This is a genomic window from Methylobacterium sp. C33D (genome assembly GCF_053345825.1).
The window spans coordinates 114,368-221,885 of the sequence record NZ_JBKFAV010000006.1 but is presented as its reverse complement, the minus strand read 5'-3'; the positions used below and the strand labels follow the sequence as shown (position 1 = coordinate 221,885).

Sequence of the window (107,518 nt, the reverse complement as noted above, 5' to 3'; positions counted from 1 at the left end):
GGACATGTGCGCGATCGCGTTCAAGCATGTCGGCCTGACGGTGGACGACCACCTGATCGTCGACCCGGCGCTGTTCCGCCCGGCGGAGGTCGAGGTGCTGCTGGGCAACCCGGCCAAGGCCAAGGCGACCTTCGGCTGGGAGGCCGAGACCAGCCTCGAGGCGCTGATCACCGAGATGGTCGACGCCGACATCAAGCGCCTCAGCGCCAACGCCTGAGCGGCCGGGCTCGCCGCGGGCGGGCTCCGGATCCATATGGCGCGCACCACCGGACGGAGAGGCGCGCCGTGAAGACCTACCAGCTCTACATCGACGGCCAGTCCGTTGATCCGGTCGAGGGCTCGTGGTTCGAGTCCATCGATCCCTATCGCGGCGAGCCCTGGGCCCGGATCCCGCGCGCCGGGCGCGTTGACGTGGACCGGGCGGTGGCCGCCGCCAAGCGCGCCATGTGGGACGGCCCCTGGGCCACCATGACGGCATCGGCCCGCGGCAAGGTCCTGCGCCGGATCGGCGACCTCGTCGAGCGCGAGGCCAAGGCGCTGGCCGAGGTCGAGGTACGCGACAACGGCAAGTTGTTCGCCGAGATGTACGGCCAGACCCGCTACCAGCCGGAATGGTGGTGGTACTACGCGGGGCTCGCCGACAAGGTCGAGGGCGCCCAGGTTCCGATCGACAAGCCCGAGACCTTCGCGTTCACCCGGCACGAGCCGGTCGGCGTGGTCGGGGCGCTGACGGCGTGGAACTCGCCGCTCCTGTTCGTCGCCTGGAAATGCGCCCCCGCGCTCGCGGCCGGATGCGCGGTCGTGGTGAAGCCCTCCGAGTTCGCCTCCGCGAGCACGCTGGAATTCGCCCGCCTGACCAAGGAGGCCGGGCTGCCCGACGGCATGTTCAACGTCGTCACCGGCTTCGGCGGCGAGGCCGGCAGCGCGATCGTCGAGCATCCGGACGTCGCCAAGATCACCTTCACGGGCTCGGACGTCACCGGCGCGAAGGTCTACGAGGCGGCCGCGCGCCAGATCAAGCGCGTGTCCCTGGAGCTCGGCGGAAAGTCGCCCAACATCGTCTTCGCCGATGCCGACCTGAAGGCGGCGGCCGCCGGGGCGATCTCGGGCATCTTCGCGGCCACCGGGCAGACCTGCATCGCCGGCTCGCGGCTGCTGGTGCAGAACAGCATCCGCCAGGATTTCACCGAGCGCCTGATCGAGCTCGCCCGCACCGCCAAGCTCGGCGACCCGATGCAGGCCGACACCAATATCGGGCCGATCACCACGCCGCCCCAGTACACGAAGGTGCTCGACTACATCGCGCTGGCCGAGAGTGAGGGCGCGCGCTGCGTCTTCGGCGGCAAACCCGCCTCCGGTCCCGGCGTGCTCGGCGGCCAGTTCGTCGAGCCGACGATCTTCACGGGCGTCACCAACGACATGCGCATCGCCCAGGAGGAGGTGTTCGGCCCGGTCCTGTCGATCATCGGCTTCGAGGACGAGGCCGAGGCGCTGAAGATCGGCAACGACGTGATCTACGGGCTCGCGGCCGGCGTCTGGACCCAGGATATCGGCCGCGCGATGCGCATGTCGAAGGGGCTGCGGGCCGGCACCGTCTGGGTGAACACCTACCGGGCAGTGAGCTACATGATGCCGTTCGGCGGCATGAAGCGCTCGGGCATCGGCCGCGAGAGCGGCATCGAGTCGATCCGCGAGTACCTGGAGACCAAGAGCGTCTGGATCTCCACGAGCCGCGACGCGCCGGAGAACCCCTTCGTCATGCGCTGAGCCGGCGGGCCGCGCCGCGATCCGCCGCGGCGCGGTCCCTAATCAGGGGCCGATTGCGGGCGGTCCGGCGGCAGCGCGAGGGAGGCCAGGACGAAGCCCATGAAGAAGAGGAAGTACTGGTTGACCGACAGTTCCTCGAACATGAGCGACGGGATCAGGAACACCGCGCTGTAGGTCAGGAACGGTCCGAAGGCCGCGGGCGCGAGCAGGATCCGCCCGAGGCCGGCGACGAGCAGCAGCGCCGTGGCGATGCCGCTCTGGAGCGCCAGCGACACGAAACCGTTATGAGGTGTCACGAGCCCGGTCAGGGCCTGCAGCTCCTCCCGGCGGGCGACCTCGCCGACCCCGAACGGGTAAGCGACGACGAGCTGGAGCGCGGTCACGCCGGACAGGAACCGCTCGTCGAAATTGCCCGTGACGTTGTGGTCCTCGGCGAAGCGTCGCTCGATCGCCTGGGACAGTGTCCCCGGCAGCGGGATCTCCCCCGTCACCGCCCAGGCCACGAGCAGGACGCCCAGGACCCCGAGCGCGGCGAGCACCGCGGGCGCCTTGAGGTTCCGCCGCATCAGCAGGCCGAGGAACAGGACCGGCATGAACAGGCCGGCGCGGTTGTTGGTGAACGGGAAGCTCGCCAGGAGGGCCGCGAAGTAGGCGAGATAGACGATCTTCAGGCGATAGCGCAGGCTGAGCAGCAGGGCCGCGGCCCCGGCCAGCGCGAAGACGTGGCCGGTCTCGTTGCCCGAGGCCCAGAGTCCGCCCTGCTTGTCCTGCACGAACAGCTTCAGCTCCTCGTCGAGCCCGTCCGTGGGAACGGCGAGTCCGAAACGGTCGAGCTGCATGCCCGAGGCGGCGAGCAGCAGGACCGCGAGGGAGGCGAGCATGCCGGCGAGCAGGCCGACGCAGAACGCGTCCTCGACGCGCCGGTCGCGGAACATCACCAGCAGGATGAACGCCTGGACCACGTAGAGCAGCAGGACGAGGGTCAGGTAGACGTCGCCCGCCTGCTTGTGCGCCTTCAGCACCAGCGAGGCCGCGATCAGCGCCAGGATGCCGGCGAGCGGCGCGGCCTGCCGCAGGGCCTCCGCCACGACGACGCGGCGCAGGCCCAGCCAGGGGATGAGCAGGAACGGCAGCAGGTCGGACAGGCGCTGGAACGGCAGCCCGAAGGTCGAGGTCAGGACGTTGAAGTTCAGGGCGGCGCCGAGCAGTAAAACGGCGACGCGGTCCGCGAGGAGGGACGCGGCCGGTGCGCGCGTCTCGATCGGCAACGCCTGTCCCGCCATCACCCAGAACCGTCCCCGCGCACCGGCCGCCGATGAACCCTCCGCCGGCCGCGGCCTCCGGCGGGCAGTGTCGCCCACAAAGGTTGGCGGAGGGTGCAGATCAGGCGGGACGCCTCAGGAACTGGCCGATGGCCGTGCGGAGCGTGCCGCGCATGACGATCCAGGCCAGGCCCAGATAGGCCGCGATCCCGATGCCGACCGCCGCGAACAGGCCGACCCGGTCCCCGAGGGCCGCGTGGACCGGCCCCTGGACGAGCAGCACCAGCCCGGCCATCGCGCCTGCGCAGAGCGTGATCGGCGCGAGGAGCCGCACGAGCCGCCCGTTCGCGATCGGGACGACGCGCCCGGCGCTGGCGACGATCGCGGGCGTGAACAGGTAGGCCCGCACCACGTGCCCGGCGACCAGGGCGGCGAGGCCGAAGGGCGCGGTCACGAAGGCCGCCGCGGCGCCGAGTCCGAACTGCGCGCCGGCGAGCCGCAGGGCCGTGCCGTTGCGGCCCAGGGCCGTGAAGATCATCCACAGCATCGAGGTGGCGACGAATTCCGGGGCGAGGAGCGCGAGCGTCCGCAGCACCGGCGCCGCGTCGTGCCACTGGTCGCCGAACAGGAACGGGATGAGGGTCGGGGCCACGGCCGCCATGCCGAAGAAGGCGGGCACGGCCAGGAACGCGGAGGCCTCGGTGAATCCGTGGAAGGCCGTGGCCAGCTCGTCCGGCCGGTCCTGGAGGCGCGCGTAGGTGGTCAGCCCGACGGTGGTCAGGGGAATGACCGCCACTTGGCTCACGAGGTCGATGCAGCGCCACGCGAGGCGCAGGTATCCGACATCGGTCGCTGACAGGAAGTAGGCGGCGATCACCTCCTGGCTCCGGATCGACGCGACGAGCAGCAGGTAGGTGCAGAACAGCCGCGAGCCGAACGCGATCTGCTCGCGCACGGAGGCGAGATGCAGCCGCAGGGGCGGGATCCAGCGGGCCGCCGCCCAGGTCAGGAGCGTGGTCGCGGTCGCTGCGACGAGGCGCTGCACCACCAGGCTCCAGACGCCGTAGCCGTCGAGGGCCAGCACGAGGGCCGCGGCCCCGCCGAGCACGTTGGCGCCGAGCGCCCGCAGGGCGAGCTTGCGGAAGCCGAAGCTCCGCTGGAGCCGCGCCTCGTGGATCGCGCCCGCGGCGGTGATCACGAAGCAGGCCGACAGCGCGCACAGCACCGGCCGCAGCGCCGGCAGGTCGAAGATCCAGGCGATCGGCCCGGCCAGGGCCACGAGGCCCAGGGCGCACAGGACGCCCGTGGCGAGCATCACCCAGAAGGCGGTGGCGGCGAAGTCCTCGTCGAGATCGGCGCGCTGGACCACCGCGTCGGGCAGGCCGCAGCGGGCGACGATCTGCAGGATGTCGATGAAGACGGCGGCGATCGCCACCATCCCGAACTCGGCGGGCCCGATGAGACGGGCGAGCACGAGGAACACCCCGAAACTGAGGACCACGTTGCCGACGGAGGCGACCGCCACCCAGCGCGCGGCGTCGAACGAGCGGCGCGTCACCGCGGCGCCGGAGGCGAGCCCCGGCTCCTCCTCGGCGGCGGCCGCCTCCGACAGGACCGGCGCGGCGGCGCTCACGGGCGGCTCGCCCGACGCTCGGCGACGAGTTCGGCGTAGAGGTCGAGGTACTTCTCGGCGACGCGCTCCGAGGTCGACTCGCGGATGACGTGCTGGAAGGCGCGCTCGTCCGGCAGGTCGCCGCGGCCGCGGGCAAGCACGGTCCGCAGCCGCGCGGCGAGGTCGGCGTCGTCGCCCGGCGTGAACAGCCAGTCGGCGTTGTCCTCGCCGATCAATTCGGGGATGCCGCCCGAGGCCGCCCCGATCACCGGAACGCCCATCGTGTAGGCCTCGTAGATCGTCCGCGGCGACGGCTCGGCCCAGAACGACGGGACGATGAGCACGTCGATCGCGCTGAGAAACTCCGCGGGTTTCGCCCAGCCGACGAAGTTGATGGGCAGACCCTCGGCCTGGGCCTTGAAGCGCGCGATCGAGTCATCCATCGCGTGGCCGGCGACGAGGCAGCGCCAGTCGCCGGGACCGATCCGCCGGAAGGCGTCGATCATCGTGCCGACCCCCTTCTCGGTGTTGATCCGGCCGAGATAGCCGAAGGTCATCGGCTTGCCGGTCCGGTCGATCCGGCGGCGGGCCTCTGGGTCGCCCTCGGGGACGGTGCAGGAGTAGAAGATCACCCGGCGACGGTCCGGCGCGAGATGCGCGAACAACCCGTGGTCGACATGGGTCTTGAGGATCTCGGTGCCGACGCTGACGACGGCGTCCACCGACCGGTTGGTGATCTGCTTGGCGGCGTTGACCACCTTGCAGCCCAGGTGCCAGCGGTCGCACGGCTTGCCGTTCTTGAACATCGCGGCGTTGCCGCAGATCAGATCGTACTCGCAGACCGTGTGGACGATCGGGATGCCGCGCTTGGCCGCCTCGCGCCAGACGAGGGTCGAGACGTCGAGCAGCGAGTGCGTGTTGACGACATCGGGCCGGAAATCGTCGAGGACGCGCCCGAACTCGGCGGCCACGGCGAAATTCCACTGCTGCTTGAGCTTGGCCCAGGCGCGACCGAACCGGCTCGCCTGGGGCCAGTCCTCCAGCCAGAAATCGTTGTGGTGGGCCATGCGGTAGACGGTGACGCCGCCGCGCAGGCTCTTGGGCTCGGGTTCCCGGGCGATGCAGGCCGCGGCCACCGTGTGGCCGGCCGTCGCGAGTTCCTCGGCGAGGTGCTCGACCGAGCGCTCGGCCCCGCCCACGATGTAGGGCGGGTAGAGGGCGCTGAGATGCAGGATCCGCAGGGGGCCGGTCACCCCGCGCGCGGCGGCCTGTTCCCTCGGCCGGTCCTGGCCCTGGGCGCGGGGCTCCTCGGTGAGGACCCGGGCGTAGTTCGACGACAGGGTGGGGGTCATCATGAACGGCACTCGCTGAGAGGCGTGCGCTCCGCGCGGGCGGGAAGCTCGGGAAGCGGTTCGGTGCGGGCCGCGTCGCGGGTCGCGGCGTAGAGGTCGAGATAGGCGGTCGCGACGGCGACCGGATCGGTGCCGGCGCGGATCCGGGCGGCGCGGGCGAGCCCTTCGGCGAGGCGGGCCGGCTCCGCGACGATCCGGGCCATCGCGGCGGCGAGCGCCGCCGCGTCCCCCGGCGGGACCAGCCAGGGGCCGGGCCCGACCTGCTCGCCGATACCGCCGGTGGCGGTGCCGATCACCGGGACGCCGCGGCCGTAGGCCTCCGCCACCGTCCGGCCGAAGGGCTCGGGCCAGATCGGCGGGACTACGAGGCAGTCGAGATCGTCGAGGAAGGCGTCGCGCTCGGCGTAGCCCGGGAAGGTCACGGGCAGGCCCTCGGCCAGGGAACGGTAGCGGTCTAGCCCGTCCACGGCGCGACCCGCGACGGCGAGCTGCCAGCCCGCCTCCGGCAGGCGCCGGCAGGCGTCGAGGAGGACGTCGAGGCCCTTCGCGCCCTCGATGCGGCCCAGATAGCCGAACCGGATCGGCGCGCCGGGCGCCCGCGTCGCCCGGGCCACCGGCGAGCCGGGCGGGATCGGGTTCCAGATCACCCGGCGCAGCGACGGCGGCACGTGGGCGAAGAGGCCGGCGGCGAGGTGGCGGTCGAGGATGTCCGAGCCCACGGCGGCGAGCGCCGTCACGGCCCGCTGGCAGCGCCGGTGGGGCACCGCGTAGAGGCGGCACTTGCGGTGCTGGTGGGCGCAGGGATGCCCGTGGCGCACCATCGCGCCGTTGGTGCAGAGGCTGGTGAAGTCGTGGAGCGTGTGCACGACCGGCACGCCGAGCCGACGAAGCATGGGCCAGATCGCGGTCGGCAGCTCGGAGAGGGAGTGCGTGTTCACGAGGTCGGGGGCGAAGTCCCGGACCGCCCGCGCCATCCGGTCGACGGCGTGGCGGTTCCACTGCGCCGCGACCTTGTAGCGGAGGCGCTCGACCCGCCCGCGCTGCGGCCAGTCGAGGATGTGGAACGGCGTCCCGTAGCCGGTCCGGTAAACGGTGACGCCGTCCTGAAGGACAGGCCCGCCCTCGGTCCGCGCCGCGCAGGCGACGGCGACGTCGTGGCCGAGATCCGCCTGGGTCCGGGCGAGCGTCTCGACCATCAGCTCGGCGCCGCCGACCTGCTCGGGCGCGTAGAGCGAGCTAAGGTGCAGGATGCGCATGCGGCACCTCCCGGGCGCTGCGCGCCGCCGCGCCGTCCCGCAGCGCCTCGAGCAGCAAGGTCTCGTAGCGGCGCGCGGTCTCGGCCCAGTCGTAGCGCCGGACATTGTCGCGGCCGCGGGCGATCAGCGCGTCCCTGAGCCCGGGCTCGTCGAGCAGGCCGCGCAGGCACTCGGTCAGCGCCGCCGCGTCGGCGGGGTCGAACGTCAGGGCACCGGCCCCGGCGATCTCGGGCGTGGCGGAGCGGTCCGAGCAGATCACCGGGCAGTCGAGGGCCTGCGCCTCCAGCACGGGCAGGCAGAATCCCTCCGCGAAGGACGGGACGCACAGGCACAGCGCGCCGCGATAGAGGGCCGCCAGCCTGTCGTCGGCGATCCGCGACAGGCGGGTCAGCGGGACCGGCGCGGCGCCGAGCGCGGCGGCGATGGCCTCGTCGGGATCCTCGCCGACGTGGACGATCCCGATCCCCGGCCGCCCGAGCCCGACCACGGCGCGCGCGAGGGTCGCGAAATTCTTGTTGTAGAGGGCGTTGCCGACGGCCAGCACGTACGGCCCCGCCGGGACCCCGGCGGCGGATCCGCCCGCCGAGGGGTCCAGCATGGCCGCGGACGGCACGGTCCGCGTCCGCCCGCGGAGCCGCGGGTAATGGTGCTCCAGATCGCGCCGCGTCGCCTCCGACACGGCGATCACCCGGGCGCTGTTGCCCAGGACCAGGCGGAAGATCGGGTCGGTGGTCAGGGCCTCGCGGGAGCGGATGCGCTCGGGCAGGGTGCGGAAATAGAGGTCGTGCACCACGCTGACGCGGGCGCGGCCGCCGAAGGCCGCCCCGTACGGGTCGATGTTCAGCACGACGTCGATGGCGCGGGCCCGGCACAGCCGCGGGACGGCGACGGCTTGGCGCAGGACGTCGAGCAGCATGATCCGCGGCCGCTGCACCGTCACGACCTCGACCCGGTCGCGGATCGCCGCCGGCAGCTGGTCGCGGTGCCAGGGGGAGCGGAGCACCACCGCGAAGGTGCCGCGCGCGACCAGTCCGGCGATCACCCGGAAGGCGACGAGCGCGACGCCCGACGGCCGACCGGCATGCTGGCTCGGCATGTTGACGAGGACGCGCGGCATGGCGGGTCTGACGGCTCCGAACCGGGAGAGGGATCGCCGGCCGGTCAGGCCCGGCCGGCGACCTGGAGGATGATGGCGGCGAGATCGCGCTGCATGCGCTCCGCGCCGTAGCGGGACAGCGCCCGCTCGCGCGCGCGCGCTGTGCGTGCGCCGGAGGCGTCGGGATCGGCGAACAGCGTCGAGAGGGCCGCCGCGAGGCGGTCCGGCCGCCGCGGCGGCACCAGCGTCCCGGCCGCGCCGCCGTCGAGGATCTCCGCGGAGGCGCCGGCGTCGGTGGCGATGACCGGCACGCCGACCAGCATCGCCTCGACCAACGTGCGGCCGAACGGTTCGGGATCGACCGAGGGGTGCACGACCGCGTCGACCGCCCGCATCAGCCGGGGGACGTCGTCGCGCTGGCCGAGGAACAGCACGCGGTCCGAGAGCCCGCGCCGCGCCGCGAGGTCGCGCAGATGGGCCGCGTAGGCGTCCTCGCCGAAGAGCGGCGCCCCCACCACGACGCAGCGCAGGCCGGGCAGGGCTGGTAGCGCCTCGATCAGGACGTCCTGCCCCTTCCACGGCGCGAGGCGGCTGAACACGCCGACGAGGGGGCCGTCCGGCAGGCCGAGTTCCGCGCGCAGGGCGGCGGCGGAGGACGGCTCCGGATCGACGTCGAGGCCGTTCGGCACGACCCGGATCAGGGACCGGCGGCCGCCGGCCTGGACGAAGGCCCGCGCGGCGGCCTCCGAGGGCACGATCACCCGGGCGGCGCAGAGATTGGCGAGCCGGATCTGAACGGCGCGCTGCGCCCGGCCGAAATGCGCCCCGTCGAGGATGTCGTGGAGGTGCCAGATCAGGGGACGCCCGGCGGCGCGGGCCGCCAGGGACGAGAGCAGGAAAGCCTTCTGCGAGTTGGCGTAGACCACGTCGCAGGACCGGGCCGCCCGGGCGATCTCCAGCGCCAGGGCGCCGAGCTGCCCCAGGACCGGCAGAGCGCTCAGCGGAGAGACGTCGCGCCGGAGCCCCGCCAGGGCCGACCGGCGGCGCGCGAGGCGGATCTCCAGGCCCTGGCCGCGCAGCGCCTCGGTGAGCGCGCCGTCCTCGAACAGGAAGGCGCTGGAGCCCGCCCAAGGCCGGACGGCGTCGCGGAGCACCAGTTCGGCCCCCGACATAATTCCGGTGTGGCTCACGAACAGGACCCGCGGCCGCGCGGCGACCCCGGATCGCGTACCCTGGGCCCGGTCGAGGGGGGCGCGCCCGGCGAGCGCGTCGGCAGGAAGCACTTCGGTCATCGGGCGCTCGCGGCCGTGCTGGAATCGGGCAGCGGCATCACGTCGTAGGTCGACTGGATCCCCGGGCGGACCATCGTCATGGCGATCCCGAGGACGCGTCCGCCGGCGCGGCGCAGGTTCGCCACGGTCTCGACCGTGTCGGAGAGCTGCGAGCGGCCGTAGCGGGCGCAGCAGAGGACGCCGTCGACGTGGCGCGCGAGCATCGGCGCGTCCATCAGGAGGCTGGTGGGCGGCGTGTCGAGGAGGACGAGGTCGTACCGGCGGCTCCACTTGAGGAAATCCGCCATCCGGTCGCCCATCAGGAGCTCCGTGGAGTCGGCGGTGGGCGTCCCGGCCGGGATGACGTCGAAGCGTCCGGCCTGGACCACGGCCTCGGCCGGGGCGATCTCGCCGCGGAGCACGCCGCCGAGGCCGGGGCCGCGGCCGAGCCCGAGGGAGGCCTCGAAGTTCGGCCGCCTCAGGTCGCACTCGACCACGAGGACCCGCCGGCCGCTCGCGGCGCCGATGGCCGCGAGCGCGAAGGCCGTGAACGACTTACCCTCCCGCGGCTTCGCCGAGGTCACCAGGATGACGCGGGACTTGCCGGCGCCCGCCAGAACGAGATGGGCGTGCAGGTTGCGCAGGACGTTCTGCATCACCGGGTCGACCCGCGCCCGCGCCAGGGCCTCCGCGAGGTCCAGCTCGCGCTGGCGCTCGGAGAAGCGGCCGACGAGGCCGGCGGGCTCCAGGCTCGGCAGCTGCGCGAAGACCGGGGCGCCCGTGCCGGCCATGAGCTGCGCCGAGGTGCGCACGCGCCGGTCGGTGTAGTCGCGCAGCAGCGCGGCGGCGGCGGCGAGCACGCCCGCCAGCACGATTCCGCCGGCCAGGAACGGCACGGCCTTGGGCGAGAACGGCTCCTGCGGCAGCTCGGCGAGGCTGACCAGCCGCGTGCTGCCGGTGAGGATGCGCCGCTCGGTCTCCAGCTCCCCCGCGCGCTTGACCAGATCGGCGTAGCGGGTGCGCTTGATCTCGGCGTTGCGCACCATGCCCTCGATCGACGCCTCGTCGTCCATGGCGGCGGCGGCGTCCGTCTTCGCTGTCTCGAGCTGGGCGCGCAGCGACTTGGCGAGGGCGTTCGAGGCCTCGTAGGACTTGCGCAGGCCCTTGGCGACGTTGCCGATCTCCTGCTCGATCCGCCCGCGCAGGCTCGCCTGCTCGGTCTCGAGCGCCCGGATCACCGGGTGGTTCGCGCCCAGCAGGGTGCTCTGGTTGGCGAGCTGCGCGCTGACGCCGCTGAGCTGCTGCTTCAGCGACACGATCGTCGAGCTCGCCAGGACGGCCGGGGCGCTGTCGGCGCCGCGGGCCCCCTTGGCTTCGATCTCGGAGAGCCGCGCGGCCGCGTCCGCCTTGGCGGTCTCGGCCGCGGCGAGCTGCTGGCTGATGCTGGTGAGCCGCTCCGCGCTGATCGGGGCCAGCGAGCCCTTCAGCAGGCCCTTGCGGCGCCGGAAGGTCTGGATCCGGGTCTCGTCGGCCCGGATCGAGGCGTCCAGCTGGCTGATCTCCGTGTGCAGCCAGTCGGCCGCCGCCTTGCGGCTCGAGGCCTGCGCCTCGCGCTGGTCGTCCAGAAAGGCGTTGATCAGGCCGTTGGCCATCGTCTGCGCCGTCTCGGGCAGCGGCGACTTGTAGCCGATGGTGATGATGCGCGAGCGGCCGGAGCTCAGGACCGAGTAGCGCTTCTGCAGATACTCGACGAGCGCGTTGCGGTCGGTCGTGAGCTTCGTGCAGGCGGCTTCCTTCTTCTCGCTGATCCGGTCGGGATGGCCGCCCGTGGCCGCGTAGCGGCACTCGGCGAGGACCGCGGCGACGAGGTTGTCGTCGATCGCGAGCCGCAGGAGCCGCGGCGAGCGGATCACCAGGATCTGACTCTCGATGTCGGCCGGGTCGCCGATCTTCTGGATCCAGGCCATGGAGGCGTTGTTGGCGCCCGGTTCCGCCTCGGCCACGATCACCGAGCCGCTCGCCACGTATTGCGGCTGGATCATCAGCAGGGCGGTGACGGCGAGGCCGAGGACCGTGGCGAACACCGCTGTGAACAGGTAGCGGCGATGCCAGATCCGCGAGAGGGCGGCGGCCAGCGGACCGCCCCGCGCCGGCTCCTGAGGGAGGGTGCGGACCGGCGCCCGGTCGGCCAGATCGACGGTCAGGAAGGACATGCGGCCCCCTCAGCCGACCGCTTCGAGGCGCGGCAGGATCCGCGGGCGCGTCTCGCAGGCAGCCCGGTGCAGGGCCATCTGCTCGTCGACGAAGGTCGCGAACCGGCTTCGGAACAGCTCGGCGGAGAACATCTCGGCCTGTGCCCAGCAGGCCTCGCGGGTGAAGTGGCTCTCCTGCAGCAGGAAGCGCTGGACGCATTCGGCGATCGCCTCGGGCTCGGCCGCGTCGAAGAACATGCCCGTGCGCTGCGGGCCGCGGGTCTGGACCGTCTCGCGGGCGCCGCCGCGGCCCAGCGCGAGCACCGGCGTGCCCTCCGACGTGGCCTCGACCACGATGATCCCGAAATCCTCCTCGGCCGCGAAGATGAAGGCGCGCGCGGTGGCCATCAGGTGGCGCAACTCCGCGTCGGGCACGAAGCCGGAGAACGACACGTTGGGCCCAGCGATCTCGCGCAGCCGCGCCGCGTCGGGCCCGGTGCCCGCCACGACCAGTTCGAGATCGGGACGCAGCGCGAAGGCGCGGATCACCGCCTCGACGTTCTTGTACGGCACGAGCCGGCTGGCCACGAGGAAGTGGTTGCCGCGCGGTCCCTCGTAGCGCTGGCTCGGCAGCGTGATCGGCGGGTGGATGACCTCGGCGGTTCGGCCGTAGACCTTGTGGATGCGGCGGGCGACGAAGGCGGAGTTGGCCACGATCGCGTTGGGGCCGGCCGCCGTGCGGAAATCCCAGACGCGCATCCGGTGCAGGATCAGCCGCGCGAGCACGCTCTTCATGCCCGCGTCGCAGCCGCTCTCCCGCAGGTAGGTGTGCTGCATGTCCCAGGCGTAGCGCATGGGCGAATGGATGTAGGAGACGTGGAGCTGGTCGGGCCCGGTGAGGACGCCCTTCGCCACCGCGTAGCTGCTCGAGATGACGAGATCGTAGGCGGACAGATCGAACTGCTCGATCGCGAGCGGCATCAGGGGCAGGTAGTTGCGGTGCCGCGTCCGCGCGAACGGCATGCGCTGGATGAAGCTCGTATGCGCCTGGCTGTAGCCCAGCCGCGCCCGGTCCGCCTCGGGCAGGAAGTCGAAGAGCGCGAAGACATCCGCGTCCGGATAGATCCGCAGCAGCTGCTCGAGAACACGCTCGGCGCCACCGACGATGTACAACCAGTCGTGAACAATCGCGACACGCATCACAGCTTCCTCGTCGGTGCGCCGGACGCTGGAACATGCATTCCGTCCTGCCCGTCCCGCCGCCGACAGCGAGCAGAGGCACACGCGAGAGAGTAATAGAGACGTGATCTCTAAAAAAGGGGTCACCGATCCGGCAACAGTCGAAAATAGAGCTCGTATAGGTCGAAAACGCGGTCTATAAACTTAATTTTTGTCAACAATTAACGTTAAACGAAGTGCGGATCTTCACCTGCCGTCTTCGCCTTCCAGGCTCGCGGGCGCCCGCCGCGGAGTGCCGGCAGACGGCCGAACGGGCTCCGGCCGCGCGGCCTACGAAGCGGCCGGAACGGTCAGGGGAGCGGGCGACGGTCGCCGCCGGAGCCGGCGCCGCAGGATCGCGATCACCGGCGTCTCGACGTACCGGAACAGCAGCTCGCCGACAGCGACCGCTGCCGGGAACGCGAGCGCGAAGATCAGAACGGCGCGCGCCAGGCCGGGCGCGACGGCGAGCGCGGCGATCTTGGCGGCGCTGTGCAGAAGCAGATTGTGGACGAGGTAGAAGGAATAGCTGGCGTTGCCCTGCGAGAACAGCCAGCGCGACCTCAGCACGATGCCGGCCCGTTCCAGCAGCAGCATCGCGCCCACGATCAGGACGGCCGCGGTCCCCCAGACCAGCGGGCGGGCGAAGCCCGACAGTTCCGGGCTGACGCCGAGCGCGTCGGTCACGATCTGTCCGCCGAGGATGAGCGCCAGGGCCGCCGCGAACGCCGCGCCGGCGACGCGCCGGACCGGGAAGCCCGCGGGCGGCGGCCCGAGCCGCGCATAGGCGTATCCCAGCCCGATGCCGGCGGCGAATTCGATGAGAATCGGCTTCGTGTAGTACGCCCAGTAGAGGCCGGATGCCGGCAGCGATCCGAGCAGGATCAGCACCAGGAATATCGCGGCCGCGCCGAGGGCCCTCACGGCCGGCCTCGGCACCAGCAGCAGTCCCGCGAAGACCACGTAGAAGAACATCTCGTAGTTGAGGGTCCAGCCCACGGAGTTCAGCGGCTCGATGTAGCCGCCCCGCGAGAACGGCAGGAACAGCAGGGACTGCACGACGTAGTCCGGCCGGATCTCCACGATCCCGATGGGCTTCAGCCCGGTCAGGGCGATCGCCGTCAGCCCGAGCGTCACGAGCCAGTAGACCGGGACGACGCGCGACGCGCGGCGGAGCAGGAAAGCCCCCGGGCTCTCGCGGCGCCCGCTCGTGCTGGCGAACATGATGAACCCGGATAGCACGAAGAACACGTCGACCCCGCTGGCGCCGAACGCGAGCAGGTCCGGTCGCGGCAGAACGGGGCCGATGTAGAGGCCGAAATGCGTGAGGAAGACGAGGTACGAGGCGACGGCGCGCAGAATTTGAAGGTTGTAGATCATCGCGCGCCGGCTGATCGCTGGGCCCGCCCGGGACGGGCGACGTCGTGCCCTTATGGCCGAGATGGCAGCGCCGCGTCACGACGAGTCCGGAATCGTCCTAAATGGCTCCCCCGCCGGACCCGAGATTTCGCCGGGCATTTACACGCACGAGTTGCTAAATCCGGGAAATCTCTGGACGGATGATCACGAAAGCAAGAGCTGGAAAGTGATCGTAAAGGTGGCGCCGCCGAATATAGGCCGCCGGACGCAACCGGTTCCTGATTGCACGGTGCGCGACCCCGTCATACCCTCAGCGGACCGCTATTTACTATTAATCAATAGATAATTTGACGGCGGGCCGATCTGTTCAATAGCGTCGTGACAACCGGAATAAGGAGTGCCGCCTTGGACATCGCACAAGACATCCGTGAGATTCTCGGTTCGAACGAAGCCTTCGCCGGCAAGGCCGACCAGCTCTCCGAGGATGACAGCCTGTTCGACCGCGGGCTCGATTCGTTCGGCTCGGTCCAGCTGATGCTGGGTCTCGAGGAGCGCTTCAACATCGAGTTCCCCGACGAGCTCCTGAACCGCAAGTCCTTCGCGTCGATCCGCGCGATCCGCGAGGCCGTCTCCACCCTGATCCAGCAGGAAGCCGCATGAGCACGCTCGCCGCGCGCACCGAGCGGGCCGCGGCGGTCGCGGCGCGCCACGCCGACGCTGTCGACCGCGAAGGCCGCTTCCCCGAGGAGGCCGTGGCCGCGATGAAGGCCGAGCGGTTGCTCGGTCTCCAGATCCCCGGGCAGTTCGGCGGCGAGGGGGCCGGGCTGGTCCAGATCGCCGAGGCGTGCAGCACGCTCGGGCAGGCCTGCAGCGCGGCCGCCATGGTCTTCGCGATGCACCACATCAAGGTGTCCAGCCTCGTGACCCACGGCCTCGACAGCCCGTGGCACGGTCGCCTGATGGAGCGCATCGCGCGGGAGCAGCTGCTGGTCGCCTCCTCGACCACCGAGGCCGGCATCGGCGGCGACCTGCGCAACAGCCTCTGCGCCGTGGAGACCACCGGCGAGGTCTTCGCCCTCGGCAAGGACGCGTCGGTGATCTCCTACGGCGCCAAGGCCGACCTGATCCTCGCCACGGCCCGGCGCCATGCCGACGCGGCGACGTCCGATCAGGTCCTCGTCGCGCTGATGGCCGACCAGATCTCGCTCGTTCGCACGGGGGATTGGGACACGCTCGGGATGCGCGGAACCTGCAGCGACGGCTTCCGCCTTGAGGCCCGGAACGTCCCGGTCGAGCAGATCCTGCCGAAGCCGTTCGCGGAGATCGCCGCCCAGTCGATGCTGGCCTCCTCGCACCTGCTGTGGAGCAGCGTCTGGTACGGCATCGCGACCTACGCGGTCGATCGCGCCCGCGCCTTCGTGCAGGCCGAGGCGCGGCGCCGGCCCGGGCAGGTGCCGCCGACCGCGACGCGCCTCGCCGAGGTGTCGAACGCGCACCAAGCCATGCGCGGCACCATCGTGTCGGCGCTCCGCCGCTTCGAGGACGCCCACGGGGACGCGGACACGATCGGCTCCGTCGGATTCTGCGTGATGCTCAACAACCTGAAGATCACCGTCTCCGACATGGCGGTCGACATCGTGCGGCGGGCGCTCGCCATCGTCGGCCTCGCCGGCTACCGCAACGACACGCCGTACAGCCTCGGCCGGCCGCTGCGCGACGTCCTCTCCGCGCCGCTGATGATCGGCAACGACCGCATCCTCGCCAACACCGCCAAGCTCCTGCTCGTGCAGAAGGGCAGCGGCCAGCTCATGAGCGCGTGATGGAATCGATCTCCTCTCCTCCCGGCGACGTCCTGCGCGAGGACGAGCCGTCCGGCGACCCGACCTTCCTCGACCGCCTGTTCGACCGCGGCCTGCTCGTCCGGACCGGCGTCGACGGCCTCTACGGCCGCAGCGGCGCCTTCGAGAGCGTCGTCGACGCCCTCGACCGGATGATCTCGCGCCTCGGGGCCGCCGAGGGGGCCGAGGTGCTGCGCTTCCCGCCGGCCATGAGCCGCCCGGCCTTCGAGCGCAGCGGCTACCTGAAGGGCTTCCCCAACCTCGCCGGCACCGTCCACAGCTTCTGCGGCGACGCGCGCGGCCACGCCGAGATCCTCGCCTGCCTGGAGGCCGGGACCGATTGGACCGGGCAGCAGGAAGCCACCGACATCGTGCTGACGCCCGCGGCCTGCTACCCGGTCTACCCGGTCGCCGCCGCGCGGGGCGCGCTGCCGGCCGAGGGCCGCCTGTTCGACCTGCAATCCTACTGCTTCCGGCGCGAGCCGTCGCTGGAGCCGACCCGGATGCAGCTCTTCCGGATGCGCGAGTACGTGCGCATGGGAAGCCCCGAGCAGGTCCTGGCCTTCCGCGAGTCCTGGCTCGAGCGCGGCACGGCCATGATCCGCGACCTCGGTCTCCCCCTCGCGATCGACGCGGCCAACGACCCGTTCTTCGGCCGCGCCGGCCGGATGCTCGCCAACAACCAGCGGGCGCAGGGGCTGAAGTTCGAGCTGAACGTCCCGGTCAACAGCGTCGACAAGCCGACGGCCTGTCTCAGCTTCAACTATCACCAGGACCATTTCGGCAGCACCTGGGAGTTGCGCCAGGCCGACGGCGCGGTCGCCCACACGGCCTGCGTCGGTTTTGGTCTGGAGCGGATCACCCTGGCGCTCCTGCGCCACCACGGGCTCGATCTCGCCGCCTGGCCGGAGGCCGTGCGCGCCGAGCTGTGGGGCTGACGCGGTGACCGCTGCCCTGCGCCTGCCGGACGGTCTCGGAGCTGCGGGACCCTACGTCCCGCATCCGCTCCACGAGTCCGGCCGCGACTGGCCGGAGACGAACTGCTACGTCGACCTGTGGATCGAGCTCCTACACGGCCGCGGCCTCGTCCCGGAGGCGATGCTGGGCTTCACGCTGCGGCAGGATTTCGAGGGCGACCAGTTCACCTTCTTCAAGCCGCCGACCGGCGATATCGAGCGTCTCTACGGCCTCGAGGTGCTGGAACTCGCGGTCTACGGCGGCCTCGAGAACCACGCCGTGATCCAGGCCGCGGCCGGCCGCCCGGTCCTGGTCGAAGTCGACGCGATCTACCTGCCGGACACCCAGGGGACCACCTACGGCCGCGAGCACGGCAAGACCACGATCGGCATCCTGGCGCTCGATTCGGCCGCGCAGGAACTCGACTATCTGCACAACGCGGGTCGCTTCCGGCTCTCCGGGACGGACTATGCCGGGATCTTCGGGCCGGCGACTCTGCCGCCCTACGCCGAGTTCGTGAAGACAGTCGCTCCGCCGCTCGGCACGGCGGAGCTGCCGGCCGTCGCGCGGGAACTGCTCGTCCGGCATCGCGCCCGGGCCCCCCGGCGCAACCCGGTTCTGGCATTCCGCGACGCCCTCGCGGCGACGGCCGGGGACCTGGTCGTCCGTCCGCTCAGCGTGTTCCACGCCTACGCCTTCAACACGACGCGCCAGCTCGGCGCCAATTTCGAGATGCTCGCGAGCCATCTCGCGTGGCTCGAGGCGCGGGACATGGGCGGGTTCGCGCCCGCCGCCGCGGCCGCCGCGGACCTGAGCCGCGAGGCCAAGGCCTTCCAGTTCCAGCTCGCCCGCGCCTTCCACCGCCGCTCGGCCGAGGGCCTGGCGCCGCGCCTCGACCGGCTCGCGGCGACCTACGACCGCGTCTTCGCGGATCTCGACCGCGCGCTCGACCGCTGAGCGCCGCGATGGCCCGCATCCGCAGCGTCGACGACCGCGCGCCGGAGGTCCGGCTCGCGCCCTGGCGGCTCGCCGCGACGCCGCCGGGCGCCTGCGCGGGCCCCGGCGATCTCGACGGGATCACCGACTGGATCGCCGCCGAGGTTCCCGGCACGGCCGCCGCCGCCCTGCGGGCGGCCGGACGCTGGAGCGAGGCGGCGCCGGAGCCGATCAACGACCGCGACGTCTGGTATCGGACCCGCATCACCGGTGACGGGCGGGCCCGGCTGCGCTTCGCGGGCCTCGCCACGCGCGCCGAGATCTGGCTCGACGGGGTCCCGCTCCTGTGCGCGCGCTCGATGTTCGAGGAGCACACCGTCGACGTGGACCTCGGCGGCACCTCCGACCTCGCGCTGTGCTTCCGCGCGCTCCGTGCGGAGCTCGACCGTCCGGCCAAGCGCGGGCGCTGGCGGCCGCGGATGATCACACCCGGGTCGCTGCGCCATGCGCGCACGAGCGTCCTCGGCTTCATGCCGGGCTGGTGTCCCGAGATCGATCTCGTCGGGCCCTACCGTCCGCTGACCGTCGAGCCGGTCCGCCCCCGCGCGAGCGCCGCGGAGGTGCGCGCGATCCGCGACGGCGATATCGGTCGCCTGGATGTGCGCCTGCGGGTCGACGCGCCGGTCGCCACCGTGATCCTCCGGTGCGGCGGCGGCGAAGCCCCGCTCGCCGAGGTCGAGCCCGGGGTGTTCGCGGGCGCGCTGGCTCTGCCCGGCATCGCGCCCTGGTGGCCGCATACCCACGGCGTGCCGAACCTCCACCCGGTGGAGGTCCGCGTCGACGGTGCCTGCGTCGATTTGGGCCGCGTCGGCTTCCGGACCCTGTCGCTCGCGCGGCCCTTCGAGGAGGGACTGTCGCTGGTCGTGAACGGCGTGCCGGTCTTCTGTCGGGGCGCCGTCTGGACCCCGCCGGACCTCGTCGAGCTGGGCACGGACGGCACCGAGACGCTGCTCCGGCTGGCGCGCGAGGCCGGCATGAACATGCTGCGCGTCCCGGGGACGACGCTCTATCCGGCGCCGGATTTCTACGATCTCTGCGACGAGCTCGGCATCCTGGTCTGGCAGGACCTGATGCTCGCCAACTTCGACTACCCGCACGCCGATCCGGCCTTCGCGGCCGCGCTCGACCGCGAGCTGACCGGATTCCTCGACCGGACCCAGACCGCGCCGTCGCTCGGCGTGGTCTGCGGCGGCAGCGAGGTCTGGCAGCAGGCGGCGATGCTCGGCGCGCCGCGCGCCGTCTGGGCCGACACCTTCTGCACGCTGACCCTGCCGCAGCGCGTGTCGGAGCGGCGCGCCGATCTCGTCGTCGTGCCGAACTCGCCCTCCGGCGGCGACCTGCCGTTCTCGCCGCGCGGGGGTTGCACGCACTATTTCGGCGTCGGCGCCTATCGACGGCCCCTGGAAGATGCCCGCCGGGCCGAGGTCGGCTTCGCCAGCGAGTGCCTCGCCTTCGCCAACCCGCCCGAACCCGGCACGCCGGGCCCGACCGGACCGGCCGACCCGCTCTGGCCGGCCGGCATCCCGCGGGACCGCGGCGCCGACTGGGACTTCGAGACGGTGCGCGACCACTACGTCGGCGCGCTCTACGGCGTCGATCCGGCGACGCTGCGCGCCGAAGACCCGGACCGCTACCTCGAGCTCGGCCGCGCCGCGGTGGCCGAGGTCATGGAGGCGACCTTCGCCGAGTGGCGCCGGCCGCGCTCGCCGACGGCCGGCGGGCTCGTGCTGATGCTGCGCGACCTCGCGCCGGGCGCCGGCTGGGGTGTGATCGACTGGACGCAGAATCCAAAATCCGCCTGGTACGCGCTGAAGCGTGCCTTCCGCCCGGTCCAGGTGCTCCTCACCGACGAGGGTCTCGACGGCCTGCACGTCCACGTCCTGAACGAGACGGCCGCGCCGCGGGCGCTGACCCTGACGCTGACGTTCTGCGAGGCCGGAGGCCGCGTCGCCGCGCGCGCCGAGCGCGACCTCCTGGCCGGTCCGCGGGCGGCGCTCACGCTCACCGCCGCCGCCCTGCTCGGCCGCTTCTTCGACGCCACCGACAGCTACCGGTTCGGGCCCCGGATCCACGATCTCGCGCACGCGCGCCTGAGCGACGCCGACGGGCGCGTGATCGCCGAGAGCTTCCACATTCTTGACGCAGGGCCGCTCGATCGATCCGCCGTCGGCCTCCGGGCCGAGCCGGTGGCGAACGGGGCTGGGTGGGGTCTGCGGATCAGCACCGAGCGCTTCGCCCGCGGCGTCCAGGTGCTGGCTCCCGGCGCGCGGCCGGACGACAGCGGCTTCCATCTCGCGCCGGGAGCGAGCCGGATCATCACCTTCGCGGAGGCCGGCCGGCTCCCGCGCGGACGCGTGCGGGCGATCAACAGCGACGAGATCATGGAATTCGGTCATGACGGGTGAGGTCGGATCCGAGGCCGCGGTGCCGGTGACGTTCGACGGGCTGTTCGGGTGGCTCCATCCGGCGGCCGGGACGCGGGGCGTGGTCCTCTGCGGCGCCTACGGCTTCGAGCAGATGGCCGCGCATCGGCCCTGGCGCGCCCTGGCCGAGGGCCTCGCCGCGGCGGGTTGCCCGACGCTGCGCTTCGACTACCCGGGGGAGGGCGACTCGGCCGATCCCGGCGAGATGCGCGTCGCTGGCTGCGTCGCGGCGGTCGGGCAGGCCGTCCGGTTCCTGCGCGCGACGGCCGGCGTCACCGAGATCGTGGTGGTCGGCCTGCGTCTCGGCGCGACCTTCGCGGCGCTCGCCGGCCGGAACGAGGCCGTGGATCGCCTCGTCCTGCTGGCGCCGGTCACGACCGGGCGCGCCTATCTGCGCGAGATGCGGCTGCGGGCGCAGACGATCGGCCGGCTGCCGGACGGGTCCGCCCCGGCACAGGAGCCGGACAGCCTCACCGTCGGCGGCTTCCGCATGGAGGCGGCGTTCCTCGCCGATCTCGCCGACCTGAACCTGACACGGCTCGAGCACGCGCCCGCCGGCCACGCCCTGCTCCTGGCACCCGACATCAAGGCGCTGGCCGCCCGCCTCGGCGCTCTCGGCTGCGACGTGGTGACGGCACCGTTCCCGGGTCTCGCGGCGCTCGTCGCCGACCCGATCTTCTCCGATGTCCCGGCGGCGGACTTCGCCCGCGTGATCGGCTTCGCGACCGACGGCATGCCGGCCGCGGCGCCGCGACGCCGCGGCATGATCGCCACCGACGCGCTCCCGAACGGTCTCAGCGGTCCGGGCTGGGCCGAGGCGCCGGTCCGCTTCGGGCGCGGCCTGCGCGGCATCCGGTGCCGGCCGGACCGGGCGGAGCGCGCGGCGCCGACGATCCTGTTCGTCTCGACCGGGATGAGCGTGCGTTCCGGCTGGGGGCGCCAGACCACGGACCTCGCCCGGCGCCTCGCCGCGGAGGGGATCGCGTCGCTCCGGTTCGACCTGCTGGGCATCGGCGACAGCGACGACCGAGCGGACGGCCGCAAGCCGCTCTTCGCCGCGGACGGTTTCGCCGACGTCGCGGCGGCCGTCGATCAGGTCGCCGGCACGGGCGGCCCGATCCTGCTGGTGGGCGGGTGCAGCGGCGCCTACGCGGCCTTTCACGCCCTGTGTCGGGACCGCAGGGTCGACGGGGCGCTCCTGCTCAACCTCTACTGCTTCGACTGGGATCCGGATCAGGATCTCGATCAGGTCATCCGGCAGACCTTCGGAAGCGCGTCCACCTACGCGGCCCTCCTCAGGCGGGGCGCGACGTGGCGGCGGCTGATCCGCGGCGAGATCCGGATCGCCGCGATCGCCGCCGTCCTCGCCCGGCGCGGGATCGACGCCGCGATCCGCCGGATCCGCCGGGCTGTTCGCCCCGGTCCGCCCGGCGGCCCGCCCGCCCGCCGGATCGCCGCCCTCCGGCGCCGGGGCGCCGAGATCCGCCTGCTCTACAGCGCCGGCGATCCCGGCCTCGCGGCCGTCCGTCGCCATCTCGGGCGCTCGCCCGGAGGCGCGGACCGCCGCGTCGGCGCGCCCGTGACGGTGGTGCCGGGCGTGGACCACAATTTCGGATCCCGCGAGGCCCAGGGCCGGGTCGCGGAGGCGCTGCAGGACCTCCTGCGCGCCGTCCGCCGCCCGCACGCGACGCGCGTCGCCGATGGCGAGCCCGCCGCGCCCCGTGGCCGTCTCACCCTGGCGGGCCGGACGTGAGCCGGCTCACGCGCCGGTCGGCCCTCGCCCTCGCGGCGGGTGCCCTGGCGGCCGGCCGCGCCGCCGCGGCCGAGCCGCTGCACCGCTGCGAGGCGCTGATCGACTCGATCGGCGTCAACGTGCATCTCGGCCATCGCGGCAGTCCCTACGTCGACCGGTTCGCCGCCTGCGCTCAGGCCCTCGACGAACTCGGGATCCGCCACCTGCGCGACGACATCGTGCTCGTCGGCGACGAGCCGGCCGGGCAGTTCGAGCGCATCGTCGATCTGGCCGACCGCGGCTACCGGTTCAGCCTGGTCTTCTACGACGGGCTCACCCCGGGGCCGCGCGTCCCCCCGGAGCGCTTCTCGGAGATCGCGGGCTGGGCCGGCGACGGGCTCCTCGTAGCGGAGGGCGGCAACGAGCCGCCGGTGGCGGCCCGACCGGGCCTCGCGCGGCTCTCGGCCGACCATCAGGCGGCCCTGTTCCGTGCGGTCCGGGCGGACGCCCGGGCCGGGGCCGTCCGCGTGGCCGGGCCGAGCTATATCCAGGGCAACGTCGCGGCGGCGCAGAACCTCGCGGCGGTCGTCGACCTCGCCAACATCCACGCCTATCCGGGGGCCGAGCATCCGGAAACCGACGGTGGCGGCAGCCTCGCGCGCTTCGTGACGGCCGCGCGCCCGGTCTTCGGTGACGCGCCGGTGATCGCGACCGAGAACGGCTACCACACGGCGCTCGCCACCGGCAGCGCGCACCTGCCGATCTCGCCCGGCCTGCGCGCCCGCTACCTCCCGCGGATGCTGCTCTGGAGCTACCTGCAGGGTGTGCGGCGGACCTACCTGTACGAGCTGATCTCCAGCTTCGATCGCGGCGACGCGGATCCGGAGAGCCGCTTCGGCCTTCTCGCCCATGATGGCCGTCCCACGCCCGCCTTCGCGGCGGTGCGCAACCTCGTCCGGCTGTTCGGCGCCCCCGCCGGGGAGGTCGCCGCCGTTCCGGCCGACCGCGACGTCACCCTCGCCGGCCCCGTTCCCGATCTCGTCACCGCGCGGTTCGCGCGGCGGGACGGGGCGACCCTCGTCCCGATCTGGCTCGGCCTGGATGGCTGGGACCGGCGCAGCCGGGCGAACCGGCCGGACGTGCCGGCGCGGACCGCCGAGTTCCGCCTGTCCCGGCAGCCCCGACGGGTGCGCCTCCACCGCTTCGACGACGACGGCGCCGTGAGCGCGGTGGATCTCCCCGCGGACAGGCGGGTGCCGGTCCCGGTGACGGACCGCCTCGGCGTCGTCGAGTTGACCTAGGGCGAGCGACCGCACGGCCCGTCCCGAGACCCGCCTGAACTCCGAACCACGCGGAGGCCGCGTCCATGCTGAGCTACCTGGGTGACAAGTTCGTCGGCCTGACCCTGGCGGTCCTGAACGCGCTCGCGCCGCTCGAAGTCCACGTCGACAAGGGCGTTCCGTACGCCGACGGCAGCGCGCACCGGGCCGACATCTACCGGCCTGCCGGGGGCAAGCCGCGCCCGGTCGCCGTGTTCCTGTACGGCGGCGGCTGGCGGACCGGGTCCAAGGACGAGGTCGCCTATGTCGGCGCCGCCTTCGCGCGGCGGGGTGTCGTCGCGGTCATCCCCGAGTACCGCCACGTCCCGGCGGCGACCCTCCCGGACATCCTGGCCGACAACGCCGCCGCCGTCGCCTGGACCGTCAAGCACGCGGCCGAGTACGGGGGCGATCCCGCGCGCGTCACCGTGGTGGGGCATTCCTCCGGGGCCTGGGCCGCCGCGATGCTGGGTCTCGACCCGACCTGGCTGGAGCGGGCCGGCTCCAGTCCCGCCAAGCTCGCCGGGATCGTCGGGCTGGCCGGTCCCTACGCGACGTCGGCGCTGAACGACCCGCTGGATCGCCAAGTGTTCGTCGGCAGCGACCCGGCCCTCCAGCCGGTCAACCAGGCGACGGAGTCCCACCCGCCGATGCTGCTGGCCACCGGCGCGGCGGATCTCGACGTCAACCCCGCCGGAACCCTGGCGCTCGACCGCGCGCTCCGGGGCTTCGAAGGCAAGGAGACCGTGAAGGTCTATCCCGGTCTCGGCCACGGACAGATCGTCCACGCGATGAGCTTCCCGTTCAGCCTCCGGTACTCGGTCGCCGACGACGTCGCGCGGTTCATCAAGGGCGCCCGTGCCGGTCCGTGAGGCGACGCGCGCGATCTCGGGGACCGGCGCGTCCCGCGCCGATCCCCGCCGCCCGCACCCGGCCGGGCCGTGGCCTCAGTGGTAGCCCGTCGCGCCCGCCGCGACCTTGCCGCGGAACAGCCAGTAGACGTAGGCCGTGTAGGCCAGGACCATCGGCACCAGGACCACCGCGCCGGCCAGCAGGAACGCCTGGCTGCTCGGGTGGGTCGCCGCGTCCCAGATCGAGATCGCCGGCGGCACGATCATCGGCCAGAGGCTGATCCCCAGCCCGACATACGACATCAGGAACAGGCCCAGGGCACAGAGGAACGGCGACACCTCGGCCCGTCGATCGAGCGCGACGAAGAAGCGCCACGCCAGCAGCGCCACCAGGGCCGGGACCGGCGCGGCGAGGGCGAGGTTCGGCCAGGACAGCCAGCGCGCCCGGAACGCCCCGCTCAGGATCGGCATCGCGGCCGAGACGGCCACGATGGCCGCCAGGGTGACGAAACCGAGCCGGCGCGCGAGCCGGTAGGCCCGGAGCTGGAGCTCGCCCTCCGTCTTCCAGATCAGCCAGCAGGCGCCGAGCAGGCCGTAGCCGGCCACCAGGGCGGCCCCGGTCAGCACCGAGAACGGCGTCAGCCAGTCCCACCAGCCCCCCGCGTAGGCGCGACCCTCGACCCGGATGCCCTGGACCAGGGCGCCGAGGCAGATGCCCTGGCAGAAGGTCGCCACGTAGCTGCCCCACGAGAAGGCCCGGTCCCAGCTCCGCTGGCTCGCGGGGGAGGCCGCGCGGAACCGCATCTCGAAGGCGACGCCGCGGAAGACCAGCGCGAGCAGCATCAGGATCAACGGCATGTAGAGCGCCGGCAGGATCGTGGCGTAGGCGAGCGGGAACACCGCGAACAGACCGCCGCCGCCCAGGATCAGCCAGGTCTCGTTGCCGTCCCAGACCGGCGCGACGGTGTTGACCATGACGTCCCGGTCCGCCTTGCCGCGCACCGCGGGGAACAGGATGCCGACCCCGAGATCGAAGCCGTCCATCACCACGTAGAGGAAGACCGCGGTGGCGATGAGGAGCGCCCAGATGAGCGTGAGATCGAGGACCATCGGGACTACTCCGCGGGCTGCGCGAGGGGGCGGCCGGCACTCGGCGCGCCGGTGACGAGGGCGGGGGCGGGCGTGATGCCGGCTGTGCGGATCGGCTGGCCGGGCGGCGGCCCGGGCTCGCGGGCGTGCGGCGCTTGGTTGAACAGGTGCAGCAGGTACCAGATGCCCGCGCCGAACACCGCGAGGTAGACCGCCGCGAACGCCGCCAGCGAGGCGGCCACGGCCGGGGCCGCCACCGGCGACACGCTGTCGACGGTGCGCAGCGCGCCGTAGACGGTGAAGGGCTGACGGCCGGCCTCCGTCACCGTCCAGCCGGCCGTCACGGCGATCAGGCCCGACGGTCCCATGCCGACGGCGAAGCGGTGCAGCCAGGCGGTGTCGTAGAGCCGCCCCTGTCGGCGCAGCCACAGCGCGGCGAGGCCGAGGGCGATCATCAGCAGCCCGAGGCCGACCATGACCCGGAACGACCAGAACACCAGGGGGAGGTTGGTCGGCCAGAGGTCGCGCGGCATGTCGCTGAGCCCGCGGACCTCGCCGTCGAGATTGTGGGTCAGGTAGAGGCTGGCGAGCCCGGGAATGCCGATCCGGTCCCGCACCACGCCCGCCTCCGCGTCCGGCCAGCCGAACAGGATGGCGGGGGCCCGGCGCTCCGTCCGGAAATGCCCCTCCATGGCGGCGACCTTGGCGGGCTGGTGCGCGTAGGAATTGCCGCCGTGCAGGTCGCCGATCACCAGCTGGGCCGGGGCCACCGCGGCGGCCATCCACATGGCCATCGAGAACATCAGCCGGGCCCGGGGATTGGCTCGGTCGCGCAGCAGGTGCCACGCGCCCACGGCGCCGACGATCATCGCGGTGGTGAGGTAGGCGCCGGTGACCGTGTGGGCGAAGCGGTAGGGGAAGGACGGGTTGAAGACGATCGCCCACCAGTCGGCGGGGTTGAAGCGGCCGTCCGGCGCGACGACGTGGCCGGCGGGCGTCTGCATCCAGGAATTGGCCGACAGGATCCAGAACGCGGAGGTCAGGGTACCGACGGCGACGAGGCAGGTCGCGAGGAAGTGCAGTCCCTTGCCGACCCGCTCCAGGCCGAACAGCATGACGCCGAGGAAGCCGGCCTCCAGGAAGAAGGCCGTGAGCACCTCGTAGCCGAGCAGCGGCCCGAGCACCGGCGCCGTCCGATCGGCGAAGACCGACCAGTTGGTGCCGAACTGGTAGCTCATGACCAGGCCGGACACGACGCCCATCGCGAAGGCGACCGCGAAGATGCGCAGCCAGTAGCGGTAGGTGTCCAGATAGACGGCCTTCCCGGTGCGCAGCCAGAAGCCCTCCAGCACGGCGAGATAGCTCGCGAGCCCGATGGTGAAGGCCGGGAACAGGAAATGCCAGACGACGGTGAGCGCGAATTGGGCTCGCGCGAGATTGACTGCACTCGGCAGCTCGAGGGCGGACATCGCGGTCTCCAGGGGACGGACGCGGCAGCTCTGCCGCGGGCCGACCGGAGGCGCCTTGATTCAGCTCAAGGTCGACCGCCGCGCGTCAGGCCAGGGTGGCGCCACGGGGCCCGCTGACGGCTCGCGCGGAGACGCCCATGACCTACGCCAACATCCTGGTCGCGGTGGATTTCGCCGAGGCGACGCCCGACCGTGTCCGGGTCGCGGCCGCGCTGGCGCGCCGCTTCGATGCGACGCTCACCGGCGCCGCCGCCGCCGAGGTGCCGGCGCCGCTCTTCGCCCACGACATCCGCGACGCGCAGGCGCAGTACGAGCGCGCGAACGTGACGATCCTGCAGGAACTGGAGCGCGCGGAGGCCGTCTTCGCCCGCTGCGCCGGCGCGGCGCCCCGGACCGTGTGGTCCGGCGGCACGGATCGCCCGTTCGCCCATCTCGTCGACAAGGGCCGCGCCGCCGACCTGATCGTGATCGGCGGTACCGGCGAGACCGAGATCGATCCGAGCCCGTTCGGCGTGGCGGTCGCGCCCGTGCTGATGGAGGCGGGGCGCCCCGTCCTGGTCGTCCCGCAGCAGCATGCCGGGGAACCGGGTCGCCGTATCGTCGTGGCGTGGAAGGATACGCCGGAGGCGCGCCGCGCCGTGTCGGGCGCCCTGCCGCTCGTGCGCTCCGCCGACCACGTCTTCGTCGTGACCACCGGTCCGGGCGCCCGCCTCGAGGGGGCCGACGAGGTCTCGGACCATCTCAGATTGCACGGCGCGACGGTCACGACCCACCTGCTGACCACGGCGGTGAGCGACGGGGATGAGATCCTGCGCTTCGCCCGCGACCAGCAGGCCGACCTGATCGTCATGGGCGCCTACGGCCACTCGCGACTGCGGGAGTGGGCTTTCGGGGGCGCCACCCGTGACGTGCTGCGGGCGGCCAGTCTCTGCTGCCTGATGGCGCACTGACCGGCCGAGCCGGCGGGGTCTAGCGGGCGAAATGGGTCGTCGACATCCGGTCCGTGACGAGTTCGGACGGCACCCAGTCGTAGTGCGGGACGGGCTCCCGGCGGATCAGCGCGAGGGCGTCGTCGATCGCGCGACGGCCCTGGGCGGCGGCGTCCTGGTGGATCGTCACGGCGAGGCGCTTGTCCTGCATCGCCTGCATGCCGTCGGCGGTGGCATCCGCACCGCCGATGAGGATCCGGCCCGCCGGGATCCCGGCCGCCTCGAGCGCCTCGGCGGCGCCGATCGCCATCTCGTCGCTTCCGGCCGCGATCGCATCGATGCCGATGCCCCGCGCGAGCCACCCGGCGACGGTGGCCCGCGCCGACGCGCGGCTCGAATCCGACGTCGCCTCCGCGACGAGACGGAGGCCTGGATTCTCCGCCAGAACCTCCCTGGCGCCCCTGCTGCGGAGAACCGATCCGGGATCGGAGGCATCGCCCGCGACGAGGGCGACCCGACCGGTCCCGCCGAGCATCTGGGCGAGCTTGCGCATCTGCAGACGTCCGGCGACGAGGTCGTTCGGCACGACGTGGACGACGCGTCCCGTGAGCCACTCGGCCCGCGGACCCTGGCCGATGAGAACCAGCGGGATGTCGGCTTCCTGGGCCAAGCGGATGATCGCTTCGCGCGCCGGGAGGTCGACCGGCAGCACCACGAGCGCGTCCACCGACGCGGCGATCGAGCGCCGCGCTTGCGCGATCTGCACGTCGCCAGCCCCGTCGGGCGCGTCGGCGACCGGTGCCTCCACGCCGCGCGCCCGCGCCTGCTCGGCGAGGCCGTCGTGCAGGTGCCGGGCAGCGGCCGCCGGCGTCAGCACCGCGATGGTGGCGGCGGCGGACGGCGTCGTCCAAGCCGCGAGGGCGAGGACCAGCGCGCCCCTCCGGAGCGATCCGCCAAGGAAGCAGCGGGCCCGATCCGTCGAGGTCATGAAGGCTGTTCCAGCCCGCGGTCCGGGCGCCCCGGTTCAGGCCGCACGGAGATCCTCCAGAAGCCCTGCAATCGCCTCGCCGAGACGCCCGGCGTCCTGCGTCAGACCGTCGGCCGCGGTGAGAACGGCGCTCGCCGGATCGGCCGCCTCGGTCCCGGTGACGTCGCCAGCGAGGTCGGCGCAGAACCGCGCTGCCCCGTCGGCCGTCTCCGCGATGGTCTGCACGATCGCCCCGGCGGCTGCGCCCTGATGCGCCACGGCATCGGCGATGGCATGCGTCGCGCGGCGCATGTCCTCGACCCGGGCCGCGATCCCCGCGATCGCCGACACAGCCTCGGCGGTCGAGCCGCGGATCGCGGAGACGTGCTGGCCGATGACCTCGGTGGCCTGACTGGTCTGCGCGGCCAGCGCCTTCACCTCGGACGCGACCACGGCGAAGCCGCGGCCCGCGTCGCCGGCCCGGGCGGCCTCGATGGTGGCGTTGAGGGCCAGCAGATTCGTCTGGGCGGCGATCCTGGCGACGATGCGGACCGCGTCGCCGATCCGGTCGACGGCGCCGCTGAGAGCCTGAACGCGGGCGGTCGCGTGGGCGGCGTCCGCCGCCGTGCTTCCCGCCAGGGTCGCGGTGCCCTCGGCCCGCGCGCCGACCTCGTCGACCGCGGCGCCGAGCGCGCCGGCAGTGACGGCGATTCGCTCGACATCGGATCGCACCTGCGCGAGCGCGGCGCCCGCTGCTGCCGAGCGACGCGTCCGCTCCCGCATCGCCCGGCCGACGGCGTCGGCCGTGCCCCGCAGCGCCACCGCGGTGGATGCCACCGTCTCGACGATGCCGCTGACCGCGGTCTCGACCCGTCCCGCGGCATGGTCGACCGCGATACGACGCCGCTCGACCTGATGGCGCGCCTGATCGGCGTCCGCGTCCCGTCGCCGGGCCTGCCGCAGAGCGTCCTGAACGGCCCTCGCCGCGGCGACCATGACGCTGAGTTCGGCGAATGACGCCGTCTCGGGAACCGCGACGACGCGATCACGGTCGGTCAGTCGCTGCATGCCGGACGCCAGCGCGGTCATCGGCTGCGCGACGTGGCGCAGGGCGAGCCGCACCAGGCCCAGGGCAGCGAGGGCAGCGCCCGACAGAGCGGTCGCGAGTCCCACCCAATAGGTCGCGTAGGCGGTCTCGGCGGCGCCGACCTGCGCGGCGACCTCCGCGTCGCGCGCGGCCAGGACCGCGTCGGCGGCCTGCGTGACGGCCGCCGCCTCGGCCTGTAGCCCTTTCGTGACGACCCGGTCGGCGAGATCGCGTTCCCCGGCTCGGTCGAGGGCGGCCACCTCGGCGTCCACGGCGAGGAAATGCTGCCAGGCGTCCCACAGCGCTCGCGCGAGCGCACGCTCATCCGCAGTCCTGACGATCGGCGCATAGGCAGTCCAGGCCTCGTTGAAGGCCTCGTGGACCTTCGTCTCTCGGTCGATGGCGTCGCGACGCGCCGCGTCGGTCGATGCGGCGTGCGCCAGATGGTCGAGAGCACGGATCTCCTGGCTCAGCTGCTTCATGGTGCCGACGAGCCTGACGGCCCTGGCCTCCGCTGCCAGAGATCGGCCGGAAGCGTCGAGCGCGACGATCTGAAACGCTGATACGCACCCAACTCCGATCGGGAAGCAGAACATCAGAGCTGCGAAGCCGATCACGATCGTCCGAAACTGCAGATCGGAGAATTTTATGATCCGAAAATCGAAAGACACCGGAGCCTCTGCCTGAGGCGTAACCTCGACGACGAGCTTAATCCTTGCCGAACGAGAAGACAATCGCTCCGGTGCGACGAGAATTCCAATGCTGATGAATGCTGTACGATGAGCGTAGATGATGTGCCGCGATATATTTTATATCCGCAATTTCTATCGTCGAACGACGCTCGGCGACGGAGATACTTGCTCGATAAGAGAAATATCGGGGTGAAACGCGGACCGGTGGGGCGACGACGTTGGAGCGGCTGCTCACCGGCGGGCACGCGCCGGTGTCCCGTCACTGCTGGCCATTCGGACGAAGCGCGCGTCGGCCGCGCGCGAACGCGACAGGCTGGGTGCCCCTGACCGGAACGGCACCTGTCGCGAGCCGCGATCTCGTATTGCCGTGTCTAACAGCGCGCGTTCGCCCGCGCCGCGGTCGATGACGCGCGGTCGTGGCCCGTCAGACCGCCGCGCGAGCGGCCGCTCGGTCGCCGCGCGCATTGCGGATCGCCGCCGATCTGACGCCCGCGGCCGGCGCCGGGCGCCGGCGCGGTGACGGGAGGGTCAGAGCGGCTTGGCCTGCTGGGCGCGCATCCATAACAGGCCGGCGATGCCCATCCAGGGGCATACGAACACGATGAAGGCGATTAGCCCCATGACGACCTCCCGGCAGAAAGTGACGGACCTCAGGAAACGCTCGGGGTTTTCGACGGATCCCGTTCGACCGATACGGCGCGGGCCTGACGCGCCATGGCGATCAGCTCGGAGGCCGTGAGACCGCGATGGGGCGGCGGCTCGGGAAAGTCGGCCAGAGCCGGCGAACGCGGTGCCGGCGGGAGGGCGGCCGCGCGCCCGGGCCAGAGCCGTTTCAGCCGTCCTGCCTTCCGCAAGCTTCGTTCCGCCACGCATATCACTCCCGCGCATCGAGTCCGGAACGGGTAGGCGAGGCCTCCGGATATGGTTAGCCGGGCCGGAACAAGGGTCGGACGCGGGCCCGGCGTGGGGCGTATGCGAGCCCCCCTGGGCGAGCGCGCCGCTCGCCCTAACGCTCGCCTTCTCGCGACGCCCGGCGGCCGCGCCGCCTCGGACCCGATCGGATGCCGGCCTCGGGATCCGCTCCGGACCGGTACACGGTCATTGCCGGACCCTGCCGGCGCGGGTGTCGTCGCTCCGTTGACCGCGAAGTGTTCGATCCCCACACCTCTCCGTCGATCGCGACGAGCGACCACGGAGGCGCGACCTCCGGATCGACGGGACCGACCGCGCCGGAGATCGTGGCGGCGCGGGATCCGCTCGCGGTCGCGAGAGGAACGAGCGCGGCGAACCGCTGCCCTCACCGTCGAGCCGGCCGCCGGCAGACGACGATGTCCGCGGCGGCGCATGGTCCGGTGAGCCGCTCTCGCGGCGGCTGTCGCGGCGCGCTTGAGCAAAAATCCCCGGTCTGTGATGCTGGGGCAGGTTTTCGGCACGTTATCTGAGCTAGACGGAACCTCACGGCTTTCGGCGCTGAGAGAGCGAACATGGCAGAGCCTGAAGCGGCGGTCGCGCGCGTGGCGCAGCTCGAAGCGGACAACGCCCGCCTGCGCCGCCTCCTGGACGAGTCGGGAACGCCGGACGGTCTGCGCCACGGCCTGCGCGACACGTTGGCGATGCTGCGCGCCGTCCTGCGCCTCTCTGCCGAGACCGCCGAGACCGTCGACGGCTACGCGACGCACCTCGAGGGGCGGCTCGACGCCATCGCGCGCGTGCGGGTCGCGGCCGACACCTTCGGCGAAGTCAGCCTGCACTCGCTGATCTCCGACGAGCTGATGGTCCACCTGATCCGCGAGGGCGAGCAGGCGACCCTGGAGGGCCCGACCGTGCGTCTCAGGCCGAAGGCCGCGCAGCTGATGGCGCTGGCGGTCCACGAGCTCTGCAGCAACGCGATCGAGCACGGCGTCTTCGGTCTGTCGAAGGGCGGTGTCGACGTCACCTGGGTCGTCGCGGGCGACGGCCAGAGCGCGGGCGACGGCCAGAGCGCGGGCGGCAACCTGACGCTCGTCTGGAAGGAGACAGGCGGCGCGGGCGTCACGCAGCCGAGTCGGCGCGGCTTCGGCACGCAGGTGCTCACCGAGATGTTGAGCTACGAGCTGCGCGCGACCGTCGCGCTCGCCTTCGAGCCCGACGGCCTGCGCTGCACGGTCACCTGCCCGCTCATTCCGCGGATCGGGCGCCTCGTCGCGGACCCGCGCGCGGACGAGGGCGGGGAGCCGGGCTGATCCGATAGCCCGCGCCGGATCGCCTCAGCCGAAGGCGCGCGCGGTCTGACGGACCTGCCGCGTCGCGCGGTCCGCCCGCTCGCTCGCCTGCGCGATCGTGGTCATGCCGCCGGAGATCGCCGACACGTCCTGCGCGGCGGTCTGCATGCTGCCCGACATCTCGCGCATCACCGCGGATTGCTCCTCCACCGCCGCCGCGATGGTCGACGAGGCCGCGTTCAGGGTCAGGATCGTACCCTGGATCGCGTCGATGGCGTCGACGGCCTCGCGGGTCGCCGCCTGCGTCGCGGCGATCTGGTCGCGAATCTGGTCCGTCGCGCGTCCGGTCTGCGCCGCCAGGGTCTTCACTTCCGAGGCCACCACCGCGAAGCCGCGGCCGGCCTCGCCGGCGCGCGCCGCCTCGATGGTCGCGTTGAGGGCGAGCAGGTTGGTCTGCGCGGCGATGCCCGAGATGAGTCCCAGGACCTCGCCGATCTGCGCGGCCTGGTCGCTGAGACCGGTCACGATCCGGCCGGTGTGCCGCGTCTGCTCCACGGCCTGCCCGGCCATCTCGGCCGCGTGGCTCACCTGCTGGCTGATCTCGTCCACCGAGCTCGACAGCTGCTCCGCGCCGGTGGCCACCGACCGGATGTCGCCGGAGACCCGGCCCACGCGCGCGACCGCCGCGTCGGCCTGGCGGGTCACATCCGCCACGGCGTCGCCGATCGCGTCCAGTTCGGCGCCGATGGCGTGCTGAGCGGCGGCGCGCTGCTGCCGTTCGTGAACCTGGGCGGTGATGTCGGTGGCGAACTTGACGACCCGGACGGGCCGTCCTTCCGGATCCGTGATCGGGTTGTAGGTCGCCTGGATCCAGACCTCCCGACCGCCCTTGCCGGTGCGCCTGAACGCGCCGGACTGGAACTCGCCGCGCCCCAGGGCGGCCCAGAACAGCCGGTACGCCTCGCTGGCGCGTTCCGCCTCGCCGACGAACAGGCTGTGATGCCGGCCGACGATCTCCTCGAGGCGGTAGCCGACCGCGTCGAGGAAGTTCGCGTTGGCGGTGAGGATCGTCCCGTCGAGCGCGAAGGCGATCACCGCCTGCGAGCGGTGGAGCGCGCTGATCTGCCCTTCGAGATCGAGGGCGCGGAGCTTCTGGGCGGTGATGTCGGTGGCGAACTTGACGATCTTGACCGGTCTGCCGCGCGCGTCGAGCACCGGGTTGTAGGAGGCCTGGATCCAGACCTCCCGGCCCCCCTTGGCGAGGCGTTTGTACTCGGCGCTCGCGAACGTGCCGCGCCGCAGGCTCTCCCAGAATTGCCGATAGGCCTCGCTGGCCCGCTCGTCCGGCGAGACGAACAGGCTGTGGTGCCGGCCGCGGATCTCCGCGAGCGTGTAACCCATGGCGGTCAGGAAATTCGGGTTGGCGTCGAGGATGGTTCCGTCCAGCGCGAACTCGATCGTGGCGAGGGACCGGCCCAGGGCCGCGAGCTTGGCCGCCTGATCCCTCCGAGCCGCAGAGCCCTGGAACATCGTTTCCTCCGCCTGTCGTGTTGTGGGTGCGGCCGAAGCGCGCACCTGGGCGACCAGCTCAAGATATTCTCGATCGAGGCCGCACCCTTTATCGGGCTCGGCGACCTCCGACATCTGTCGAGGCGCCGTTTAAGTGATGTCATCCATAGCGGCGCACCGTTGCGCGGCCGTTAAAATGGCCCGGTTAGTCCGAAAAAGCCGCGCCGAAATCGCCTCCCGCAGTTTTGATCGGTCAAACCGGACGGATCACATCTACGGGGTGCGCCGGAACAGCATAGATCAGGGCTGAGACTATCCTGCGTTGTGCGTAGAGCGCCTGCCCGCGGAGTCTGCGACCCTGCAGTTGCAGGACCGGGCCGATGCACCACAGCCACCGATCGACGCCGGGCGATGGTGTGCGGGATTCGACCGCGTCCGGCGGTGCAGGCCGATCAGCCCGTCCGGCCGATCGTCGCCTCGATGCGGCCGTAGGGCTCGTCGGTCGGCAGGAAGACAGTGCCCGTGTCGGCGACGCCGAACGGAGCGAGGTCGATCGGCAGGTAATGCTTGTTGGGCATGACGAAGCCGATCTCGGCCAGGTCCGGGACGGCGGCCAGGGCGGCCTCGCCCATCCGGTACATGCTGTCCTGGATTCCCCGACTGTAGGTAGTGGCGAAGACGCTCAGCAGCGTCGCGAGGATCCGGGCATTGGCCGCACCGAAATCCTGCGGGGCGGACGCCCAGGTCCACGTCGCGTCCATGCTGGTCGCGGCGATGCGGTCGGTCGTGTCCGGCAGGGTCCGGTACTGGTCCGCCACGAACCCCGTCCAGCCCGACTGCGTGGTCTTCATGAAGGTGTAGCCGCGCAACCCGGAGCGCAGGGTCGACCCGGTCCGGTCAGCCGTGAGTCCCGCGAAGCCGGCGCCGTTCCCGTCCCGGGTGAAGGTATGGCCGTGGGGCGCGTCCGCGATCGCGTGACGGAGCCAGCGAACTTCCTCCGCGTCGATCGTGACGGTCTCGACCTGCGGGTAGGTCTCGAGCAGCACGCGTGCCACGGCGGCGACGAAGCCCTCGGCGTCGAGCGCGACGTTCCGCGCCGCCGTGACGTTGACGATGTTCCGGATGCTGTCGGTGGCGATGGAGGCGCGGTTGTCGCCCTCGGTCCAGGACGCCTCGAAGCGCCCGATCAGCATGACCGACAGCGTCAGCTCGCGCGGCGTGTGGTGGTCTCCGTCGCGGGCGAGGCGCAGCACGCGAACCCGTTCCTTGCCGTACCGCGATGCCGTCAGCGCCATGGATATCTCCGACCGGACCGTCACCGGCCATCTCGCGCGATCCTGATCAATCCTAGGCCGACGCGCGTGGGGGCGCCAAGGCTCGAAAGCGTCGCCGCGGCTTGACCGCAGCCTCATGTGACCGGGCATAGTGCAGGGCCGGGCCGAACCGGCTCCGGACCGGCGAGCGGGCATGGACCTCAACACGATCGAGACCGTCGTCCGGCCGCGGAGCCGGACTGAGCTCCCGACTTGGGCGGACGGCGATGCCTGCCTGGGAGGCGGGACGTGGCTGTTCTCCGAGCCCCAGGTCGGGATGCGGCGCCTCGTCGACCTCGCGGCGCTCGGATGGGTCCCGCACGCGGTCGACGCGGAGGGCCTCACCCTCGCGGCGACCTGCACCATCGCGCGGCTCGACCGGCTGGAACTGCCGCCGCACTGGAACGCGGCGCCGCTGGTCAGCCAGTGCTGCCGCGCCCTGCTCGGCTCGTTCAAGATCTGGAACGTGGCGACCGTCGGCGGCAACGTCTGCCTCGCCCTCCCGGCCGGGCCGATGATCGCCCTCGCGACGGCCCTGGACGCGACCTGCACGATCTGGTCCGCCGACGGGACCGAGCGGGACCTCCCGGTCCTCGACTTCGTCCTCGCGCCGCAGCGGAACGCCCTCGCGCCGGGCGAGATCCTGCGGAGCCTGTCCATGCCGGCCGCGGCGCTCGCGCGCCGCACGGCGTTCCGCCGCATCAGCCTCAGCCCGAACGGGCGCTCGGGCGCGCTGCTGATCGGGACGCGCGGCGCGGACGGTGCCTTCGCGCTCACGGTCACGGCCTCCGTCAAACGCCCGCTCCGCCTCGCCTTCGACGGACTGCCGGGTCCGGCCGAGCTGGTGCGGGCGCTCGACGAGGCGATACCGGACAGCCTCTACCACGACGACGTCCACGGGCGGCCCGACTGGCGCCGCCACATGACCCGGCACTTCGCCGAGGAGATTCGCGGGTCGCTCGACGCGGCGCCGTCGCTGGGAGCCGCGTCATGAAGCTCACGATCAACGGGGCCGCGCATGAGGGTGCGCCGCGGGCGGGGCAGTGCCTCCGGACCTACCTGCGCGAGGCCGGCTGGTTCGGCGTCAAGAAGGGCTGCGATGCCGGCGATTGCGGCGCCTGCACGATCCATCTCGACGGCGAGCCCGTCCACAGCTGCCTGGTGCCGGCCTTCCGCGCCGAGGGACGGAGCGTGACGACCATCGAGGGGCTGGCCGGTCCGTGCCGGGCCGACGCGGCCGAGCCGGCGGCGTTCCACCCGATGCAGGAAGCCTTCCTGGCGGCCCAGGGCTTCCAGTGCGGCTTCTGCACGCCCGGCATGATCATGACGGCGGCGAGCCTCGACCAGGGCCAGAAGCAGGATCTCGGCACCGCCCTGAAGGGCAATCTCTGCCGCTGTACCGGATACCGCGCCGTGCGCGAGGCCATCGCGGGCAGCGCGCGCTCGGTCGAGAGCGGCGACCTCGGCGATCCCGTGGGCCGCAACCTCGCGGCACCGGCCGCGCCGCTGGTCGTGTCCGGTCGCGCCCGGTTCACGATGGACGCGCCGCTCGGCGACACGCTCCATCTCAAGGTGCTGCGCTCGCCCCATGCCCATGCCCGGATCGTCGCGATCGACGCGACGGCGGCCCGCGCCGTGCCGGGCGTGGTGGCCGTGCTGACCCACGCCGACGCGCCGACGCGCCGCTTCTCCACCGCCCGCCACGAGGACCCGCGGGACGACGCCTCCGACACGCGGGTGCTCGACCCGATCCTGCGGTTCGTCGGGCAGCGCGTCGCCGCCGTGGTGGCGGAGACGGAAGCCGCCGCGGAGGCCGGATGCCGCGCCCTGCGGGTGACCTACGAGGTTCGTCCGGCGCTCGTCGATCCGGAACGCGCCCTCGAGACCGACGCGCCCCGGGTCCACGACGCGCGGGACCGCCCGGGCGAGGACGCACCGCCCCTCGAACAGCACCCCAACCTCGCCGGCGAGCTGCACGGCGCGGTCGGCGACGTGGAGGCGGGCCTCGCTGAGGCGGACTTCGTCTACGCCGGGACATACCGGTCGCAGCGCGTGCAGCACGCCGCCATGGAGACCCACGGCTGCATCGGCTGGCGCGCCGAGGACGGCCGCCTGACGCTGCGCACCAGCACTCAGGTGCCGTTCCTGACCCGGGACGCGCTGGCGGACCTGTTCGGCCTGGAGACGGACGCGGTGCGCGTGGTCTGCGCCCGGGTCGGGGGCGGCTTCGGCGGCAAGCAGGAGATGCTGACCGAGGACCTCGTCGCCCTGGCGGTCCTGCACACCGGGCGCCCGGTGCGCTGGGAGCTGACCCGCCGGGAGCAGTTCGTCGGGACGACGACGCGTCACCCGATGCGGGTGGACGTGAAGGTCGGCGCCCGCCGGGACGGCACCCTCACGGCGCTCAGCCTCGACGTCCTGTCCGATACCGGCGCCTACGGCAACCACGCGGGCGGCGTGATCCACCACGCCTGCCACGAGGTGCTGGCCGCCTATGTCTGCCCGAACAAGCGGGTGAGCGGCCGCGCCGTCTACACCCACACGGTGCCGGCGGGGGCCTTCCGCGGCTACGGCTTGAGCCAGACGATCTTCGCGCTCGAATCCGCCCTGGACGAGGTCGCCCGCGCGCTCGGCCTCGACCCGTTCGCCCTGCGGCGGCGCAACGCCGTCAAGCCGGGCGACGCCATGGTGTCGAACAGCCTGGAGCCGCACGACGTGGTGTTCGGCAGCTACGGGCTCGACCAGTGCCTGACCCTGGTCGAGGAGGCGCTGCGGGCCGATCCGGGACCCGAGCCGGAACCCGGTTGGCGCGCCGGGACCGGCATGGCGATGGCGATGATCGACACGATCCCGCCGCGCGGCCACCACGCCGACGCGCGGGTGAGCCTGGAGGCCGACGGGCACTTCACCGTGCGGGTCGGGACGGCGGAGTTCGGCAACGGCACCAGCACGGTGCATCGGCAGATCGCGGCCTCCGCGCTCAACGCCGCGCCGGAGCGCGTCCGCGTCGCGGGCGCGGACACGGATCTCGTGGCGCACGACACCGGCGCCTACGGGAGTACCGGCACCGTCGTGGCGGGTCTCGCGACGCTGCGGGCCGCCGAGGCGCTCGCCGTCCGGATCCGCGCGCGGGCCGCGGAGATCGCGGGGGCGGCCCCGGAATCCTGCCGCCTCGACGGTGCGCAGGTCGAGACACCGGCCGGCCCGGTGCCGCTGGCGGCGGTCGGTCCCCTGGACGCGACCGGACGGGCCGACGGCAGCCCGCGCTCGGTGGCGTTCAACGTCCACGCCTTCCGGGTTGCGGTCGATCCGGTGAGCGGCGCGGTGCGGATCCTCAGGAGTGTGCACGCCGCCGACGCCGGGCGGGTGATCAACCCGATGCAGTGCCGCGGCCAGGTCGAGGGCGGCATCGCGCAGGCGCTCGGCGCGGCGCTCTACGAGGACGTCCAGGTCGCCGCCGACGGGAGCCTCGTCACGCAGACGTTCCGCGACTACCACATCCCCGCCTGCGCCGACGTGCCCGACACCGAGGTCCTGTTCGCTGACACCCACGACAGCGTCGGCCCCCTCGGGGCCAAGTCGATGAGCGAGTCGCCGTTCAACCCGGTGGCGGCGGCGCTCGGCAACGCCATCCGGGACGCGACCGGGGCTCGCCTGACCGCGACGCCCTTCGCGCCGGACCGGATCTACCGCGCCGTGGCTGTCGGCCGGACCGGGCTCGCGTGATGGATCGCGCGCGGGACGCGGTGCCGGCCGCGAGGCCGGGCTTCCTGGAACGCACCTTCCGCCTCGCCGAGCACGGCACCACCGTGCGCACCGAGCTGCTGGCCGGGCTGACCACCTTCCTGACGATGGCCTACATCGTCTTCATCAATCCGAGCATCCTGGGGGATGCCGGCATGCCGCGCGGCGCGGTGTTCGTGGCGACCTGCCTCGTGGCGGCGCTCGGCTCGCTGATCATGGCGCTGTGGGCCAACTACCCGATCGCCCTCGCGCCCGGGATGGGGCTCAACGCCTACTTCACCTACGTCGTGGTCCAGCAGCTCGGCTTCAGCTGGCAGGCCGCCCTCGGCGCGGTCTTCATCTCGGGCGTGTGCTTCCTGATCGTCACGCTGACCGGCCTGCGCGCGCTGATCGTCGACGGGATCCCGCGCTCGATGCGGATCGCCATCACGGTGGGGATCGGCCTGTTCCTGGCGATCATCGCGCTCAAGAATGCCGGCCTCGTGGCGGCGAGCCCGGCGACCTTCGTCACCCTCGGCGACCTGCACAAGCCCGAGGCGATCCTGGCGGTGCTCGGCTTCCTGATGGTGGCCGTCCTCTCCGCCCGGAAGGTGCGGGCGGCGCTCTTGTCGAGCATCCTGACCGTCACGGCGCTGAGCTTCGTCTTCGCGGGCAACGCCTTCCAGGGCGTCGTCTCCCTGCCGCCCTCGATCGCCCCGACCCTGTTCGCCCTCGACATTCCGGGCGCGCTCTCGGCGGGCCTGCTCAACGTGATCCTGGTCCTGTTCCTGGTGGAGCTGTTCGACGCCACCGGCACGCTGATGGGCGTGGCGAGCCGGGCCGGGCTCCTGACCGACGGACGGATGCGCCGCCTAGACCGGGCGCTGATGGCCGATTCCGTGTCGGTCTTCGCGGGCTCGCTCCTCGGCACGTCGAGCACCACGGCCTACTTGGAGAGCGCCTCCGGCGTCGAGGAGGGCGGACGCACCGGGCTCACAGCCGCCACCGTGGCGGTGCTGTTCCTCGCCTGCCTGTTCTTCGCGCCGCTCGCGGGCGCGGTGCCCGCCTACGCCACGGCGCCGGCGCTGTTCTACGTCGCCTGCCTGATGCTGCGCGAGCTGGTCGAGCTCGACTGGGACGATATCACCGAGGCCGTGCCGGCCTGCGTCACGGCCCTGTTGATGCCCTTCACCTACTCGATCGCCACCGGCGTCTCCTGCGGGTTCATCACCTACGCGGCGCTGAAGCTCTTCGCGGGGCGTGCCCGGGAGGTGAAGCCGATCGTCTGGGTGATCGCCGCGGTCTTCCTGTTCAAGTTCGTCGAGACCGGCGGCGCGCACTGACGGCCGCGCGGCGCCCTTACCGGCCCGTGGCGGCCGCGTAGAGCGCCGCCGCGTCCCGGGCGCCGCGCATCGCGGCGGCGGCCCCGGGGTCGCGCAGGCGCCGCGCCACGCAGGCCAGCGCGTTCAGCGCCTCGCCCTCGGCGGCGGTCGGGAGCAGCAGCAGGACGACGAGGTCCACGGGCCGATCGTCGACCGCGTCGAAATCGATCGGGTCGCGGAGCCGGGTCAGGATCCCGTACGGGCGCGCGATCGCCTCGAGCCGCGCGTGCGGCAGGGCGACGCCGTCGCCGACCCCGGTCGAGCCCAGCGTCTCGCGCCGGATCAGCGCGGCGAGGATCGTCTCCGGGGCGAGGCCGAGGGCGCCGGCGGCGCGGCGCGCCAGCTCCTCGAGCAGCGCGCCCTTGCCGGCGGCGCGCAGGCCGACGAGCGCGTCGGAGGGCGCGAGGATCCGATCCACGGTCATCGCGCGGGATCGCGGGCGCTGGAGCACATCGGGTCGTCCTCGGGATCAGTGGGCGGTCGCGCCGCCGGCGCCGCGGTGCGGCGGAGCCGGCTCGTCGTCGGGCGCGCGCAGGCGGTAGCCGACACCGGTCTCGGTCAGCAAGATCCGCGGGCGCTCGGGATCCGCCTCCAGCTTCTGGCGGAGCTGGCGCACGTAGACGCGCAGGTATTGCGGGTCGGACGAGGACGGCACCGAGCGCATCAGCTGCGCGTGGGTGAGCACCTTGCCGGCATGCAGGACCAGGACGCGCAGGAAGTCGTACTCGCGCGGCGTCAGCTTCACCTCGGCCTCGTCGATCTTCACGATCCGGCGAACCAGATCGACCGAGAGGTTGTCGACGCGGAAGATCGGCCGCTCGCCCCGCGCGGCGAGCTGGTGGCGCATGGCGGCGCGCAGGCGCGCCAGCAGCTCCGCCATGCCGAACGGCTTGGTCACGTAGTCGTTGGCGCCGAGATCGAGCGCCTCCACCTTGCCGCCCTCGTCGTCGCGGCTCGACAGGACGACCACCGGGAGGTCCGGATGGCTCGCCCGCACCGACCGCAGCAGGTCGTGGCCGCGCATGTCGGGCAGGCCGAGGTCGAGGATGACGAGATCGACGCCCTCGCGGCCGAGCAGCGCCAGGGCCGTCCGGCCGTCGGGCGCCTCCAGGATGGCGTAGCCCTGGGTAGCCAGGCCCATGCGGAGAAGCTTGCGGATCGGCGGCTCGTCGTCGACGACCAGGACGGTGGGGCTCATGCGGCGATGTCCCTGGGCGCGCTCCGGGCCGGAACCGGCAGGCTGACCGTGAAGCAGGCCCCGCCGCGGTCGCGGCGATTCTCGGCGGTGACGGTGCCGCCCATCGCCTCGACGAAGCCCCGGGAGATCGCGAGGCCCAGGCCGGTGCCGGCCCGGACCCGGTCGCCCTTCCGGACGCGGTAGAACTTGTCGAAGACGCGCTCGACATCCGCCTCGGGCAGGCCGTCGCCCTCGTCCAGCACGGCGATCCGGACCCGGTCGTCCGCGCGGCGCGCCCGGACCGTCACGGTCGAGCCCTCCGGCGCGTACTTGGCGGCGTTGTCGAGGAGGTTGACCAGGACCTGCTCGAACAGGACCGGGTCGAGCGCCAGCGCCGGCAGGTCGGACTCGACCTCCACGGCGACGCGGTGGTCGGCCAGGATCTTCTGGGTGCGGCGCAGGGCGGTGTCGACCGCCTCGGCGACGTCCTGGGCGGAGAGGTTCGGCGCCACCGCGCCGGCCTCCAGCCGCGTCATGTCGAGGAGGTTGGCGATGAAGCGGTTGAGCCGCTCCGATTCTTCGATGATCGTCGCCAGCAGCTCCGCCTTCGCGTCCGCGGGCAGCGCCGCCTCGAGGTCGCGCAGGGTGCTGGCCGCGCCGAGAACCGAGGCGAGCGGCGTGCGCAGGTCGTGGCTGATCGAGGTGAGCAGCGCCTGGCGCAGGCGGTCCGTCTCGGCCGCGCGCTCGGCCCGGTCGAGATCCTCCACGAGCCGGACCCGCTCGATGGCGAGCGCGCCCATGTCGGCCAGGGCGTCGAGGAGCCGGCGGCCCTCCGGCGACAGGATCGGCCCGGTGCCGTCGGAATCGAGGCCGATCACCCCGATCGTGCCGCGCCCGGTTCGCATCGGCAGGAACAGCCGCTTGGCGCCCGGCAGCGTGTCGGCACCGCGTCCCGCGGGCCGGTCATTGTCGAACGCCCACTGCGCGGCCGCCAGGTCGGCCTCGTCGAGCATGTCCTCGGGCGGGTAGCCGGCCCGGACGGTCACGGCCTGGCCGTCGGGCAGGAGGAGGACGACGCGTACCTTCAGCATCGCGGCGACCTGGGCGCAGGTCGCCCAGAGCACGTCGTCGAGGGTGCCGCAGGCGGCGAGCTTCCGCGAGAAGCCGAACAGCCGCTCGGTGGCCCGCGCCCGGCCCTGGCTGACCACCGCGACGCGGCGCGCGCGGGAGGCGAGGTTCGAGACCAGGACGGCCACGAGGGTGAAGAGCAGGAAGGCCGCGACGTTGGTCGGGTCGGCGATGGTGAGCGTGTAGACCGGCGGCAGGAAGAAGAAATTGTAGGCGAGCGAGGCCGCCACGACCGACGCGAGCGCCGGTCCGAGTCCCCAGCGCACCGCCACCGCCACGACAGCGGTCAGCAGGAACAGGTCGGCGTTCTCGACGCCCGCGTAGGGCTCCGCGACGATGGCCGCGCCGAGGCCCGCGGCGATCGCCGCCAGCGCGATCGCGTAGGGCCGCGCGTCGAGGCCCGACCGCGGCGCGGCCACCGCCACGGCGCGGCGCGGCTGCGTCTCGTCGGGGACGGCCTCGCCGGGGACGACGTGCACGCTGATGGCGCCGCTGCGCCGCACGAGGTCGTACACCACCGAGCCGTTGACCAGCTCGAACAGCCACGAGCGGTTCGCCTTGCCGACGACGATGTGATTTACGTTGGCCGAGCGCGCGTAGTCGAGCACGTCGTCGGCGATCCGGCGCCCGCCCGGCAGGGTGACGGCGTCGCCGCCGAGGCGATCGGCCAGCCGCAGGGCCTCGGCGATCCGGTCGCGCTCGACCTCGCTCAGGGCCGCCGCCCGCGCGCCCTCGATGGAGAGCGCCGTCCAGGGCGCGTGCAGGCGGTCGGCGAGGCGCTTGGCGTGGCGCACGAGGCCGGCGGAGCGGGGATCCTCGTTCACGCAGACCAGCACGCGCTCGCCCGCAGCCCAGGGGCCGGCGATGGCGTTGGCCCGCATGTGGCCGAGCAGCTCGTCGTCGACCCGGTCGGCGGTGCGCCGGAGCGCCAGCTCGCGGAGCGCCGTCAGGTTGCCGCGGGAGAAGTAGTGCTTGAGCGCGCGCTCGGCGTTGGTCGGGACGTAGACCTTGCCGTCCTTCAGGCGCTGGATCAGGTCGTCGGGGTTCAGGTCCACCACCTCGATGTCGTCGGCGCGGTCGAGGACGCCGTCCGGCACCGTCTCGCGCACCCGGATTCGGGTGATCGAGGCGACCACGTCGTTGAGGCTCTCGACGTGCTGGATGTTGAGGGTCGTGAGGACGTCGATCCCGGCGTCGAGCAGTTCCTCGACATCCTGGTAGCGCTTCGGGTGGCGCGAGCCCGGAGCGTTGGTGTGGGCGAGCTCGTCGACCAGCGCGAGGGCCGGCCGGCGGGCCAGCAGGGCGTCGAGGTCCATCTCCTGGAGGACGGTGCCGTGATAGGGCACCGCCCTGCGGGGGATCGTCTCGAAGCCGTCGAGCAGGGCCTCGGTCTCGGCCCGGCCGTGGGTCTCGACGACACCGACCACGACGTCGGTCCCCGCCTTCAGCCGCGCCCGGCCGATGGTCAGCATCTCGTAGGTCTTGCCGACGCCCGGGGCGGCGCCGAGGAACACCTTGAGCCGGCCGCGCGTCCGTTCCTCCCGGCGCGCCGCTTCGAGCAGGGCGTCGGGAGAGGGGCGGGTCGGGTCGCGGCCGGTCTCGGGCATGGTCGCCATCTTAGCAAAACGCCGCTGACATCGCGGGATCGTCGCGTCATCGCGAGCGGAGCGAAGCGACCCGGGGCAGCGGTACTCCGCTGGACGTCCCGCTGCCGGATTGCCGCACTCCGCCTCCGCTGTCGACCGCCCCTGCGTCGTGTCTGTCAGGCCGATCGACAGCGGTCCGGCCTGACACGGTGTCACCCCGGGGCGGCTGTCGGGCGCGCCTCAGCGCCCTGCGAGCCCGTCGACGGCGAGGTTCAGCGCGAGGACGTTGACCCGCGGCTCGCCCAGGATGCCGAGGGTGCGGCCCTCGATGCGGGCGGTCACGAGGTCCCGCAGCCTGTCCTCCGGGATAGCGCGGGCCTTGGCGACGCGGGGAACCTGGAAGTAGGCGGCCTCGGGCGAGATGTCCGGGTCGAGGCCGGACCCGCTGGTCGTGACGAGGTCGACCGGGACCGGGGCGGCCGGATTCTCGGCCTTCAGCGCGTCGACGTCGGCCTTCACCCGCTCCGCCAGGGCGGCGCTCGTCGGGCCGAGGTTCGTGCCGGAGGAATTGGCCGCGTTGTAGGGCGCCGGCACCGTCTTCGCGGCGTCGGCGGGGTCCGGCGCCGTCGTCGCCGAGGGCCGGCCGTGGAAGTAGCCGGCACCGGCGAAGTTCTGGCCGATCAGGCCAGAGCCGATGACCGTGCCGTCGCGCACGATCAGGCTGCCGGCGGCCTTGGCGGGGAAGATCGCGCCGGCGAGGGCGGTCATCGCGAGGGGGTAGGCGAGGCCGGTGATCGCCGTCAGGGCGGTGAGCAGGAACAGGGCGGGGCGGAGCTGTTTCAGCATGGCGGGTCTCCGAGGGACCGGTTCAGACGAGGTGGAGGGCACTAACGGCGAGGTCGATGGCCTTGATGCCCACGAAGGGCACGAGGACGCCGCCGAGGCCGTAGATCAGGAGGTTGCGGCGCAGGAGCGCGGCCGCGCCGACGGCGCGGTAGGTGACGCCGCGCAGGGCGAGCGGGATCAGCGCCACGATGATCAGCGCGTTGAAGATGATCGCCGACAGGATCGCGCTCTGCGGCGAGGCGAGGCCCATGATGTTCAGAGCCTGGAGCTGCGGGTAGAGGCCCAGGAACATCGCCGGGATGATCGCGAAGTACTTGGCCACGTCGTTGGCTATCGAGAACGTCGTCAGCGCGCCGCGCGTCATCAGCAGCTGCTTGCCGATGCCGACGATCTCGATGAGCTTCGTCGGGTCGCTGTCGAGATCGACCATGTTGCCGGCCTCGCGGGCCGCCACCGTGCCGGTGTTCATCGCGACGCCGACATCGGCCTGGGCCAGGGCGGGGGCGTCGTTGGTGCCGTCGCCGCACATGGCGACGAGCTTGCCGTCCGCCTGCTCCTTGCGGATCAGCGCGAGCTTGTCCTCCGGGGTGGCCTGGGCGAGGAAATCGTCGACGCCGGCCTCGGCGGCGATCGCCGCCGCGGTCATCGGGTTGTCGCCGGTGATCATCACCGTGCGGATGCCCATCTGGCGCAGCTCGGCGAAGCGCTCGCGGATGCCGCCCTTCACGATGTCCTTGAGATAGACGACGCCGAGCAGGCGGCCGTCCCGGGCCACCGCGAGCGGCGTGCCGCCGGCCTTGGCGATCTCCTCCGCGATGGCGCGGGTCTCCCTGACGGCGCCCGTCTCCGCAGCCGGCTGGAAGGCCAGCGCGGCGCTGGAGGCGCGGCTCGCCACCGGCTGACCGGACAGGGACGCGATCACGGCGTCGACCGCGCCTTTGCGGATCGAGGCGCTCTCCAAATCGACGCCCGACATCCGCGACTGCGCGGTGAACGGCACGAAGGTGGCGTTCAGCGCGGCCATGTCGCGGGCGCGGATGCCGTACTTCTCCTTGGCCAGGACCACGATCGAGCGGCCCTCCGGGGTCTCGTCCGCCAGCGAGGCGAGCTGCGCGGCGTCGGCGAGTTCCTGCGCGCTCACGCCGGAGACCGGGCGGAACTCGGTGGCCTGCCGGTTGCCGAGCGTGATCGTGCCGGTCTTGTCGAGGAGCAGGGTGTCGACGTCGCCCGCCGCCTCGACGGCGCGGCCCGACATGGCGAGCACGTTGAAGCGGACCAGCCGGTCCATGCCGGCGATGCCGATCGCCGAGAGCAGCGCGCCGATCGTCGTGGGGATCAGGGTCACGAACAGGGCGACGAGGACGATAACCGGGATCGCGCCGCCCGCGTAGCTCGCGAAGCTCGGGATCGAGGCCACCGCGAAGACGAACACGATGGTGAGCCCGGCGAGCAGGATGTTCAGGGCGATCTCGTTCGGCGTCTTCTGCCGCGATGCGCCCTCCACCAGCGCGATCATCCGGTCGACGAAGGTCGAACCGGCCGCGGCCGTGATGCGGACCTTGATCTCGTCCGAGAGAACCTGCGTGCCGCCTGTCACGGCCGAGCGGTCGCCGCCGGATTCGCGGATCACCGGGGCGGATTCGCCCGTGATGGCGGCCTCGTTCACGGAGGCCACGCCCTCGATCACCTCGCCGTCGGAGGGGATGAGGTCGCCGGCCTCGACCAGGACGACGTCGCCGACCTTGAGGGTGGTGCCCGGCACCGTCTCGTAGGCCCGGCCCGCTCCCTTGAGGCGCTTCGCCGTCATCTCGGTGCGCGTCCGCCGCAGGCTGTCGGCCTGGGCCTTTCCGCGACCCTCGGCGAGGGCCTCGGCGAAGTTGGCGAAGATCAGGGTGAACCACAGCCAGAGGATGATCTGGCCGGAGAAGGCGAGGTCGCTGCCGCCGGTGACGAGGTCGCGGGCGAACAGCACGGTGGTCAGGAGAGCCACGACCTCGACCACGAACATGACCGGGTTGCGGATAATGGCCCGCGGATCGAGTTTCCGTACCGAGCCGAGGAGGGCCGGTCCGATGAGGGCGGCGCTGAACAGGGATGACGTCTGACGAGACATGGGGAATGTCCGGAGGAGAGATGGAAGTGAGGCTGCCGTCCTCGCGAGCGGAGCGAAGCGATTCAGGGCTGCGCCGCGCTCGCGATGACGGTCGCGAAGGCTCAGCCCCAGGCGCCGAGGGTCAGCGCGTGGGCGGCCAGCAGGGCGAAGCCGCCGAGCAGGACGACGCCGAGGAGCGCCAGCACGAGGTCCGACGTCCGCAGGGTCTGGGTTCCGGCACGGCCGGGGCGATACGGCCGACGGTGCAGCACGAGGTGGTGGCGCGCGACGCGCCGGGCGGGGAGGGCGCGCGGCATCTCAGCCCCCCGTCGCGAAGGTCTGGCCGGCCGCGCCCGCGAGGTGCTCGACCACGGGGCCCAGCGCCAGCGAGGGGAAGAAGGTCAGGCCGCCGATGATCAGGATCACGCCGACGAGGAGGCCGACGAACAGGCCGCCATGGGTCGGGAACGTGCCCGCCGAGGCCGGGACCGTCTTCTTGGCGGCGAGCGAGCCCGCGATCGCCAGCACCGGGATCTTCACGAAGAACCGGCCGACCAGCATCCCGATGGCGAGCGTGCTGTTGTAGAACAGCGTGTTGGCCGTCAGCCCGCCGAAGGCCGAGCCGTTGTTGGCCGCCGCCGACGTGTAGGCGTAGAGGATCTCCGAGAACCCGTGCGGGCCGGCATTGGCCGGGCCGGCGAGGCCCGCCGGCACCACCGTCGCGAGCGCCGTGAAGCCCAGCATCATCAGCGGCAGGCAGAGGATGCCGAGCATGGCCATCTTCACCTCCTTCGCCTCGATCTTCTTGCCGAGGTATTCGGGGGTGCGGCCCACCATCAGGCCCGCGACGAAGATCGCCACGATGACGAAGATCAGCATGCCGTAGAGGCCGGCGCCGACGCCGCCGATGATGATCTCGCCGAGCTGCATGTTGAGCAGCGGGATCAGGCCGCCGAGCGCGGTGAAGGAGTCGTGCATGGCGTTGACGGCGCCGCAGGAGGCCGCCGTGGTGATCACCGCGAACAGCGCCGAGGCGGCGATGCCGAAGCGGGTCTCCTTGCCCTCCATGTTGCCGCCGGTCAGCCCGAAGCTGTTCAGGACGGAGCTGCCGTGGGCCTCAGCCCAGTAGGTGACGAGGACGCCCGCGAGGAACAGGATCCCCATGGCGCCGAGGATCGCCCAGCCCTGCCGCTCGTCGCCGACCATGCGGCCGAAGACGTTGGTGAGGGCAGCGCCGAGCGCGAAGATCGAGACCATCTGGACGAGGTTCGACAGGGCGGTCGGATTCTCGAACGGGTGCGCGGCGTTGGCGTTGAAGAACCCGCCGCCGTTGGTGCCGAGCATCTTGATCGCCACCTGGCTCGCCACCGGTCCGAGCGCGATGGTCTGGTGGGCGCCCTCCAGCGTCGTGGCGTCGGCGTAGGCGCCGAGCGTCTGCGGCATGCCCTGCCAGACGAGGAACAGCGTGTAGGGCACGCAGATCGGCAGGAGCACGTAGAGGGTCGCGCGGGTCACATCGACCCAGAACGAGCCGATCGTGCCGGAGGACGCGCGGGCGAACCCGCGGATCAGCGCCACGGCCACCGCGATGCCGGTCGCCGCCGACAGGAAGTTCTGGTGCGTCAGGCCCAGCATCTGGGACAGGTACGACAGCGTGGTCTCGCCGCCGTAGGACTGCCAGTTCGTGTTGGTGATGAAGCTGGTCGACGTGTTGAACGCGAGGTCCGGCGCCACCGCGGCTTGGTCGGCCGGGTTCAGCGGCAGCACCGCCTGCAGCCGCAGGATCGCGTACAGCACCGCGAAGCCCAGCACGTGGAACAGGATGACCGCGCCCGTATAGGCGAGCCAGTGCTGCTCCTGGCGGTCATCGATGCCGGACACGCGGTAGAGCCCGCGCTCGATCGGTCCGAGCACGGGCGAGAGGAGGGTGCGCTCTCCGGTGAAGACGCGGGTCATGTACGACCCGAGGGGCTTCACGAGCGCCAGAACGATCGCGCAGTAGAGCGCGATCTGGATCCAGCCGTTGAGGGTCATGGGGGAGATCCTGCGGGCCGCTCAGAACCGCTCGGGGCGGACGAGGGCGTAGGTGAGGTAGACGAGGAGGCCAGCGGTCACGCAGGCGCCGAGGGCGAGGTCGAGGGTCATGGCGGCCTCGCTCAGAGCCGATCGCAGGCGGCCGCGTAGCCGGCCGCCGCGGCGAAGAAGGCGAGCCCGCCCGCGAGGAAGACGATGTCGAGCATGGTGGTCAGGTCCGGTTCGGCGGACCGGACGCGGAGGCTCCGCGACCGGCCTTGGCCGAGGGACAGTGTCGCCGGGAACCGCGTTAGGGTTCGAGCGAGGACCGGGCCGGAACCTATAAGGGCCGCGTTAGGATAAGGCGCGTGCGCCGAAGCTGGCGCGCAGGCCTGCGCAGGCCGCCGGAACGGTCAGCCAGGCCGCGCCCGGGCAGAGGGCGCGCCACCGCGCGCGGTCCAGCCGGAGCACGCCGGCCTCGCGGCCGAGGACTCCGCCGTAGTCGAGGCCGCAGACGCCGCAGCGACCCGCCAGCGGCGCGAGAGAGCGGGATGCGAGCGCGGTGCCGGCCATCGGCGGCGCGGCGCCGCGATCCGCGGGCGAGGCTCCGAGGCTCACCGGCCCTGCAGGGGTTCGAAGACGTTCAGCGCGAGCAGTGCGAGGGACACAGCGGACCAGCCGCCGAGCGCGACGACCATCAGCGCGAAGACGTGGTCGGCCCTGCACTCGGCGAGGATGTGGCGGACGATTCGCATGCGGAAGCTCCATCCGGGCCGGTGCCCGATGGCGCGACCACGGCCTGATCAGCCGTGAGGGACCAAGACGCGCGCGGGGCGTCCGGCATAGGGATCTCATCAGGAGCAGGCGCCGGCGCGTCCGTCAGGCCCAGGAAGCTCGGGTCGAGCTCGTGCAGGAAGCAGGGTGGCGAGCTGTACGATCCGAACTCCGGATCGTCGGAGACCGGCGATTCCGGGACGGTTTCAGGCGCTCGAGTCGGATCCGACGGCATCACACGGCCCCTCCGGGAGCGCCCCGCACGCGGCCGGCCACGCGGGCCGTGCGCCGCGCCCGACCACGAGCTGGGCCGTGGCGAGTCGGGCTCGACCTCAGACGGTCGCGATCTCGGGCTGCTCGGTGGAGTTGAACACGACCTCGCCGGTCCGCTCGCAGACCACACTCACCGAGGTCGCCCCGTTCTCGCGCTGCTGCACGGGGAGCTGCGCCAGCGCGTAGGCCGTCGCCGCCTCGAGATCGCACGGCCAGAGTTTGGTGAAGCTCTCGCGCTTTCCGCGGCGAAAAGTGATTTTGTAGGCCATCATTTCCTCCGTTTTCACGGAAGATACACCTTCTCGACCTGCTGCGACGGCGCCCCGAGACATGGCACCGATGCGTTCCGGGCGGGCATGTCAGGCGCGGGCGGACAGACCGGCAACAGACGGGCCATCGACGGCGGAACCCCGACAGGCCCCGGGACAGCAGTCGCCATAGAGCTTGATCCAGAAAATAGACCATGTAACGGTCGCGAATAATGAATTGCGCGCCTTCGGGCACCGCGTAGAACAGGCCTCGCGGGCAGGCGTCACGCCATGGCGCATCGGTGTCGGAGTGGTTCGAGGTATGTCCCACGCGCCGACCGGATCACCCGACGAGACAGGCTGCGCCGCCGACCCCGCCACGGGGCGCGGTGCCGGGCGGCTGGACGAGGCCGGGGTCGCCAAGCAGAAGCTGGTCGAGGCGATCGAGAGCAGCTCCGAAGGCTTCGCGCTGTTCGATCCGGACGACCGCCTCGTCCTGTGCAACGGGCATTTCCAGGACTTCCACCCCGGTCTGTCGGGGATCATCGTGCCGGGCGTGCCGTTCGAGGCCATCGCGCGCGCCGTCGGTGAGACCTGCATCGTCCGCCCGGACGGGATGACCGTCGAGGCCTGGCTCGCGGAGCGGATCGCTTGCTACCGGGCGCCGAGCGGGCCGCTTCTGCATCAGCGCGTCGACGGGCGCTGGGTCCAGGTCAACGAGCGCAAGACCAACGACGGCGGTGTCGTGGCCGTCTACACCGACGTGACCGAGATCAAGCGCGCCGAGCAGGTGCTCCAGGCGACGCAGGGGCGGCTGACCTACCTGCTGACCGCGTCCCCGTCGATGATCTGCAGCTTCGAGGTGGGCGGCCGGAACGCGCCGACCTTCATCAGCGAGAACGTGCGCGATCTCCTCGGCTACGAGCCGGGCGATTACCTGGCGGGCCCGGAATTCTGGCTGGAGCGGCTCCATCCCGACGATCGGGACCGCGTGCTCGCCGAGTTCCCGCACCTGCTCGCGGACGGGCACAACGTCATCGAGTACCGGTTCCTGCACGCGAACGGCACCTATCGCTGGGTGCGGGACGAGCAGCGCCTCCTGCGCGACTCCGGCGGCCAGCCCGTCGAGGTGGTCGAGTCGTGGAGCGACATCACCGAGCGCAAGGAAGCCGAGCTGGCGCTGCAGAAGCAGACCGCCTTCGTCGAGCTGCTCCAGGCCGCCGCCGCGGCCGCCAACGAGGCGCCGACGGTCGAGGACGCGCTGCGCTTCTGCCTCGAGCGCGTCGCGCAGCACGCCGGCTGGCCCGTCGGTCACGCCCATATCCTGGCCCGGGACGGGACGCGGACGCTGATCCCGACCGGAATCTGGCACGCCGAGGCCGGCGCGGACGTCGCTCGGTTCCAGTCCGCGACGGCCGACGTGCGGCTGGGCGCGGGGTCCGGCCTCGCCGGCCGCGTCCTCGTCTCGGGCGCGCCGGAATGGAGCGTCGGCGACCCGTCGCTCGCCGCCGACCCGCGCGCGCCGGCGGCCGCGGAGGACGGCATCCGGGCGGGGTTCGCCTTTCCGGTCACGGTCGGGCGCGACGTCGTCGCGGTGCTCGAATTCTTCGCCCGGGAGGCCTCCCCGCCGGACGCCTCGCTGCTCCGTGTCATGAGCAACATCGGCGCGCAGCTCGGCCGCGTGATCGAGCGCAAGCAGGCCGAGGAGACCCTGCGCGAGGCGAAGGAGGCGGCCGAGGAGGCGAGCCGCGCCAAGAGCAGCTTCCTCGCCAACATGAGCCACGAGCTGCGGACGCCACTCAACGCGATCATCGGCTTCACCCGGCTGGTGATGCGGCGGGCGAAGGATGTCCTGCCGGTCAAGCAGTTCGAGAATCTCGAGAAGATCCTGGCGAGCTCCGAGCACCTGCTCTCGTTGATCAACAGCATCCTCGACCTCGCCAAGGTCGAGGCGGGGCGCATGGAGGTGAAGCCCTCCGACTTCACCCTGGAGCCGGTCCTCGATCTCTGCCTCCGCACGGTGGAGCCGCTCGTCAAGAACGAGGGCGTGCGCCTCGTCCGGGACGTCCGGGACCCGCCCGCGGCGCTCCGCACGGACGAGGAGAAGCTTCGGCAGATCCTGATCAACCTGCTCAGCAACGCCATCAAGTTCACCGAAGCCGGATCGGTCACGCTGCGCGTCCGCGCCGTCGACGCGGGTGTTGAGTTCGCCGTGGCGGATACCGGGATCGGGATCCCGGCCGGCGCTCTGAACGCGATCTTCGAGGAGTTCCATCAGGTCGACAACAGCGCGACGCGGTCCCACAGCGGCACCGGGCTCGGCCTGGCGATCAGCCACCGTCTCGCCCGCCTGCTCGGCGGCCGGATCGACGTCGAGAGCCGCGAGGGCGAGGGCTCGACCTTCACCCTCACCATCCCGCCGCGGATCGCCGGCGGCGCCGAGGCGCCGCCACCGAAGCCGGTGCCCGCCGCCGTCAACGCGCCGCGCTCCGGTGCCAAGGTCGTGCTGGCGATCGACGACGATCCCAACGTGGTCTACCTGCTCAAGGAGAATCTCGCCGATGCCGGCTACACGGTGATCGGGGCTGCGAGTGGACAGGAAGGGTTGGCGAAGGCCCGGGAGCTGCAGCCGCGGGCGATCACCCTCGACATCATGATGCCCGGGACCGACGGCTGGCAGGTGCTGCACGCGCTGAAGACCGATCCGCTGACCCGGGACATCCCGGTCGTCTTGATCTCCATCGTCGACCAGAAGGAGCTCGGCTTCCGGCTCGGTGCGACCGACTACATCGTGAAGCCGTTCGAGCGGGAGGCCCTGATCGGCGCCCTCGCACGCATCGCCCCCGACAACGAGCGCGTCCTGGTGATCGACGACGATCCGAACGTGCCCGATCTCGTGCGCCAGCTGCTCGACTCGGAGCGCTGCACCGTCGACTGGGTGGCCGACGGGGCGGCCGGCCTGGAGCGCATCGCGCAGGCCCGGCCGAGCGTCATCCTCCTCGACCTGCTCATGCCGCGGATGGACGGCCTCGCCTTCCTGGACGCCCTGCAGGCGGATCCCGCCGCCCGGTCCATCCCGGTCGTGGTCCTGACCGCCGCGTCGCTGGACACGGCCGAGCGCGGCATGCTGCGGGAGCGCGTGCTCGGACTGATCGACAAGGGCGGACTCGACCGCGCCGCCCTGGTCCGCGAGGTCCGCCGCGTGCTGCCGGTCCTGGAGACCGAGACCGCCGACGGTGGCCGATGAGGCTCGGGACCACCCGCGCGCAGCGACCCGCATCGTCCGGGATCCGTCGATGAAGCGGATACTCATCGTCGAGGACGTCGCGCTCAACCGCGATCTGCTGACCCAGCTGCTGGAGGACGAGTACGAGATCCTGATCGCGGTCGACGGGGCCGCCGGGGTCGACATGGCGATCGCGCACCGGCCCGACCTCATCCTCATGGACCTGTCGCTGCCGCTCGTCGACGGCTGGGAGGCGACGCGCCGCATCAAGGCGAACGCGACCACCGCCGCCATTCCGGTGATGGCGATCACCGCCAACGCGATGACCGGCGACGAGGATCGCGCGCGGGCCGCCGGCTGCGACGACTTCATGACCAAGCCCGTCGACGAGGACCTCCTCTTCGCCAAGCTTCAGCACTGGCTCGGCTGAGCGCGGCCGCCGCACGCCAGGAAGGGAGGACCCGTGGAGCCAGCCCGCATCCTCATCGTCGACGATGAGCCCTTCAACCTCGACCTGCTGGAGCAGGAGCTGGAGCTCCTCGGACATACCAGCGTGCGGGCGGCGAACGGGCGGGCGGCCCTCGACCGCCTGAGCGAGGAGCCGTTCGACCTCGTCCTCCTCGACGTGATGATGCCGGCCCTGGACGGCTACGCCGTGCTCGAGCGCATGAAGGCCCACGAGGCGTGGCGCCACACGCCCGTCGTCATGATCTCCGCCCTGATGGAGATCGGCAGCATCGTCCGGTGCATCGAGCTCGGCGCGTTCGACTACCTGCCGAAGCCCTTCGAGCCCGTGATCCTCGAGGCCCGCATCCGGTCCTGCCTCGAGCGGAAGCGGGCGCACGACCGGGAGGTCGCGCATCTGCGGACGATCGAGCGCGAGCGCAAGCGCGCCGACGAGCTCCTCCACGCCATCCTGCCGGTCTCGGCGGTGGCCGAGCTGATGGAGACCGGGCAGGTCAAGCCGCGGCTGTTCGGCGACGTCGCCGTCCTGTTCATCGACCTCGTCGGCTTCACCACCTGGTGCCACGACCAGGGCCCGGACGTCGTCGTCGCGGAGATCCAGCGCCTCGCCGAAGCCTTCGAGGTGGTCGCGCAGGCGCGCGGCCTGGAGAACATCAAGACGATCGGCGACGCCTTCATGGCGACGGCCAACCTGCTGCGGCCCCACGACGACCCGGTCTCCGCCGCCATCGGCTGCGCCGCCGACATGGTGGCGATCGCCGCGGCGGGCGAGCCGGGCTGGCGGATCCGCGGCGGCATCCACATCGGGCCGGTCGTCGGCGGCATCGTCGGACGGACGAAGTTCACCTTCGACCTGTGGGGCGACACCGTGAACGTCGCCGCCCGGCTCGCGGGCCTCGGCGACGGGTGCGCGCTGCACCTGTCCCGCGAGGCCTTCGCGCGCCTGCCGGATCCGCGCGACGTCCGCCCGATCGGCGCGGTGACGCTCAAGGGCAAGGGCGCGGTCGACGTGTACTGCCACGCCCTGGCCGCCGGCGACCCGGCCCCGGTCTGAAGCGCTCTCGGCGGAGGCAGGCCGCTCCGGATTGCGCAGCAAGAAGCGGGATGCGGCGCGCCGGCGCGGGGCTTAGGGCACGTCCCGGAGGTGCCCCATGACCCGATTTCGCTGCGTACCGATCGCGACGGAGACCGCCGATCGCTTCCGCGCCACCGGCCTGGATGACCGGGGCAACCCGGTCCGCCGCGTCGCCGCGACGGCGGGCGGCGGCTTTCCGTGCCGCCACTGCCTGCAGCTCGGCCGGCCCGGCGAGACCATGCTGCTCGGATCCTACGATCTGCCGGAGCCGCGCGGCATCTACTGGACCCCGAGCCCGATCTTCCTGCACGCGGACGATTGCCCGCGTGCCGAAGCCGTCGACGCCGTCGCGCCGATCGTCCTCGCGAACGCGCTCGTGTCGGTCCGCGCCTACGACGCGGACCATCTCTGTCTCTACGATCTCGGCCAGGTCTGTCCGGGGCGCGAGGCCGAGATCCCGCTCCGTCGTGCCCTCGGCGATCCGCGAACCCGCTTCGTCAACATCCACACGGCCCGACCCGGATGCCTGCTCGCGCGCGTGGAGCGCGTGACCGGTTGAGGGCGATCATCGACCCGCGCCCGGACGGAGCGGCGCCGGTCTCCCGTCAGGCCGCGACGTGGAGGTTCTCCTGCGCGTCGATGAAGGCGGCCACCGCGGCGGCCGGGATCGGTTTGCTGAGCAGGTAGCCCTGGACCTCCGAGAACCCGCTCGCCCGCAGCCGGGCCAGCTGCTCGGGGGTCTCGACACCCTCGGCCGTCGTCGTGATCTTCAGGCTGCGGCCGAGCTCGGCCACCACGTGGACGATGGCCGCGGCCTCGTCCTTCTCGAGGAGATTCCGGACGAAAGACTGGTCCAGCTTGATCTTGTCGAAGCGGAACGTGTTCAGCGAGCTGAGGGACGAGTAGCCGGTCCCGAAATCGTCCATCGAGAACCGCACGCCGAGGCGGCGGAGGCGGTTCAGCATGTCGAAGCTCGCCTGATCCTGGCTCAGGATCACCGACTCGGTGATTTCCAGCTCCAGCCGCTGGCTCGGCAGCCGGGTCTTGAGCAAGACCTCCTCGACGAAACGGTCGAGATTGCCTTCCCGGAACTGGATCGGGGAAATGTTGACGGCGACCCGGAGGGATCCGGGCCACGTCATGGCATCGGCGCAGGCCCGCTCGAGCACGTAGGCGCCGAGGGCGTCGATCAGCCCGGTCGCCTCGGCCACCGGGATGAACTCGCCGGGCGAGATCATCCCGCGCTCCGGATGGTGCCACCGGGCCAGGGCCTCGAAGCTCGTCACCGCGTTCGTCGTCAGGTCGAACAGGGGTTGATAGTGCAGCGCGATCTGCGCGGTGCCGATCGCCAGCCGCAGCTCGCGTTCCAGCCAGCGCCGCTGGTTCTGGCGCTCCTCCATCTCCTGCTCGAAGACCCGGACGCGCCGACCGCCGTCGGCCTTCGCGGCGTAGAGGGCGACGTCGGCGCGCCGCAGCAGATCGTCGCCGTCGGTATCCTGCGCGCCGGACACCGCGATGCCCAGACTCCCGTCGACGGACACGAATTGACCGGCGAGGAAGAACGGCCGCCTGAGCTGGATCAGGATCTGCTCGGCCAGGGCGAGGACGCCGTCCGGCAGATTTGCCTCGGACAGCACCATCGCGAACTCGTCGCCGCCGAGGCGCGCCACCGTGCCGCCGGGCGGGCACAGGCCGCTCAGGCGACGGCCGACCTGCCGGAGGAGCTCGTCTCCGGCCGGATGCCCGAGGGTGTCGTTGATGCCCTTGAAGTCGTCGAGATCGAGGCAGATCACCGTCACCGCCCGGTCGTCCCCCGCACGGTCCGCGAAGGCGGCCGCCAGGCGGTCGGCCAGCAGGGCGCGGTTCGACAGGCCGGTCAGCGCGTCGTGGGTCGCGAGATGCGCGATCCGCGCCTGCGCGGTGACACTCGCGGTGACGTCCTCGTGCGTCTCCACCCAGCCGCCATCGGCCATCGGCTCGACCGTGATCTCCACGCAGCGGCCGTCGGCGAGCGTCCGGGTTAGGGTCCGGCGGCTCGACCCGCCTTCCGCGTCCGACCCGTCCGCGAGACCCGCGAGCCGGCGAACGTCGTCCTGCGTCGGTTCGAGATCCAGCGCGCCGGGAGCGATCCCGTAGATCCGGCAGAATTGGGCATTGTAGACCTTGAGCCGGCCCCGGGCTCCGAACATGCACAGGCCCTGGGACATGTTGTTCAGGGCCGCGTCGAACCGCTCGTTCTGCTCCTGGAGCTGCCGCTCGCGCTCCGTCAGGACCGTGTTCTGCCGGAACACGTCGTCGCGCAGTTGGTCGCGCTCCGAGAGGGAGTGCTCGAGCACCACGACGGCGCGCGCGATATCGCCGACCTCGTCGGCCCGGTCGATATCGGGCACACTGACGTGCCAGTTGCCGCGCGCGACCTCGGAGACCGTCTGCGTGATGCGCACCAGCGGGCGGGTGATCCGGCTCGACAGGACGAGCAGGACCACGGCGACCAGGCACAGGGTGAGACCCGCGACGACGCTGAGTGTCCGCAGGAGCGAGCGCGAGCTCTCCTCGCCGATGCCCACGACCTTGCCGGCGAGTTGCTGCAGCTCCCGCAGCGGCGCCGCGACGCAGAGGCGGATGTCAGGCGGCTGCGGGACGCAGCGCGCCACCTTCTCGGCCCCGAGCACGGCGTGCAGCTGCGCACCCGAAGCGGGTCCGAGCTGGGCGTTCGAGACCGCGGAGCCGGCCGAGGACAGGAGGTTCTGGCCGGCGAGGATGAGGACGTCGCGTCCGCTGAGCGACGCGAAGGCCGTCAGGGTCGGCTCGTGCGGGCGCAGGATGCGGTAACCGACGAGGCCCCCGATCACCTCGCCGAAATCGTCGAACAGCGGCTGGCCGAAGATGTCGGCGACCGTGCCGCTCTCGTTGGCGGCGAGCGCCCGCGCCAGCGCGTCGTCCCACGGCAGAGACCGCACGAACCCGTCCGCGTGCTCCCGGTCGTTGCGGGCGAGCACGGCGCGCAGGGCCGCCGCGACCGGTGACGTCCCGAACGCCGCGTTGGCGGCGAGGAGGTCCGCGTCGACGCGGTCGGCGGTGAGGGCGCGGAGATTCAGATCGAAGGCGATGGCGCCGTCGAGATCGGCGAGGGCCAGAGCCGGCCGGAGCAGCTCCGAGGCCGCCACCGTGTTGCCGGAGAAGACCGCCTTGGCGACGTCCCAGCGCTTCGCCATGGTGGCGAAGCGCCGCTCGACGTCCTCGCGCTGCATCTGGAGCCGGGCGGCGGCGAGCTTGGCGTCGCTGAGCAGGCGGTCGGATAGCTGGGCCTCGGACCAGGTCGAGACCTCCTGCGCCTGCTCGCGGAGCGTCTGCCCGGAGCGCAGGACCACCAGGAAGACCAGTGCCGCCAGCGCGACCGCGGCCGTCGAGAGCGTGGCGCCGACGAGGCGCGCGCGCAGGGATCGCGAGAAGACGGTCCCGGTCACGGCCTGAGCGGGGCGCCGCCCCGCTCCGCCATGACCTGCCCGGCGCGATCGGACGTCGCGAAGGCGACGAACGCGGCCGCCGCCGCGTCGCGCGTGGCGGCCTTGTAGATGAGCGCCAGAGTCACGGCGCTCGGATAGGCCGGATCGCGCGGCGCGCGCCCGTCGATCGTCAGCACCGCGAGATCGCCCGCGAGCGCCGGCGAGTACGGGCCGAAGCCGATCGCGCCGGGCGTCTCACGCACCGTAGCGATCGCGTCCTGAGTCGTCGTCGCTGTCTTCGAGCGGCTGGTCAGGACGAGGTCGCGCCAGCCCGGCATGGTCGCCCGCAGCACCGACAGCGTGCTGTCCGTGTCCTCGCGGCGGACGACGCGGATCTTGAGGTCGGGTCCGCCGAGGGCGCTCCAGTTGTCGATCGTGCCCGCGAAGATCGCCGCGACCTGCGTGCTCGTCAGGTTCGTGACGCCGGCCCCCTGGTGGACGAAGATCGCCGAGGGGATGCGGGCGAGCGGCACTTCGACCAAGCCCTGGGCTTTCTCCGCCTCGGTCAGCGGGCGCGCCACCCGTCCGAGCCTCTGGCGCTCGCCGCCCACGGCCGCCACGGCGCCGCCGGAGCCGATGCTCGGCGGGACCGACACGCGGGTCTGCCCGCTCTCGGCGTTGTAGGCGGCCGCCACGGCCTGGAGCATCTCGATCCCGTCGCCCGTCCCGACGACCGGGAGATCGTCCGCGCGGACGGCGGCCGACTGCGCGAGGAGGATGATCCCGCCCGCGATGATACGCCCAGGATTCGTGAATAACAGAGCCATAAAAGGAGAATGCGCCGCGAGTGCTTAACTCAAGGTCACCGGATACCGTACACTGAAGATGTGGTTGACGATCTGCTAGGCGACAGGCTGCGTTTTAGCGGTCCGATGACCCGCCACGCGCTGCAGGAAGCGCTGGAGGAAATTGGCGTCGGACGCCGGGTTGCCGTCCGCGCCGCGCGCGGACGCGTAGAAGGGATCGGCGTAGCAGGTCGCACCGGTGGCCGCGGCGAGGAACTGGACTGCCGCGACCATCTCGGGGGCGCCGGCCGCGAGGACGGTGTCGTCCCGGGTGAGCATCGGCATGTGAAGGGTCGGCCGCCCGGCCCGCGCATCCGGCGGCGGGTTGCCGCCGCTGCAGGTCAGGATCGTCGTCGCTCCCCGCTCGCGCAGCCAGTCGAGCGCCGGGCGCATGTAGAGGTTATGCGGGTGCCGTGCGCCGGCCACGACGAGCAGGTCGCGCTCCGGTTCGCGCAGGCGGCTCGCGCGCGCGACCGCCCAGGCGGGCGCCCAGCCGACGCCCGACGAGACGATGACGAGGCGCCCGCGGCCGAGACGGTGGAAGGCGGTCCCGAACGGGCCCTCGACCTTCACCGCCGCGCCCGGTCCGATCCTGCCGCCGAGCAGCGGCGAGACCGCGCCGTCGGGCTGGCGGCGGATCTGGAAGATCAGCTCGTTCAATTCGCCCGACCCGTCCGCGCGCAGCGTCGGACTGTAGTCCCGCGCGGGCAGCCCGGCGAAGGAGACCCGGACATACTGCCCCGGCAGGTAGGTCAGCCGCTTGCGCAGCGCGACCGTGACTTCGACGATCTCGGCGGTGAGATCGACCACGCGGTCCACGGTCCCGGACCGCCGGACGGTCTCGGGAACCTCATCGAACTCGATGACCGCGTCGGTGGTCAGGCGGGCCCGGCAGGCCTGCACGGTGTCGCCGACGCGCGTCCCCGCGTCGTCCACCGCGCCCGCGTGGATCCGGACGCGGCAGGTGTCGCACTGACCGGTGGCGCAGTCGTGCGGGATCGCCCGGCCGGCCGCCAGACCCGCGTCGAGCAGGGTCTGACCGGCACGGGCGCCGACGCGCCGTCCGTTGATGACGAGGGTGACATGATCGGCCATGGCGCGCTCCGGCCTCAGCGCAGCAGGACTTCGACCGGCCGCATGTGCCGCGTGTGGCGCGTCTGCGTGTGGTCGAAGGCCGAGACGTACAGGTAGAAGGTGTTCCCGGGCAGGAAATCGACGTCGTACTTGCTGCCGGTCGCGATCTTGCGCGAGGCCACCAGGGTCCAGTGGTCGTCGGCCCAGTCGGCCGCCGCCGAGATCCCGGCGCGGTCCCCGGTATAGCCGTCGGTCAGGAGCACGCCCGGCATGACGGTCCCGACCGGGATCTCCGCGTCGGCGGCCGCCGAGTACGGCACCGTCTCGGTCTTCTCGACCATCCACCACGCCGAGCCCGGCGAGGTGCTGGCATCGACGGCGAGATCCACGGTGCCCAGCCTCGCCACCGTCGCCTGCCAGTCCCTGGGAAGCCGCAGCGGCTCGACCGCGCCCGCGTAGCCGCCCGGACCCTCAAACTTGAAGTTGTAGCGGTACGCGCTGGTGCCGGGGTCGCCCCAGTAGCCGGCCTGGTAGCGGCCCTTCACGGCCCGCTCGGCGGCGGTGGGATCGGTGGGCGGGCCGATATGCATGTCCTCGACGACGCCGAGCATGCCGCCGCGGGCCGCCTTCCACTGCCACATGTCGATGTAGCTGCCGTCGGTGGTGTAGTGGTAGCCGCGGCCGTTGAGCGGGGCGGGCGCGTCCGGCAGGGGCCGGGCGCCGAGATGGGTCGCGCCGCCGCTGCCGAACGCGTCGGACCGCGAGAAGATCACCGCCAGCTTGTCCTCGTAGTAGCCGGTCACGTCCGCGCGCGCGGCGTCAACGTCGAGGAGGTGCCAGCCGTCCGCCTTCTTGATCAGCGGGACGCGCTTGAGCGAGCGCGACGGATCCCACCAGCGGAAGGCGAAGTACACGTTCGCGTCGTCGCGGACGGCGCGGATCTCGACCGTGGTCTCGCCGGTCCCACCGAAATTGGCCCCCTGCATCGTCCGGACCGAGACCGGCCGCGCGGTCCGCCAGACCGGATCCTCGAGGAGCTTGGACAGGTCGGGGCCGGCCGACACCTTGTCGACCACCAGGGTGGAGCGACCCTTCACGTCCGCCAGGGCCAGGCCGCCGACGACCGGGAGACCGATCACGGCTGCCGCCAGGAGCGGCCGTCGCCGCCGCGCCGCGCCGTCCGCAAGGGCCGCCGGGCGGAACAGCCGCAGGAGCTGCCACAGCCCGCCGTACATGAAATGCGCGAGGGTATGGACCGCGATGTAGGCCAGGGCCACCAGCGCGCAGGTGGCGTGCAGCCAGACGACCCAGCCGCCGTAGCCGAGATAGAGCGCGACCCCGGTGCCCGTCAGGACCAGCGTGACGGCGTAGATCAGCCAGTGCAGCGCGACGTTGATGCCGCCCCACCGGGCCTTCCGGGCCGCCTTGGTCCGCCCGCTGACGCGGAGGGCGCGGAGCCGCGACAGGCCGTTGCGATCCGTGAGCCGCCCGCGCACGAGGTAGATCAGATAGGCGGTGATGCCGAAGAACAGGGTCAGGCCGGCCACGAAGTGGACGGTCCAGACTTCCCCTTGCGGAAGCATGGGTGCCAGGAACTTCGCGGTCCGCGCGACAGGCGCGTCGGCCGAGATGCGCAGGCCGGTGAGGAGGCTCGCCACCATGGCGATGGCGACGATCCAGTGGATCACGATCGTCCCGACGTCGGAGCGCGGATGCCGGTCGACCTGCGCGGCGGGCGTGCTGCGCCAGCCGGGGGCGGTATCGGCGCCGCCGGGCGGATGCGGCGCGAGGGTCAGCGGTTCCGACATTCGATCCTCCGCACCGTCGCCGCAAATTGGACGCGCTACGTTAGAACTTTGTAAATCATGTTGCTGGCCGCGGGATATGGCCGAGCTTTGCAATCTTGAACTCTTGATAAACGTGCTTAACGGCGGTCGCGATCCGGTCTCATAGGCGGGGCATGCGGCGGTTACGCCCGGCGGCGGCGCTACCGGGGTCACGTCCGGCATCGATCGAAGGCGGGCGCGGCCGACAGGTTCGGCATCGGGCCGGCATCGGGGCCACCCGTCAGATCGATCTCCCGGTCAGCGACGCGCGGGGACGGGCCCTCTGACCGCCGCCCCGGGATCTGTCGACGGATCACCGGAAGCGCTCGTGGTGGGTAGCGGACGGCTGTTCGCCGCTACCCGCGATCACCGCCTCGCGTCGCACGCGTGCTCCCGCTTCCGTGATCGTTTCAGAACTAAAAACATCTTTAATGAAGTCAATTCCAGTTGAAAATTGCAAACGCAATTTATTTGTAAAATCATTACTTGACGGATACGGTCAAGCTGCCGACCGGTAGAGCGGCCAAATCTCAGAAACACTGCGACGTCGCACCGTGTCGAGACCCGAACACGTGCGTGAACGCGGATCATTGGGTTGACGCTTGCAGTGGCACGTCCACGGCGTCGGATGCGGGGATATGATGACCAGATTCAAGGCGCTGTTGTTGGGCTCCTCGGCCCTGATGATCCCGATCGGCGGTGCCTCCGCTGCCGATCTCCCGACAAGGAAGGCGGCGCCGGTCGAGTTCGTGCGCGTTTGCAACGCCTATGGCGCCGGTTTCTTCTACATTCCCGGAACAGATACTTGCATTCGCTTGTCCGGGAGGGCGCGTTATGACTTCCTGTATCAGACGAGCAAAGTCCGCACGGGCGGCGGCGGCGACCTCACCGGCTATCTCGGCCTGATGCGGCTGAACCTCGATTCGCGGACGCAGACCGACTACGGAACGCTACGCGCCTTCCTGCGCATCGACGTCGCCAATCGCAGCGGCCCGTTCCTGACCTCGGGATCCCGGCAGCGCGAGAGCTTGGCCATCGCGGGCCTGGGCGCCGACGCCTTCGGCCGCACGCAGACCTACGTCAACGCCGACAAGGCCTTCATCCAGTTCGCCGGGCTCACCGCGGGTCGCGCGTCCTCGTTCTTCGACTTCTACGCGCACGATTTCGAGCTGATCGGCGGCACGGCCGGTTCGGACACGTTCAGCACCAACCTGCTCGCCTACTCGGCGGTCCTCGGGAACGGCATCACGCTGAGTGCCTCGATGGAAGATCCGACCTACCGGCGCTTCCCGATCTTCGGCACCGGCTCGGCTGTCGGTGCCTTCACGGCCGGCGGCGGCTTCGCGGGCTACAGCAACGCCTTCAACCCGTTCACGCCCGCGACCTGGCTGGCGCCGATCGTCGTCGGGCCCGGAAACGTCGCCTTCGTCGACGTCACCCAGAAGAGCCGCATGCCGGACTTCATCGGTGTGGCCCGCATCGATCAGGCCTGGGGTTCGGCGCAGCTCTCCGCCGCCGTCCACGAGATCAATGCCGGAGACGCCGGCAGCACCGTCGCCGGCATCAGCACAGCGACGACCGGACTGGGCATCTCGCCCACGGGGCGCGCCTCGAACGCCTATGGCTGGGCGGTTCAGGGCGGCGTGAAGGTCAACCTGCCGTTCATCGCGACCGGCGACACGCTCTACCTGCAGGGCGCCTACGGACAGGGCGCCATCGCCTATACGGGCATCTCGAACTACACGGCTCCGTACGACGCCCTCGGCGCGGCGCCGGTCGGCGGCGGCTCGTTCGCGCAGTATTACGCGGACGCGGTGCTCAATCCCGCGACCGGCCGCCTCGAGCTGTCGACCTCGTTCTCCGCTGTCGCGTCCCTTCTCCATTACTGGTCGCCCGCCTGGCGGTCGGCCTTCTTCGGCAGCTACGCGCAGATCGACTACAACTCCAAGGGGCGCAACGCGCTGGGTCTCCTGGGCTTCGGCTTCGCCCCGGCGGGCGCCAGCGCGTCGAACGCTCTGGCCTTCTCCACCAGTCCCATCCTGCGGGGCAATAATCAGATGATCACCGGCGCCAGCCTGATCTGGACCCCGGTGAAGGACCTCGATATCGGCGTCGAGGGCGAGTACGTCCGCACGGCGCTCAACAGCGGCGTCACCCCCGACATCTCCAAGAACGCCCTGCGCTACGTCAACTCGCAGGATGCGGCCCAATTCCGGTTCCGCGTGCAGCGGGATTTCTGAACTGTTCCGACGCGTCTTCGACGGCGCATCGTCTGATCTTGAGCCCAGCCGCAAGGCTGGGCTTTTTTGTTTTGAGCGTCTTGTAAATCGTCGCGTTCATTCGGGTTCATTTAACAAATAAAAGATCTTTTACTTGCGGTCGGCGGAGAATCCTGTACAACGGACTCAGCTCTTCAGCGGCTTGCTTCGCCGCCGAGCGAGCGGATGCTATGGTTTCAGAGTGGCTGGCCCGGGTACCAGGGCAGGGCCGGTCTGACCCAGAGCTTCAGACCCATAAGACTTCGCCGACCGGGCAACCGGTCGGCTTTTTCATGTCCGCTGCGGTTCCGCGCCGGAAGGCTCTGCCAGTCAGCCCCGGGCGCCGCGGGCCCGGAGCCCGGTCGCGGCAGGCGCGATGGAGGCGGTCCCAGGCCTCCGCACCGAGGAAAATTCAAAAATCCTTTCAAGATTGAACGCGGATCAAAGACGGAAAGAATTATTCCGCAATAAAATATAGAGTTTAAAGCGGTCTTCCCACATCTTACTCCCACGTCGCCGGCGAGCGACAGCTTCTGAAACGGGAGATCATCATGAAGACCATCATCCTGGCCTGCTCCATGGGCGCGGTGCTGATCGCGGGACCTGCTCTCGCCCAGGACCGCGGCGCGACGATCGATCCGAGCCTCATCATCCGGACGAACGGCAGCGGCCTCGACGCGTGGTCCGCCGCCGAGGGCAACGACAAGGCGGGCGGCATGTGGGAAGGCGCGACCGGCTACAGCGCCGCGATCCAACGGCCCACCGCCATCGAGACCGTCCCGGCCAATCGCCAGTGGAGCCGTCTCAACAGCCGCGAGCGCCACCACCGCCAGCCGTCCTACTGAGCCCCCCCTCGACGGCACCGCGCCCGGCACATCCCGCGGGACGGGATTGGCCGGGCGCGACGGTGTCAGAGCGGAGCGGCCGGCAGGAGAGCGATGGACGGACTGTCCGAGACCGTGTGGGTCCAGCTGAGGGTCACGCGGCATCCGGTCCCGTCGCTGGCGATCGCGAAGGTGGCGCTGTGCAGCCGCGCGATGGAATCGACCAGGCTCAGGCCGATCCCGAATCCGCTCTTGTCGGTCTTCAGTGCCCCGCGGCGGTACCGGGCGCGAACGGCACTCAGCTCCTCCGCGGGGATGCCGCAGCCGGTATCCGTGACCTGGATGGCCGTCGGGTTCCGGAGCAGCGCGACCGTCACCTGTCCGCCGGCCGGCGTGAACTTCAGGGCATTGTCGATCAGGTTGCTCGCCGCCTCGAAGATCAGGCTGCGGTCGCCCTCGATCGCGCAGGTGTGGTCCGGCCGCTCCCAGAGGAGCGCGATGCCGCGCTCGATGGCCAGGGGCTCGTAATACTCCACCGCGTCCTCGAGCAGCCGCCCGAGATCGACCTGGGTGAAGCCCGACCGCCGCAGGCGGTCCTCCATCTCGGAGATGCGCAGGAGCGCCGAGAACCGGATGACGATGGTCTTGACCTCGGCCAGGACGTCCTCGTTGCAGGCGCGGAAAGCCTCCACGCTGTCCGCCTTGCGCAGCGACCGCTCGAGCGTGCCCACGACCCTTGTCAGCGGCGTGCGCAGGTCGTGGGCGATGTTCTCGTTGACGCCCTTGATCTCCAGCATCAGCCGCTCGAGCTGATCCAGCATGTCGTTGACGACGCGGGTGAGGTGGGCGAGGTCGGCCGAGACGCCGCGGGTCGGGAGGCGCTCGCTCAGGTCGCCGCGCATGATGCGCTCGACCGCCTTGGTGATCGCATCGTTCTGCCGCAGTGAGCCGGCACCGAACACGACGGCACCGATCAGACCGATCACGATGGTGGCGGCCATGCCCCAGACGAAGGTCTCGACCAGCGCCTTCTCGAGGGCCTGAAGATCCTGGGCCGAGCGGCTCACCAGGACGTACTCGCCGCTCGGGAGCTGGGTGAGCTGGCTGAACAGCGTGCGGCTGCGGTGACCCAATGGCTGCAACAGGATGAACGGCCGGCCGATCGGCGCCTGGTCGGGGAAGGCGATCGGCGCGCCGGCGCGGCGCACGTGGTCGGGCCCGAACAGGACGAGCGGCCGCCCCCCCTCGGCGAAATCCTCCGACGCGTCGATCCGCTCGCGCAGCGCGCGCGGCGACAGGTTCAGGAGGTGCTTCGATTCCCACTCGACCCACTCGAACGCGGCCTTCCGGCCGTAGCTGCGCGTGTCGACGTAGAGGAAGCCCGACAGGGCGAGCGACGCGGTCCCGAAGGTCGCGAAGAACAGGCACGCGACCCGGAATCCGCTGGTGCGCCGGACCTCAAGAAGGCGCACGGAGGATGAAGCCCGTGTTGCGCACCGTGTGGATCCGCGGGTTCAGCCCGTCGGGATCGAGCTTCTTGCGGATCTTGCCGATATGGACGTCGATGACGCTCGACTGGTGATTAAAGCTGTAGCCCCAGACCGACTCGAAGATCATCTTCCGGCTCACCAGCGTGCCGGCGTTCTCCATCAGGAACTCGATGATCGCGAACTCCTTCGGCAGGAGTTCGATCTCGCGGTCCGCGCAGTAGAGCACGCGCTCGATCAGATCCAGGCGGAGATCGCCGACGACGAGTTCGTTCACCGCCTCGGCCGCCATCTTGCGCCGGGCGAGCGCGTCGACGCGGGCGGTGAGTTCGATGAACTCGAACGGCTTGGCGAGATAGTCGTCGCCGCCGGCGCGCAGCCCGTCGACGCGCTCGTTGACGGCCGACAGGGCGCTGAGGATCAGGACCGGCGTCGAGACCTTGGCGGCGCGCAGCTCGGTGAGCAGCGACAGGCCATCGATCTCCGGTAGCATCCGGTCTAGCACGATCACGTCAAAGTTACCGTCGAGGGCCTTGCGTAATCCGATGCTGCCGCTCGGCGCCTCGTCCACCTGAAAACCGTATTCCGCGAGGGCCGACCCGATCTCGGCGGCGACCCTCCGGTCGTCTTCGACTACCAATACGCTGGCCATCCGTTTTTCCTTCTTATTATGTATTCGCCGGCCCTGTCTGGTCTCCTGCGGCTCGGAGGGAGGGGTGGAATTATCCTCTTCGGTCCCGGAGTCAAATGGTGTCCGGTCGCGGCTGCCGGTCCGCGGGATCGAGGCGGCGAAGCTTACAGGGGCGCGGGGGATCTGGACCATGCGTCTCACTCCGCGCTCGCCTGCTCGGAGAGCTTGGCTGTCGGGGTCTGCGCGGCGACGGAGCCCCTGGTGAGGACGCGGCTGCCGTCCCGCAGGCCGGCCGGCGGATTGAGGACCACGGCCTCGCCGCTCTCGAGGCCGCTGCGCAGCTCGAGGCGCGTGCCGAGATCGCGCGCGATCGTGATCGGCCGGAGGCGCACGGTGTCGTCCGCACCGACCACGGCCACCCGCGTGCCGCCCGCGTCGAAGATGAGCGCCTCGGACGGCACGATCACGCGCGGATGGGTGCGCGGCACCTCGAAGGTGACGGCGACGTAGAGGCCGGGCCGCAGGACCCGGTCCGGATTGGCGACGTCGACCTCGGTGTCCAGCGTCCGCACAGAGGATTGGAGAGCCACCGAGCTGCGCGAGACCGTGCCGGCGAAGGTGCGGTCCGGGATCTGCGCGACCTGGACGCGCGCCTTCACGCCGTCGTGGATGCCCACGGCGGCCGATTGCGGCACCTGGACCGCGACGCGCAGGACGTCGGTGCTGTCGATGGTGAAGAGCGGGGACCCGGATCCGGCATCGCCGTGGACGAGATCGCCGACATCGACCTTGCGGGCGGTCACGATGCCGTCGAACGGTGCGACGACGTTCTCGAAGGTCGTCAGCGTGCGGAGCCGTTCGACGGTGGCCTGCTGGGCGGTGATGTTGGCCTCCGCGACCTTCACCTTCGCCTGCGCGGCGGCCAGGGAGGCGGTCGCGGTCAGCATACCGGCCCGGGTCTGGTCGGCATTCTGCTTCGAGGCCCAGCCTTGCCCGGCCAGGGTCGCGGTGCGGGCATCGGTGGCGTTCGCGAGCGTCACGCTGGCCTTGGCCTGCTCGACATCCGCCTGCGCGACCGCGAGCTGCGCCTTGAACTGGCCGAGCTGGGCCTCGGCCTGCCGGGCCTGCTGGTCGAGGTCCGGCGCGGCGATCCGGACCAGGAGATCGCCCTTCCTCACCCGCGACCCGATGTCGACCCGGCGCTCGGCGATGTAGCCGGTGGCGCGGGCGAAGATGTCGGCATGGTCGAAGGCCTCGGTCTGGCCCGGCAGGGTCAGCGTGATCGGCCCGGCATCCACCTGCGCCGGCCCGGTGCGGACCGTCGGAACGAAGTTCACGGCCTCGGCCTGGGTCTCCAGGGAGGCCTGGTAGGTTTCCCAATGGTGCCAGGCGCCGAGGCTGAGGGCGCTGCCGAGTGCCAGGAACGTCACGAGGAACGGGCGCTTGCGCGGCGGCGGCGGCACCGCGTGGACGAAGGCCTCGCCGGCCCCGTCCCGCCGCAGCGGGTCGATCTCGACCGCGTGCTGGTGCGCCCGCGCGGCAGCCTCGGCGCCGCTCCCGGGGGCGTCGGTGAATCGGGTCATCAATAATCCTCGAGGGGCTTGATCGGGTTGCGGCGGAGCAGGGTGTAGAGAAGGGGGACGAAGAGCAGGGTCGAGACGGTGCCCATCCCGATCCCGCCCATGACCGCGCGGGCGAGGGCGGCGTTCTGCTCGGCGCCCTCGCCGGCCCCGATCGCCATCGGGATCAGGCCCAGGAACATCGCGGAGGCGGTCATGAGCACCGGCCGGAGGCGGGTATGGCCGGCCATCAGCGCGGCCTCGCGGGCCGAGCAGCCGGTGGCCTCGCGGTGCTCCTTGGCGAAGGTTACGAGCAGGATCGAGTTCGCGCTCGCCACGCCGACCGACATGATCGCGCCGAACAGGGCGGGGATCGAGAACGCCGTGCTGGTGATGAACAGGCTCATCACGATGCCGCAGAAGGCCAGCGGCAGGGCGGCGATGACCACGAAGGGATCGATCCAGGTCTGGTAGTTCAGGACGAGGAGCAGGTAGACCGCCACCAGCGCGATCCCCAGCCCGAGCTCGATGCGCGAGAACGCGCTCTCCATGCTCTCGATCTGACCGCGGACATGGATCTTGTCCGGGGCCGGGAGCCGGACCTGCTCCTCGGCGACGATCCGGTCCACGGCGTTGCGGACGCTGCCGAGATCGGCGTTCTGGACGTTGGCGAGGATGTCGAAGGTCGGCTGCTGATTGACGTGGTTGATGACCGTCTGCTCCGGCTGCCGCTGCATCGTGGCGATGTTCGACAGCAGGATCGGGATGCCGGGCCGGTCCTGCGCGGTCGCGTGCACCGACACCGGCGTGTTCATCAGCTGCGCGATGTCGGCGTTGCGCCATTCCGGCGTCTGAACCCAGAGCTGGTACGGCATGCCGGACTTGGGATCGGCCCAGAAGTTCGGGCTGACCTGGAAGGAGCCGGAGAGCGAGACGTTGAGGTTCTGCGCGATGGACTGCTCGCTGACGCCCATCTCGGAGGCCAGCCTGCGGTCGACGTTCACGTACATCTGCGGGGCGTCGACGACCTGATGCAGGTGGACGTCGACGGCACCCCGGACGGCCGCGATGCGGCGGACGAGGTCCTGCGCCACCGCGAGGTCCTCGGCATCGTGCCGTCCGGAGACCTGCACGTCGATCTGCGCGACGGTCCCGAAATTCAGGATCTGCGTGATGATGTCGGACGGCTGGAAGTAGAAGATGTCCTCGGGGAACGCCTGGTGCAGGACCCGGCGCAGCCGCTTCTCGTAGAATGAGATCGGCTTGTGCTCGCCCTTCAGGTTGATGAGCATCTGCCCGTCGTTGTACGCGACGAACGAGGCGTCCAGGAAGGCGAAGTTGTAGTTGGAGGCCGGGAGGCCGATGTTATCCAGGATAAGCCCGAGCTCGTCCTTCGGGACCACCTGCCGGACCACGTCCTCGACCTGCGCGAAGGTCTTCTCCGCCTGCTCGATCCGCTCCCCCGGACGCGTGCGGATATGCAGGGTCATCTGGCTGGCTTCGATCTGCGGAAAGTAGTCCTGGCCGACGAAGGGGAAGATCGCGGCCGTCACCGCGAAGACGGCGAGCGCGCCGCACAGCGCGCGGGCCGGATGGCCGAGCACCGCGGCGAGGAGGCCGACATAGCCGGCGTGGAAGCGCGCGAAGCCGCGCTCGAACGCGTTGCGGAAGGCCAGGGCGCCGCGCAGCGGATACCGGAGCGCCCAGCCGACCGGCCGGGTCGCGACGCCGAGGATCCGGCCGAGGACCGAGCGGCGGCGGGGTGGCGACACGCGGCCGGCCGCGGCGGCCGCGCCGCCGTGATGCCGGGCGTATTCCGGGGCGACGAGGACGTCGATGAGGATCGCCACCAGCGTCCGCGACAGGAGGTAGGAGGTCAGCATCGCGAAGACGACCGCCTCGGCCTGCGGGACGAAGAGGTAGCGGGGCGCGTCGGTGAGGAAGAAGACGGCCGAGAAGGCCGAGCAGATCGCCAGCGTGGAGATCAGGGCCGGCTTGGCGATGCCGGCCACGCCCTCCACCACCGAGCGCCGGAAGGAGAAGCCCTCCTCGAACATCCGGTAGGTGTTCTCGATGGCCACCGTCGCGTCGTCCACCAGGATGCCGACGGCCAGGGCGAGGCCGCCCAGCGTCATGACGTTGATGGTCTGGCCGAGGGCGACCAGGATCGACAGGGACGTCAGGATGCAGAGCGGGATCGAGACCAGCACCACGATGGTCGACCGCCAGGAGCCCAGGAACAGCAGGATGGCGAGGCCGGTGAGCCCGGCCGCGATCACCGCCTCGCGCACCACGTCGGAGATGGCGTCGGAGACGAAGACCGACTGATCGAACAGCGGCGTGATGGTCATGCCCTTCGGCGCGGCGGCGTGGATGTCCGGCAGGGCGGCCTTGACGGCGTTCACGACGTCGAGGGTCGAGGCCGCGCCGTTCTTGAGGACTTGGAGGAGCACGGAGTGGTGGCCGTCGGCGCGGACGATGTTGATCTGCGGGGGGGAACCGTCGCGGACGTGGGCGACGTCGCGCAGCAGGACCGGCTGGTTGTTCTCGACCTTGATCGGAATGCGGTTGAGCTGATCGACCAGCTGAGGGCTCGAATTCAGCCGCACCGTGTATTGCTGCGTCCCGATCTTCGCGAGGCCCGAGGGCACGACGAGGTTCTGCTTGAGGACCTCGTTCAGGACATCGAGCGGCGTCATGCCGATCGCGCGCAACTTGGCGGGGTCGAGGTCGACCATGACCTGACGCGGCGCGCCGCCGTAAGGGGAGGGCAGCGTTGAGCCCGGCACCTCGGCGAGCCGCCGCCGGGTCCGGTACTGCGCGTAGTCGAAGACCCTCGTGAGCGGCAGCTTGGAGGACGACAGTGCCATCTGGATGACCGGCACCGAGGAGGCTGAGAAGCGCATGATGACGGGGGGCTGCACGCCCGGCGGCATGCGCGAGCGGATCGCGTTCATCGCCGAGTCGACCTGGGTCATCGCCAGATCGATGCTGACGGCGGAATCGAAGTAGATCCGCTCGGTGACCGTGCCCTGGATCGACGTCGATTCGATCCGCCGGATGTTGTTCACGTTGCTCGACAGCGAGAACTCGCTGTAGTTCGTGATGCGCTGGACCATGTCGGTCGCGTCGAGACCGTTGTAGGTCCACACCACGACCACCACCGGGATATCGACGGCGGGGAGCACGTCCTTCGGCGCCACGGCGATCGAGCCGAGGCCCGCGAGGAACATGAGGACGGCAAGAACATAGAAGCTCTTGCGGAACTTCAGAGCGAACCGGACGAGTTCCATGTGATCAGTCGGGTGTCCCGCCGTGATCCGGCTCCCGTCGCGCGGCGTGTCTGCGCGGACGATGGGCCGATCAGCCTCGTTTGCGAAGAAAAAACGGGACGTATGCCCCGCTCGCGACAGATATAGAGTTCGCAAAACCGCTGTACGAATGAATTCGGAGCGACAAACTAAAGCTGATTTAAGGAACTTAAAACGGCGTTGGCTCTCTAAAGCGTGAGGCGTGCCGGTCGCCGGACCCTCCTCCGATACACGCCGCGGCCGCACATCGGCGCGTCAGGAATTGAAAAAGATTTTGGAAAAAAATCCGGCTTTTACTGCTGAAAAGCTTATTTGATTGCAGCTCGCGGCCATCTTGCACGATCTTGGTGAGACCGGGACGGGCGGATCGGACAACGGCGCCTCGCGACCACGACGCGAACCCGCCGGGAAAGGCCGAACACGGGCGCGCGGCAGACCGTCAGTCCGCTCGAGCAGAACGGCCGCGCATCCCGCGGCGGTGACGACATTCCAGCCTGGATAGATTGGGCGCACGGATCGCCGCCCCGCCGATCTCGTGCGCTCGGGGAGGAGCGCGCCGATGAACAGACGATGCCTCTGGCTTCTGGTCCCGGCGCTGTCGCTGCCGCTTCAGGTCAGCGCCGCGCTCTCCGAGAGCGATATGCCGGCCGGCGGCGCCTTCATGAGCAGCTACACCTCGGATCCCTACTTCGATCCGCGGTCGCGGTACTCGCAGGTCCACTCCGCCGGAGACATCGGCGGGCAGCCGATGCTGGCCGAGCCGGGCGACGCCCCGGCGCCCTGCAGGCTCTTCGACACGGCCTGCGCGGACGCCTTCGAGCGCTCACGCCCCCACGCGTATCGCTGAACGGGCGCCGGACCGCCGCCATCCGGACGGACGGGGATCAGGCCAGATAGTCGTGCAGCACCTCGCCGTAGGGGAGCGTGAAATCGACGATCTGGTGCCGCCCGCGCACGATCCGGCGCACCGGAAGGTCGGCGACCCGGCAATTGACGTGCGGGATGAGGTGGAGCCGGGCCTCGCCGTCCCAGGCGCCGTGGACGACCACGTCGCGGAGCCGGTATCCGACGAGCTGGGCCACCTTCGGTGAGCCGTCCACGTCTGGAATGAGCTTCAGGTTGACGTTGAGGTGACCGATCCCCTCGCGCACCGCGTCGAGGCTGTCCTCCAGGCTGCGGTGCTTGTAGGTCATCGTGCCCATGGCCACGCGCTCGTCGTCGTAGTGCAGCGTCCCGGTCAGCGTGTCCTTCTTCACGGAGAGCCGCGGGATCCCGTACTTCTTGGGGAATCCCCAGACCTCGCGCCCGGCGGTGATCGGCGGCTCGTCATCGAGATACATCTGGACGGAGAAATTGCACGGCTGCCCCTTGTAGGTCGCGACGATCGCCGAGCCGCTCTCCTCGTAATCTCCGAAGCCGGAGGAATCCGGCATCTTCATCCACTCGTAGAAGGCGAGGTTACCCGGTGCCGGTTCGAGCGGTTCCGGCAGGGCCGCCCGCAGGGCGTCGGGATCGGTCTCGTAGGTGATGATCAGGTACTCGCGCCGGACGAACCGGTAGGGGCCGCGCGGGTAGCTCGGGCTGAAGGCCGGCATCGAGGGGGCACGGAGGATCTCGTCGCGTGTCATGGCCGCTGCTCTGCTGCGTGAACTGGGACTCAGTCGCGGGCGTCCCGCGTCAGATCGAAGACGGTGATGCCGTCGGCGTCGCGGGCCTGGTCGAGCCAGCCGCGGTGCCGGAAGGCACGGCGGATGTCACCGAGGCCGGCCGCCCAATGGTCCAGCATGGTCCGCCGGGAGAACTCGTAATCCTTGGCGTTCCCTTCGTAGGTCTTGCGACGGTAGATCACCTGCATGATCGTCACGGCGGTCTGGCGGCTCATGTCGGACAGGAGGGCGACGTCCGGATCGTCCCGCAGTTCGGGCGGCAGCCTCTCGACCAGGCGTCGGAAGGCCGCCTTGGCCTTCCGGGTCCGCACCGCCGCGTCCGTGTTCAGGCGGGTGCGGCTGGAGTAGCGGATGTCCTTCTCCCGCTCGGCCGCCTCGGACAGGGTCCGCGGCATCGGTCCGCGCGCCGGGAACAGGTCGACCTGGACGATCTGAAGATCCCGCGTCCGCTCCTGGTCGAGGACGTACTCGAGCGGCGTGTTCGAGACGAGGCCGCCGTCCCAGTAATGCTCGCCGTCGATCTCCACGGGCGGAAAGCCCGGCGGGAGCGCGCCCGACGCCATGATGTGCTCGGGGCCGATCCTGTCCCGCGTGTTGTCGAAATAGGCGAAGTTGCCGGTGCGCACGTTGACCGCGCCCACGCTCAGGCGCACGGCGCCGGCGTTGATGCGGTCGAAGTCGACGAGCCGCTCCAGCGTGCCCCTCAGCGCGCCGCTGTCGTAGAGACTGAGCGCCTGCGGCGCCCCCGGCGGATAGAACGGGGCCGGCGGCCATCGCGGTGTGAAGAAGCCGGGCACGCCGAATCCCGCGACCAGGGCGGCGCTGGCCTCGTTGAACCAGGACCGCGCCCGATCGCCCGGGAAGAGCGGGACGCCCTGCAGGCCGGACGACACGAGGTTCCAGAAGGCCCGCAGCCGCTCGGCGCGGCGCTCGACCGGGTTACCGGCGATCAGTGCGGCGTTGATCGCCCCGATGCTGATGCCCGCCACCCAGTCCGGTGCGAGACCGCAGGCGCAGAGGCCCTCGTGGACGCCGGCCTGGTAGGAGCCCAGCGCTCCGCCGCCCTGCAGAACGAGGACGGGCATCGCATCGGCAACCGACCTATCCGGCATCGTCCAGGGCCCGCTCCGCGCTCGAATCCGGTCTCGGATGGCGGGCAGGGTACCCGGCCGACGCGGGGCGCTTCAACCGCGACGGACGGCCCCGGGGACGCGGCGCCGGCCGGCCACGGGCCGCCCGCGCCCGGCCGGGCGGCGAACACGCAAATCTGTGAATTCTTGGATCAAGTTATTTCGCAGCGCATGAGCGCGCTCTATGCCGTCGAGAATCGCACGCTGAGCGCGCGCTGGACAGGCGATGATTGAACAGGCTCCGAGGATCGCGCGGGAATTTCATGTCGGCGTCGGCGGCGACCGCTGGTCCCTGATGCGCGACGTCCCGACCGGGCAGCCCTACATCGCCCATCGCCCCGGAGCCGACATGCCGGAGGTGCAATTGGACCTCGGGTCGTTCCTCGTGCTGTTCACCGGCGAGGAGCGGGAGAAGCTGCTCAGCCTGATCGCGTCGCTGCTGCCGGACTCCGGGGCGCGCGAGGACGCGGGCGATCGGCCCGCCACAGCGCGGCCGCGGCCGTTCGTGTCGCGGTGGCTTCCGAATCGGTAGGGGAAAGCCCCTGGTTCAGCCGGAACGACACCGGTTCTAGGCGCAATTGGGCCCAGTTTGTGAACGGCTCATTGATCGGTTGTCGCCTAAGCTCCGGCGCTTGAGCGCGGAGTACTTATGGATAACCAGCGCAACGCCCGGCGCGTCTCCGTCAACCTGAACGGACGGATCTCGGTCGCGGGCCATCCCGCCATCCCCTGCGTGGTGCACGACATGTCGCGGTGGGGCGTCCGCCTGAGACTCGTCGGGACCGAGCGGGTTCCCCCGGCATTCACCCTGACGATCGACGCCACCGACACGGTGATCGGTTGCGAGACGGTCTGGAAGAACGCCGACGAGATCGGGGCCCTCACCGACCTGATGGAGTGAGGGCCGGCCGGTCGCGGCGATCGCCCCGGATCGCGCGATCGCTCAGGCGAGATCGTAGAAGCCGGGGCTCCGCGCGATCGGCGTCCGGTCGGCCAGTCCCGCGAGGTCCGGTTTTGGGCGGGTCAGCTCCGGCTGGTCGGCGCAACGCGCCTCGATGGCCGCCGCCGCAGCGAGCAGGGCGGCGTCGCCGCCGCGGCGGGCCACGACCTGCACGCCGAAGGGCAGGCCGGCCTCGTCGACGCCGAGGGGCAGGCTGATCGCCGGGTGGCCGGCGAGGGTCACGCCGTAGGCCAGGGCCAGCCAGTGGAAGTACGAGCGGGTGGCGGCGCCGTCGATCCGGGCCGGGTACAGCTCGCTCCAGGGGCGCGGCGAGAGGGTGATGGTCGGACTGATCAGCAGGTCGTAGCGGCCGAAGAAGGCGACGAAACTCCGGTAGATGGTGGTCTGGAGGCTCGCCGCGCGGGCGTAGTCGGCGAGGGTGTAGCCGAGGCCTTCCTCGACATTCGCGCGGACGTTCGGGCCGAGCAGCTGCGGCCGGATGCGGTAATTGTCGAGGTGCAGGGCGAGGAACTGCGCGGCCCGCAGGATCGCGAAGGCCTCATCCGCCCCCGCGCAGTCCGGCGTCGCCGCCTCGGCGGCGGCGAAGAGCGGCGACAGCGACGCGACGCGCCGGCGGAAGACCCGCCGGACGTGCTGCTCGGTCGGCGCGAAGCCGAAATCTTCCGTGAACGCGACGCGGAGCGCGCCGAGGTCGAGCGCGTGGGGCAGGTCGTAGCGCTCCGCGCGCCCGCGCACGGGCTCGCCGGGCAGCGTGTACGCCAGCGGATCGCGCGGATCGTCGTCGGCCATCACGCCGAGCATCAGGGCGGCGTCGCCGACCGTCCGGGCCATGGGCCCGTTCACCGGGAGATTGGCCCAGCCGAGCCCGCGCCGCTCGTTCGGGACGAGACCGGAAGAGGGGCGCATCCCGACGATCCCCGCGTAGGCGGCCGGGTTGCGCAGCGATCCCCCGGTATCCGAACCGGACGCGAGCGGGACCATGCCGCAGGCGAGGGCGACCGCCGAGCCGCCGGACGAGCCCGCCGCGGAGAGCGTCGGATCGAAGGCGTTGCCGGTCGCACCGTGGACGGTGTTGCGCGTGTTCGCACCCGCCGCGAATTCGGGCGTGTTGGTCTTGGCGAGCACGATGGCGCCGGCGGCGCGCAGGCGCGCCACGACGCCGAGGTCCCGGGCCGGGACGTTGTCGGCGTGGATCGGGCTGCCGTAGGTCGTGCGCAGCCCGGCCGTGTCCTCGGTGTCCTTGATGCCGACCGGGAGGCCGTGGAGCGGGCCCAGGGGCTCGCCGCCGCGTACCGCGGCCTCCGCGCGCCGCGCCGCTTCCCGCGCCCGCTCGGTGTCGAGGGCCACCACCGCGTTCACCGCCGGGTTGATCCGGGCGATCCGGTCGAGACACGAGTCCAGGAGTTCGACGGGGGAGATGTCTCCGCGCCCGATGAGGCGGCGCAGATCCACAGCGGACAGGTCGCAAAGGTCGGTCACGGCGGGATCTCCCTCGGGATTGAACGGGCGGATCGCTGGAACCCTGCTTCAGGCCGCCTGCGGCAGGGCAGCGGTGGAGCGGCTGTGGATCGTCAGGGCGACCAGGGTCGCGACGGCCGCGGCGGTCAGCAGGAAGTCGAACGCGGCGTCGTAGGTGCCGTAATGGTCGACGAGCACGCCCATCACCAGCGGCGCGATAAAGCCGGCGCACTGGCCGCCCAGATTGACCATGCCGACGCTGGTGCCGATCTGGTCGTCGCGCATGAGCTTGGTCGGCAGGGCGAAGGCCGCGGCGAAGACGAACGACTTGAAGAAGTAGGTGATCGACTGGAAGGTGATCACCCCCGCGATCGTCGGTGCCTTGTACATCAGGTACAGGAATATTCCGGTCAGCACCGTGCTGACCACGATCATGTACTTTTCCCGGCCGTCGAAGAACCGGATCATGACCCAGCCGCCGATCGCCGTGGCGATGCTCGCCATGACGAAGGGGAGGGGGGTCAGCAGGCCGACCGCCTTGAGGTCGAGGCCGCGCGCCTGGAGCAGGTAGGTGGGCATCCAGGCGTCGAGGCCCTTGTTGATGCAGCCGAGGCCGAACCAGACGAGCATCAGCTGCCACAGGAGCGGGTTGCGGAGCAGCGCGCGCGACGGAGCCGACCGGCCGCGTCCGGAGCGGGCGGTGCCGGGGGCCTGCGCGGGCGGGCGGTGCGGGATCAGCCGATAATAGACGAGCCCGAAGATCAGGCCCGCTGCGCCGACCACGAAGAAGGCGTGGCGCCAGCCGAAGTAGATCAGCAGCGGGGCCATCACCAGCGGCGCGAGCAGGCTTCCGACGTAGTTCGACGAGATCATCAGCGACGACATCTTCGGGCGTGCCGGCCCCGTGAACTGCTCGGACACAGCCTTGATGCAGGCCGCGGGAAAGCCGCCCTCGGCCAGGCCGAAGATCAGCCGGATCGCGATCAGGGACGTGAACGACCACGCGAGGCCGGTCAGGGCGGTGAAGATCGACCACGCGACCGCCGTGCCGATGACGACGTATTTCGAGCCGAACCGGTCCGCGAGCCAGCCCCCGGGCAGCTGCATCAGCGAGTAGCCGAAGAAGAAGACGCTGAGGACGACGCCGTACTCGGTCGGGCTGAGGCCGAATTCCCGGCCGATCTGGGTCAGGGCCAGGGCGATCGCGGCGCGGTCCACGTAGGAGATGCAGTAGGCGGCGTAGAGCAGCGCGAAGCCCAGGTACGGGCGGCCCGGTTGCGCGGGCTGGGCGGGGTCCATGGTCTGGCTCCGGTTCGATGATGCGCGCGCGGAGCCGAGAGCCCGCGCGGGTCTGCCAAGTCGGGCCCGGCCGCGGGCCGTCCGAGCCGGGCCCGGCCGCGCGCCCGCTCGCGCCTCAGCCGCGGGCGAGAGCCGCCTCGAACTCCTCGGCCGGCAGGTGGGCGCCGCCGGTCGTCCAGATCACGTGGGTGGCGTCGGCGCGCGCCGCCGCGGGCAGCGTCGCGGCGTAGCGCCCGGCCGCCGCGAACCCGGCCGCCGCCGAGGGCTCCAGGCGGAGGCCCGCCTCGGTCCACATCACCTTGAGCCAGCGGTAGAGCGCGTCGTCGGGCACCGTGACCACGGCCGCGACGAGCTTCTCGAGCGTCCGGGCGACCAGCATCGACGCGGAGGCGCAGGCCAGCCCGTCCGCCGCCGTGCGATTGTCGAGGCCGACCTCGTAGACGCTCACCGAGCGGTCGAGACCGGCCGCGAGCTGGACCAGCATGCACGGGGACGCGACGGGCTCGACGAAGACCGGGCGCACGGCGTCACCGAACAGCAGCTTCAGGCCGAAGGCGACGCCGCCCGGCGCCCCGCCGACGCCGCAGGGCAGGTAGACGAACAGGGGACGCGCCGGCCCGACCGCGATTCCGGCCTCCGCGAGCTGGCGCTGCAGGTCGAGGGCCGCGGCCGCGTAGCCGAGGAACAGATCGACGGAATCCTCGTCGTCGACGAAGTGGGCGTCTGCCCGGCCGGCGAAGGCGCCGCGCGCCGCCGCGACCGCGGCGCCGTAATCGCCGCGATGCTCGACGACGCGGGCACCGAGTTCGCGCAGGCGTTGCTTCTTCCACGCCTTGGCGTCGTGGGACATGTGGACCTCGACCGCGAAGCCGAGCGCCCGGCCCATCAGCCCGACGCTGAAGCCGAGGTTGCCGGTGCTGCCGACCGCGATGACGTGGCGGGCGAACAGGGCGCGGAACTCCGGGTCGGCGAAGGCCGCGTAGGATCGCCCCTCGGCGATGAGCCCGGCCCGATCGGCCAGCGCCTCGGCGTAGGCCAGGACCTCGTAGACGCCGCCGCGCGCCTTGATGCAGCCGGTGACCGGCAGCGCGTGGTCGGCCTTCACGAGCACGCGCCCGTCGGCGCCGTCCAGGATCTCCCGCGACAGGAATCCTTCGAGCCGGACGAGCGGCGAATCGATCCGGCCGGCGCCCTCTTCGGGGAAGAGGCGTGCCAGGAGCGGTGCGAAGCGCTGCCAGCGCGCCGCGGCCCCGTCCACGTCGGCGCGGCCGATCGCGAGCCCGGGCAGGACCGACGCCGTGGCGTCCAGCGCCGGGTTGGTCCAGATCGTCGGGCCGGCGCACTTCACCGCCTCCGGGATCCGGTCGACCCACGCTCGATTCTGCATCTCACTGGCCGCTGCCATGGCGCTTCCGATCCTGCTCGGTCCGTGCGCGCCGAACCTGCGCGAAAGTCGGGGAGGCGGCCAATTATATTCTCTGGCGCGGCCTATTAGGCCAGCTTATGGTCGGGCATGCCCGTAAGGCTCGACGCGCGCCTCGCCGGCGACCTGTTCTTCTTCCGCGCCCTGGTCGAGGCGGGCGGCTTCGCCAAGGCCGGCGATCGCCTGGCGGTCACGCAGAGCGCGGTCACGCAGCGGATCCAGCGGCTGGAGCAGCGCCTGGGATACGCCCTGCTGGAGCGGGGTGCCCGGGAGATCCGCCTGACCGCCGAGGGCCACGACCTGTACGCCGCGGCGCGGAGCGGCTTCGACGGCATGGGCGAGGCCCTGCTCCGGGCGGAACGGCGCGAGGGCCGGGAGACGCTGCGGATCAGCTGCATCCCGTCCCTGGCCTCGGAATGGCTCGCGCCCCGCCTGAAGGCCTTCAGCGACACGCATCCCGACATCGACGTCGCCGTCTTCGGGGAGACCCACGACCTGGATCCGGGACGCATGGTGCGGGCCGGCATCGACGTGGCGATCCGCTACGGCCCGGCCCCGCCCGCCGGCGCGACGATTGTCTTCGACCATCCCGAACCGGTCTACCCGGTCTGCGCCCCGGCCTACCGCGACGCGGCGGCGGAGCCCGGCGGGGCCGTCGTCCTGCTCCACGACGCGACGCCGTGGGAGGCCGCCGCGAGCGTCTCGGAGGAGTGGGATCGCTGGATCCGCATCCACGGCCCGCCCCGGGACGGCCGGATCCAGAACCTCTACTTCAACCTCGCGCAGCTGGCGCTGCGGGCTTCGCTCGGCGGCTCGGGCATCGCGCTGGGCCGGTCGCTGATCGTCGCGCCCTATCGCGCCGACGGGCGCCTCGTGCCCGCCTGCGGCGGGGCTGTCATGAGCGGGCTCCGGTATTTCGTCCTGGTGCGAGCCCTGCCGCCCGCGGGTCCGGCGGCGGCGTTCGTGGACTGGCTGGGCCGGACCATGGCTGGCCCGAGCCGGTAAGCCCGGACGCGGCGCCGGACTGCCGAGGGGGACGCGTCCCGGGCGGGTGGCTATCGGCGGCCGGACAGGCCCGTCGACAGCGCGGCGGCGAGGTGAGCGACGAAGGCGTTCACCTTGGGACTGACGAGGCGCCGGGACGTGTGGAGCGCCCAGAGCTCCGTCGGCGGCCCCTCCAGCCAGCCCCAGCAGGCCAGGCGCCCGGCGGCCACGTCGCCCCCGACGAGCGAGCGCGGCAGCAGGGCCGCGCCGGCGCCCGCCACCACCGCGTCGCGCAGCATCGGCAGCGACGACAGGCGCAGGACCGGCACCGGCGCGTAGGATCGGCGCGTCCGGCCGTCATGGACCGGCCACGCCTCGTCCTGACGCGGCGTCCAGCGCACCGCCGCCGGCAACGGCGTCGCGCCGGTCCCGGCGGACGGTTCCGGGCGGGGGAGCTCGGGCGGCGCCACGAGCCAGAGCTCGTCGCGCAGGACGCAGCGCCCGACGAGGCGCTCGTCCGGCTTCGGATTGACCCGGATGATCACGTCGAAACCCTCCTCGATCGGGTCGACGAACCGGTCCTCGGCGCGGATCTCCAGCTCGACCTCGGGACAGGCGCGGGCGAAGTCGGCGGCGACGCGCCCGAGCTGCGTGTCGGACAGGAGCAGCGGCGCGCTCACCCGGAGGCGCCCGCGCGGCCGGTCGAGGCCGCCGCCCACCACCGCGCCGGCCTCCGCGATCTCGCTGAGCAGCGGCCCCGTCCGGGCATGGAGCAGCGCTCCCGCCTCGGTCAGGCGCAGGCTGCGCTCGCCCCGCTCGATCAGCCGCGTCCCGAGGCTCGCCTCGAGCTCGGCGACGCGGCGCGACAGCGTCGCCTTCGGCCGCCCGCTCGCCCGGGCGGCGCGACCGAAGCCGCCGTGGCCAGCGACGAGGTTGAAGTCGGCGAGCGCCGCGAGGTCCATATGCTGTTCCATATCCGGGACACCCAGTCCCGATCTTGCCGTCTATGGCTCAGAAAAGGAACGGCGCATCTTTGGGGGCATCGGCGGCCCACCCTGGGCCGCCCCGCATCCAGGAGATCCTCCATGACCATCCTCGTCACCGGTGCCACGGGCCGCATCGGCTCCGCCGTCGTCGATCACCTCGTCGCGGAAGGCGCCGCCGTGCGCGCCCTGACCCGCGCCCCCGAGACGGCGCGCTTCCCGTCCGGTGTCGAGGCCGTCCGCGGCGATCCCGCCGACATCGACGCGATGCGCGCGGCGCTGGCGGGGGTCGATACGCTGTTCCTCCTCGTCGCCAACGTGCCGGACGAGCTGACCCAGGCGATCACGGCGCTCAGCCTCGCCCGGGACGCGGGCGTGCGCGGCATCGTCTACCTCTCGGTCTTCAAGAGCGAGGCCTACGTCGATGCCCCGCACTTCACCGGCAAGCACGCCGTCGAGCGGATGATCGCGGCCCTCGACCTGCCCGCGACGGTACTGCGGCCCGCCTACTTCATGCAGAACGACCTCGCCCAGAAGGAGCCGCTCCTCGGGGCCGGGATCTTCGGCGTGCCCCTCGGGCAGGCCGGCGTCTCGATGGTCGATACCCGCGACATCGCCGAGGCGGCGGCGATCGCGCTGCTGCGCCGCGAGCGCGCGCCGGAGAGGCTGCCGGCCGAGACCTACGACGTCGTCGGGCCGGACGCCCTGACGGGCGACGCCCTGGCGGAGATCTGGGCCGAGGCGCTCGGACGCGCGGTGCGCTACGTCGGCGACGATCTCGACGGCCTGGAGCAGCGACTCCGCGCCTTCGCACCCGCCTGGCTCGCCTACGACCTGCGGGTGATGATGCGCCGCTACCAGGAGGACGGCGCCGTCGCGACGGAGGCCGAACTGGAGCGCTTCGCCGGGCTGCTCGGCCGCAGGCCGCGCAGCTACCGCGCCTTCGCGGCCGAGGTCGCCCGCGACTGGCGGGGCGCGTGAGCGGCAGGGTCCCGTAGGGGGTCGATCAGGCTCCCCAGCGCGGACGTGACCTGCCGGTCGGGGTCGTGCAGGCGACGGCCGGGAAACGGCGGACACCGACCGTCCAGCACTTGGACCAGACGCTGGCGGCCAGATCGTCGACCGCCTCGTCCTCCGGCATGCCGCCATGCCCGCCCCGGCCTTGATCGCGGCGGCCGCGAGCCGGCCGTCGTTCCCGACGCACTCACCGGCCTGGCGCACCCGGATCTGGCGGCCGTCGCGGGCGGATGCCCAGGGCAGCAGGCCGCTGCCGGCGACGAGGCGGGCGTTCACGCAGCTGACCGCACTGGCCGGCCGGATTTGCCGGGCGCGGGTATCGGGGCGATGACCTGTCGGGAGGCCAGGATTTGCCGGCTCCTCCGCGATATGGTCGCATCTCGAGGCCGGACGGCTCCGTCCGGCCGTCCGCACCGCGGGAGGATATCGCGTCCGTGTCGAGACAAGCGCGTTGGGATCGCGGCCGCCACGTCGTGCTGCTCGGCATCAGCCTCCTCTTCGTCGCCGCCGGCATCGGGATGATCGTCACCGGCGCGGAAGGCGGCCTCTCGACGACGGTGTTCTTCGGCGTGTGCGCGGCCGTCGCCGTCTGGCAGCTGCGGCCGGACCTCCTCGAATCGGAGAGCCGCACGGTGGGTTCGCTGGCGGCGCAGTTCCCCGGTCCCGTGATCCTGCGGGCCTCGGTGCGGAGACTTCTGTTCCTCGCCCTGATGGCTGCCGGATTCGGCGGGGTGATGCTCTGGATGCTTCACGAGACGCGCTCCACGACCGTGCAAGTCCTGCTCTGGCCGGGCGTCGTGCTGTTCCTCGGCGGTGTCCCCTTCCTTATTCTCACCGCGCTCCGCGGCTCGACGCTGCATCTCGATGAGACGGGCTTCACCATCGTGCAGCTGGGCCGCGCGCGGCGCGCGCGCTGGCAAGACGTCACCGGCTTCGAGTCGGTGACCGTGGCCAGCTCGGGGCATCGCATGGTCGTCTTCGAGGACGCGAGCGCCGGCGAGACCCGCGTCGGGGCGATGAACCGTCATCTGGTCGGGCGCAACGCGGGGCTGTCGGACAGCTATGGATTGGATCCGGACGCCCTCGCCAGCCTGCTCACGGCTTGGCGCAAGCGGGCGCTGGAGCCGGAGGACGATCGGTCCTGAGTCGCACCGGCGGCCCCGGCGATGGTCCCGGCGCAGGGCGACGGCCGTTCCCGCGGCCACCTCCGCCATCCGCCATGGGTCCGAAGGGATCGGGACCGATCCCGGTCTCGCGGATCGCTCCGCGCCTCGTCCCGGCGGTCTCCGGGACCGCCTCGGGACCGAGCCCCGCAAGCCCGGCGCGACCGCACCCGCACGTACCTTGACCGTCGTCTGCCGGACATGGCCTGATCCCGCGATGGAACCGCTGGCCGATCCGATCGCGCGTGCGCGCTCCCCCGGTACGGGACATCCCCCGGGTGGCGGCTTCGCGGCCCTCACGCCGGAACTCTGCGTCCGGGACCTCGACGCCAGCCTGCGCTTCTGGTGCGATCTGCTCGGCTTCACGGTCGCTTACGATCGACCTGCGGCGCGCTTCGCTTACCTCGCGCGGGGCGGCGCGCAGATCATGCTGTGTCAGCACAACGGGCGCTGGAGCACGGGCCCGCTGGATCCGCCCTGCGGCCGAGGGGTCAACTTCCAGATCATGGTCGATCGGCTGGACCCGATCCTGGCGGCGCTCGCGGCCGCGGGATGGCCGCTGTTCGAGGAGCCGCGGGAGGCTTGGTACCGGACGGGTCCGGTCGAGGGTGGTCAGCGGGAGTTTCTCGTGCAGGATCCCGACGGTTACCTAGTCCGCCTCGCCGAGAATCTGGGCCAGCGGCAACCCGCTTAGGCTCCGGAAGCCGCGCCCTTGGACGCTCCCTTCACCGTCAAACGGGTCGCGTCAGCGCGTGACGATGCTCGGCTCCCGACGGCCGGGCCGGGGCTGCACCATGAGGAGGCCGGCCGAGTAGATCAGCGAGACGAGGAGCGCGACCGTCAGCGCGAGCGCGGCCCCGAACGGCTGGATCATCAGGTGGAGCGTCAGCAGGGTCAGGCCGAAGCCGAACACCCCGCGGATCGCGACGCTCGCCAAGCGCGCCATCGCGGCGCCGCCGATGCGACGATGGAGGATGACGAAGGCGCTCGTCATCGTGACCGGGAACGCGGCGATCACCCCGGTCCGGGCGGGACCGAGGGCGGTGCTCAGCGCCAGGAGAGCCGCGACGAACAGGGCGACGGCGCTGGCGCGGACGAGGAGATCGAGCGGGCGCGGCCGCGCGACGACGGCGCTCCGCACGAGAGTGGCGCGCACCACGTGCCGGGTCGAGAGGGCGCCGGCCCCGTAGACGAGGGCGTTGAGCAGGAACGCCGTCAGCGGCGTCCACGCGAGCGCCGAGACCGGCAGGGCCGCCGCGAGCCACGCGAGGATCGCCGGCCCGAGGGTCGCGGTCATGTCCCGACCTGCCGCGCGGTGGGCGTACACGATCAGGAACAGGCCGGTCGCGGCGTTCGCCGCGAAGCCGTTCAGGGCGGCCCCGGCGACGAACGCGGCGTCGTGCTCCATCGCCATGAACATGTAGGCCGGTCCGGCGGAGACCGGCAGGCTGACGACGAGCGCGCCCCAGACCGGCCCCAGCCATTCGGCCAGGACGGAGGCGAGCACCACCACCGTCCCGGAGGTCAGCGCCCGGATCAGGGCCGTCAGCCAAATCGTCGCCAAGGTCGTTTCCCGCGCGTCGCGCCGCCGACCCGCGCCGGCCTCGGAGCCGCGCCCTCGCTATCACGGGCTTCACGCCCGGGCCAAAGCGGCCGACGCGCGGATCCGTCCCGCGCGATGGGAAGGGGGCGCGACGTCAGCCGACGGCGCGCGAGGCTTCCCGGACCTGCCGGGTCGCCGCGTCGACCTGCTCGTTGGCCCGCGCGATCGCCGCCATGCCGCCCGCGATGGTCCCGACGCCGCGGGCCGCCGCGTGCATGCTGCCGGAGATCTCCTGGGTCACCGCCGACTGCTCCTCCACGGCGGCCGCGATCGCCGCCGAGATCTCGTCGAGCGCCCGGATCGTGCCCTGGATCGAGCCGATCGCCGACACCGCCTCGCGCGTGGTCGCCTGCGTGGTGGTGATCTGGTCGCGGATCTGATCCGTGGCCTTGGCGGTCTGCTCGGCCAGCGCCTTCACCTCCGAGGCCACGACCGCGAAGCCCTTGCCGGCCAGACCCGCCCGGGCCGCCTCGATCGTGGCGTTGAGGGCCAGCAGGTTGGTCTGGGCCGCGATCCCCTGGATCATGGTCACGACGTCTCCGATCTGCGCGGCCTGGCCGCTCAGGCCCTCCACGATCGACCCGGTGTGCCGGGCCTGCTCGACGGCCTCGACGGCCATCCGCGCGGCGTGGCTGACCTGCTGGCTGATCTCCCCCACCGACGCCGACAGCTCCTCGGCGCCCGAGGCCACGCTCTGGATGTCGCCGGAAACCCGCCCGGCGAGCTCGACGGCCTCCGCGGTCCGGCGGCTGGCGCCGTCGACGGCGGTGCCGATCGCGTCGAGGTCGGCGCCGATCGCCCGCTGCGCCGCGCTGCGCCGGTGGCGCTCCCGGACCTGCGCGGTGATGTCGGCGGCGAACTTCACGACCTTGAGGACGCAACCGTCGGCATCGAGGATCGGGTTGTAGGTCGCCTGGATCCAGACGTCGCGGCCGCCCTTGGCGACGCGGCGGAACTCGCCCCCCGCGAACTCGCCCCGGCCGAGGCGATCCCAGAACGCGCGGTAGCCGGCCGTTGCCCGCTCGTCCGGGTCCACGAAGAGGCCGTGATGCTGGCCGCGGATCTCCTCCAGGCGATACCCCATAGCGTCGAGGAAGTTGGCGTTGGCCTCCAGGATCACGCCGGTCGGATCGAAGGCGATCACGGCCTGCGAGCGGTGCAGGGCCGCGATCTGGCCTCCGTAATCGAGCATCTGCCGCTTCTGGGCCGTGACGTCGGACGCGACCTTGACCACCTTCACGACGCGGCCGGCGCGGTCGAGCACGGGAGTGTAGCTCGCCTGGACCCAGACGCAGCGGCCGCCCCGGGCGATCCGCCTGAACTCGGCGACCTGATGGGTGCCCTGCCGCAGGGCGTCCCAGAAGTCGCGGTAGGCTTGGCTGTCCCGGTCCGCCGCCTCTACGAATATCCCGTGGCGCTGGCCGCGGATGTCCGGCAGGTCGTAGCCCATCATCGTGAGGAAATTGGCGTTGGCCGCGATGATGGTCCCGTCCGGCTCGAACTCGATCACGGCCTGAGACCGGTCGAGGGCGTCGAATCTCGCTGCCAGATCTTCGCGACCGCGCAGGGCGCCGAACATGATCCCATCCCTCGCTGTCGTCCGCGATGATCCCCGGCGCGCTGACGCGGTCGTTCTCGGGATCGGTCGCCGACTCATTGTCGTGCCGCAGCACCTGCGATAACGATTGCGCACAATCGTGAACGATGAATTAAATCTCAACTGCCCGCTTTGACAGTTTCCATCACCCACACCGCAGTATGCTGCGACAGGACGAGCGGAGAAGTGCGCGATTTTCGAAGCTGTATACTGCCGAGTTTTCAACTGGGAGTATGAATATAAGCGCCAAAACCGGCCGATTCCGCGCGTTCAGGTTGCAGATACGTTTCCGACATGACTGGAGTTCGGAACTCGTCCTCCCGAGCCGGTTCGAGCCACCTCAGATATAGGTCGAGGCGAGAGCCGGCGAGCCCTCCAGCGCGTGGGCCAGCCTCTCCAGGCCGTGGCCGATCTGCTGCCGGGTCGAGGGACCTCCGAGGCAGAGCCGGACGGCTTCTGGCGGCGCTCCAGCGACGCAGAACGGGTCGCTGCCGACCACGCCGAGACCTGCCGAGCGGCCCTGGCTCGCGAAGGCCGAGCGCGTCCATCCCGCCGGCAGGTTGATCCAGACATGGAAGGCGTGCGGGTCCGCGACGTAGGTCTCTGCCGGCAGCAGCGCGGCCGCCAGGCTCTGGCGCGCGGCCGACTCGGCACGGACGAAGTCAACGATGGCGTCCGCCGTCCCGTCCGTGATCCAGCGCGTCGTCAGCGCGGTCGAGATCGGCGAGGCCATCACGGTCGCGGCGCGCAGGGCGTCGCCGAGGGGTAGGGCGGCCCGCGCGTTCGGGGCGACCAGGAAGGCCAGGCGCAGCCCGGCACCCAGGCACTTCGCGACGCCCGCGACGTAGTATGTGATCTCGGGCGCCAGTTCGGCGAAGCTCGGCGGCGGTGCCGGGCAGATCCGCGCGTAGGCGTCGTCCTCGATGATGGCGACCGCGTAGCGGCGGGCCGTCGCGATGACGGCTTCGCGCCGCGCGCGGGACAGCGTCGCGGTGGTCGGGTTCTGCAGCAGGGGATTGAGGTAGAGGGCCTTCGGCGCCCCCCGCGTGCAGGCGGCCGCGAAGGCGTCGGGGTCGAGCCCGTGGCGGTCCATCGGCAGGCCGACGAGGCGCAGGCCCCGGTGCGCCGCCAGGGTCCGGATGCCCGGATAGGTGATGCGCTCGGCGCAGATCGTGTCGCCGGCCTGCGCGACCTGTCCCAGAATGCTGGAGAGGGCGCTGTGCGCGCCCGGGCAGATCAACAGGCGCTCGCGCGCCGCCACGATCCCGCGCCCCGCGAGCCAGCGCAGCGCGGCCTCCTTGTCGGCCTCCGTCCCGCCGAAGCCCTGGTAGCGCAGGAGGTCGGCGAGATTGCCGGACAACTCCGCGAAGGACGACCGCATGCGGGCCTGCAGAGCCGGCAATTCGGGTTCCGGGGGCAGGTTCATGGTGAAGTCGACCGGGCCCGGCCGCCGGGGGTGCAGGGCCTCGGCGGGGAGGTGCGCGTCCGCCGGGTCGACCACGAACGTGCCTCGGCCGACGCGCCCCTCGATCAGGCCGCGCCTGTGGGCCTCGACATAGCCGCGGGACACGGTCGTGAAGTTGAGATCGAGCGCGGCGGCGAGCGCGCGCTGGGTCGGCAGTCGCGTGCCCGGACGCAGGTGACCGGTCCGGATGTCGTCCGCCAGGGCGTCCGCGATGGCCAGGTAGTGGGGCTTGCCCCAGCGCCTGAGCTCCGGCGTCCAGATATCGGCCGCGTCGTTCCGGTCGACCGACCGTCCTCCCTGCCCGCCAGCCTTCATCCGCCCAGCACCTACGACCCGAAAAGCGATCAATAATCGATTGTATGGCTTGCAAGCGCCGTACCGGGCGCGCGACGCGCCTATCACGCCGTCGATGTTACATGCAATGCGTACAATATTCGGCGCTGAGCTATGCGCCACTTGGCGACAATCTGCGCAGGCCCTGATGATGAATTGAGCGGCAGATAGTAAAGTTTGGCGGATCGACGGCTGCACATTGATCGCATGATTGTATGTATCGTAGAGCGCCGTATTGAATGCATCCATGTCAGTGTCGATCTGGCACACCGCTTGCCATTCGACTGGCTGAACGTGCGCAGCACCCCTGCCGCGGTTCAGACCATCGAGGAGCGTGAGCAATGCCTGCCGTGAACCGCGAGCCGCACAAGAAGGGCGACGTCCTGGTCGACTACGAGGAGAAGGTCTTCGAGGACGTGAAGGCCGAACCGGGCCAGAAGGCGCTCGTCACCTTCCACACCGTCGCGTTCGAGGGCTCGATCGGCCTCGTCAACCTGCTCCAGGCCACGCGCCTGCAGCGCAAGGGCTTCGAGACCTCGATCCTGCTCTACGGCCCGGGCATCACCCTCGGGGTCCAGCGCGGCTTCCCCCGGCTCGGCGACGAGGCCTTCCCGGGCCATCTCAACTTCAACAACCAGCTCGAGAAGTTCATGGCCGAGGGCGGCAAGGTTTACGCCTGCCGCTTCTCGACACAGGCCCTGTACGGGCACGGCGAGGCGGCCTTCATCGAGGGTATTCGCATGATCAACCCCCTCGACGTGCTCGACTGCATCCTCCTGCACAAGCGCGACAACGCGGTGATCATCGACACCTGGACCGTCTGACGACCGCGCCAATGCCACCGGCGGCCGCGCCCCGCGCGCAGCCGCTGGCCCAGCCGGAGGACCACCGATGTCACAGACCCGGATCGTGCGGGCCGCCGCGATCCAGATCGCGCCGGACCTCGACAGCCCGGACGGCACCCTGGAGCGCGTGCTCAACGCCGTCGACGAGGCCGCCGCCAAGGGCGCGCGCTTCATGGTCTTTCCCGAGACCTTCGTGCCCTACTACCCCTACTTCTCGTTCGTCCTCCCGCCCGCCCTCCAGGGGCCCGAGCACCTGCGCCTCTACGAGCGCGCGGTCGCCGTGCCGGGTCCGGTGACGCAGGCGGTCTCCGCGGCCGCACGGCGCCACGGGGCCGTGATCGTGCTCGGGGTCAACGAGCGCGACCACGGATCGCTGTACAACGCGCAGCTGATCTTCGACGCGGACGGCGCCCTGAAGCTCAAGCGCCGGAAGATCACCCCGACCTACCACGAGCGCATGATCTGGGGGCAGGGCGACGGCGCCGGACTCGCCGTCGTCGAGACGGCGGTCGGCCGCGTGGGGGCGCTCGCCTGCTGGGAGCACTACAATCCGCTCGCCCGCTACGCCCTCATGGCGCGCCATGAGGAGATCCACGCCGCGCAGTTCCCGGGCTCCCTCGTCGGCCAGATCTTCGCCGACCAGATGGAGGTGACGATCCGCCACCACGCCCTGGAGGCGGCCTGCTTCGTGGTCAACGCCACGGGGTGGCTTACCGACGCGCAGGTCGCGCAGGTCTGCCCGGACGAGCGCCTGCGCGGCGCCTGCCGCGGCGGGAACTGCACCGCCATCGTGTCGCCCGAGGGCAAGCACCTCGCCGATCCCCTGGGACCGGGCGAGGGTATCCTGATCGCCGACATGGATCTCGCGCTGGTGACCAAGCGCAAGCGGATGATGGACTCGGTCGGCCACTACGCGCGGCCGGAGCTCCTCAGCCTGCTCCACGACGACCGCCCCGCCGCCTTCGTGCAGCGGCCGGCCCGTTCGCAGACCGCCTCCCGGAGCCCCGACCATGAGCAGCAGCCCGCTTCCGACGCGCCGTCCCACGTCATCGCCGGCCTCGACGGGCCTGATCGGAATGCCGACGGAGCGCCTGATCAACGCGTTGCAATCCTGCGGCGTTAGGCTCGCCGACAGCCGCGCCGGAGCGCCGAGCCGCCGCGGCGGCGCCGGCCCCTCGGACCACAAGGCGATGACCATCGCGGGCCGCACCGTGATGGTGCCGGTCCACACCGAGGCCGCCTTCGACTCGCCCTTCCTAGTGCGGCCGCCGGACGCGGACGGGATCGCGGTGATCGAGCACGCGGGCGTCGTGGTCGGCCACGTCACCTTCCCGGGCCGCCCGCGCTTCTACGGGCTCTCCACCTTCGACGGTGTGCCCTACGCGAAGATCGCCGTCCTGCACGGGCGCGACGTGCTGGCCACCACGGTGCTGCAAACCTGCATCCGCTACCAGAGCCGCGCCAAGACCTGCCAGTTCTGCTCGATTGGCCAGTCGCTGGCCGCCGGCCGCACCGTGGCGCGCAAGACGCCCGAGCAGCTCGCCGAGGTCGCCCGCGCCGCCGTGCTGCTCGACGGCGTGAAGCACATGGTCATGACAACCGGTACGCCGAACGCAACCGACCGCGGCGCCGCGATCCTGTGCGAGAGCGCCTTCGCGGTGAAGGCCGCCGTCGACCTGCCGATCCAGGCCCAGTGCGAGCCCCCCGACGACGACCGGTGGTTCGAGCGGATGAAGGCCTCGGGTATCGACGCGCTGGGCATGCATCTCGAGGCCGTCACGCCCGAGGTGCGGGCGCGGATCATGCCCGGCAAGGCGAGCGTGCCCCTGGGGCGCTACTACGATGCCTTCGCGGCCGCCGTTCCGGTCTTCGGGCGCGGCCAGGTCTCCACCTACATCCTCGCCGGCCTCGGCGACGCGCCGGAGGCGATCCTCGCGATGGCCGACCGGCTGATCGGGATGGGCGTCTACCCGTTCGTGGTGCCGTTCGTGCCGATTTCCGGCACGCCTCTAGAGAGCCATCCGGCCCCCGGGCCCGACTTCATGCACGCCGTCCTGAAGCCGCTCGCGGAGATGCTGGGGCGGGCGAACCTGCGCTCCACCGACATCAAGGCCGGCTGCGGCCGGTGCGGTGCCTGCTCGGCGCTCTCCACCTACGAGCGCGCGGGGGAGGCGGCCTGATGTTCGACCCCGTTCCGCCGTACCGGCCCAGCCACTTCCGGGTGAAGTTCGCGATCGCGCCCTGGGAGCGACGCGCCTGCGCCGCCCTGCGGCGGAAGGTCTTCTGCGCGGAGCAGGGGATCTTCAGCGCGGATGATCGCGACGCGGTCGACGCGCACGCTATCCCGATCTGCGCGCTGTCGACGCTCGGCGGCGACGCGGACTCCGTCGTCGGCACCGTGCGGATCCACGAAGACCGCGCGCGTTCCGGAACGTGGTGGGGCTCGCGTCTCGCCGTAGCCAAACCGTTCCGCAGCGCCGCCGCCCTCGGCACCGGCCTCATCCGTGTCGCGGTGTCTTCGGCCCACGCGCGGGGCTGCTCCCGCTTCCTCGCGCACGTCCAGGAGGGCAACGTCGCCCTGTTCGAGGCCCTGCACTGGGTGAGCCGCGACGCCCTGGACCTGCACGGGCGGCCGCACCGCCTGATGGAGGCAGACCTCGCGGCCTACCCGCCGATGCACGATCCCGAGACCGGCCTCCTGACCTTCCGCAGGGCCGCGTGACCGCCGGGATCGACATCCGGGCGCTGGCCCGCCAGATCCGCGAGGCCCGCGGGGTCGGCCACAAGCGCGACATCGACGCGGTGGTGCGGCGGCTCGGGCTCGGGAGCCGGCACGCGGCCGTGCCGGTCGGCGACGATTGCGCGGCGATCCCCGACGGCGACGGGCACCTGCTGCTCGCCATCGAGGGCTTCCTCGACAGCTTCGTGGCCGACGACCCCTACTTCGCCGGGTATTGCGGGATCATGGTCAATCTCAGCGACGTCGCCGCGATGGGCGGACGACCGCTCGCCGTCGTCGACGCGCTCTGGGCCCGAGAGGCCGCAGCTGCCGACCCGATCCTGGCCGGCCTGTCCGACGCCGCCGCGCTGTACGGCGTCCCGGTGGTGGGCGGCCACACCAACACGCGCGCCACTGCCGGCAACCTCGCGGTCGCGGTGCTCGGCCGGGCGGGACCGCGCCTCCTGACGAGCTTCGGCGCGACGCCGGGCGACGACCTCGTCGCCGCCATCGACCTGCGCGGGCGCTTCCGCGACCCGCACCCCTACTGGGACGCCTCGACCGGCGCGCCGGGCGCGCGGCTGCGCGGCGACCTCGCGCTGCTGCCGAGCCTCGCCGAGGACGGGCTGGCACGGGCCGCGAAGGACATCAGCATGGCGGGCATCGTCGGCACGGCGCTGATGCTGCTCGAGTGCTCGGGTGTGGGCGGCGTCATCGACCTCGACGCGATCCCGAGGCCGAACAACGCCCCGCTGGCCCGCTGGCTCACCGCCTTCCCGAGCTACGGCTACCTCGTGAGCGTTCGCCCCGACCGCACGGCGGCCGTGGTCGCGCGTTTCGCCGAGCGCGGCATCGCGGCGGCCCGGATCGGGGGCCTCGACGCCGGCCGGGTCGCCCGGGTGCGGGACCGGGCGGGCGCCGAGGCGGTCGTCTGGGACTTCTCCGCCGAGCCGCTGATTGGCTGCGGACGGGCCGGCCCGGAGGCCGCGCCGTGACGCCGCTGCGGATCGCGATCCTGACCCATTCCACGAACCCGCGCGGCGGCGTCGCCCACGGCCTCGCGCTCGCCGAGGCCCTATGCGCCCTCGGCCACGAGGCGGTGGTGCACGCGCCCGACCCGGCCGGTCGCGGCTTCTACCGGGATGCGGCCTGTCCGACCGTGGCGGTGGCGGCCGAGCCGATCAAGGGCGCGACGGTCGAGCTCGTGCGGGCCCGCATCCACGACTACCTGCGCCACTTCGCTAGCCCGGCGGCCTGCGACTTCGACGTCTTCCACGCCCATGACGGGATCGGCGGCAACGCCCTCGCGACCCTCAGGCACCGGCGCCTGATCCCGGGCTTCGTCCGCACCGTGCACCACGTCGACAGCTTCGCGGATCCCGTGCTCGCGTCGTGGCAGGACCGCGCGATCCGCGAGGCCGGCCGGCTGCTCTGCGTCAGCCGCCTCTGGGCCGACTGGATCCGGAACGAACTCGGCGCTGAGGCCGGGATCGTCGGGAACGGCGTCGACCTGTCGGTCTACCGGCCCGACCCGTCCGGAACGGATGCCGCGCTCCGGGAGCGATGGGGGCTCGGTCCGGGCCCGGTCATCCTCAGCGTCGGCGGATTCGAGGCGCGCAAGAACACGCTGGGCATCGTGGCGGCCTTCGCGCGCCTGCGGGCGCGCCATCCCGCCGCGCAGCTCGTCGTCGCCGGCGGCGCCTCGCTCCTCGATCACGCCGCCTACCGGGACCGCTGCCGCGCCGCCCTCGCCGAAGCGGGTCTGGACGTCGGTCCCGGCGGGCCGGTCATCGCGACGGGCCCGGTCCCGCAGGCCGACATGCCGGCGCTCTACCGGTCCGCGGACCTGCTGGCCTTCCCGTCCTGGACGGAGGGGTTCGGCCTGTGCGTGCTGGAGGCCATGGCCTGCGGAACGCCCGCGATCGTCTCCGACCGACCGCCCTTCACCGAGTACCTGAGGCCGGCCGACGCGCTGTTCGTCGATCCCGCCGACCCCGACAGCATCGCCGCCGCCCTGGCGGAAGCGCTGGAGCCGCGGACCCGCGCCCGCCTGCGTGCGGCAGGGTTCGCGCGCGCGGCCGCCCATTCCTGGCGCGCCTGCGCCGCGCGCCATCTCGACGCCTATGCCGGCTGCGCCCGCGGCGCTCGCGCAGCCCTCACGGAGTTGGAGCCATGACGTCCACGAACCGTCACGTTCCCGTCGCCATCGTCGGCGGGGGGCAGGCCGGCCTCTCGGTCAGCTACCACCTGAAGCAGCGGGGCATCGCGCACCTCGTCTTCGAGAAGCACACGGCCGCGCATACCTGGGCGACACAGCGCTGGGACACGTTCTGCCTCGTCACGCCGAACTGGCAATGCGACCTGCCGGGCCACCGCTACGACGGGCCGGACCCGGACGGGTTCATGAAGAAGGACGAGATCGTCGCCTACCTCAAGGCCTTCGTCGCCAAGGTGAGGCCGCCGATCCGGGAGGGTGTGGCGGTCACGCGCGTGGCGCGGGGCGACGACGGGCTGTTCGCCATCCGGACCTCGGAGGGCGACTACACGGCGGACGAGATCGTGGTAGCCTCCGGCGGCTACCACACGCCGATTGTCCCGCGCATGGCCGAGAAGCTGCCGCGAGCGATCACCCAGATCCACTCCAACCAGTACCGGAATCCGGCGCAGCTGCCCGACGGCGCGGTCCTGGTCGTCGGCTCGGGGCAGTCCGGCGCGCAGATCGCCGAGGACCTGCATCTCGCGGGACGGCGGGTCCACCTCGCCGTGGGCGACGCGCCCCGCTGCGCCCGCTTCTACCGCGGCCGCGACGTCGTCGCGTGGCTCGCCGACATGGGCTACTACGAGAAGACCGTCGACGATCATCCGCTGCGCGACGGCGTCCGGGACAACACCAACCACTACGTGACAGGCCGCGACGGCGGGCGGGACATCGACCTGCGCCGCTTCGCCCTGGAGGGCATGGCGCTCCACGGAGTGCTGGAAGACTACGCCGACGGCGCGCTCCGCTTCCGCGACAATCTCCGGCGCTCGCTCGACCAGGCCGACCGGACCTACAACGGCATCAACGCGGCCATCGACGCGTACATCGACGAGGCCGGCATCGAGGCGCCCGTCCAGGCGCCCTACAGCCCGGTCTGGGAGCCGGGCGAGCCCGTCACCGCGCTCCCCCTCGACGGGTCCGGCATCGCCAGCATCGTCTGGTGCATCGGCTTCGCGCCGGACTTCCGGTGGCTCGACGCGTCCGTCTTCAACGGCGCCGGCCAGCCGAAGCACAGACGCGGCGTCACGCATGAGCCGGGGATCTCCTTCATCGGCCTGCCCTGGCTGAACACCTGGGGCTCGGGCCGCTTCGGCGCGGTCGGCCGTGACGCCGAACACGTCGTTCAGGTGATCCAGGCGCGTCTCGAGGCCGGCGCGGTCGGCCTGAAGCGGGCGGTCTGAGCCGGCGGCGCGCCGGGGCGAAGGTGTGCAGGCGCGCGGCACAGATGTCCTGGCTATTCCGGCCGGGTGTTCAGGCTATCCGCGGCGTCGAACGGGCATCTGGATCCAGTGTTCGGCCTCGCGCGCCGCGCCCGTAGAGACTTGTTCGCCTGTATCGCATCGGTTAGCCAAGCGCCGTTGCGGCGCCTGAGTCGCGGAAACCCCAGGGATCATCCATGCGAGGACGTATCGTCGGTGTCGGGATCGCGGCGGCTCTATCCGTGATGACCGGTGCGGCCTGTGCCGAAACGTTGCCGGCACGCAAGGCGGGCCTCTGGGAGAGCAAGACCACCGCGACCGACGGCAACACGACGGCGCGCCAATGCATCGACGAGAAGACCGATCAGATCGCGCAGGCCGCGTTCGGCGGCGGTCAGAACTGCTCGAAGCGCACGATCGTCAAGACGAGCACAGGCTACAAGGGCGAGACGGAGTGCAAGCTCGGCCCGATCTCGGCTGCGGGCAGCACGGTGATCAGCGGTGACTTCAACAGCAAGATCCACATGGAGGTGGATACGACGCTGACCGGCCTGCCGAACGCCAAGGAGCCGATGCGGCGCCAGATGGTCATCGACGCCACCTATATCGGCCCCTGCGAGGCCGGACAGAGCCCCGGCGACATCATCCTGCCCGACGGGAAGATCGTGAAGATGCCCCAGCCCGCGCCTCGGTAGGCGCATCGGACGCGGGCCAACCTGTCACGCCTGACCGGGACAGCCCGCGTCACCGTTCTCGGCCATGCCGGTGCGCGGCGCGGCGCCGGAGCGGCCCGGCTCCGCACCGGGGGCGCACGTCGCCGGGCCGGCTCCGGCCGCAAGGAGGTCCGCTCGACCGGCAGACGCGGCGGAGGTCAAAGTGAAATTAGCGGATATTAAATACATTTCGCTAATCATCCGCCCTGCAGCCGCGCCACTGTTCTATTGGGCTGCCGCGAGGCCGCCGTGTCGCTCCAGAATGTCTCCATTCGCACAAAGCTCGTCGTGGCTTTCGCGATTCTGACCGTTTTCGTGGTCGGACTCGGCGCGCTCGGCCTCATGAGTACGCGCAAACTGCGCGAGCACGCGGTCGAGATCGATACGAATTGGCTGCCGAGCATCCGGGCGCTGGGCGAGATCGACACGCTCACCGCCCGCAGCAGCGGCCTCCTCCTGCGCCATACCCAGGCGACGGACCCGGCACTGCTCGCCAGCATCGAGAAGGACATGGACAGCTTCGATCGGAAGCTGGCCGACCGGATCGCCGTCTACAAGGGGCTGCTGAGCTCGCCCGAGGAGCGGACGCTGTTCGACGCGTTCAACCAGGAATCTCAGACCTTCAAGGCGGTGCGCAACGACGTCGTCGAGCTCTCGAGGACCGGCAAGAAGGCCGAGGCCTATCAGCTCTACGAGTCGAAGGGCCTCATCCCCCGCCGTGCCGCCTCCAAGGCCCTGGAGAAGCTGATCGCCATCAACAACGCCGGTGCCGACGCCGCGCAGGCCGAGAGCACCGCCGTCTTCAACGAGACCTGGACTGTGAGCCTCGTCGCCATCGGACTGGCCCTGACGGTCTCGGTGCTGTCGGGCGTGATCATCGTGCTCGGGGTCACCCGCGGCATCGCCTCGGTGGTACGGCCGATGCAGGCACTGATCGCCGGCGACCTGTCGGCCGAGATCCCGTACCAGGGCGCGAAGACCGAGATCGGCACCATCGCGTCGGCCGTCGCGGTGTTCAAGCAAGGGCTCGTCCAGATGAAGGCGCTGGAGGCCGAGACCGCCCAGGCGCGCCTCGCCGCCGAGGAGCAGCGCCGGATCGGCATGCGCGCGATGGCCGACAGCTTCGAGGCGGCGGTCGGCGGCATCGTCGGGCAGGTCTCGGCCTCCGCGACGGAGCTGCAGGCCACCGCAGGCTCCATGTCGGCCATGGCGGGCCAGACCTCGGCGCAGTCCGGTGCGGTCGCGGCCGCCGCCGAGGAGGCCGCGTCGAACGTCAGCACCGTCGCGGCCGCCGCCGAGGAACTCGGCGCCTCGGTTCAGGAGATCGGACGTCAGGTCCAGGGCTCGGCCGAGCTGGCCCGCTCCGCCGCCACCGAGGCGGACGAGACCGGCGCCCTCGTGCAGGAACTCAGCAGCGCCGTCGCCAAGATCGGCGACGTGGTGGGGCTGATCTCCTCGATCGCCGGTCAGACCAATCTCCTGGCGCTGAACGCCACGATCGAGGCTGCCCGCGCGGGCGCGGCGGGCCGCGGCTTCGCGGTGGTCGCCTCCGAGGTGAAGGCGCTGGCGGAGCAGACCGCCCGCGCCACCGGTGAGATCTCGACCCAGATCGGCCGGATCCAGGGCGTGACCGGTCAGGCGGTCTCAGCCATCGGGACGATCACCGGGCGCATCCGCGAGATCAACGGCGTCGCCACCTCGATTGCGGCCGCCGTCGAGGAGCAGGGCGCGGCCACGCAGGAGATCGTCCGCAACGTCACTCAGGCCGCGCAGGGCACCGGCGAGGTGACGAGCAACATCGCCGGCGTGGCCGGCGCCGCGGAGGAGACCGGCGCGGCGGCGAGCCAGGTTCTGGGCGCCGCGTCGGAGCTGTCGCGCCAGTCCGAGCACCTGTCCGCGGAGGTCGGGCGCTTCCTCGCCACAGTGCGCGCCGCCTGACGGGCCGCCTGGGAAGCGCGGCGATCGAGGCCGCGCACGGGTCCATCGCCGGGGTGTGCCGCAGCACCTCGGCGGGGAAAGCTTGAGCTTACATCAGGGTCACACCGCGAAGACAGTCGCGGACCTGATGGAGACTTCGATGACCCTCGTTACCCGCCTCACCCTCGCCGCCGCCGTCGCCGCCGCCACCGTCGCGGTCCTGGCCGGCACCTACGTCGAGATCCTCGACCGCGCCCTCCCGATGCACTTCGTCTGAGACGACGGGTGCGAACCGGATGAAGACCGCATCCCGGGACGCCGCCGTCCGGCGACGGCGCCCCGGGATGCGGGAGGGAGGTGGCCGATGAACCGTATCCTGACTTCCGTCCTCGACGGCGCCGTGTGGATCGCCGACGCACTAGACGACATTCTCGCGGAGGCCGCCCTCGGTTTCGGCGCCGCCGTGCCTCTGATCGCCGACCCGTCCGGTGATCCCTCCGCCACACGAGCGGCTGCCACGCCCGAGACCGGCGACTCGCCGCTCCGACCGTGATGGCCGTTCCCGTCGGCCGACCACCGGTGCCGTTCGCGGTCACGCACCGACGATGACATCACGGGCATCTCAGCTCGGGACAGCCGCGCCCCGCCCACTCTCCCGCACGGGAGAGGAAACCCGCTTCGCGGACCGTACCGGCTCGGCTCGCATCCCCACCCCGGCCCGGACGGTCCGAGAGCGCTCCTAGCGCTTCTGCGTATTCGGCGCCGACTGATCGGTCTGGGGTTCCATCTTCGTCGAATCGGGCTTGGTCGGCGCGTTGTTTTGTGCCTGCTTGTCGTCGCAGGCCGCGAGACCGAGCAGCAGCAGCCCGACGAGTGCGGTGCGGGTACCAGCCGACATGAATCCTCCCTGAGATGTGCGCGGGGCGCAGCGAGCGCAGTCCGGTCCGCGACAGGACGGATCTCCGGGCCGCTCGCTGCGCATGCTGTCCGGTCAGCGGCTGCCGGCCGGCGGCTTGGAACCGGATCCGGCATCGTTCGGGCCGGTACTGTTCGTCGTGCCGGAGCGGCTCATCGAGCCGGTCGACGGACCGCTCCCGGATGCGCCCGGCGTCGAGCCGGACCCCGCATCGTTCGGGCCGGTGCTGTTGGCCGTGCCCGACCGGCTGGTCGCGCCGCCGGCATTCTCGGCGGCCAGTGCGGGGGTCGCGGCCGCGAGCAGGGCGGGGATGGCGAGACTCGTGAGCTTCATGGCGGATCTCCCTCTCGGTCCGGCAGTCGGGCTCGCGGAGCCGCTACCGGTCCTCGGGCAACCCCACGCCGCCACGCCTGTTCCGGCCACGCCCTCCGCGAGACCGCGCGGGTGCCCGATCAGGACGCCTCCGGCGGCGCGTCCTCCCGGACCGCCGCCGGGGTCGCGGCGCGCGCCTGCTGGTCGGGCATCCGGTAGCCGCGGTCCCAGCTCGCCCAGGCGTCCGAGTCCGGTGCATAGGGATTCGCTGTGATCGGATCGCCGCGGTCGCGGGCGTGGCGCCCCTCGTCGCTGATCGCGGCTGGGGAGCGGGTCGACAGGGTCATCGGCGCTTCTCCGGCACTGACATTGCCGATCCGGATCCGGGTCAGCGGATGATCGCGGTGGGCCCGGCCCGCGTCTGCGAGGCGGAGCCGGTCACGCGCCACACGGTGCCGCCGGCATCGTCGGCGATGAGGAGCGCGCCGTGGCCGTCCATCGCCAGCCCGACCGGGCGGCCGCGGGCCTGACCATCATCCGTGAGGAATCCAGTGACCACGTCCCGCGCCTTGCCGGTCGGCCGGCCGTTCTCGAAGGGGATGTAGACCACCGTGTAGCCGTTCAGGGGCTGCCGGTTCCAGCTGCCGTGCTCGCCCACGAAGGCGCCGGCGCGATAGGCCTGCGGCAGACCCGCGCCGCTGGAGAAGGTCATGCCGAGGGGCGCCACGTGCGAGCTCAGCGCGTAGTCGGGCATGAGTGCGGCGGCGGCCAAGTCCGGTCGCTGCGGCATCACCCGCGGATCGACGTGGTTGCCCCAGTAGCTGTAGGGCCAGCCGTAGAAGCCGCCGTCTCTCACCGAGGTCATGTAGTCGGGCACGAGATCGGGCCCGAGTTCGTCGCGCTCGTTGACCACGCACCACAGGGTCTCGGTCTGCGGCTCGAAGGTCAGGCCGTTGGGGTTACGCAGGCCGGTGGCGTAGAGCCGATGCGCGCCGGTCGCGCGGTCGATCTCCCAGATGGCGGCCCGATCCTTCTCCTCGTCGAGGCCGTTCTCCGTGATGTTGCTGTTCGATCCGACGCCGGCATAGAGCTTGGATCCGTCCGGGCTCGCGGTCAGGCTCTTGGTCCAGTGGTGGTTGATGCGGCCCGCGGGCAAGTCCGCGAGCTTCACGCCCGGTGCGGTAATGGCGGTGTCGCCGGGCCTGTAGGTGTAGCGCACGACCGCGTCGGTCTCGGCGACGTAGAGGTCGCCCCCGACCAGCGCCATACCGAAGGGCGCGTTCTGCTTGTCGAGGAGCACGGTGCGCTGCTCGGCCACGCCGTCGCCGTCTGCGTCCCGCAGCAGGGTGATGCGCTGACCCGGGGTTTCCGCGGAATGGGACTTCCGCTCGAGCCAGCCCATGATGATCTCCTTGGGCCGGTTGATCGGGGGCGTCGGACCGCCGCTCTCCGCCACCAGGACATCGCCGTTCGGCAGGACGAGGAGCGAGCGCGGGTTCTTCAGGCCCGTGGCGAGGGCCCTCACCTGCAGCCCCGGCGCGACCGTGGGCGCCTCGCCCGCTTTCCAGCCGACGGCGCTCGAGACGTGCATCGGCGGCAGCAGGTATCGGTGCAGCTCGGGCAGCGGCGGGTTCGGGCCGATCTGGGCCTGCGGGTCGATGGGATCCGGTCCGCAGGCGGCGAGCGGCAGCAGCAGCCCGGCGGCGAGGAGATGGGTCCGGCGCATCAGGCGGGCTCCCCGGTCCGCACGCCGACGCCGTGACGGTGCACCAGCGAGGCTCCGGCCCAGCCGGTCACCGCCAGGATCAGCACGACGACCGCCGACAGGATCAGCCCGGTCGGCACCACCGACGTGTAGGCGTCGCGACTGTGCACGAAGACGTTGACGAGGCTCAGGACGAGGGCCACGGCGTTGCCGGCGGCGTGGATCCAGGCCGGCCGGAGGCCACGGATGCCGCGATCGCCGAGGAAGTCGATCAGCCCCGCCAGCGCCGCGAGGGCCGACACGATCAGCCCGACGCTGAGGAGCCAGGCGGAGAAATTCGCCCACTGCCTGTTGGCCGTGCGCCAGTAGGCGATGTCGGTCACCAGCGTCCCGACGAAGCAGACGATGGGGACCGGGACCAGCATCGCGTAAATCGGGAGACCCGCGACGCGGGCCGTCGCTTGCGGGGTCTCGAGGGTCAAGCCGGGTTCCTCGGCGGGCGGAGCGGGCAGATGATGCAGGATCTACCGGCCGCCGGTGCGAATGTGCCCGGGGTCGGCGCGCTCAAGCGTCGGGCGCCTTCCCGCGCTCCGTCAGCGGCCGGAGTATCCGCGTGCCGCGGCCGCTTCCTTCAGGCGCTCGAACGCCGTGGCGTAGCGCTCGCGGAGGAACCCGGCGTTGGGCGGGATCCGGGTCGGGCAAGAATTGTCCTCCGTATCGGACATCTTGATCAGCAGCGCCGCGAGGTCGCCGGCCGCGATCAGGGCGCTGATCCGCTCCGAATAGGCGATCCGGCTCAGCGGCTTCGTGAGGAGCGTCACCGTCGCGACGATATCCGCCTCGAATCCGGCAGCGCGGAGGTCGGCCGGCGTGCGCGGCGTGTCCTCCAGCACATCGTGCAGGAGCGCGGCCTGCATGACTCGCATCGGGTCGATGTCGAGCCCGTCGATGAGTCGGGCGTGGCCGGCCCGGGCCTGGGCGGCGTTCGCGACGCGTTCCAGGTGCCGCATGCACGGCTCGCCGCCCTTGTCGAGCTGACCCGCATGCGCGGTGAGGGCGAAAGTATGGGCATCGAAGATCGTCGGCACGCGCCCGGCTCCCCAGATCGACCGGCCCGGATCGGTGCCGCGCCGGCCTTCCGCACCGGGAATCCGACACCGCGCCGCGGTGTTCCCGCCCGGCCGGCCGCCGCCACCGACGCTCCGCACCTGGCCACCGGACGATTTTTCGGCGCGCGACTACCTCATTTCGTGGATGCGCAGTCTTCGCACTCGATTCAAAAGTTCACGTTGGCAACACTATTGCCCAGCTCCCGAGGAATCGCCATCTCTTGTTCCGTAATCGGACAGGCGGCGGGTCGCGCTCCAGGATTGAGACAATGACGTCGGGGACACTCGAGAAGCCGCTGGATGTCGGCGGGCCCCTGAGCCGCCGGGCGGCGGCGCTGGCCAACGTCCGCTGGTTCCGCGCCCTGGCGTGGCGTGCCCTGCGCGACGGCGGTCCGCGGGCCGAGCTGCGGGCGTCCAACGCGCGGGCCGCGGCGCGGATCGTCCTGCGCCAGGCCAAGCGGGAGGCCCTCGTCGCCCGCTTGGCGCGTCAGGCGCTCGACGCGCCCGTCTAGGCGCGGTCACGCGACCCCGGGCCGCGGGACCGGCGGGTCGGCCGGGCGCTGCGCCCGGCCGCCGCGAGACGGCGCGCCTCAGCGCTTGAACTTGCCCTCGTACTTGAACTCGGGCGCCGACTTCAGCTGATCCTTGCTGGCGCCGATGATCGCCTTCCACTTCTTGGCGTCGGCGTCGTAGCCGATCGCGATCGAGCCCGGCGAAACCGCGACGTAGTGCTCGCCCATGCCGAGGAAGCCGCCCACGGAGACGATGTATCCGGCGAGCTTCCCGTGGTCGATCACGAGGTCCTTGATCTCGCCCACGGTGTTGTTCTGCGCGTCGGTGACGTTGAGGCCGATCAGGTTGTAGCTGAGCACCGCGTCCTGCGGCACGGTCTCGAACTTGGGCGCGACCGTCTGGGGCGCCTCGTTGGCGGCGAGGGCGGGCCCGGCGAGGGCGGCGGCGGCGAGGGCGGCGAGGACGAGGCGGCGCATAGTGTACTCCAGTGGCCCGGTATGGGTGCTCGGAAATGACCGCCTCGGTCGCATCGTTCCGCGTCAACACGGAAATGTTAATGCGCGGAACATGGAACCCTTGCCCGATCCGTGGGCAGGGCCGCACCGCCGCGGTGAGCGGGCCCGGCAACTGTATCGGAGATCGACCGGTACAGATCGGCCGGCCGCGCCCCCGATCGTTCCTGGCCGGAAGCGCTCCGGCACGGCATGCCGGGACCCGCACAGGTCGGGAGGCGGCAGACGTGGCGGGGGGAGTGATCGAGGCGGCGCGCCGGCCGGCGACCGGCGCCTGGGTGGACGGGCTCATCGGCGTCGCGATCTTCAGCGCGTCGCTGGTCGCGACGCGCCTCGCGCTGACCGGCATGGACGCGCTGTTTCTCAGCGCGGCCCGGGCGGCGCTCGCGGGCCTCGCCGGCGCGGCCGCCCTGCTGGCGCTCCGGCAGGCGCGCCCGCGGCGGACCGACCTCCCGGCGCTCGCGATCGTGGCCGCGGGCGTCGTCGTCGGCTTCCCGCTGCTCACCGCCCTGGCGCTGCGCACGGTCGGCGCCGCGCACGGAACCGTCTTCGTCGGCCTTCTGCCCCTCGCCACCGCGCTGTTCGCCGCGCTGCGCTCCGGCGAGCGGCCGTCGCGGATCTTCTGGCTGCTGTCGATCGCGGGCGCGCTGGTCACGGTCGGCTTCGCCGCGCGGGGGCTCGACGGTCCGCCGGGCCCGGGCGACGCCCTCATGCTGGCCGCGATCCTGCTCTGCGGGCTCGGCTACGCCGAGGGCGGCGTCCTGGCCCGCCGGCTGGGCGGCTGGCAGGTAATCGCCTGGGCCACCGTGCTGTCGCTGCCGGTGAGCCTGCCCCTCGCCCTGGTGCTCCGGCCGGCCACGCTCGCCGCGATCCCGCTGCCGGCCTGGGCCGGCCTCGGCTACGTCGCCCTGTTCAGCATGCTGATCGGCTTCGTCTTCTGGTACCGCGCCCTGGCGCGCGGCGGGATCGCGTCGGTCGGCCAGCTCCAGCTGCTGCAGCCGTTCCTGGGCCTCGGCGTCGCCGCGCTGGTCCTCGGCGAGCGGATCGAGCCTGCCATGATCGGCGCCGCGCTGGCCGTCGCCGCCTGCGTGGCTCTGGCGCGGCGCTTCGCGTGAGACCGGCGCGGGGCCGCCGGCCCGAGATCCTCAGCCGGTCTTGGCCACCACCTCGATGTCGCGGTCGAGGCCGCTCTCGACCTTGAACTCGCGGGTGTAGACCTGCCCGTCGTGGCGGGCGATCAGCACGTAATCGCCCTCGGCGAGGGTCACCTGCGGGAACGCGCCGATCGCCTCGCGGATCGTGTCGCCGCCGGGTGTCAGGACCGAGAAGGCGGTGCCCGCGAAGGCCTCGGCGCCGGGCGCGGCGACGAGCTTGAGGGTCACCGTCGCGGCGCGGTGGTTGAGGGTCGCCTCCGTGACCTTGCCGTTCTCGACGCGCAGGTCGGCCCGCTGGATCGCGTTCGACTCACCGTAGGTGGAGACCACGTGGTACGTGCCCTCTGGCAGGCGCAGCAGCTCGCCGGTCTTGATGTTGGAGCGCACGAGCCGGCCCTCGGAATTGGTCCCCACCGGGACGAAGACCGAGAACGTCACCTGACCGGGGGGTATCTTCTGGTCGCCCACCGCGCCCGCGAGCTTCAGGGCGCCGGCTGCCACGCGGAGCGTGTCGGTCGTCGGCTGCCCGCCCATGACGATCCGCTTCGAGGCGCTGGCGAAGCCGTAGGTCACCGTGGCCACATAAGCGCCCGGCGCGAGGGTGAAGTGCGGCTCGGCCTCGGTCGAGCGGGCGACGATCGACGGGCGCGTGCCGTCGCCGCGATCCTCATAGATCCGCCAAGCAAGCCCCTGGCGCAGGGCCGTGCCCGGGCCGGACAGGAGCGCCGACAGGGACAGCTGCGCCTCCGGCTCGGCCGGGGGCAGGGACGGCGGCAGGTTGGGGGTGGTGATCGACGGCGAGGGCAGGGCGCCGCCGAGGCGGTTCTGGAACGGGTCCTGCTGCGCGCGCGCGGCCGGCGGTCCGGCGGCGAGCATCGCCAGCGCGGTCGCTGCAAGCCTCATGCGCATCGGTCGGCCCTTCTCGTCGCGTCGCACCGGTCGTCGGACCGGGGTCGTCCGGGCCTGCCTCTGACGCCCGACCGTGGCGGCGGCAAGGCCGCTCTTCCACCGGCGGCCCGCGCATGCCACATCCCGGTCGGGACGCGATACCGGGACGGAGCGCATGACCGCCACCCTCGATCTCCTGAAGACCCGCCGCTCGGTGCCGCCGGCGCTGCTGGACGAGCCCGGGCCCGACCGGGCGCAGCTGGACACCATTCTGGCGGCCGCCTCGCGGGTGCCCGACCACGGCAAGCTCGCGCCCTGGCGCTTCATCGTCATCGCCGGCGAGGCCCGGGAACGCGTGGGCGAGGTCATCGCGGCGACCTTCGCGGCCGACAACCCCGGCGCGGCGCCCGAGCGGCTCGCGCAGGAACGCGCCCGCCTGACCCACGCGCCGGTCGTCGTCGCGGTGGTCTCGCGGGCGGGCCCGCACGTGAAGATCCCGGACTGGGAGCAGGTGCTCTCCGCCGGTGCCGCGACGATGAACCTCGTGGTCGCCGCGAACGCCGCCGGCTTCGCCACGTCCTGGCTGACCGAGTGGTTCGCCTACGACCGCCGCGTGCTCGACGCCCTCGGCCTCGCGCCGACCGAGA

At 71.6% G+C, this 107,518-nt stretch carries 91 protein-coding genes (1 of these 91 only partly in view); 41 read left to right on the top strand and 50 right to left on the bottom strand.

The genetic code is table 11. From position 1 onward, the window contains the following. Both ACLBXO_RS06535 and ACLBXO_RS06530 read left to right on the top strand, forming a co-directional pair. A partial coding sequence (locus ACLBXO_RS06535; RefSeq protein WP_447684867.1) for a GDP-mannose 4,6-dehydratase occupies positions 1 to 217 on the top strand: 217 nt, incomplete at its 5' end. A gap of 68 nt (positions 218 to 285) precedes the next feature. Continuing rightward, entirely contained in the window at positions 286 to 1,767 is a 1,482-nt protein-coding gene (locus ACLBXO_RS06530) for an aldehyde dehydrogenase (protein ID WP_447684866.1), read from the top strand. Between the two features lie 38 nt (positions 1,768 to 1,805). Here ACLBXO_RS06530 and ACLBXO_RS06525 read toward each other — a convergent pair whose 3' ends face one another. The 9 genes from ACLBXO_RS06525 to ACLBXO_RS06485 form a co-directional block, all read right to left on the bottom strand. Then, complete coding sequence (locus ACLBXO_RS06525; RefSeq protein WP_447684865.1) at positions 1,806 to 3,035, bottom strand: hypothetical protein; 1,230 nt, start codon at positions 3,033 to 3,035, stop codon at positions 1,806 to 1,808. A gap of 115 nt (positions 3,036 to 3,150) precedes the next feature. Continuing rightward, positions 3,151 to 4,662, bottom strand: a complete 1,512-nt coding sequence (locus tag ACLBXO_RS06520; protein WP_331312447.1) for a lipopolysaccharide biosynthesis protein — start codon at positions 4,660 to 4,662, stop codon at positions 3,151 to 3,153. Then, positions 4,659 to 5,882, bottom strand: coding sequence for a glycosyltransferase family 4 protein (locus tag ACLBXO_RS06515; RefSeq protein ID WP_447684877.1), 1,224 nt, complete (start codon positions 5,880 to 5,882; stop codon positions 4,659 to 4,661). Before ACLBXO_RS06515 ends, ACLBXO_RS06520 begins: the two co-directional genes overlap by 4 nt. A gap of 110 nt (positions 5,883 to 5,992) precedes the next feature. Beyond that, positions 5,993 to 7,249, bottom strand: coding sequence for a glycosyltransferase family 4 protein (locus ACLBXO_RS06510; protein ID WP_447684864.1), 1,257 nt, complete (start codon positions 7,247 to 7,249; stop codon positions 5,993 to 5,995). Continuing rightward, positions 7,230 to 8,366, bottom strand: a complete 1,137-nt coding sequence (locus tag ACLBXO_RS06505; RefSeq protein ID WP_447684863.1) for a glycosyltransferase family 4 protein — start codon at positions 8,364 to 8,366, stop codon at positions 7,230 to 7,232. Before ACLBXO_RS06505 ends, ACLBXO_RS06510 begins: the two co-directional genes overlap by 20 nt. A gap of 44 nt (positions 8,367 to 8,410) precedes the next feature. Further along, positions 8,411 to 9,637 (bottom strand): glycosyltransferase family 4 protein, encoded by a 1,227-nt coding sequence (locus ACLBXO_RS06500; protein WP_447684862.1) that lies wholly within the window; start codon positions 9,635 to 9,637, stop codon positions 8,411 to 8,413. Next, complete coding sequence (locus ACLBXO_RS06495; protein ID WP_447684861.1) at positions 9,634 to 11,829, bottom strand: GumC family protein; 2,196 nt, start codon at positions 11,827 to 11,829, stop codon at positions 9,634 to 9,636. Before ACLBXO_RS06495 ends, ACLBXO_RS06500 begins: the two co-directional genes overlap by 4 nt. A gap of 9 nt (positions 11,830 to 11,838) precedes the next feature. After that, positions 11,839 to 13,008, bottom strand: coding sequence for a glycosyltransferase (locus ACLBXO_RS06490; protein ID WP_331312441.1), 1,170 nt, complete (start codon positions 13,006 to 13,008; stop codon positions 11,839 to 11,841). A 309-nt stretch (positions 13,009 to 13,317) separates the two neighbouring features. Then, on the bottom strand, positions 13,318 to 14,406 hold the full coding sequence (locus ACLBXO_RS06485; protein WP_447684860.1) for an acyltransferase family protein: 1,089 nt from the start codon (positions 14,404 to 14,406) through the stop codon (positions 13,318 to 13,320). A 390-nt stretch (positions 14,407 to 14,796) separates the two neighbouring features. Here ACLBXO_RS06485 and ACLBXO_RS06480 point away from each other — a divergent pair, with 390 nt between their 5' ends. The 8 genes from ACLBXO_RS06480 to ACLBXO_RS06445 all read left to right on the top strand — a co-directional run bounded on the left by ACLBXO_RS06480 (position 14,797) and on the right by ACLBXO_RS06445 (position 24,522). Then, positions 14,797 to 15,045, top strand: coding sequence for an acyl carrier protein (locus ACLBXO_RS06480; RefSeq protein WP_331312492.1), 249 nt, complete (start codon positions 14,797 to 14,799; stop codon positions 15,043 to 15,045). Beyond that, positions 15,042 to 16,205: an acyl-CoA dehydrogenase family protein gene (locus ACLBXO_RS06475; RefSeq protein WP_447684859.1), complete on the top strand. Its 1,164-nt coding sequence runs from the start codon at positions 15,042 to 15,044 to the stop codon at positions 16,203 to 16,205. The genes ACLBXO_RS06480 and ACLBXO_RS06475 overlap by 4 nt, the downstream gene beginning before the upstream one ends. Next, positions 16,205 to 17,161, top strand: a complete 957-nt coding sequence (locus tag ACLBXO_RS06470; protein WP_447684858.1) for an amino acid--[acyl-carrier-protein] ligase — start codon at positions 16,205 to 16,207, stop codon at positions 17,159 to 17,161. The genes ACLBXO_RS06475 and ACLBXO_RS06470 overlap by 1 nt, the downstream gene beginning before the upstream one ends. Before the next feature lie 4 nt (positions 17,162 to 17,165). Next, the gene (locus ACLBXO_RS06465) at positions 17,166 to 18,137 is read left to right on the top strand and encodes a DUF1839 family protein (RefSeq protein ID WP_447684857.1); all 972 of its coding nucleotides are present in this window, start codon (positions 17,166 to 17,168) and stop codon (positions 18,135 to 18,137) included. Between the two features lie 8 nt (positions 18,138 to 18,145). Next, entirely contained in the window at positions 18,146 to 20,581 is a 2,436-nt protein-coding gene (locus ACLBXO_RS06460; RefSeq protein WP_447684856.1) for a glycosyl hydrolase 2 galactose-binding domain-containing protein, read from the top strand. Then, positions 20,571 to 22,352 carry an alpha/beta fold hydrolase gene (locus tag ACLBXO_RS06455; RefSeq protein WP_447684855.1) on the top strand — a complete coding sequence of 594 codons (1,782 nt, stop codon included), beginning with the start codon at positions 20,571 to 20,573 and terminating at the stop codon, positions 22,350 to 22,352. The genes ACLBXO_RS06460 and ACLBXO_RS06455 overlap by 11 nt, the downstream gene beginning before the upstream one ends. Beyond that, positions 22,349 to 23,632 carry a hypothetical protein gene (locus ACLBXO_RS06450; protein ID WP_447684854.1) on the top strand — a complete coding sequence of 428 codons (1,284 nt, stop codon included), beginning with the start codon at positions 22,349 to 22,351 and terminating at the stop codon, positions 23,630 to 23,632. Before ACLBXO_RS06455 ends, ACLBXO_RS06450 begins: the two co-directional genes overlap by 4 nt. A gap of 65 nt (positions 23,633 to 23,697) precedes the next feature. Next, positions 23,698 to 24,522: an alpha/beta hydrolase gene (locus ACLBXO_RS06445; protein WP_331312434.1), complete on the top strand. Its 825-nt coding sequence runs from the start codon at positions 23,698 to 23,700 to the stop codon at positions 24,520 to 24,522. Positions 24,523 to 24,597: 75 nt separating this feature from the next. Here the strand turns inward: ACLBXO_RS06445 and cydB are convergent, their stop codons facing one another. Both cydB and ACLBXO_RS06435 read right to left on the bottom strand, forming a co-directional pair. Beyond that, a complete protein-coding gene (cydB, locus tag ACLBXO_RS06440) occupies positions 24,598 to 25,611 on the bottom strand; it encodes a cytochrome d ubiquinol oxidase subunit II (protein WP_447684853.1) in 1,014 nt (337 codons plus the stop codon). Positions 25,612 to 25,616: 5 nt separating this feature from the next. Beyond that, entirely contained in the window at positions 25,617 to 27,059 is a 1,443-nt protein-coding gene (locus tag ACLBXO_RS06435) for a cytochrome ubiquinol oxidase subunit I (RefSeq protein ID WP_447684852.1), read from the bottom strand. 137 nt (positions 27,060 to 27,196) lie between these two features. On the opposite strand from ACLBXO_RS06435, the gene ACLBXO_RS06430 reads away from it, so the two are divergent. Further along, positions 27,197 to 28,009, top strand: a complete 813-nt coding sequence (locus tag ACLBXO_RS06430; protein ID WP_447684851.1) for a universal stress protein — start codon at positions 27,197 to 27,199, stop codon at positions 28,007 to 28,009. A gap of 19 nt (positions 28,010 to 28,028) precedes the next feature. Here ACLBXO_RS06430 and ACLBXO_RS06425 read toward each other — a convergent pair whose 3' ends face one another. Both ACLBXO_RS06425 and ACLBXO_RS06420 read right to left on the bottom strand, forming a co-directional pair. Further along, positions 28,029 to 28,976, bottom strand: coding sequence for a substrate-binding domain-containing protein (locus tag ACLBXO_RS06425; protein WP_447684850.1), 948 nt, complete (start codon positions 28,974 to 28,976; stop codon positions 28,029 to 28,031). A 36-nt stretch (positions 28,977 to 29,012) separates the two neighbouring features. Beyond that, entirely contained in the window at positions 29,013 to 30,524 is a 1,512-nt protein-coding gene (locus tag ACLBXO_RS06420; protein WP_447684849.1) for a methyl-accepting chemotaxis protein, read from the bottom strand. Positions 30,525 to 32,218: 1,694 nt separating this feature from the next. On the opposite strand from ACLBXO_RS06420, the gene ACLBXO_RS06415 reads away from it, so the two are divergent. Then, the gene (locus ACLBXO_RS06415; RefSeq protein ID WP_447684848.1) at positions 32,219 to 32,956 is read left to right on the top strand and encodes an HWE histidine kinase domain-containing protein; all 738 of its coding nucleotides are present in this window, start codon (positions 32,219 to 32,221) and stop codon (positions 32,954 to 32,956) included. Between the two features lie 24 nt (positions 32,957 to 32,980). Here ACLBXO_RS06415 and ACLBXO_RS06410 read toward each other — a convergent pair whose 3' ends face one another. Continuing rightward, positions 32,981 to 34,465: a methyl-accepting chemotaxis protein gene (locus ACLBXO_RS06410; RefSeq protein ID WP_447684847.1), complete on the bottom strand. Its 1,485-nt coding sequence runs from the start codon at positions 34,463 to 34,465 to the stop codon at positions 32,981 to 32,983. A 431-nt stretch (positions 34,466 to 34,896) separates the two neighbouring features. Further along, positions 34,897 to 35,739 carry a factor-independent urate hydroxylase gene (gene pucL / locus ACLBXO_RS06405; protein WP_447684846.1) on the bottom strand — a complete coding sequence of 281 codons (843 nt, stop codon included), beginning with the start codon at positions 35,737 to 35,739 and terminating at the stop codon, positions 34,897 to 34,899. A 172-nt stretch (positions 35,740 to 35,911) separates the two neighbouring features. Here pucL and ACLBXO_RS06400 point away from each other — a divergent pair, with 172 nt between their 5' ends. From ACLBXO_RS06400 to ACLBXO_RS06390, 3 genes are read left to right on the top strand one after another with little or no spacing between them, the layout of a single operon-like run. Then, positions 35,912 to 36,751: an FAD binding domain-containing protein gene (locus ACLBXO_RS06400; protein ID WP_447684845.1), complete on the top strand. Its 840-nt coding sequence runs from the start codon at positions 35,912 to 35,914 to the stop codon at positions 36,749 to 36,751. Beyond that, complete coding sequence (locus tag ACLBXO_RS06395; protein WP_447684844.1) at positions 36,748 to 39,483, top strand: molybdopterin-dependent oxidoreductase; 2,736 nt, start codon at positions 36,748 to 36,750, stop codon at positions 39,481 to 39,483. The genes ACLBXO_RS06400 and ACLBXO_RS06395 overlap by 4 nt, the downstream gene beginning before the upstream one ends. Beyond that, positions 39,483 to 40,823, top strand: a complete 1,341-nt coding sequence (locus tag ACLBXO_RS06390) for an NCS2 family permease (protein ID WP_447684876.1) — start codon at positions 39,483 to 39,485, stop codon at positions 40,821 to 40,823. Before ACLBXO_RS06395 ends, ACLBXO_RS06390 begins: the two co-directional genes overlap by 1 nt. Before the next feature lie 16 nt (positions 40,824 to 40,839). Here the strand turns inward: ACLBXO_RS06390 and ACLBXO_RS06385 are convergent, their stop codons facing one another. From ACLBXO_RS06385 to ACLBXO_RS06340, 10 genes are all read right to left on the bottom strand, one after another. Then, on the bottom strand, positions 40,840 to 41,286 hold the full coding sequence (locus ACLBXO_RS06385; protein ID WP_447684843.1) for a PTS sugar transporter subunit IIA: 447 nt from the start codon (positions 41,284 to 41,286) through the stop codon (positions 40,840 to 40,842). Between the two features lie 45 nt (positions 41,287 to 41,331). Next, a complete protein-coding gene (locus tag ACLBXO_RS06380) occupies positions 41,332 to 42,060 on the bottom strand; it encodes a response regulator transcription factor (RefSeq protein ID WP_447684842.1) in 729 nt (242 codons plus the stop codon). After that, a complete protein-coding gene (locus ACLBXO_RS06375) occupies positions 42,057 to 44,774 on the bottom strand; it encodes an ATP-binding protein (protein WP_447684841.1) in 2,718 nt (905 codons plus the stop codon). Before ACLBXO_RS06375 ends, ACLBXO_RS06380 begins: the two co-directional genes overlap by 4 nt. Before the next feature lie 219 nt (positions 44,775 to 44,993). Further along, a complete protein-coding gene (locus ACLBXO_RS06370; RefSeq protein ID WP_447684840.1) occupies positions 44,994 to 45,599 on the bottom strand; it encodes a K(+)-transporting ATPase subunit C in 606 nt (201 codons plus the stop codon). A gap of 22 nt (positions 45,600 to 45,621) precedes the next feature. Then, positions 45,622 to 47,712 carry a potassium-transporting ATPase subunit KdpB gene (gene kdpB / locus ACLBXO_RS06365; RefSeq protein WP_447684839.1) on the bottom strand — a complete coding sequence of 697 codons (2,091 nt, stop codon included), beginning with the start codon at positions 47,710 to 47,712 and terminating at the stop codon, positions 45,622 to 45,624. A 101-nt stretch (positions 47,713 to 47,813) separates the two neighbouring features. Then, a complete protein-coding gene (locus ACLBXO_RS06360) occupies positions 47,814 to 48,008 on the bottom strand; it encodes a hypothetical protein (protein ID WP_331312420.1) in 195 nt (64 codons plus the stop codon). Between the two features lies 1 nt (position 48,009). Next, positions 48,010 to 49,725 (bottom strand): potassium-transporting ATPase subunit KdpA, encoded by a 1,716-nt coding sequence (kdpA, locus tag ACLBXO_RS06355; RefSeq protein WP_447684838.1) that lies wholly within the window; start codon positions 49,723 to 49,725, stop codon positions 48,010 to 48,012. Positions 49,726 to 49,746: 21 nt separating this feature from the next. Further along, positions 49,747 to 49,836, bottom strand: a complete 90-nt coding sequence (locus tag ACLBXO_RS06350) for a K(+)-transporting ATPase subunit F (RefSeq protein WP_020091582.1) — start codon at positions 49,834 to 49,836, stop codon at positions 49,747 to 49,749. A gap of 482 nt (positions 49,837 to 50,318) precedes the next feature. After that, positions 50,319 to 50,459, bottom strand: a complete 141-nt coding sequence (locus tag ACLBXO_RS06345) for a hypothetical protein (RefSeq protein WP_331312418.1) — start codon at positions 50,457 to 50,459, stop codon at positions 50,319 to 50,321. Between the two features lie 351 nt (positions 50,460 to 50,810). After that, on the bottom strand, positions 50,811 to 51,020 hold the full coding sequence (locus ACLBXO_RS06340) for a hypothetical protein (RefSeq protein ID WP_331312417.1): 210 nt from the start codon (positions 51,018 to 51,020) through the stop codon (positions 50,811 to 50,813). A 301-nt stretch (positions 51,021 to 51,321) separates the two neighbouring features. Here ACLBXO_RS06340 and ACLBXO_RS06335 point away from each other — a divergent pair, with 301 nt between their 5' ends. From ACLBXO_RS06335 to ACLBXO_RS06320, 4 genes are all read left to right on the top strand, one after another. Next, a complete protein-coding gene (locus ACLBXO_RS06335; protein ID WP_447684837.1) occupies positions 51,322 to 54,246 on the top strand; it encodes a response regulator in 2,925 nt (974 codons plus the stop codon). A 49-nt stretch (positions 54,247 to 54,295) separates the two neighbouring features. Next, a complete protein-coding gene (locus tag ACLBXO_RS06330; protein WP_331312415.1) occupies positions 54,296 to 54,655 on the top strand; it encodes a response regulator in 360 nt (119 codons plus the stop codon). 33 nt (positions 54,656 to 54,688) lie between these two features. Continuing rightward, positions 54,689 to 55,744, top strand: coding sequence for an adenylate/guanylate cyclase domain-containing protein (locus tag ACLBXO_RS06325; protein WP_331312414.1), 1,056 nt, complete (start codon positions 54,689 to 54,691; stop codon positions 55,742 to 55,744). 97 nt (positions 55,745 to 55,841) lie between these two features. Next, a complete protein-coding gene (locus ACLBXO_RS06320; protein ID WP_331312412.1) occupies positions 55,842 to 56,324 on the top strand; it encodes a DUF1203 domain-containing protein in 483 nt (160 codons plus the stop codon). 46 nt (positions 56,325 to 56,370) lie between these two features. On the opposite strand, the gene ACLBXO_RS06315 is transcribed toward ACLBXO_RS06320, so the two are convergent. The 4 genes from ACLBXO_RS06315 to ACLBXO_RS06300 all read right to left on the bottom strand — a co-directional run bounded on the left by ACLBXO_RS06315 (position 56,371) and on the right by ACLBXO_RS06300 (position 62,938). Further along, the gene (locus tag ACLBXO_RS06315; protein ID WP_447684836.1) at positions 56,371 to 59,232 is read right to left on the bottom strand and encodes a putative bifunctional diguanylate cyclase/phosphodiesterase; all 2,862 of its coding nucleotides are present in this window, start codon (positions 59,230 to 59,232) and stop codon (positions 56,371 to 56,373) included. After that, positions 59,229 to 60,038 carry a PstS family phosphate ABC transporter substrate-binding protein gene (locus tag ACLBXO_RS06310; RefSeq protein ID WP_331312409.1) on the bottom strand — a complete coding sequence of 270 codons (810 nt, stop codon included), beginning with the start codon at positions 60,036 to 60,038 and terminating at the stop codon, positions 59,229 to 59,231. The genes ACLBXO_RS06315 and ACLBXO_RS06310 overlap by 4 nt, the downstream gene beginning before the upstream one ends. Positions 60,039 to 60,113: 75 nt before the next feature. Next, entirely contained in the window at positions 60,114 to 61,151 is a 1,038-nt protein-coding gene (locus ACLBXO_RS06305) for a 2Fe-2S iron-sulfur cluster-binding protein (protein ID WP_447684835.1), read from the bottom strand. A 14-nt stretch (positions 61,152 to 61,165) separates the two neighbouring features. Continuing rightward, positions 61,166 to 62,938 carry an ethylbenzene dehydrogenase-related protein gene (locus tag ACLBXO_RS06300; RefSeq protein WP_447684834.1) on the bottom strand — a complete coding sequence of 591 codons (1,773 nt, stop codon included), beginning with the start codon at positions 62,936 to 62,938 and terminating at the stop codon, positions 61,166 to 61,168. 659 nt (positions 62,939 to 63,597) lie between these two features. Here ACLBXO_RS06300 and ACLBXO_RS06295 point away from each other — a divergent pair. Continuing rightward, positions 63,598 to 65,196 carry a porin gene (locus tag ACLBXO_RS06295; RefSeq protein ID WP_419539277.1) on the top strand — a complete coding sequence of 533 codons (1,599 nt, stop codon included), beginning with the start codon at positions 63,598 to 63,600 and terminating at the stop codon, positions 65,194 to 65,196. A gap of 569 nt (positions 65,197 to 65,765) precedes the next feature. Further along, positions 65,766 to 66,059: a hypothetical protein gene (locus ACLBXO_RS06290; protein WP_331312405.1), complete on the top strand. Its 294-nt coding sequence runs from the start codon at positions 65,766 to 65,768 to the stop codon at positions 66,057 to 66,059. Positions 66,060 to 66,124: 65 nt separating this feature from the next. On the opposite strand, the gene ACLBXO_RS06285 is transcribed toward ACLBXO_RS06290, so the two are convergent. The 4 genes from ACLBXO_RS06285 to ACLBXO_RS06270 all read right to left on the bottom strand — a co-directional run bounded on the left by ACLBXO_RS06285 (position 66,125) and on the right by ACLBXO_RS06270 (position 73,008). After that, positions 66,125 to 67,510 carry a sensor histidine kinase gene (locus tag ACLBXO_RS06285; protein ID WP_447684833.1) on the bottom strand — a complete coding sequence of 462 codons (1,386 nt, stop codon included), beginning with the start codon at positions 67,508 to 67,510 and terminating at the stop codon, positions 66,125 to 66,127. Further along, positions 67,497 to 68,177, bottom strand: coding sequence for a response regulator transcription factor (locus ACLBXO_RS06280; protein WP_331312489.1), 681 nt, complete (start codon positions 68,175 to 68,177; stop codon positions 67,497 to 67,499). Before ACLBXO_RS06280 ends, ACLBXO_RS06285 begins: the two co-directional genes overlap by 14 nt. Positions 68,178 to 68,353: 176 nt before the next feature. Then, entirely contained in the window at positions 68,354 to 69,739 is a 1,386-nt protein-coding gene (locus ACLBXO_RS06275) for an efflux RND transporter periplasmic adaptor subunit (protein ID WP_447684832.1), read from the bottom strand. After that, positions 69,739 to 73,008, bottom strand: coding sequence for an efflux RND transporter permease subunit (locus tag ACLBXO_RS06270; protein ID WP_447684831.1), 3,270 nt, complete (start codon positions 73,006 to 73,008; stop codon positions 69,739 to 69,741). The genes ACLBXO_RS06275 and ACLBXO_RS06270 overlap by 1 nt, the downstream gene beginning before the upstream one ends. Before the next feature lie 577 nt (positions 73,009 to 73,585). Between ACLBXO_RS06270 and ACLBXO_RS06265 the strand changes: the two genes are divergently transcribed. Beyond that, a complete protein-coding gene (locus ACLBXO_RS06265) occupies positions 73,586 to 73,873 on the top strand; it encodes a hypothetical protein (RefSeq protein ID WP_331312401.1) in 288 nt (95 codons plus the stop codon). 37 nt (positions 73,874 to 73,910) lie between these two features. Here the strand turns inward: ACLBXO_RS06265 and ACLBXO_RS06260 are convergent, their stop codons facing one another. Beyond that, positions 73,911 to 74,654, bottom strand: a complete 744-nt coding sequence (locus tag ACLBXO_RS06260) for an acetoacetate decarboxylase (protein WP_447684830.1) — start codon at positions 74,652 to 74,654, stop codon at positions 73,911 to 73,913. 29 nt (positions 74,655 to 74,683) lie between these two features. Beyond that, positions 74,684 to 75,805, bottom strand: coding sequence for a patatin-like phospholipase family protein (locus tag ACLBXO_RS06255; RefSeq protein WP_419539274.1), 1,122 nt, complete (start codon positions 75,803 to 75,805; stop codon positions 74,684 to 74,686). Between the two features lie 244 nt (positions 75,806 to 76,049). Here ACLBXO_RS06255 and ACLBXO_RS06250 point away from each other — a divergent pair, with 244 nt between their 5' ends. Both ACLBXO_RS06250 and ACLBXO_RS06245 read left to right on the top strand, forming a co-directional pair. Further along, on the top strand, positions 76,050 to 76,355 hold the full coding sequence (locus ACLBXO_RS06250) for a hypothetical protein (protein ID WP_331312398.1): 306 nt from the start codon (positions 76,050 to 76,052) through the stop codon (positions 76,353 to 76,355). 117 nt (positions 76,356 to 76,472) lie between these two features. Next, positions 76,473 to 76,724 carry a PilZ domain-containing protein gene (locus ACLBXO_RS06245; protein ID WP_331312397.1) on the top strand — a complete coding sequence of 84 codons (252 nt, stop codon included), beginning with the start codon at positions 76,473 to 76,475 and terminating at the stop codon, positions 76,722 to 76,724. 42 nt (positions 76,725 to 76,766) lie between these two features. Here the strand turns inward: ACLBXO_RS06245 and ACLBXO_RS06240 are convergent, their stop codons facing one another. The 3 genes from ACLBXO_RS06240 to ACLBXO_RS06230 form a co-directional block, all read right to left on the bottom strand. Continuing rightward, complete coding sequence (locus ACLBXO_RS06240; protein WP_447684829.1) at positions 76,767 to 78,263, bottom strand: amidase; 1,497 nt, start codon at positions 78,261 to 78,263, stop codon at positions 76,767 to 76,769. Between the two features lie 48 nt (positions 78,264 to 78,311). Then, positions 78,312 to 79,541, bottom strand: a complete 1,230-nt coding sequence (locus ACLBXO_RS06235) for an MFS transporter (RefSeq protein ID WP_447684828.1) — start codon at positions 79,539 to 79,541, stop codon at positions 78,312 to 78,314. A 115-nt stretch (positions 79,542 to 79,656) separates the two neighbouring features. Further along, positions 79,657 to 80,946, bottom strand: coding sequence for a D-serine ammonia-lyase (locus tag ACLBXO_RS06230; RefSeq protein WP_447684827.1), 1,290 nt, complete (start codon positions 80,944 to 80,946; stop codon positions 79,657 to 79,659). 108 nt (positions 80,947 to 81,054) lie between these two features. Between ACLBXO_RS06230 and ACLBXO_RS06225 the strand changes: the two genes are divergently transcribed. Then, positions 81,055 to 81,969, top strand: coding sequence for a LysR substrate-binding domain-containing protein (locus ACLBXO_RS06225; RefSeq protein WP_447684826.1), 915 nt, complete (start codon positions 81,055 to 81,057; stop codon positions 81,967 to 81,969). Between the two features lie 50 nt (positions 81,970 to 82,019). Here ACLBXO_RS06225 and ACLBXO_RS06220 read toward each other — a convergent pair whose 3' ends face one another. Further along, on the bottom strand, positions 82,020 to 82,910 hold the full coding sequence (locus tag ACLBXO_RS06220; RefSeq protein ID WP_447684875.1) for a LysR family transcriptional regulator: 891 nt from the start codon (positions 82,908 to 82,910) through the stop codon (positions 82,020 to 82,022). A 123-nt stretch (positions 82,911 to 83,033) separates the two neighbouring features. On the opposite strand from ACLBXO_RS06220, the gene ACLBXO_RS06215 reads away from it, so the two are divergent. From ACLBXO_RS06215 to ACLBXO_RS06205, 3 genes are all read left to right on the top strand, one after another. Continuing rightward, positions 83,034 to 83,912 carry an NmrA family NAD(P)-binding protein gene (locus tag ACLBXO_RS06215; protein WP_447684825.1) on the top strand — a complete coding sequence of 293 codons (879 nt, stop codon included), beginning with the start codon at positions 83,034 to 83,036 and terminating at the stop codon, positions 83,910 to 83,912. Between the two features lie 470 nt (positions 83,913 to 84,382). Beyond that, positions 84,383 to 85,093: a hypothetical protein gene (locus ACLBXO_RS06210; RefSeq protein WP_447684824.1), complete on the top strand. Its 711-nt coding sequence runs from the start codon at positions 84,383 to 84,385 to the stop codon at positions 85,091 to 85,093. Positions 85,094 to 85,328: 235 nt separating this feature from the next. After that, positions 85,329 to 85,805 (top strand): bleomycin resistance protein, encoded by a 477-nt coding sequence (locus tag ACLBXO_RS06205; protein WP_447684823.1) that lies wholly within the window; start codon positions 85,329 to 85,331, stop codon positions 85,803 to 85,805. 51 nt (positions 85,806 to 85,856) lie between these two features. On the opposite strand, the gene ACLBXO_RS06200 is transcribed toward ACLBXO_RS06205, so the two are convergent. From ACLBXO_RS06200 to ACLBXO_RS06190, 3 genes are all read right to left on the bottom strand, one after another. Further along, positions 85,857 to 86,675 (bottom strand): hypothetical protein, encoded by an 819-nt coding sequence (locus ACLBXO_RS06200; RefSeq protein WP_447684822.1) that lies wholly within the window; start codon positions 86,673 to 86,675, stop codon positions 85,857 to 85,859. A 133-nt stretch (positions 86,676 to 86,808) separates the two neighbouring features. Next, positions 86,809 to 88,293: a methyl-accepting chemotaxis protein gene (locus ACLBXO_RS06195; protein WP_447684821.1), complete on the bottom strand. Its 1,485-nt coding sequence runs from the start codon at positions 88,291 to 88,293 to the stop codon at positions 86,809 to 86,811. 358 nt (positions 88,294 to 88,651) lie between these two features. After that, positions 88,652 to 90,091, bottom strand: coding sequence for an aminotransferase-like domain-containing protein (locus ACLBXO_RS06190; protein WP_447684820.1), 1,440 nt, complete (start codon positions 90,089 to 90,091; stop codon positions 88,652 to 88,654). Between the two features lie 359 nt (positions 90,092 to 90,450). On the opposite strand from ACLBXO_RS06190, the gene ACLBXO_RS06185 reads away from it, so the two are divergent. The 10 genes from ACLBXO_RS06185 (at position 90,451) to ACLBXO_RS06140 (ending at position 100,315) form a co-directional block, all read left to right on the top strand. Then, a complete protein-coding gene (locus tag ACLBXO_RS06185; protein WP_012317268.1) occupies positions 90,451 to 90,933 on the top strand; it encodes an MSMEG_0572/Sll0783 family nitrogen starvation response protein in 483 nt (160 codons plus the stop codon). Positions 90,934 to 91,000: 67 nt separating this feature from the next. Continuing rightward, the gene (locus ACLBXO_RS06180; RefSeq protein ID WP_447684819.1) at positions 91,001 to 92,077 is read left to right on the top strand and encodes a Nit6803 family nitrilase; all 1,077 of its coding nucleotides are present in this window, start codon (positions 91,001 to 91,003) and stop codon (positions 92,075 to 92,077) included. Beyond that, the gene (locus tag ACLBXO_RS06175) at positions 92,031 to 93,134 is read left to right on the top strand and encodes an MSMEG_0568 family radical SAM protein (RefSeq protein WP_447684818.1); all 1,104 of its coding nucleotides are present in this window, start codon (positions 92,031 to 92,033) and stop codon (positions 93,132 to 93,134) included. Before ACLBXO_RS06180 ends, ACLBXO_RS06175 begins: the two co-directional genes overlap by 47 nt. Then, complete coding sequence (locus ACLBXO_RS06170; protein WP_447684817.1) at positions 93,134 to 93,676, top strand: MSMEG_0567/Sll0786 family nitrogen starvation N-acetyltransferase; 543 nt, start codon at positions 93,134 to 93,136, stop codon at positions 93,674 to 93,676. Before ACLBXO_RS06175 ends, ACLBXO_RS06170 begins: the two co-directional genes overlap by 1 nt. Continuing rightward, positions 93,673 to 94,668, top strand: a complete 996-nt coding sequence (locus ACLBXO_RS06165) for a sll0787 family AIR synthase-like protein (RefSeq protein WP_447684816.1) — start codon at positions 93,673 to 93,675, stop codon at positions 94,666 to 94,668. Before ACLBXO_RS06170 ends, ACLBXO_RS06165 begins: the two co-directional genes overlap by 4 nt. Further along, the gene (locus tag ACLBXO_RS06160; protein ID WP_447684815.1) at positions 94,665 to 95,849 is read left to right on the top strand and encodes an MSMEG_0565 family glycosyltransferase; all 1,185 of its coding nucleotides are present in this window, start codon (positions 94,665 to 94,667) and stop codon (positions 95,847 to 95,849) included. The genes ACLBXO_RS06165 and ACLBXO_RS06160 overlap by 4 nt, the downstream gene beginning before the upstream one ends. After that, positions 95,846 to 97,114 (top strand): MSMEG_0569 family flavin-dependent oxidoreductase, encoded by a 1,269-nt coding sequence (locus ACLBXO_RS06155; protein ID WP_447684814.1) that lies wholly within the window; start codon positions 95,846 to 95,848, stop codon positions 97,112 to 97,114. The genes ACLBXO_RS06160 and ACLBXO_RS06155 overlap by 4 nt, the downstream gene beginning before the upstream one ends. 263 nt (positions 97,115 to 97,377) lie before the next feature. After that, on the top strand, positions 97,378 to 97,827 hold the full coding sequence (locus ACLBXO_RS06150) for a DUF3617 domain-containing protein (protein ID WP_447684813.1): 450 nt from the start codon (positions 97,378 to 97,380) through the stop codon (positions 97,825 to 97,827). Positions 97,828 to 98,094: 267 nt separating this feature from the next. Then, the gene (locus ACLBXO_RS06145) at positions 98,095 to 99,783 is read left to right on the top strand and encodes a methyl-accepting chemotaxis protein (protein WP_331312378.1); all 1,689 of its coding nucleotides are present in this window, start codon (positions 98,095 to 98,097) and stop codon (positions 99,781 to 99,783) included. 343 nt (positions 99,784 to 100,126) lie between these two features. Beyond that, positions 100,127 to 100,315 (top strand): hypothetical protein, encoded by a 189-nt coding sequence (locus ACLBXO_RS06140; RefSeq protein WP_447684812.1) that lies wholly within the window; start codon positions 100,127 to 100,129, stop codon positions 100,313 to 100,315. Positions 100,316 to 100,501: 186 nt separating this feature from the next. Here ACLBXO_RS06140 and ACLBXO_RS06135 read toward each other — a convergent pair whose 3' ends face one another. The 6 genes from ACLBXO_RS06135 to ACLBXO_RS06110 all read right to left on the bottom strand — a co-directional run bounded on the left by ACLBXO_RS06135 (position 100,502) and on the right by ACLBXO_RS06110 (position 103,783). Then, positions 100,502 to 100,660, bottom strand: coding sequence for a hypothetical protein (locus ACLBXO_RS06135; protein ID WP_331312376.1), 159 nt, complete (start codon positions 100,658 to 100,660; stop codon positions 100,502 to 100,504). 93 nt (positions 100,661 to 100,753) lie between these two features. Then, positions 100,754 to 101,011: a hypothetical protein gene (locus tag ACLBXO_RS06130; RefSeq protein WP_447684811.1), complete on the bottom strand. Its 258-nt coding sequence runs from the start codon at positions 101,009 to 101,011 to the stop codon at positions 100,754 to 100,756. Between the two features lie 119 nt (positions 101,012 to 101,130). Then, on the bottom strand, positions 101,131 to 101,337 hold the full coding sequence (locus tag ACLBXO_RS06125) for a hypothetical protein (protein WP_331312374.1): 207 nt from the start codon (positions 101,335 to 101,337) through the stop codon (positions 101,131 to 101,133). Between the two features lie 41 nt (positions 101,338 to 101,378). Next, on the bottom strand, positions 101,379 to 102,716 hold the full coding sequence (locus ACLBXO_RS06120) for a PQQ-dependent sugar dehydrogenase (protein ID WP_447684810.1): 1,338 nt from the start codon (positions 102,714 to 102,716) through the stop codon (positions 101,379 to 101,381). After that, positions 102,716 to 103,177 (bottom strand): DUF2231 domain-containing protein, encoded by a 462-nt coding sequence (locus ACLBXO_RS06115; RefSeq protein ID WP_447684809.1) that lies wholly within the window; start codon positions 103,175 to 103,177, stop codon positions 102,716 to 102,718. The genes ACLBXO_RS06120 and ACLBXO_RS06115 overlap by 1 nt, the downstream gene beginning before the upstream one ends. A 111-nt stretch (positions 103,178 to 103,288) precedes the next feature. After that, positions 103,289 to 103,783 (bottom strand): HD domain-containing protein, encoded by a 495-nt coding sequence (locus ACLBXO_RS06110; protein WP_447684808.1) that lies wholly within the window; start codon positions 103,781 to 103,783, stop codon positions 103,289 to 103,291. Positions 103,784 to 104,073: 290 nt separating this feature from the next. On the opposite strand from ACLBXO_RS06110, the gene ACLBXO_RS06105 reads away from it, so the two are divergent. Further along, positions 104,074 to 104,316, top strand: a complete 243-nt coding sequence (locus ACLBXO_RS06105; protein ID WP_447684807.1) for a hypothetical protein — start codon at positions 104,074 to 104,076, stop codon at positions 104,314 to 104,316. Between the two features lie 78 nt (positions 104,317 to 104,394). Here ACLBXO_RS06105 and ACLBXO_RS06100 read toward each other — a convergent pair whose 3' ends face one another. Beyond that, positions 104,395 to 104,793 (bottom strand): PRC-barrel domain-containing protein, encoded by a 399-nt coding sequence (locus tag ACLBXO_RS06100; RefSeq protein WP_447684806.1) that lies wholly within the window; start codon positions 104,791 to 104,793, stop codon positions 104,395 to 104,397. Between the two features lie 263 nt (positions 104,794 to 105,056). Here ACLBXO_RS06100 and ACLBXO_RS06095 point away from each other — a divergent pair, with 263 nt between their 5' ends. Continuing rightward, positions 105,057 to 105,944, top strand: coding sequence for a DMT family transporter (locus tag ACLBXO_RS06095; RefSeq protein ID WP_447684805.1), 888 nt, complete (start codon positions 105,057 to 105,059; stop codon positions 105,942 to 105,944). Between the two features lie 30 nt (positions 105,945 to 105,974). On the opposite strand, the gene ACLBXO_RS06090 is transcribed toward ACLBXO_RS06095, so the two are convergent. Next, on the bottom strand, positions 105,975 to 106,892 hold the full coding sequence (locus ACLBXO_RS06090) for a hypothetical protein (protein ID WP_447684804.1): 918 nt from the start codon (positions 106,890 to 106,892) through the stop codon (positions 105,975 to 105,977). Positions 106,893 to 107,046: 154 nt separating this feature from the next. On the opposite strand from ACLBXO_RS06090, the gene ACLBXO_RS06085 reads away from it, so the two are divergent. After that, positions 107,047 to 107,518, top strand: partial view of a nitroreductase family protein gene (locus ACLBXO_RS06085; protein WP_447684803.1) — the 5' portion only. It continues 92 nt past the right edge of the window; only the first 472 of its 564 coding nucleotides appear in the window; the start codon lies at positions 107,047 to 107,049; the stop codon falls past the right edge of the window.

Excerpts from the sequence above, each read along its gene's own strand:
- ACLBXO_RS06270 (WP_447684831.1), bottom strand. The coding sequence starts at position 73,008 with ATGGAACTCGTCCGGTTCGCTCTGAAGTTCCGCAAGAGCTTCTATGTT.
- ACLBXO_RS06445 (WP_331312434.1), top strand. The coding sequence starts at position 23,698 with ATGCTGAGCTACCTGGGTGACAAGTTCGTCGGCCTGACCCTGGCGGTC.
- ACLBXO_RS06125 (WP_331312374.1), bottom strand. The coding sequence starts at position 101,337 with ATGACCCTGTCGACCCGCTCCCCAGCCGCGATCAGCGACGAGGGGCGC.
- ACLBXO_RS06505 (WP_447684863.1), bottom strand. The coding sequence starts at position 8,366 with ATGCCGCGCGTCCTCGTCAACATGCCGAGCCAGCATGCCGGTCGGCCG.
- ACLBXO_RS06340 (WP_331312417.1), bottom strand. The coding sequence starts at position 51,020 with ATGGCCTACAAAATCACTTTTCGCCGCGGAAAGCGCGAGAGCTTCACC.
- ACLBXO_RS06500 (WP_447684862.1), bottom strand. The coding sequence starts at position 9,637 with ATGACCGAAGTGCTTCCTGCCGACGCGCTCGCCGGGCGCGCCCCCCTC.
- ACLBXO_RS06350 (WP_020091582.1), bottom strand. The coding sequence starts at position 49,836 with ATGACCCTCGACCTCGCCCTCGGCGCCTGCGTGACCGCTGGCCTCCTC.
- ACLBXO_RS06485 (WP_447684860.1), bottom strand. The coding sequence starts at position 14,406 with ATGATCTACAACCTTCAAATTCTGCGCGCCGTCGCCTCGTACCTCGTC.
- ACLBXO_RS06490 (WP_331312441.1), bottom strand. The coding sequence starts at position 13,008 with ATGCGTGTCGCGATTGTTCACGACTGGTTGTACATCGTCGGTGGCGCC.
- ACLBXO_RS06375 (WP_447684841.1), bottom strand. The coding sequence starts at position 44,774 with ATGCCCGAGACCGGCCGCGACCCGACCCGCCCCTCTCCCGACGCCCTG.
- ACLBXO_RS06310 (WP_331312409.1), bottom strand. The coding sequence starts at position 60,038 with ATGGCTCTGTTATTCACGAATCCTGGGCGTATCATCGCGGGCGGGATC.
- ACLBXO_RS06320 (WP_331312412.1), top strand. The coding sequence starts at position 55,842 with ATGACCCGATTTCGCTGCGTACCGATCGCGACGGAGACCGCCGATCGC.
- ACLBXO_RS06235 (WP_447684828.1), bottom strand. The coding sequence starts at position 79,541 with ATGGACCCCGCCCAGCCCGCGCAACCGGGCCGCCCGTACCTGGGCTTC.
- ACLBXO_RS06195 (WP_447684821.1), bottom strand. The coding sequence starts at position 88,293 with ATGTTCGGCGCCCTGCGCGGTCGCGAAGATCTGGCAGCGAGATTCGAC.
- ACLBXO_RS06205 (WP_447684823.1), top strand. The coding sequence starts at position 85,329 with ATGGAACCGCTGGCCGATCCGATCGCGCGTGCGCGCTCCCCCGGTACG.
- ACLBXO_RS06245 (WP_331312397.1), top strand. The coding sequence starts at position 76,473 with ATGGATAACCAGCGCAACGCCCGGCGCGTCTCCGTCAACCTGAACGGA.
- ACLBXO_RS06140 (WP_447684812.1), top strand. The coding sequence starts at position 100,127 with ATGAACCGTATCCTGACTTCCGTCCTCGACGGCGCCGTGTGGATCGCC.
- ACLBXO_RS06300 (WP_447684834.1), bottom strand. The coding sequence starts at position 62,938 with ATGTCGGAACCGCTGACCCTCGCGCCGCATCCGCCCGGCGGCGCCGAT.
- ACLBXO_RS06335 (WP_447684837.1), top strand. The coding sequence starts at position 51,322 with ATGTCCCACGCGCCGACCGGATCACCCGACGAGACAGGCTGCGCCGCC.
- ACLBXO_RS06255 (WP_419539274.1), bottom strand. The coding sequence starts at position 75,805 with ATGCCGGATAGGTCGGTTGCCGATGCGATGCCCGTCCTCGTTCTGCAG.
- ACLBXO_RS06455 (WP_447684855.1), top strand. The coding sequence starts at position 20,571 with ATGACGGGTGAGGTCGGATCCGAGGCCGCGGTGCCGGTGACGTTCGAC.
- ACLBXO_RS06225 (WP_447684826.1), top strand. The coding sequence starts at position 81,055 with ATGCCCGTAAGGCTCGACGCGCGCCTCGCCGGCGACCTGTTCTTCTTC.
- ACLBXO_RS06180 (WP_447684819.1), top strand. The coding sequence starts at position 91,001 with ATGTCACAGACCCGGATCGTGCGGGCCGCCGCGATCCAGATCGCGCCG.
- ACLBXO_RS06470 (WP_447684858.1), top strand. The coding sequence starts at position 16,205 with ATGGAATCGATCTCCTCTCCTCCCGGCGACGTCCTGCGCGAGGACGAG.
- pucL (WP_447684846.1), bottom strand. The coding sequence starts at position 35,739 with ATGGCGCTGACGGCATCGCGGTACGGCAAGGAACGGGTTCGCGTGCTG.
- ACLBXO_RS06390 (WP_447684876.1), top strand. The coding sequence starts at position 39,483 with ATGGATCGCGCGCGGGACGCGGTGCCGGCCGCGAGGCCGGGCTTCCTG.
- ACLBXO_RS06260 (WP_447684830.1), bottom strand. The coding sequence starts at position 74,654 with ATGACACGCGACGAGATCCTCCGTGCCCCCTCGATGCCGGCCTTCAGC.
- ACLBXO_RS06150 (WP_447684813.1), top strand. The coding sequence starts at position 97,378 with ATGACCGGTGCGGCCTGTGCCGAAACGTTGCCGGCACGCAAGGCGGGC.
- ACLBXO_RS06415 (WP_447684848.1), top strand. The coding sequence starts at position 32,219 with ATGGCAGAGCCTGAAGCGGCGGTCGCGCGCGTGGCGCAGCTCGAAGCG.
- ACLBXO_RS06430 (WP_447684851.1), top strand. The coding sequence starts at position 27,197 with ATGACCTACGCCAACATCCTGGTCGCGGTGGATTTCGCCGAGGCGACG.
- ACLBXO_RS06090 (WP_447684804.1), bottom strand. The coding sequence starts at position 106,892 with ATGCGCATGAGGCTTGCAGCGACCGCGCTGGCGATGCTCGCCGCCGGA.
- ACLBXO_RS06100 (WP_447684806.1), bottom strand. The coding sequence starts at position 104,793 with ATGCGCCGCCTCGTCCTCGCCGCCCTCGCCGCCGCCGCCCTCGCCGGG.
- ACLBXO_RS06130 (WP_447684811.1), bottom strand. The coding sequence starts at position 101,011 with ATGAAGCTCACGAGTCTCGCCATCCCCGCCCTGCTCGCGGCCGCGACC.
- ACLBXO_RS06370 (WP_447684840.1), bottom strand. The coding sequence starts at position 45,599 with ATGCTGAAACAGCTCCGCCCCGCCCTGTTCCTGCTCACCGCCCTGACG.
- ACLBXO_RS06230 (WP_447684827.1), bottom strand. The coding sequence starts at position 80,946 with ATGGCAGCGGCCAGTGAGATGCAGAATCGAGCGTGGGTCGACCGGATC.
- ACLBXO_RS06435 (WP_447684852.1), bottom strand. The coding sequence starts at position 27,059 with ATGTCCGCCCTCGAGCTGCCGAGTGCAGTCAATCTCGCGCGAGCCCAA.
- cydB (WP_447684853.1), bottom strand. The coding sequence starts at position 25,611 with ATGGTCCTCGATCTCACGCTCATCTGGGCGCTCCTCATCGCCACCGCG.
- ACLBXO_RS06155 (WP_447684814.1), top strand. The coding sequence starts at position 95,846 with ATGACGTCCACGAACCGTCACGTTCCCGTCGCCATCGTCGGCGGGGGG.
- ACLBXO_RS06215 (WP_447684825.1), top strand. The coding sequence starts at position 83,034 with ATGACCATCCTCGTCACCGGTGCCACGGGCCGCATCGGCTCCGCCGTC.
- ACLBXO_RS06380 (WP_447684842.1), bottom strand. The coding sequence starts at position 42,060 with ATGAGCCCCACCGTCCTGGTCGTCGACGACGAGCCGCCGATCCGCAAG.
- ACLBXO_RS06330 (WP_331312415.1), top strand. The coding sequence starts at position 54,296 with ATGAAGCGGATACTCATCGTCGAGGACGTCGCGCTCAACCGCGATCTG.
- ACLBXO_RS06475 (WP_447684859.1), top strand. The coding sequence starts at position 15,042 with ATGAGCACGCTCGCCGCGCGCACCGAGCGGGCCGCGGCGGTCGCGGCG.
- ACLBXO_RS06400 (WP_447684845.1), top strand. The coding sequence starts at position 35,912 with ATGGACCTCAACACGATCGAGACCGTCGTCCGGCCGCGGAGCCGGACT.
- ACLBXO_RS06135 (WP_331312376.1), bottom strand. The coding sequence starts at position 100,660 with ATGTCGGCTGGTACCCGCACCGCACTCGTCGGGCTGCTGCTGCTCGGT.
- ACLBXO_RS06280 (WP_331312489.1), bottom strand. The coding sequence starts at position 68,177 with ATGGCCAGCGTATTGGTAGTCGAAGACGACCGGAGGGTCGCCGCCGAG.
- ACLBXO_RS06345 (WP_331312418.1), bottom strand. The coding sequence starts at position 50,459 with ATGCGAATCGTCCGCCACATCCTCGCCGAGTGCAGGGCCGACCACGTC.
- ACLBXO_RS06275 (WP_447684832.1), bottom strand. The coding sequence starts at position 69,739 with ATGACCCGATTCACCGACGCCCCCGGGAGCGGCGCCGAGGCTGCCGCG.
- ACLBXO_RS06460 (WP_447684856.1), top strand. The coding sequence starts at position 18,146 with ATGGCCCGCATCCGCAGCGTCGACGACCGCGCGCCGGAGGTCCGGCTC.
- ACLBXO_RS06425 (WP_447684850.1), bottom strand. The coding sequence starts at position 28,976 with ATGACCTCGACGGATCGGGCCCGCTGCTTCCTTGGCGGATCGCTCCGG.
- ACLBXO_RS06295 (WP_419539277.1), top strand. The coding sequence starts at position 63,598 with ATGACCAGATTCAAGGCGCTGTTGTTGGGCTCCTCGGCCCTGATGATC.
- ACLBXO_RS06420 (WP_447684849.1), bottom strand. The coding sequence starts at position 30,524 with ATGAAGCAGCTGAGCCAGGAGATCCGTGCTCTCGACCATCTGGCGCAC.
- ACLBXO_RS06290 (WP_331312405.1), top strand. The coding sequence starts at position 65,766 with ATGAAGACCATCATCCTGGCCTGCTCCATGGGCGCGGTGCTGATCGCG.
- ACLBXO_RS06120 (WP_447684810.1), bottom strand. The coding sequence starts at position 102,716 with ATGCGCCGGACCCATCTCCTCGCCGCCGGGCTGCTGCTGCCGCTCGCC.
- ACLBXO_RS06510 (WP_447684864.1), bottom strand. The coding sequence starts at position 7,249 with ATGCGCATCCTGCACCTTAGCTCGCTCTACGCGCCCGAGCAGGTCGGC.
- ACLBXO_RS06185 (WP_012317268.1), top strand. The coding sequence starts at position 90,451 with ATGCCTGCCGTGAACCGCGAGCCGCACAAGAAGGGCGACGTCCTGGTC.
- kdpA (WP_447684838.1), bottom strand. The coding sequence starts at position 49,725 with ATGACCCTCAACGGCTGGATCCAGATCGCGCTCTACTGCGCGATCGTT.
- ACLBXO_RS06175 (WP_447684818.1), top strand. The coding sequence starts at position 92,031 with ATGCCGACGGAGCGCCTGATCAACGCGTTGCAATCCTGCGGCGTTAGG.
- ACLBXO_RS06265 (WP_331312401.1), top strand. The coding sequence starts at position 73,586 with ATGAACAGACGATGCCTCTGGCTTCTGGTCCCGGCGCTGTCGCTGCCG.
- ACLBXO_RS06305 (WP_447684835.1), bottom strand. The coding sequence starts at position 61,151 with ATGGCCGATCATGTCACCCTCGTCATCAACGGACGGCGCGTCGGCGCC.
- ACLBXO_RS06105 (WP_447684807.1), top strand. The coding sequence starts at position 104,074 with ATGACGTCGGGGACACTCGAGAAGCCGCTGGATGTCGGCGGGCCCCTG.
- ACLBXO_RS06385 (WP_447684843.1), bottom strand. The coding sequence starts at position 41,286 with ATGACCGTGGATCGGATCCTCGCGCCCTCCGACGCGCTCGTCGGCCTG.
- ACLBXO_RS06360 (WP_331312420.1), bottom strand. The coding sequence starts at position 48,008 with ATGCCGCGCGCCCTCCCCGCCCGGCGCGTCGCGCGCCACCACCTCGTG.
- ACLBXO_RS06250 (WP_331312398.1), top strand. The coding sequence starts at position 76,050 with ATGATTGAACAGGCTCCGAGGATCGCGCGGGAATTTCATGTCGGCGTC.
- ACLBXO_RS06410 (WP_447684847.1), bottom strand. The coding sequence starts at position 34,465 with ATGTTCCAGGGCTCTGCGGCTCGGAGGGATCAGGCGGCCAAGCTCGCG.
- ACLBXO_RS06395 (WP_447684844.1), top strand. The coding sequence starts at position 36,748 with ATGAAGCTCACGATCAACGGGGCCGCGCATGAGGGTGCGCCGCGGGCG.
- ACLBXO_RS06170 (WP_447684817.1), top strand. The coding sequence starts at position 93,134 with ATGTTCGACCCCGTTCCGCCGTACCGGCCCAGCCACTTCCGGGTGAAG.
- ACLBXO_RS06190 (WP_447684820.1), bottom strand. The coding sequence starts at position 90,091 with ATGAAGGCTGGCGGGCAGGGAGGACGGTCGGTCGACCGGAACGACGCG.
- kdpB (WP_447684839.1), bottom strand. The coding sequence starts at position 47,712 with ATGTCTCGTCAGACGTCATCCCTGTTCAGCGCCGCCCTCATCGGACCG.
- ACLBXO_RS06220 (WP_447684875.1), bottom strand. The coding sequence starts at position 82,910 with ATGGACCTCGCGGCGCTCGCCGACTTCAACCTCGTCGCTGGCCACGGC.
- ACLBXO_RS06495 (WP_447684861.1), bottom strand. The coding sequence starts at position 11,829 with ATGTCCTTCCTGACCGTCGATCTGGCCGACCGGGCGCCGGTCCGCACC.